Below are 115,343 nucleotides of genomic sequence, written 5' to 3' on the forward strand. Positions count from 1 at the left end.
ACATCAAGAAAATGTTTCCTAGAACAATACATGCAGTTACACTTGAAGGTTTTCTAATAAAGTTAACTCTGTTTGTGTTTGGACTCCAATTAAACAAATCAATTAACTAGCAACTTGAATTAATTAACTATCAACCAAAATATTTTCAAAAGACCTCTATGAGAAAAGTATATCGTCTCATGTTTGTGCTGCACTTTCTGGCACTAAACACTTATGCGCAGGAAAAGTTTCCATTCAATAATCCTAATCTAACGACTGAGCAGCGTGTCAACGATCTAGTATCAAGAATGACTGTCGATGAAAAAATCAGCCAGCTGATGGATTCTTCACCAGCTATTGAACGCCTTGGTGTACCCGAATACAACTGGTGGAACGAATCACTACACGGTGTTGCCCGTGCAGGATACGCAACGGTTTTTCCACAATCAATTTCAATCGCCTCTTCGTGGGACCGTCAGTTAATTTTTGATGTAGCCAGTGCCATTTCTGATGAAGCACGTGCCAAACATCACGAATATTTAAGAAGAGGCCAACACGGCATGTATCAGGGATTAACATTTTGGTCACCGAACATCAATATTTTTCGTGATCCGCGATGGGGACGCGGACACGAAACGTATGGTGAAGATCCGTTTCTTACCGGCCAGTTAGGACTTAATTTCGTAAACGGTCTTCAGGGTACGAATGAAAAATACCTGAAAGTTATTGCTACCGCTAAACACTTCGCTGTTCACTCAGGTCCTGAACCGTCACGCCACGAGTTCAATGCAGAAACCAGTGATATCGATCTTTATGAAACTTATCTTCCTGCCTTTCGTACTTTGGTAAAAGAGGGGCATGTATATTCTGTAATGGGTGCTTATAACCGTTTTAGAGGTGAGTCTGCAAGTGCCAGCCCGTTTCTGTTCAATATTCTTCGAAATGTGTGGGGATTTAATGGTTATATCGTATCAGACTGCGGTGCTGTTACCGATATCTGGAAACACCATAAAATTACCAGTGATGCTGCTACTGCCTCCGCACTTGCTGTAAAGGAAGGCCTGGATTTGGAATGCGGAAGCAGTTATAAATCATTAAAAGAAGCTCTTGACCGTAAATTACTTACTGAAGCTGATATTGACATTACTTTAAAACGTTTGTTCACCGCCCGTTTCAAATTAGGGATGTTCGATCCGGAGGAAATTGTGCCTTATGCTCAGATTCCGTATTCGGCAAACAACAACTCTGCTCATGATTATCTGGCGCGTGTGGCTTCTCAAAAAAGTATTGTGCTTTTGAAAAACCAAAATCAGACACTTCCTCTTTCAAAAAACATCAAAACTATTGCCGTAATTGGACCGAATGCCAACGATGTGCAGTCCTTATGGGGTAATTACAGCGGTATTCCGAGCAATCCGGTTTCTGTATTAAAAGGAATCCAGAACAAGTTGGAACCTAACACCAAGGTTTTATACGCAAAAGGAACCGATCTGGCAAAAGGAGTCCCAGCCATGAAAGTCATTCCGTCCATTTATTTTCAGAATGAAAACGGTACACAAGGCTTAACAGCCGAATATTTTGACAATTCTAAATGGGAAGGGAAACCGCTTTTTACCCGTACAGATGACAATATTGATTTTCACTGGGATATCGACACACCGGATTCCCGTATGAAAATGGGTAATTACAGTGTGCGATGGACTGGTTATCTTGTAGCTCCAAAATCCGGAACTTACAATATCACCGAATGGTCAAAACCTTTTATGACTGTGGAAATTGAAGGCGGAAAAAATACCGGAGGAAAAAACAATCACCACCCGCGCATTCGTCCACAAAAAATTCAATTAGAAGCCGGAAAAAAATATAAAATCGAGGTTAAATACCAAAATTTCTACGGTGATGCAATAGCACAGCTTTTATGGGCTGAACCGGAAGAAAACATATTACAGGAAGCTGTTCAGACAGCAAATCAGGCAGACGCTGTGGTATTGGTTTTGGGTTTAAATGAACGCCTTGAAGGAGAAGAAATGAAGGTAGAAGCAGATGGTTTTGAAGGTGGAGACCGTACGAGCCTTAACTTACCCGCTAATCAGGAAGAGCTTATGAAAGCGATGATTGCAACCGGAAAACCAGTAATTCTGGTTTTAATAAACGGAAGCGCACTTTCAATCAATTGGGCCAACGATAATGTACCTGCAATCTTAACCGCAGGATATCCGGGGCAGCAAGGCGGTAATGCAATTGCAGATGTACTTTTTGGTGACTACAATCCAGCTGGGCGACTTCCGGTGACTTATTATAAATCGGTTGATCAGCTTCCGGCTTTCGAAAATTATAATATGAAAGGCCGTACGTATCGTTATTTTGATAAAAAACCATTGTATCCATTTGGATTTGGTTTAAGCTATACCAAATTTAAGTACAGCAATTTAAAATTCCCGGCGAGTCCGTCTTCTGAAAAAGATTTTGAAGTTTCGGTTGATGTAACCAATATCGGCGAACGTGACGGAGATGAGGTAGTTGAATTGTATTTAAAAGATGAAAAAGCGTCGACACCCCGTCCGATAATTCAACTGGAAGGTTTCGAGCGCATCAGCCTGAAAAAAGGAGAATCAAAAACGGTTCGTTTTACCATAAGTCCAAGACAATTGTCATTGATAAACAATAAAGGACAAAGGGTAATTGAACCGGGATGGTTTACCCTTTCAGCAGGTGGAAAACAGCCTGACGGTTCTGACGACACCCAAAACGGACGATTTAAAATTAACGGTAAAGCAGTTTTACCTGAAAGATAGTTTATAGTTTAAGTTTATTTTTAGTTTAATGTGCAAAACCTTTACCCTTTCGTAAGGGTTTTGTTTTTATATTACTAACCCGTTGGATGTAATTAAAGTTTAAGTGCCACCCTGAGCGGAGTCGAAGGCTTATAAAACGAAAAGGGCTTAGACTAAAGTTTATCCTGAACGAAGCCGAGCGGACTCAGCTGGCACTTATTTTTCAATTTCCTTATTAACTATTTACAAATATTCATTTCAAATAATCTGTTAAGGATAAAAATCCTATTTTTACACTTGTGAAACTTACAAACGCCATATTATCAATCCTTATCCTGATACTTTCATGTATGCCTTGTGCGGACATGGAGGCAAATAGTTTTACACAAAAAAAAGCTGAATTGGCATCAAAGCATGATAATCATTCACACAATAAAGAAAATGATTTGTGTTCACCTTTTTGTATCTGCAGTTGCTGCGGTTCACAAATGGCAAGTTATTCACAACCTGTAGCAATAGATTTTCCAATACTTTCTAAAGGTATCAAAAAACAATTGCCAACCTACCAATCTATTCTTTCTTCCAGTTTCTGTGGAAGTATCTGGCAGCCGCCTCAAATAGTATAATGATGCCCGGGTAATTTCGGGTTAGAAAGCTGTGCTTTGGCACGAACAATGGCAAATATTCTATTTGCCTATTTCTAATACATTATACATTTTTCAAATGTTAGACAAGATTATACAATTCAGTATAAAGAATAAATTCGTTATACTGCTTTTTACCCTTGTGCTTTTGGCCTGGGGCAGTTATTCCATCAAGCAATTACCGCTGGATGCCTTACCTGATGTGACCAATAATCAGGTACAAATTATTACCACCGCTCCTACTCTTGCCAGTCAGGAAGTCGAGCAGTTAATCACTTATCCTTTGGAACAGGCTGTAAAAACCATTCCTAAAGTAATTGAGCTGAGAAGTATTTCACGTTTCGGGCTTTCGGTCGTAACGGTTGTTTTCAAAGATGAAGCTGATATTTATTGGGCCAGGGAGCAGATTTTTCAACGACTAAAAAAAGCTGAAGAAAACATTCCAAAATATGCCGGTTCTCCTGAATTAGCACCAATTACGACAGGCCTTGGCGAAATTTTTCAGTATGATGTATATGCCAAAAAAGGTTACGAAAACCAATATGACGCCGTAAAACTGAGAACCATTCAGGACTGGATTATTATTCCTCAGCTGCAGGGTGTCGAGGGCATTGCCGAAGTAACCAGCTGGGGCGGCAAACTAAAACAATACGAAATCGCCGTTGACCCTAATACCCTCAACAGTCTGGGAGTTACCATTACAGAGATTTTTGAAGCTTTAGAAAAAAACAATCAAAATACAGGCGGGGCTTATATCGAAAAAGACGAATATGCGTATTTCATCCGTGGAGTCGGAATAGCATCGGGAATCACCGATCTGCAGAATGTAGTAATCAAAAACCGAAATGGAGCACCTGTTTTGGTTCGTGATGTGGCTACTGTACGGGAAGGCATTGCCCTGCGTTATGGAGCCTCAACCAAAGACGGCAAAGGTGAAATAGTAAGTGGATTGGCTCTAATGCTCAAAGGCGAAAACTCAAGTGCTGTGGTGGAAAGAGTAAAAGAAAGAATGGAGCAGATCAACAAATCCCTGCCCGAAGGCGTTGTTGCCGAGCCCTTTATTGACAGAGGAAAACTGGTGGATAACGCCATTGGAACGGTGACCAAAAACCTCGTAGAAGGAGCATTAATCGTCATATTCGTGCTGATATTATTCCTCGGAAACCTTCGTGCCGGATTAATCGTTGCTTCGGTAATTCCATTATCAATGCTTTTTGCCGTGATACTGATGAACTATTTTGGCATTAGCGGCAATTTAATGAGTCTCGGAGCAATTGATTTCGGAATTATAGTCGATGGAGCGGTAATTATTGTCGAAGCCACGATGCATCATTTGGCAAAACTTAAACGACAAAAGGAACTGACTCAGGAAGAAATGGACAGCGAAGTGTATTTATCGGCATCCAAAATCAGAAACAGCGCTGCTTTTGGAGAAATCATCATTCTGATTGTGTATCTGCCCATCTTAGCATTAGTAGGAACCGAAGGAAAAATGTTCAAACCCATGGCAATGACCGTTGGATTTGCCATTATCGGAGCTTTCGTACTCTCATTGACTTATGTACCAATGATGACTTCATTATTTTTATCCAAAAAGACGGAGCATAAAACTAATTTCAGCGACAGAATGATGGCTTGGTTTGAAAGCAAATATACCCCGATTCTGAACAAAGCACTGGAATTGAAAAAAACGGTTCTTTTGGTTTCAGTAGGTCTATTTGCATTAGCTTTCTTTACTTTTCAAAATATGGGAGGTGAATTTATACCCACAATAGAAGAAGGCGATTTGGCCATCAATGCCACGATTATGACAGGAAGTTCTTTGAGTCAGATGGTAGCAACAACCACTAAATACGAGAAGATTTTGAAAGCTAAATTCCCTGAAATCAAAACCATTGTATCAAAAATAGGAAGCGGTGAGATTCCAACGGATCCAATGCCTATCGAAAGTGGTGATTTAATTATTGTGCTGAAAGATAAAAGTGAATGGGTTTCGGCCGATAATTGGGAAGATTTAGCCCATTTGATGAAAGAAGAAATGGAGGCAATTCCAGGTGCCAACATCGAAATTTCACAGCCTATTCAGATGCGCTTTAACGAATTGATGACAGGAAGCAGAAGCGATATCGCCATCAAGATTTTTGGTGATGATCTGGAAGTTTTAGACAACAAAGCAAAAGAACTTATCGGAAAAATCAGTTCCATTGACGGAATTGGTGATTTGAAAGCCGATAAAGTAACGGGACTGCCTCAAATTACGGTGAAATATGATTATCACAAAATTGCTCTGTACGGATTGAATATTAGCGATATCAATCAAATTATCCGTTCCTCATTTGCCGGAGAAAGTGCCGGGAAAATTTATGAGCAAAACAAGCGTTTCGACATTGTAGTCCGACTCAATAAAGACAATCGGGCAGATATTTCAGATGTAAACAATTTGTTTATTCCGCTGCCTAACGGACAGCAGATTCCGCTTTCGCAGGTAGCGTCAATCAGCTACGAACAAGGTTCTGTTCAGGTGGCTCGTGAAGATGGAAAACGACGAATTACAGTTGGTTTAAACGTCCGCGGTCGTGATATCAAAAGTGTGGTCGAAGAAATTCAGGAGAAACTGCAGACCAGCTTTAAGCTTCCAGCGGGTTACTACGTTACTTATGGAGGGCAGTTTGAAAACCTGATTGAAGCCAACAAAAGACTTTCGGTAGCGCTTCCTATTGCTTTGGGATTGATAATGGTTTTGCTGTATTTTACATTCAACAGCATCAAGCAGTCGTTACTGATTTTTACTGCCATTCCACTTTCGGCGATTGGAGGCGTTTTTGCGCTTTGGTTACGCGGTATGCCTTTCAGTATTTCGGCAGGAATTGGTTTTATTGCCTTGTTTGGTATTGCTGTTTTAAACGGAATAGTACTGATATCTTATTTCAATCAGCTCAAAACGGAAGGAATTACTGATCCGCTGCAGCGCGTTTTAATTGGAACCAAAACGAGATTACGCCCCGTATTAATGACGGCCGCTGTGGCATCTTTAGGATTTATGCCAATGGCACTCTCAACAAGCGGTGGTGCTGAGGTGCAGAAACCTTTGGCAACCGTGGTTATCGGCGGATTACTTTCCGCAACATTACTGACGCTGATTGTACTGCCAATACTTTATTTGTTATTCGAGAACAGAATTAAAAGAAAAAACACAATGAAAACGCCAATAATTACAATAATCGTTTTACTGATAAGCACTTTTTCTTTTGCTCAAAATACTCAAAAAGTAACTTTGGAAGAGGCCGTTTCATTGGCAAAAAACAATAACGCCACACTGAAAATAGCCGATAAAGAAATCGAAAAACAAAACGCTTTGAAGAAAACGGCTTTTCAGCCCGATCCTTTGCAGATTCAGTATCAGGGCGGGCAGTTCAATAGTGCCGATTACGATCATAACGTTTCTGTACAGCAGTATTTTCCCATTGGAAAAATAACGAAAGCCAACAGACAGCTGCAGGAAGAACTGACAAAATTAGCAGAAAAAAACAAAGCCATCTCAGAATATGAGATTGAAAAAGCGGTGACTTTATCCTATTATCAATATCTATACGGTGTTGAACTGCAAAAGCTGAACAACGAACTGAATGCCATTTATACCAAATTTCTTAAGAATGCGGAGCTTCGTTTTAAGACAGGAGAAAGCGGCAACATTGAAGTGATCAGTGCCAAAGCCAAAGTAAAGGAAATAGAAACCATCAAGGCACAGATTGAATACGATTTGGTTATTTACCAAAAGCAGTTACAGTATTTTGTACAAAGTGATAATGCCGTCATTCCTGATACAGCTGCTGATTTGCAGTACAAAACGGCAATTAAGACTGAAGTTTCAGTTGCAGAAAATCTGGTAAACGATTATTATTCACAGCAGATTTTGGTTAACCAAAAAGAAACCGATGTGTTTAAAGCACAGAAAATGCCCAAATTAGGAGTTGGTTATTTTGCCCAAACGATTGACACCCAATCCTTATTTCAGGGATTTACGGCGGGTTTGCAGATTCCTCTGTTTGGCGGTGTAAATTCGGCTAAAGCCAAAGCATCTGAAATCAGTGTTTCACAATCGCAAATGCTGTTGGACAGAAATAAATTAGCGCTGAAACTGAAAAAAGAAGAACTGCAGAATGAATTTGACAAACAGCAAAAAGCATTACAATATTATCAAAACGAAGGGTTGGAATATGCGGACCAAATTATCAATACGGCTCAAAAAAGCTATGCCAATGGCGATATGAGTTATTGGTCGTACATCAGTTTTCTGAATCAGGCTATTGATATCAAAAAACAAAATGCCGAAGCAGTTCATTTGTACAATCAAAGTGCCATAGAGCTGCAGTTTCCATCCATTTCTAACAATTAATTTATCGTAAAAATGAAGAATATAATAGTTAATAAAACAACTCTATTGCTGCTTTCCTTTTTCCTTTTTATTTCCTGCGGTGAAAAGAAAACAGAGGAAGAACATGCCGAAGAAAAATCAGAAACCGAAGTAGCATTAACCGAAAAACAAGCCCAAACCATCGGAATTGAAACCGGAAGTATTGAAATGAAAAACCTCAATACCATCATCAAAGCCAATGGTTATACAGCTGTACCGCCACAAAACAGAGCAGATATTTCTACACTGATTGGCGGGGTAGTTAAAGATATTTTTGTTTTGGAAGGAACATTTGTAGCAAAGGGTAAAACTTTGGCAACCATTCAAAATCTCGAGGTTTCTGAAATGCAGGAAGAATATCAGTCGGCAGTGGCAAATATTGAATATCTCGAGCAGGAATTCAAACGCCAAAAAACGCTGAGTGAAGAAAATGTCAATCCGCGAAAAACGTTTCAGGAAGTAAAATCAAAACTCGCTTCAGAAAGAGCAAAAGCACAGGCAGCCAAAAATAAATTGCAGGCACTGAATGTAAATCCAAAAGGCAGTACTTCTCTGGTTCCGATTATCGCTCCAATCAGCGGTTATGTGGGTAAAATTAGCATTACCAAAGGCACATTTGCAGAAACTGGCGTAACTTTGTTTGAAGTAGTTGATAACAGCCAGATGCACCTCGATTTGAATGTATTCGAAAAGGATTTAGGCAAAATCTCTATTGGTCAGGAAGTTGATTTCATATTGACGAACCAATCGAATAAAACCATCAAAGGCAAAATATTTGGGATCAACAAATCATTTTCCAACGAAAGTAAAACCGTTGCTGTTCATGCTAAAATCAATCCGGGCAATACCAAAGATTTAATTCCGGGAATGTATGTTGCGACAAATATCAATATTTTGAATCAAACCGTTCCGGCGCTTCCAAAAGAGGCAATTGTAAAAAATGGGGAAAAGTATTTTATTTATATTGAAGAATCTGGACACGAAGAAGCAGCAAAAAAAGAAGAAACACATAAGGAAGGAGAAGGAACTCATAAAGAAATTCACTTTAAAGCCATTGAAGTTGCAGTTGGAACCACCGATTTGGGCTATACCGAAGTAAAACTGATTGAAGAACTCCCTTCTGATGCTAAAATTGTGATCAAAGGCGCTTATTATCTGTTATCACAATCAAAAGGTGGCGGAGAACACGAACATTAAACACTGAAAACATGGGACATACACACCAACATGATGCAGAGACCAAAGAGTCTTGTTGTACCGAAGAACAAAAAATCCGTATCCAAACGGACACACATGATTGTGGTTGTTCTTCCAAAAAACAAAAGCATACAGATCATGAGGGACATGACCATAGCCATAATGCAAATGAAAGCACCTTCAAAATGTTTCTCCCTTCTATTATTTCTTTGGTATTGTTGTTAATTGCTATAGTTTTAGACAATTATTTTACACCAATTTGGTTTAGAGACTGGATACGAATAGCTTGGTATATTGTCACTTATATTCCTGTTGGCTTTCCTGTTATTAAAGAAGCAATTGAAAGTATTAGGTATAAAGATCTTTTTTCTGAATTCCTGTTGATGGTAATTGCTACTGTTGGGGCGTTTGCCATTGGTGAATATCCCGAAGCGGTGGCTGTGATGCTTTTTTATTCTGTTGGAGAAGTTTTTCAGGCTTTGGCAGTAACAAAAGCGAAAACGAATATTAAATCTTTATTGGATCAACGGCCGGATGAAGTTACTATTTTAGTCGGTCCTGACCCTAAAATCATAAAAGCTTCAGACGCTACAATTGGCGATGTCATCCAGTTGAAAGCAGGCGAAAAATTAGGTTTAGATGGAGAATTAATTTCTGATACTGCTTCCTTCAATACCGCTGCTTTGACAGGGGAAAGCAAGCCGGATACCAAATCTAAAGGAGAAACTGTTTTAGCCGGAATGATTAACCTGAATAAAGTTTCTCAGGTAAAAGTTACTGCAGCGTATAACGACAGTAAACTTTCAAAAATTTTAGAATTGGTACAAAATGCTACAGCGCAAAAAGCACCAACCGAATTATTCATCAGGAAATTTGCTAAAATCTACACCCCAATTGTAGTTCTGCTGGCTGTTTTGATTACGTTCCTGCCTTATTTGTTCGTAGCCGATTATGCTTTTTCAGATTGGCTTTACCGAGCCTTAATATTTTTGGTTATCTCCTGTCCTTGTGCGTTGGTGATCTCTATTCCGTTAGGTTATTTTGGTGGAATTGGAGCTGCAAGTAAAAATGGTATTTTGTTCAAAGGCAGTAATTTTCTTGATGCAATTGCTACCATTCAGAATGTGGTGATGGACAAAACAGGAACCATGACAGAAGGCGTTTTCAAAGTACAGGAAGTTGTTTTTGATCCACAATTTGATGAAAAGGAAATGCTGCAAATGGTAAATGCTTTGGAAAGTCAAAGTACACATCCCGTTGCGACTGCGATACATGAATATGTGGGAAAAATTGATACTTCTATTAAACTCGAAAAAGTGGAAGAAATCCCAGGACAAGGACTAAAAGCAATCATTAATGGAAAAAGTCTTTTGGTTGGTAACTTTAAGTTGATGGATAGTTTTTCTATTCCTTATGATATTAATCCAAATTCGATAGTTTACACGGTGATAGCAGTTGCTTATGATAAAAAGTTTGTCGGCTATTTAACTATTGCCGACAGCATTAAAGAAGATGCTCAGATAACTATTGAAAAACTAAAAGCCCTGAATGTAAAAACCACTATGCTTAGCGGTGATAAAAATACAGTGGTACAATTTGTGGCTCAAAAACTCGGAATTGCAAATGCTTTTGGCGATTTACTCCCGGAAGATAAAGTCAATAAAGTAAAAGAGATAAAGGCTAAAAATGAAACCGTTGCCTTTGTTGGCGATGGTGTAAATGATGCTCCGGTTATTGCTTTGAGTAACGTTGGTATTGCCATGGGCGGACTCGGAAGCGATGCTGCCATTGAAACTGCGGATGTGGTAATTCAGGATGACAAACCCAGTAAAATAGCGATGGCAATTGATATTGGAAAACAGACCAAGAAAATAGTCTGGCAAAACATAGTGCTTGCTTTCGTTGTAAAAGCAGCAGTTTTAATTCTGGGGGCCGGTGGTTTGGCAACTATGTGGGAGGCCGTTTTTGCTGATGTTGGAGTGGCCTTATTAGCTATTTTGAATGCTGTCAGGATTCAACGAATGAAGTTTTAATTTCTATTTCGTTATTTTTTTAAACCCTTAAAAGTCTTGACTTTGAGGGTTTTGTTTTTATCCTAATAATTATATAACAGAAGATTTAAATTTTATAAAAGGAATATAGACAAGCGTTTTTTAATTTATATTATCCTTTAAAAAGAGGAACTGCAAACACTAAAAATCAACTGAATAATCTTTAAAATACAGAATCATGGTTGAGAAAAATTATGATCCGGACAACGAAAACTGTCCTGAGAAAGACATGGTAGAAAATATTCGGAATTTAAAAATCAATTCTGAAAAGAATAAAAATACCCAGACTGTTGAAGAATTTATAAACGACAGCCCAAATCACGTTCCGAATAAAAATAAACTGAATACACCTGATTCAGATTATAACGAAGAAAAAAATTAATAGATAAAACAAAAGGCATACATTTTTACAACGTATGCCTTTCTTATTTCATGAGAAGGTTTATTATTTTATAGCACCAATAATATCATATTTGGTAATGATATGGTGATGTCCGTTTTTTAAATCAACCAAAACAGCATCATTTTCTTTGGTAAACAACTTCGAAACTTCTTCAATCGGAGTGCCCAATTGTACAATCGGGAATGGTTTGCCCATTACTTCTTTGATTGGCTTTTCTGCAACATTTTTATCGGCAACATAACTTCTGAACAAATCGGTTTCATCCACAGAACCTACAAAACCCGTGATATCCACTACCGGAATCTGTGAAATTTTGTATTTACGCATACGCTCGATAGCATGCGAAACCAGTTCTTCTGTACGCACTACGATCAGTTCTTTATCGATATGGTCCTTGATAACGTCTTCTGCTTTTGTAACATTTTCATCCAGAAAACCACGTTCACGCATCCAGTCATCATTAAACATTTTACCTACGTAGCGGCTTCCTGAATCATGAAATAATACTACGACAACATCATCAGGTTTAAAATGTTCTTTTAGCTGCAGCAATCCTTTTATGCAAGCTCCTGCTGAGTTTCCAACAAAAATAGCTTCTTCAAGAGCAATTTTTCTGGTATAAACGGCTGCATCCTTATCAGTTACTTTTGTAAATCCGTCAATTAGCGAAAAGTCAACATTTTTTGGCAAAATATCTTCTCCGATTCCTTCGGTGATGTATGAGTAGATTTCGTTCTCATCAAAGATTCCGGTTTCATGATATTTTTTAAAAACGGATCCATAAGTATCAATTCCCCAGATTTTAATATTCGGGTTTTTCTCTTTTAAATATTTTCCAACACCCGAAATTGTTCCGCCTGTTCCTACTCCTACCACAAAATGAGTGATTTTACCATCTGTCTGTTTCCAGATTTCAGGGCCGGTTTGCTCGTAATGTGCCAGAGAATTAGATAAATTATCATATTGGTTTACGTACCATGAATTTGGAGTTTCTTCGGCCAGACGTTTTGAAACCGAATAATACGATCTCGGATCAGTTGGTTCTACATCGGTAGGACAAACGACTACTTTGGCACCTACGGCACGCAAAATATCCATTTTTTCTTTGGATTGTTTATCTGAAATTACACAAATCAGTTTATACCCTTTTATGATAGCCACAAGTGCCAGTCCCATTCCGGTATTTCCTGATGTTCCTTCAATTATGGTTCCGCCAGGTTTTAAGCGTCCGTCAGCTTCGGCGTCTTCTACCATTTTCACGGCCATTCTGTCTTTAACAGAATTCCCGGGATTAAAAGTTTCGACTTTTGCCAGTACCAAAGCATCAATTTCAGCAACCACCTTATTCAGTTTTACTAATGGTGTATTGCCAATGGTTTCTAAAATAGTATTTGAAAAGTCCATTTTTTATTTAAGTTTAATTATACTTTTAGATAACTCCTATTGAAAGAAATTCCAAACCAAACCAAATCGGATCACGAAATCACGATACGGATTATTGGGAGCAGCGTAATAATTACTTTGTGAAAAAGCGGAATTAAAATGTTCTGCTTTTAAGTAAATTCGGGTCTGACGGATTCTTGCATTCAGGAAAAAGTCAAAGACCGGATAGTTTCCGATTTTTTTGGTATCCTGCACAAAAAATTCTCCAATAACCGGATTGTAATCATTTCCGTAGTATTCTGTAAAATAACTAAAAATAATTCCAGTCTGAAGATAAAGTGCTTTTTTAAAGAAGTGAGACGAATAATAAAAAGTGTTTCTGGTAACAAAATCAGGAACATTTAAAATCTGATCTGACTGTGTTACTTTTTGAAACAAAAGTGTATTATCGAAACCGAAATCACCAAATTTGAATTCTCTTCCTGCTTTAATAGATAGGTAATTAATCGTACTGCCGTATTGTGCCGGATTTATAATTTGGGTATTTACCGCCTTTTGGGCATCTGTAGAAACATCTTCAAAATACAAATGATCGTTTAAAACAGTATACTGAACCTCCCCATTAAGCCATGGTGTGTAAATCTTCCCACTAAACGAATTGATTTTTTCGTTCTTAAAATCATTGCCCCAATTGTACTGGATGTAGCTGCTCTGGTAAAGTTCATAATTGTTATTTGGCAGTTTGCTTATGTTTTGGTAACGAAAATCGAATTGGATTTTTTCATTTAAATTATATTTCAGTTTAGCATCTAAATCTGAAATTGTTTCTTTTGTAATGGATCTTGTAAACAAAAACGTTCCGTTCCATTTATTTTTCTGGTATTCGTATTGCCCTCCAATATTATTAACTTCTCTGTATAAATTATCATTGACAGCAACATTCCCGTCATTATCAAGAATGATACGATAATATTTATAATTTGAACGGTAATCATCGATAAAGAAATTAAATTTTCCCAACAATGTGTTTTCGTAAGTCAATCCTACTTTATTGTATAATTTTTCAAAATGAGTCTGATCTTTAATATTGCTGGTCACATAAGACTCCCCAAACCTTTGTACGGATCTGCCTTCTACAGTTGACAAAACGGTTGGCTGCTTGTATTCAAAAAATTTATTTTCAAAGTTGAACTGATGTGTAACGTATAAATTATTGCTCGCTTCCTTAGGATTAACCCTGAAAGCGTGGTCAAAAAAGAGTCTGTTCCCTTTTAAGAAAGATTCAGCATCCGTAAGGTAAACTTCAAGTCGCTGACGATTCTTATAATCCGGATTTCCGCTTTCAAAATCATCCGGCGTTGTAATTCCGCCATTCTCTTCATTCAGGATATCCTGATACGCATAATGCAGATATAAAATATAACGCTTATCAGTGGTATTATAACTTGCCCCGATTCTAAAATTCCCGACACTGGTAAGCTGGTTAATGTATTTCCCTTCAGATCTTAATCCTCTGTAGGCCCCGAAAAAGTTAAGATTTTTAGAAGTATTCAGGGTAATAAACGAATCTACATTTTGTCCTTTTCCCATAGTTGTATTAAAGAACAATTCGGTCAAAGGCGTTGCTACATGGTAATAATTAATTTCTTCCGCGTATAAATAATCAAAGTGCTTTCCAAGAAAACCTATATCCGGAAAAGGAGAAAAATTAGTTAAGCTGTATTGTAACGTATTGTAAGGCTGACCAATATTCGCAAAAGGCAAAAGCCCAAAGTTATCCTTTCTTAAATAGTTATGTCTGTAATCGCTTTTTAAGGTTAATGACGTATCTACAATCGTGGTATCGTGTTCTATAGTAACAATTTGATACTGATCGATTTTAGCTACAAGTGCTTTTTTCTTTTTTACCGTATCCGTAATACTCGAATATTGCGAATTCATATCTAAACTCTTTTTTGGAGCTCCTCCCTGAGAAAACAATAAAGATGGTACAACTAATAGATATAGAAAAAAAAGTATTCTCATTTGATAACGGTATGTATGTAAAGATTTTGACAAAATGATAAAGCAAAGGTAAATTATAAATATGTATAAATAAAAAAACACATCAATTTATACGATTGCTTTAGCAAATAGAATGAGAACGTATATTTTTACAGAAAATTTTATAATATTTGTCGTTTAAAATTCAAAGAAATGCTTCAGAAAAATTTTTCAGGATTTGTTTTTGAAACTGGGACCGATGAAGCCGGAAGAGGCTGTCTGGCTGGTCCGGTAACTGCTGCAGCTGTAATTTTGCCTGCTGAATTTGAACACTCTTTTTTAAATGACAGTAAACAACTCTCCGAAAAAATAAGAGAATCTTTGAAACCTATCATTGAAGAAAATGCCATTTGTTTTGCCGTTACTCATTTGCACCCTGAAGAAATAGATGAAATAAATATTCTGAATGCTTCTATGAAAGGGATGCAGGAATGTATTTTGAAATTAAATCAGACTCCTGAATTTATTATCGTAGACGGAAACCGCTCTCTGAATGCAAAACTGGGTTTAAAAAACACTTTCGGCAAACAATTTTCTACAACAGAAATCGAATTGCTAAAATCTATTCCGAACCAAAGTATCATAAAAGGAGATTCCAAGTTTTTGAGTATTGCAGCGGCTTCTGTTTTAGCAAAAACTTATCGTGATGAATATATGGACAAAATTCACGAAGAGTTTCCGATGTACAACTGGAAAAAAAACAAAGGTTATCCAACCAAAGAACATCGTGAAGCCATTAAAAAATATGGCCCTACCAAATACCACCGAATGAGTTTCAGACTCTTGCCGGAGCAATTGGAGCTAGATTTTAGCTCCTCTACAAATTAAATATACCAGCATAACACAACAACGATTATGCCGGTAAATTATTGATTCTTATTGAGTTTTCGCCTTAACATCCGAAATTCCTATTGAAAAACGGTAACCAAATTGTAATTGATAAAAAGCTTCATTCGTATCCGAATTATTAAAAGTTCTAAATCTCAAAAAGATAGCTTGCTTTTTTTCTTTCCCAGGGTGATAATAAACTTCTGCCTCATTTTTAAAAACATTAAAAGCACCTGGAGCATCAAAATTTGGAATTTTGTTATAATTCATATAACTATATTTGGAATACTCCAAAGAATAATTGAATCCAAAATTATTAAAACGTTTAAATTCAAATGTTACACCTCCACCTAGTCCAAGTCCCTGAATGCTTTTAAATTCATCGTCTATTTTTATATCAGAAATTTGATATCGTACTGGAAAATAAAAAATTGTCCGGAATGGCAATTCTTTAGCAAATTTAAAATTGATAAGATTTACTTTTGTCCCCATTTCTAAATAGGCTTTTTGCAATAGGTCTAAACTATTTTTAATACCTAGATTTGAATTAGGCAGAATAACTGTTTCTACCCCTCTCAACTCTTCTTCTATTCTCGAAAAATTAACATATGGTGATATTTTATCTAATATTCTAAAATCTACTGGGGATTTATAAAGTAAGAAAGGAACAACATAAAAATCTCCTTTCCCTTGCAATTGTACTATGCCATTAGGCGAATCGGCAAATAAACCCAGAAAATCTGTATAAGCTCTTAATTCCACAACATTTTGTAAACTGGTATCTTCTTTTATTTCATATTTAATAGAAGAATCTTTATTTAAAAAATCCCCATTTTCTTTTTTGGTAGGAAAATCAAAAGTGATATCATTCGGAATAAAATTATAGCCAGGCCTTGACACATACATCAACACATCAGACAATCGAATTTTTAAATCTTCAGAATTCTTAAAACTGACAATTCCATTTTGATTGATAAAATGTTTAAAAATTAGAAAATTCCTAGGCGCATTATTAGAATATCTTAATATACTTACTGGAATCCTATTTTCAAATAATAATTCTGAGCCACTTTCATCAAATACAAAAACTTTTATATCAGTAAAGAAACCTTCTTGAATTTCGAACGTTATCCTTTTAAATTTATAAAATTTACCTGCAATTTTAAATTCTTTATTATAAAATTCAAATCTTTGATTTTCTTTTGGAATTATTATATCTCCTAAATACGATTCACTTTCTTGTTTTAAAATAGTTTTAAGAATATCATTTACTTCCTTATTATTTGTTAGTTTAGATTCTTCCAAAATTTGATCTTTTCCAAAATACAAATATGTCTTAGGCTCCTCAACAGTACCTTTACTATCTGTTATTGTTGACTCTGAGACACTATATTCATGATTAAAAAGATCATTTATTGTTTTTTCTGGAATTCCTTTGTCCAAATATACCTTTTTATAATTTTCGAATAAAAGGTAAATATTGTTAAGTTCTTTTTTTTCTTTTTGAACTTCAATGAGTTTTTCTGAAAGTTCATTAGCTTTTACAGGATCTGTATTTGTCGAAATTTCAGCAATAAACTTATTAAGCTCTTTCTCTTTTTCTGTAAACTCTTTGTTTTTTTTATCGAAATTTTCAGATATTTTTTTAATATCTATAGTAGCCTGAGCTAAATCCGTTTCTGAATACTGTGCAAAACCAGTAAACCAAAATAACAGTAGAATAATGAGTAGTTTTTCTTTCATATCAAAAGTTTGTTAATTAATATTCATCTAATCTCTGCAAATAAAATAATTAACATTGTTTTTTTAACAAGTATAAACCCCTGTTTTGTTTTATTCGATAAGATAATGTTCTTAGTATAAATTATAATCAACAAAAAAGGCTCATCAAAATTGACAAGCCCTTCATTAACTAAAGAATCTATTATACTAAAACTGATATTTATATCCAAAATCAGGTGAAAAACCAATTTGGTCTTTTTGGCTTACACTATTAGTTACCCTATTATATTCTAAAGCAAAAATATTGGTGTGATTGGTGACATTTTGCAAATCGATATAAAACTGATGAAATCTCTTTTTGGTTTTACTGTTGATTTTAAATCCAAACTTCACATCTAATCTTAAATACGGATCATATTGCTGACTAAATGCATTGGCATCGTCCTTTATTTCGTAGCCTGCATCCATAGAGGCTTCCAAATCAACAGGAGTATAATAGCGTCCTCCGGCTGTGGTAAATTTAGTATCAATAGAAAAAACATTTGTTCTTGCTTTACCTACTTTGAATTCTTTTCCGCCTAATGCATTAAATACATATCCATTATTAAAAGGAGAATTTCTTTCGATTCCATCACTTCCCTTATATTTACTTTCGAAAAGAGAAGTCGTAAGCAAACAATAATATCCATCACTAAAAGATTTTTCAAGAGTAAACTCGATTCCCTGATTAAACCCTTTTCCATTACTTACCAAAGAAGTTTTATCAATAGAGTAACCATAATCTGCTCCTTCTGTCAAAGAAGAATAGCTGCTCGGAAACGATTCTATACCTGCTTTAGCAATATCCTGATAATAGACTTCTACTTTCCCTCTCCATCTTTTTGCAATTCTTATATCATATCCTAAAACAAAATGCTGGCTTTGCACTAAATCTAAATCTTTATTGGTTTGCGTCGGAATCCCATTTACATTTTCGTTCAAAAACAAAATCGGCACAGGCACATTTTGATGATGGATTCCGTAACCAAAATTGATACTGTTTCTTCCATTGATAGCATAAGAAAATGCTAATCTTGGCTCAACTGCAAATTCTTCGTTTATTGAAAAATACTGACCGTGTATGCCTCCATTAAAAGTAAGTTTTTCAGTCAATCGAAACTGCGCCTGCGCATAAGGCTGAACAATATTGTAATTGGCTCTGGTGGAAATAAGCTGTACTAAATCGGGATAGCCATCACCATCATTATCCTGCTGTCTGTCCCTTGATGCTACATTGGCATCGAGATTGTAATTTTCAAAAAGCAATCCCGTTCTGAGGGTTATCTTTTTATTTATTTTTGAATTGAATAAAGTCGAAAATGTGATTCTGTTTTCGTTATTATCATTATCCTGAAAACGCAATTTATTTTCATCAGGAGTACCATAGTCATAATAACGGTCATTTTTATAGGTATTCGCCGAATTTGCAAATCCTATAATTGTTTTTAAATAAGAATTGTCCCCGATATCCAGATTGTGTTTTAATCCGACAGAAGTAAAATCAGAAGTTACATAGCCGTCTTCATCTTTAGCGGCAAATGGGTCATCTGTATCAATATCTTCTCCCAAAAAATCAATATTTGAAGCTCCGTAAATTCCGAAAATAGAGAAGTTGCCTATTTTATGTTTCCCAAAATCAACATTAAAACTAATATCGTGATAATTGGGTTGTGCAGCAGTTCCCGCCAAACCAGTAACCCCTACAAATCCATAACGCGCAGCGGCGAGAAAAGAACCGCCGGTTTTACCTAAAGGTCCTTCTGCCATGGCTTCTACCCCAGGATATGCTCCTACGCTCACCATATATTCGTATTCATCGGGATTTCCTTTTCGAAATCCCAGATCAAAAACACCCCCAATTGCGTTTCCGTATTCAGCAGGGAAAGCTGAGGTTAAAAAATCTGAATTTGCCAAAAGATTCGGATTTAATGCCGAAACAGGTCCGCCTGTAGTGGCTAAAGTCGCAAAATGATTTGGATTCGGAACCGGAATTCCCTCTACACGCCACAACATTCCTGAAGGCGAATTTCCTCGAACTACAAGATCATTTCGGGTATCATCTCCTGTTGAAACTCCGGCAAAATTAGATACTAAACGCGCTACGTCACTTCTTCCTCCTGAAAAACGGCTTACTTCTTCGGGACTAAATTGTTTCGTTGAAACTATCGCCATTTTGTTAATAGGCTTGGATTTGTTAGAACCGGAAGAAACTACGATTTCATCAAGCGTATTAAACTTTTCAATCATTGAAACTGTTATCAGGACATCTTTTCCAGAAGTTACATCTATGTCAGAAACAGAAGTGCTTTCATAGCCAATAAGAGTAATACTTAGGTTTTGCCGTCCTGTCGGTACGTTTAGAATTTTAAAAACACCCTGTTCATCGGAGGTTTCCTGAATGTTTTCGGAACCAATTAATTCGATTACAGCACCAGAAAGAGGTTTTTCAGATTGTTTGTCAATTATTTTTCCCTTGACAACTCCGGTCTGGGCATAGAAACCCAGGCTAAAAAAACTTAAAAAAATCAGAAATATACTTTTCATTTTTATTTTGCATTACAGTTATAAAAGCAAAAGTAAAAAGCCGAAATTTCTTAAAAATTGACTTGAGTTAAGATTTACTGTTTAAAGTTATACGGGTTCTGATCCGGCTTAAACTTTCTGGTTTCACACCCAAATAACTGGCAATGTGCTTGAGAGAAACCCTTTCGACTACTTTTGGGCAATATTTTACAAAACGCAGATATCGCTCTTCGTGAGAAAGCAGCGACATTGCCATATTTCTTCCGGTTAAACCTTTGATAGTCCTTTCCATCATAATCCGAAGAAAGGAATTGAATACGGGATATTCTGAAACCAATTTTTCGAAATCGCTTTTATAAACCAGATAGAGCACACAATCTTCTAAAGCTTCTATATTTTGCAAAGATGGTTTTCCGTATAAAAAGCTTTCAAAGTCAGCATACCAGTCATTTTCGAAGAAAAAATTACCTGTTGATTCTACTCCGTCAACCATGTAATAATAACGAATACAGCCTTCGGCAATGAAAATTCCGAAATTACAAAAATCACCTTCTACCAAAAGATGTTCGTTTTTTTTAATTGTTTTTAACCGCAGTATATTTTTAAAAGCTATACTTTCGTTTTCGTTACAATCAATTAATCGCGATAAATCTGTAATGACACTTTGCATCGTTTAAAGACTTTAGAAACTTGTTTTTAATATTTTAAAAACTTATAACTGAAACTATTAAGGAAAATTGTTCCAAAAATTCTTATTAAACAAAAATATGCAATTTACATCAATACAGAACTATCTGACAATGAGTATTTAATAAAATTTAATACTGCTGATTTTTAGTCAAATGAATTCTAAGTATTCGCTAAAATTTAAAAGCTATTTTAAGCAATTCATTATTTTTTGCTTTTTAAAAACTCAGCAAATTGTTTGGTATCATAATAAAAAGGTCTGATTGAAGTAATTTTTCCGTCTTTTAATTCAAGATGCTCAGAGATTGGCATTGAAAGTGTCTTGCCTGATTTTTTAGACTTGCTGTTGATGGTAAAATAAATAATGACTTCGTTTTTGGATGCATCACTAAAATAAACAGGTTCTTTTTCTATCTGCAAATCGAATAATTCAGCAGATTTTGCAAACATTTTACTCCATTCATTAAAGCCTTTATAAGTTCCTCCATAAGGCAAACCTTCTGCCTGATTATAAACAGCTCCGTCTTCGATTAAAAAAGCTATGGTATTCAAATCCCTCGTTTTAAAAAGGCTTTCAAAATATTTTGCAACGACTTTCAAGTTATCTTCTTCCAGATTTCTTAAAACATCTGCCTCAGACAAAGTTGCATCTTTATTCCAAAAACTAATTATTTTGCTGACTTGTCCTTTTCCGTTTAATCGGGCAAACTCACGGCCTCCCATTAACAGTTTATTTTTAGAATCCTGAATTTTCCAGTCCCAGGATACATAATTGTCTTTTACGATTTTTGGTCCTGAGGTTAATACCGCATCAGGATATTTTTTATAAAACTCATTAATCACATTATTAAATGCGGTAATCCCTTTTATTGAAGCCGAAGGATCTTCAAAAGTACTATCCTCAAGCCAAATTATTTTTATCATTTTTAGCCTTGCATCGCTGTTACGTTCCTGCCATACTTTTTCATAAACCGTAACCGGATATAATTTATCCTTCTTTTGAGCCAAAAGACCATTAAAAATAAAAAGGAAACAGATAAAGTAAATTTTTCTCATAGTCAGACAGATTAGATTAATAAAGCTTGTAAAGAATGTATACTCTCAAATTTAGCACAAATACGCAAAAGAATTGCAATACATCTATAATTTACTATCCATTCAAAATCCTTTATTTTATCAAATCAATTTTACATTTTTTCTATAGATTTGAATTAAAAAATTGCTTTCTGCCTAAAAACTTAGACCGGTTTTATAGTGTTAAGAACATTTTTATTTTAAAAAATTGGTCTTATTATTCCATAAATTAAATAAAAAAAAGAATTTCAAATACAAAAGGAGACAGCAATTATGAATCGCTATCTCCTTGAATTTTTACTGCTGCTTCTATTTTAAAACCTCTCTTTAAATAAATTCAGCTTCGAATAACTCTGTAAGATGTTTAATGATTTTAGCTTTTACTTCTTCTTCATCTACTTTTTCAACACCAAGTTCTACGTGTAAAGAAGTAACTCCTTTTCCGCGAATACCACACGGAATGATATTGTCGAAATAACCTAAATCAACATTTACGTTTAAAGCAAATCCGTGCATGGTAACCCAGCGCGAAGCACGAACGCCCATTGCGCAGATTTTACGTGCAAACGGAGTTCCAACACCCAGCCAGACACCGGTTTCTCCGTCGCTTCTGCCCGACTCTAAACCGTATTCTGCTAAAGTCAAAATAATAGATTCTTCAAGAAAACGTAAATACTTATGAATATCGGTAAAGAAGTTTTCTAAATCCAGAATCGGATAACCCACAATTTGCCCGGGACCGTGATACGTAATATCGCCCCCACGGTTGATTTTGTAAAAAGTCGCTCCTTTGGCTTCGAGCTGTTTTTCGTTTAATAATAAGTTTTCCAGATCACCGCTTTTTCCTAAAGTATACACATGCGGATGCTCCACAAACAATAAATAATTTGGTGTTGGCAGATCAAGTTCTTCCCTTCTGTTTTTGATTTTTAAATCGACTATATCTTTGAAAATTTCTTCCTGATATTCCCAGGTCGATTTGTAATCTTTTTTGCCCAGATCCTGAAGTTGGATTTTTTTATTCATTTTGTTTATTTTTCAAACTCAACATCAAAGTTCAGTTTGTCGGGATTCTCCATATAATCCGTGAAAGAGTATTGAATTGTAATTGTTTTTCGGTCTTCGCTGAATAAAGCGGCCGGATTTGAAACTTTCTTTATTTTTTTTGGAAAGTGATATTTTAAAATATAATTAGACGATGCAAAAATCATTTTTGACATGTCTGCAGCCGTATCTTTTGCTTTTGCTGCCAGCTTTTGCTGATCGATTACCGCTTTTCTTGAAAATTTCTTTCCGTCGTAAGTGTAATTTAATTTACTGCCATTATCTGCAAAATTACTGCCAAGAGGGTTAGCGCCCGCTCCTCCTTCCAGCTTTTGAAGTGTACTGATTGTCTGCAAAATATCCTGAAGTTCATTAACATTTTTAAAATCTGTTGAAAGTGTCATTAAAAACTCCTTTTTTTCAGCGTTCATTTTGCTGTTTACTACAAAATTCTCTAGTTTTTTAAGTTCTTTCTGCGCTTCAGGAGATAATTTTACGATGCTGTCTTTTTTCTGTTCAAATAATTGTTTGAAAGTGAAAGTTGTATCAATATTTTTTTTGGCATCGGCTCCCATTTGCTCGCTCATTTGATCTCCTGCCATTGCCATTAAGGAAGACCCGTCCATATCGACAGAGAATTTCCCTGTTCCGTTATCGTTGATGTAAATATTTTCAGTGAAGGTACAGCTTGTTAATGTTGCTATTAAAAAAGAAAAACTAAGTAATTTGTATAATTTCATCATGGTTAATTTTTTATCAAAGATACGAACTTTTTTAAGCTACTAAGGTGTTCTAAGATTTCAAGTTACTAAGTTTTTACAACCATATCAACACTTTTATTACTAACAACTTCCAACTAAAGCGTCTTTTAAAAACCAAATTTTCTAACCTAGCCCCGATAGAAATGGAAATCCTTTTGTGCCGGGGTTCGGTACAAAAAATTGAAATGGATAGCGGGACAAAAGATAATTTAAAAACGATTTTTCTGCTCCTAATAAAAAACATTGCTCTTTTCTAAAACTTTAGACTTTATGACTTTGCAACTTTGCGACTTAAAAACTATCTTTGCACACTTAAAAAAAGAGCACAAAATGGCATTATCAGAACAAGAAATCATCAGAAGAGAAAAACTTCAAAACTTACGCAACTTAGGAATCAATCCTTATCCGGCTAATCTTTTTCCTGTAAATCATACTTCGAAGCAGATAAAGGAAACGTTTGAGGAAGGTAAGAAGGTTATTGTTGCAGGACGTTTGATGAGTGTTCGTGATCAGGGTAAGGCTTGTTTTGCTGAGTTACAGGACAGCGAAGGACGTATTCAATTGTACGTAAACCGCGATGTTTTGTGTGAAGGTGACGATAAAACTTTGTATAATCAGGTTTTTAAAAAATTAACTGATTTAGGTGATTTTATTGGTATTGAGGGAGAATTGTTTACGACTCAGGTTGGTGCAAAATGTATTCGTGTGAGCGGTTTTACTTTCTTAAGCAAAACATTACGCCCGCTTCCGTTACCAAAAGTGGATGAAGAAGGAAACGTTCACGATGCTTTTAACGACGCCGAATTGCGTTACAGAATGCGTTATGTAGATTTAACTGTGAATCCGCAAGTAAAAGAAACTTTTATCAAACGTACCAAGTTATTTACTGCAATGCGTGGTTATTTTAACGATGCAGGATATTTGGAAGTTGATACTCCGGTTTTACAATCGATTCCTGGTGGTGCTTCGGCAAGACCTTTTATTACGCATCATAATTCGCTTGATATTCCGCTTTACATGCGTATTGCAAACGAATTATATTTGAAAAGATTAATTGTTGGTGGATTTGAAGGTGTTTATGAGTTCTCAAGAAACTTCCGTAACGAAGGAATGGACAGAACGCATAATCCTGAGTTTACCGCAATGGAAATATATGTAGCCTACAAAGACTACAACTGGATGATGGAGTTTGCTGAAGGTTTATTAGAGCATTGTGCCGTTGCTGTAAACGGTACCAGTGAAGTTACTTTTGGTGAGCACACAATCAACTTTAAAGCGCCTTATGCACGTGTTACAATGACAGATTCTATCAAACATTTTACCGGTTTTGATATCTCTGGAAAAACAGAACAGGAATTGTTTGAAGCTGCAAGAGGAATGGGAATCGAGGTTGATGAAACAATGGGTAAAGGAAAACTGATTGATGAGATTTTTGGAGCAAAATGTGAAGGAAATTACATTCAGCCAACTTTCATTACAGATTATCCTAAAGAAATGTCTCCGCTTTGTAAAGAGCACCGCGATAATCCAGATTTGACTGAGCGTTTTGAATTAATGGTTTGCGGAAAAGAAATCGCAAATGCGTATTCTGAATTGAATGATCCAATTGACCAAAGAGAGCGTTTTGAAGATCAAATGCGTTTGGCTGCAAAAGGTGATGATGAAGCAAACGGAATTATCGACGAAGATTTCTTAAGAGCACTTGAATACGGTATGCCTCCTACTTCTGGAATGGGAATTGGTATGGACCGTTTGATTATGTATTTGACAAACAATGCTTCTATTCAGGAAGTTTTATTGTTCCCGCAAATGCGTCCTGAGAAAAAACAGACAGTTGAATTATCAGACGAAGAGAAATTTATCGTTGATTTATTGCAAAAAAATGAAAACAAAATGGATCTTCAGCAATTAAAAATTACGGCGAATTTAAGCGGTAAAAAATGGGATGCGTCTATGAAAAACTTATCTAAACATGGTTTGACTAAGGTTGCTGTGGAAGGTGAGTTCAAGTTTGTGGAATTGGTGGGATAGATTTTATTACTTTTTATAAATACAAAAATCTGCATTACGTGCAGATTTTTTTGTTTTATATTTATATGAAAATTAATTTCTAAAAAAGATTTCATGTATGTAATTGATTGGGAAGCATTCCCTAAATATCTTATACCAATATCAACTTTTTTGAGTTCTTACTTAGCAATTTATTTAGCTGGATGGAAAAAAATACGGGAAATAAAAGCTGAATTAAAACACATTAGAGACTTTAAACAAATTGACCTAGATTATAAAAGAGCAGAATTTATTTATACTCAAAAGCACAATGGATACGAGAATCTACTAAAGATAATAAGTAAATACTCAACTGAAACAAGAGATCTGATTTTTGAAGATTTTGTTTTAGTTGCTTTTGAATTTAATTTTGAAAAAAATAAAAGGAGTGATAATGAACTTGATTCAAATAATGACGAAGAACTTGAATTGTTCTATGAAAAATATCGTGATAAATTTAGTTTCTTTTCAAAAAAATACAATGATTTATATCAATTATTAAATATAGAAATTCAGCCTTCAATTTTAAATTCATCTGATGAAGTATATGAAATAATTGAGAATGTAAAAAATAATTATAACTCAATATTTAAAAAATTTACAGATGATTACCTTCCCAAATTTACGACATTAACTATGGAAGAAATGGAAAAATATAATTCTGAAATAAAGTTTTTTTCTGAAAAATATCAATTATCATTTGATCAACTCAAAATTCAAATGAGAAAAGAAATAAAAGAAGAACAACAAAAAATTAACACCGCTAAAGTATATTAAAAACACAAATAATTAAATCCTATTTCAATGAATAACTCAAGAAAATACCTAAAACGAGAAAATGGTAATTCATTGAACTTTTATCAATTTGAGCAATATGAATTAGATATGCTTAAAAAAAGTGAAGATGATATCAAACACGGAAGAGTTATTTCCCAAGAAGATTTGGATATAGAAGATCTAGAATGGCTTTCAAACTAAAAATTTTAAAACAAATAACTCTCCAACTTCTTCCCCTGAATATCTAAAACCTTTGAACTTTCTTTCGGAACCTTTCCTTTATGTTCGTGCTGAACTGAAGGATTTGAAGGATATTTTCCATTGCTGAATTTTATATGATAAAGCTTTCCGCTGCTTTCCATGATTAAATCATAAAACTTTTCAGTTGGGGTTTTAGTGACGTAAATTGGAAAATCAGTAACAGAAAATCTATTGATTAGACTTCCATCATTATTTAAAATATAACCCGAACACCCTCCGCTTCCGCAGAAATACGAATTGGAGAAACCTACAAAATATTCGTTTTTCTGATCGTTATTTAAATCGAAAGCTTCGTAGTAGAAATAGCGTTCTTCTTTTGTTAGTGTCGGAAGATCTTTTTTTAATAAGATTTGCAATTGCTTACGAATTAACTGGACTGCTTTATCATCTTTGGGAGGAGCATCACTTACATCTGCTGTGCCTCCTAGAGTTTTGGACAAAGTATCCTGAACAATGGTTTTAATGATATTTTTTTTCTGGTCTTTGTTTTGACAGGAATGTAATATTGAAACTCCGATTAGAATTAAAATTATACGTCTCATAATTCTACTATTTAAATTCATATAATCATTTAAATTACAAAAAATATTCGACAAAAATAAACCCGAGAAGCTTTAAAAACTTGTCAGGTCTGAAAACGTATTTAAATCTGAACTGACTCGTTGGGTGAAATTGAACAAAATAGCTTCATTCAAGCATTAAATCTAATTTGATCTGCGAAAATCCTTTAAAATCTGCGTGAAATACTTTTGCGTATTAATTTTTCACGCAGATTTACACAGATTAAAGCAGATTTAGACAGATTTATATCAAGCTGATGCGATAGGATTGGAAAAGAAATAATTTCACCCAACGGGTTAAACTAATAACGCAGCTTTATTTTCAATATCATTCTGCGCCAGCAATGATTTTATATTATTAAAAGTGACCAACGCAATTTGAGTCAAAGCTTCATTGGTAAAAAACGCCTGATGCGCTGTCACCAAAACATTTGGAAAACTCATTAAGCGCTGAATGGCATCATCCTGAATAATGTCTTCTGATAAATCTTTGAAAAACAGTTTTTCTTCCTGTTCGTAAACATCGATTCCGAGATAACCGATTTTTCCTTCTTTCAGACCTTCAATGACACAGGCCGTTTCAATTAGTCCTCCTCGGCTGGTATTGATAATCATGATGTGTTCTTTCATTAAATCAATAGACTTTTTATTGATGACATGTTTGGTCTGATCATTCAACGGGCAATGCAGCGAAATGATATCACTTGTTTTGAAAATATCTTCTAAACCGACAAAAGAAACACCGTCTTTGATCATTTCGTCATTTTCAACAATATCATACGCCAACACTTTACAACCAAAACCTAAAGCAATTTTAGCAAAAGCTTTCCCGATATTTCCAGTTCCGATAATTCCGATTGTTTTTCCGAACAAATCAAAACCTAATAAGCCGTTTAAAGCGAAATTTTGTTCACGAACGCGATTGTAGGCTTTATGTGTTTTTCGGTTTAAAGTTAAAATCATGGCCATGGCATGTTCTGCAACCGCCTGAGGCGAATATGCCGGGACACGGCAGACTTTTATATTGTATTTTTTTGCTGCTTCTAAATCGACATTATTAAAACCTGCACAACGCAGAGCGATAATTTTTACATTTTTTTCTGCCAGTTGTCTGATTACCTCTTCATTGACAATGTCATTTACAAAAACACAGACAATAGATGCGTTTTCGATCAGAATTACCGTTTGCGGATTCAGCTGTGTTTCAAAATAATCCAACTCATAATGAAACTCAGCATTGTATTTATTAAAGAAAGTTTTGTCATACGGTTGCGTGGAGAAAAAAGCAATCTTTTTTTGGTTGTAAATAGAATTTAAGCTCATAATGAATGTTTTAAAATTTTGAAATAATTACGAATCATTTTTTAAAATTCCCTTTGGGTAGATAATACAGCCAGCTAAAGCCTATTAAAAACAATATTAAAGAAGCCACAAATGCCGGAATAAGAATTTCTTTATTGTTGTCTAAAGCATTGTTCAACGCTGCATACAACAACCAAATCTGAATACTTACATTCAAAATTAATATAAAAATTAACGATGAAAGAATAGCATTCAGTTTGTTAGGATTGGATTGATTCTGACTTCTTCTAAAATTACTCATAACTGATTTATTTTATTGATTTATCCTAGTTTTTCTACATGAGCCGCAGCTTTTACATAGACATCATTACCTTTGAAAAACACATCCAGACCTGGTAAAGCCCTCGGCGGAGGACCTGCAAGAACATCTCCCGTTTTAGCATCAAAAGAGCCTTCATGACATGGACAATGAATAATTCCGGTTCCCGGTTTGTAAAAAACAGAGCAGGAAAGATGAGTACACTTCTGTTCATACGCTTTAAAATCCCCATTTTCCAAATGAATTAATATGTACGGAATCGTACTGCCTTCGATTACAAAAGCACGCGTTCCCCCCACAGGGACTTCGTCTTTTTTACACACAAAATGATCGCCTTCTACTTCTTCTTTTGGGTAGATATAAGCTTTAGCAGCAACTAAACCGCTGCCTACCATCAATCCTCCGGAAACCAGTGTAAGGAATTTTGCGAAGTCACGCCTGCTTACACTTGTTGCCAGCTGTTTCTCGATCGGAAAGTCTTTTTTCCAGTTTTTATTTAAATTATCTTCTTTAGACATTTTTTTATGGTGTAAAAAGTTTTGTTTCAGTTTTTTTGAAGCTATCTGTAAACTAAAATCTGTCTTCTATTCTCTTTATTCAATACTCTATTTCTATAGTCTTAATACTTAATTCTCATTACTTACTACTTAATAAATAATCAGTTCTGTACTTCCTTTAGGCATCATAATGTTAACCTTGGTATTCACAGTTTCTTTTCCAAATATGAAACTGTTTACCGGAGTACTGTTAGGACGCATTTCCTGAATTTGATCTTTAGTTCCATAAAACAAAGCACCACTCGGACAAACCGTGGCACACATTGGTTTTTTACCCACACTGGTTCTGTCGTAACACATGGTACACTTCATCATCAAATCGTAATTTTCCTCTTTTTTAGGCACACCAAAAGGACAGGCCATTACACAATTCGAACATCCGATACATCTTTCGGTATTGGCCGTATGAACGATTCCGAATTCGTCTTTGGATATGGCATCTGCCGGACATACATTCGCACACACCGGATCATCGCAGTGCATACAAACCTGAACCGTTGTCTGTACGGTAGCAGCCCGATCTACATAATTTACATGTATCATCGATTCCTGGCCGTTAGTTTCGCATTCTGCACAGGCCAATTCGCAAGCTTTACAGCCAATACAGCGCTGCATGTCTACAAAAAATTCTTCGTTTGTATTAAAATTGGTATAATTCATTAATTCGTTTTTTATAGATTAAACACTGGCATAAGCTTTTGATTCGCTTGTAGGAGGTGCAATTTGCTTAAGCGGTTCCAAATGGCAGGCACAAACTTTAAATTCGGGTATTTTTGAAATCGGATCCAGTGTTCCCGGTGTCAGTTGATTCGCCGATTTTTTTCCTGGCCAGTGGTATGGGATAAACACCGTATCTTCCCTAATAGTCTCCACAATATTTGCCGGAAAAATTCCTTCTCCTCTTCTGGTTGAAACTCTAACTAATTCCCTTTGTTGAATCCCGTATTGTTTAGCCATAGTCGGATGGATTTCTAGCAAAGGCTCCGGAAACTGATCGACTAACTTTCCGATTCTTCGGGTTTGCGTTCCACTTAAATATTGAGAAACCACGCGACCCGTTGTTAAAATTACCGGATAATCTTCATCAGTTACTTCACCCGGAAGTTTATAAGGAGCAGGATTGAAATGTGCTTTTCCATCGGGAGTTTTAAACTTTCTGTCTTCCCACAAACGCGGCGTTCCCGGATGTCCTATTGTGGGACATGGCCAAAAGACTCCCATTTCATCTTCCACTCTTTTATAGGTTATTCCGTAGTAGTCGGCTGTTCCTCCTTTTGATGCCACACGCAGTTCATTAAAAATAGCTTCACTGTTTTCATACGTAAATTTGTCTTTCACTCCCAAACGTTTGGCTATTTCCAAAATAATAGAAGTGTCTGTTCTCGCATCACCCGGAGGCGTAACGGCCTGACGAATACGGATAACTCTTCCTTCAGCAGAAGTCGTTGTACCTTCTTCTTCTTCCTGCAAAGAACCTGCTAAAACAATATCGGCATGACGAGCTGTTTCGTTCAGGAAAAAGTCGATACAAACATAAAATTCCAGTTTTTCTAAAGCTTCACGAACGTAATTACTGTTTGGTAATGAAACCAATGGATTAAAACAAATGGACAACAAACCTTTGATTTCTCCTCTGTGAATGGCTTCGATTATTTCGTAAGCAGACAACCCTTTTCCTGGGAGATCTTTCTCATCGATTCCCCAAACTTCTGAAATGTATTTTCGGTGTTCTGGATTTTCAATATCTCTGTTCCCTGGCAATTGATCGCACTTATGACCGTGCTCTCTTCCTCCTTGTCCGTTTCCTTGCCCTGTGATAGTTGCATAACCACAATATGGCTTACCGATTCTTCCTGTTGCCAAAACCAGATTGATACATCCCAACACATTATCCACTCCTTTAGAATGGTGTTCGATTCCGCGGGCATGAAGCAGAAAACTCGTATTGGCTTTGCCCCACAACTCCGCCGCCTGCTGAATTTTTTCTTTCTTAATTCCAGTAACTTCTTCCGCCCATTCCAAAGTATTGTCTTTTACAGCGTCTAAAGTTTCCTGAAAACCCGAAGTATGATTATCAATAAAATCATGATCCAGCATGTCGTGATCTGCTAAGTATTTTAACATGGCACCATACAAAGCCGAATCGGTTCCTGGACGCACATCCAAATGAATGTCTGCTGTTCTGGCCAATGGAATTATTCTTGGATCAATCACAATTAATTTTGCACCTCTGTCTCTTGCCTTCCAAATCCAATGGGTTAATGTTGGAAAGGTTTCGCTGATATTGGCTCCAGCTACAATAATTACCTCAGCATATTCTAAATCCGAATAATTATTCGATCCTCGGTCCAATCCAAATGCTTTTTTATTTCCGGCACCTGCGCTTACCATGCACAAACGTCCGTTATAATCCAGATTTTTTGTTTTTAAAGCGACTCTGGCAAATTTGCCTACCAAATAACTTTTTTCATTGGTTAATGAAACTCCAGAAAGCATCGAAAAAGCATCGTTTCCGTATTTTTCCTGAATGCGTTTTATTTCTGAAACCGTTTTACTCATCGCATCATCCCAGGAAGTGGGCACAAATCCCTGCCCTTCTACTCTTTTTAACGGATTCAAAAGCCTGTCGGGATGATTGTTCTGCAAATAACGCTGTACTCCTTTCGGACAAAGACGGCCTTCGTTAAAAGGAAATTCCATCCACGGTTCAAAACCAACTACTTTATTATCTTTCACAGATAATTGGATTCCGCACTGCATGCCGCAAAAACAGCAATGTGTTTTCACTAATTCATCCGGTTCGTCTCTTCCTTCATAGCCTTCCTTTGGACTATAATTTTTATGAGGTCCAAACAGTGCAACTATATTTTCTTCTGAAACAGGTAATTTTGCCATGTTTTTATATTTTTTCTTTAAAAATTATCCAAATAAATTTCCTCCGGCCTGCCTTGCCCTTAAATGAGCCTGAGCCAATCGGGATCTTTTACCTTCAGGACTTAAATCGAGGTGCGAAGTCCCATCTTCATAAGTAAAATCGAAACCCAATTCTTTGGTCACTATTTTCAAATCATCAATGTGCAATTTTGTTGTAAACTCTTCTCCAGTATGCGGACAAACTGCCATTCCTTTTTTCATTCCCTCCTTCTTATAAATATGCGCCCCAATTTGAGCCGGACGCTGAATGATGTGAAAAAACTTTCCGAACGGAATCCAAATCAAAAACATGATTACCGTGACGGCGTGTAGTACCGCTAAAAAGTCGAAAGCAAAACCTTTCATAAACTGATACGAATAAGTCAGTCCTAATCCTGTAACTGAAATAGCAATCAACAGAATAAGCGGCAATAAATCTCCCTCAAAAGTCTGGGTAGCAATCATTCCCGGATTGGTCAATCGTCTTCTTAAATAATACACAGAACCAAAAATCACCAAATAAGAAGACCAGTTCAAAGCATGAAATGTCAGGAATGCCATGATAGAACCCAGTTCAAAATCCATCACTTTGAAACCAAAAAAATGCGCTTCGTAAACCGAAATAGAATTAGGAGCCATGGTAAAATGAATCCACCCAAAGGTCAATGGAATTGTAATTAAAAAAGCCGATGTACAGCCTATTGCAATCATAAAATGCGCCATCCAGCGGTATTTCCCTCTTGGGTAAATAAACTTCTGAAAAGCTATATTTTCTATAGTTTCTTTGGATGCAAACCAAAAATGAGAGAATACTTTTCCGGTAAACAAAAAAGTAATGCCTCTTTTAAAATAAATCCACGTTGGAGGTCTTTGTAACCAAACGGTGTAGCGATACACAATACCAAAAAAAGCAAATACGGTTCCGAAGAGATAGGTAATAAGTGCGGCATCAAAATTCTGCAATTTTCTTGACCCGTAGAACACCAATACAATCATAAGTATTGAAAGTAATGTCGCAATGAGTAATGCTTTAGTGTTAAAAGTCCTGTTTTTCATCCTAATCATATTAAATACACACTTATATATATCCTCCATTTTGAAATATTTTCTTCGGGAGTAAAAGTAAATAAAGAAAAACTAAGTAAAAATACCTAAGTATGTTTTTCAAACACAATAATGCTTAAAAATGTTATAATGTTACTAATTTATAATGCATCACATCAAAAAGCAACTCAATTACTTGTGTTCAGTACTTATTCTGAAATACGTAGTTTATTCTTTTCTGTCTATATCCTGAGCGAATTCTGGTAATTTTTCTCTCGTCATTTTTACAATAACATTATGCATCCAAATCAGGGAAATTATTGATAATACGAAAATAAAAAGCCATGAACTTGTCCAAAAACCGGTAAACGAAAGCAGGTATCCAAAAACTATCGGGCCTATAAATCCACCCAAACCGCCAATCATTCCGACCATTCCTCCTATTACACCTACCTGATCCGGGAAATATTCGGGAATATGTTTATAAACCGCAGCTGATCCAATTCCCCAGCAGGAACCAATTAAAATAACCAAAACCAGATAAACCCACATGTTTGCCTCAAAATGAATTTGGGTAATCCCTTCTGCAATCAGTTCTTTTTTCTGGACTTTTTGGTTTTCGGTAACCACGATTTCCTGCCATGTACTTTTAGACGGAAAAAAATTACTATGCGCTTCCTTAATATTTTTTTGGCTTATCGGATATTCTTTTTCACCAATAACTATTTTTGAGGAAGAAACCTCTGTTACTGTACCCGCATTTCCAGCCAACAAACCACTTCCTGAAGTTGTGATATCCATTTTGGGAAACAATAATAAGAAACTCAACACTACTGAAGAGCTCAGTACCCAATACATTACTTTCCGGGCACCAAATTTATCCGATAAAAATCCACCGAAGGCCCGAATTACACCAGCAGGCAGACTAAAACAGGTGGTAAATAATCCTCCCAATATCAAACTCGTATGGTACACATTCATAAAATTAGGCAGGAGCCATTGAGAGAATGACACAAAAGATCCAAACAGTAAAAAATAATAGGTCCCGAAACGCCATACACGTACTTGTTTAAGCGGCTGTAAAAGTTCTGCTACCGATTTTGGTTTAGCTTCTATTTTTTTAGTTTTTGAAAAAAGAATAAAAACAATCCCCATAATCAACAAAGCCGAACCGTAAATTACCGGCAGGTATTTCCAGCCATTTACGGGATCTGATTCTGAAAAATATTTTAGTAAACTTGGTGCTATAAAAGGTGTAATGGAAGCACCCGCAGTTCCCATTCCGAAAATACCAAGCGCGCGTCCCTGCCATTCTTTTGGATACCAAAGCGAAGTATAAGCTACTCCGACTGCAAAACTCGTTCCTACCATTCCAAATAAGAAACTCAGAATTGCAAACATCCAGAAATTAACTGCAAATGGTAATAAAAACAGAGGAATTGATGCCAGAATAAGTAAACCTGAATACACTATGCGCCCTCCATATTTATCTGTTAGAATTCCCATAGGCAATCGCATAAGAGATCCCGTAAGCACAGGAATTCCCAAAAGCCACCCTATCTGAACTACACTCCAGTCAAAAATTTTCTGGTCTGTTAAAAAAGTAACCAAAACCCCGTTTAAAGTCCAGCAGGCAAAACAAACTGCAAACGCAAGTGTATTCAAAAACAGTATTCGGTGTGATTGTGATAAATTGCTCATAAATTTTAAAAAATTAATCTTATTATAAAGATAACCAGTTCTGTAATAACAACATAGCATCTAAAGATGTTTTATTCCTTCAATGTAAAATTCAGATTCATTTTAGATAAGAAAAATCTAACGAATAAAATGATTTTATTGTTTTAGAGTAAATATTCGGGGACTAAATGACACCATTATCCAAACCCAGTTATTAGTGTTAGAAGCATCAGAAACATTTTTTATTCTCTCCAAAGTTTTTGAAGCGAACATCTGCGAATACCCTGCAGAAACAGCAATATTTTTTTGAACTGTATAACCTGATGTAAAATCTAATTCTGTTCCTAAATATGAATCCATTTTTTTATTAGAAGCATCTAAAACCTTATTTGGCGCATTGAAAACATGTGGCACTAAATTAAACTGCCATTTTTTAACAGAATAATTCAATTTGAGATAAGCATCCTGCAATCCGACACTATTTTGGTGATTCCCCACATAAAAATAATCCATAAGACCGTTAAAAGCATGATTGGTTCCAAAAACAGGATTGAATGATTTGATAACCGGGCTGGCATCATCCTGATCTTTTCCAGATAAAAATTCATATCCCAAAGTAGCTTTAAAAAAATCTGTAAAAGTGTAACCCAAATTTGCCCCTGCGTACCAGGCACTGACTTTTTTATCGGTGCTTTTACCTGTCTGTCCGTACAGCCCTAAATCACCTTCCCACTTTTTATCTTTAAAAGTGAGGTAAGTTCCAATTGTCTGTTTGTAATCCACTTCTAAATTCTCTATTGCCTTTTCAAATTCATAACCTGTATTCAATGCCAGTAAACTGGTGTTTATTTTACCAAATGACGAATGATACCAGACATACTGCATCGATTTATAATTAGTATTGTATGGCATTTTAGGTTCCAGCAGATTTTCTGCATTGGCATTTAAGGCAAATCCTAAATCCAGCTGATGATTTTTAGGGTGAAAAGAAAACACAGCAGCATCATGGCTTTGTCCTTGTTGAGCCCAGTCAATTTCCCCAAAAATACGCTGATTGTCATAAGAAATCACCTGACGACCGAGGCGTGCTGTCCAGTTGGGACTAAATTCGTACTGTCCCCAGGCTTCAAAAACGGCAATTCCATTTTTATCAGCTGTAGAAGTTGTAGCCACATCGCCCCAGGTTCGAATATTCTGTAAAGTCAGTTTTAATTTTAATTTTTCCTGTTGGAAATTGAAATTCAAACGAGAACGCTGTGAAACAAATGAAGCCGCGTTTTCTCCATTTGCAATCGGGGTTTTATATCCGTTTCGATATTCGTAACGAGGTCTAAGCTGTAAATTGGCATCCAGTTCCTGAGCATAGGCTCTCAGGTTTATCATTGTCAGCACTATTAAGCCGGTTATTTTTAGAACTTTCATTTTAATTTGGTTTTTGAGCCTCTTCGATTATTTTGGCAATCGTAGGATCTGAATTTACTCCCAAACCTTCCTGCTGATATGCTAATTCACCATCGGCATTAAAAACACTAATGATATTCGAATGAGAAAAATCTATCGGGGATATTTTTTTATAATTGACAGCCAAAACTGCTGCGAACTCCCTCGTATTTTCTTCTGTTGAACGCAAAAAAAGCCATTGGTCGCTTTCCATTTTATTTTCAACAGAAAAATCTTTTAAACGTTTTGGCGTATCCGTTTCGGGATCAATGCTTACCAGAACCAGTTTGACATTCTTCTTAATAGCTGCCGGCAAACGGGATTCAATATTTCGCATATCTGCTACCAGACGCGGACAGGCTGCTTTGCAAGACGTGTAAATCATCACCATTACTAATACGTTACCCTGCAGGTCTTTCAATTCTATATCCTGATTGTTTTGCGTTGTCCATTTTGAAGGAAGATTGTAAATCGATAAATCAGAAATTGGTTTATCCTTTACCGCTTGTTTTTCTTTCTGATTACAGGATTGAAGAGCAAATAACATCATCAATATTCCTGTAAAAAGGAAGGTGAATCTTCTATTTTTTATTTTTTGGCATGCTGTTTTTGGTTTCATTGTTTTGTTTTTTAGTAGTATTAACCGAATTTTTTTTGTCCTTGGCACAGCGAAATCCAAGGTTTTTTGTGGTATATCTTGCTTTCAAGCTTCCACGAAAAGCATAGCGCATAAAAGCCGCATAATTCATTAAATCGGTTGCGTTTACAGATCCGCTTCCGCAAAAGAGATTCTTATCAGTGTCTTTATCTTTTCTGGATTCTCCCGATAGAAAAATACTATTGAAGTCAGCAGTCCATTCCCAGACCAATCCGTGCATATCATAAACTCCCCAGTAATTTTTGAAGGTTTTACCAACCGGATTTGCATAAGTACTCGGTTTTTCATACCAGGACATGATGTATTTATTAAACTCTTCTTTGGTCCGGGCATCAATTCGTTTTTCATCAGCCATACCCACAAACTCCCATTCGTCCATAGTTGGCAGCCGTTTTCCCTGACATTCACAATATTTTTTAGCCGCAAACCATGAAACATTTGTTACAGGGGCATTACTCAGATTATCCTTTCCGAAACTAAAATCACTTTCCCATTGATACAAATAACTTTTATCGGCAAAAAGACCTTTGATTTTAGAACGGCTGTACTCAGGATATTTTTTCAAAAAAGCTAAATATTGAGCATTTGTAACAGGGTATACGTCTAACTGAAACGGTGCTACTTTGACCGGCTTCTTATCAACAGCGCCATACAGGGGAACAAAAGTCCCCCCGCTTATAGCCGCCATTTTAACCTCCTGAGCACTAAGCGCACTTAGAAATAATAAAAAAAGAATTGCTGCTGTTTTTTTCGTCAACATTGTTGTTTGTTTTTAGAAACCGCCGAATTTTGCTATTCAGAAATTAATGCTCTGCTGATGCTTTTGGAGCAGGTTTCGCTCTCACTGCTTTTACTTTTGCCGGAGTAATTACTGTTTTATTATTTCCCCAACTGTTATACACATAAGTCAAAACATCAGCGACTTCCTCATCGCTCAAATGCTGACTGGTCATAACATTATTGAATTTTTTACCGTTTACCGTAATTTCACCGCTTAATCCGTGCAATACAGCACTAATGGCTCTATCAGGATTTGCATTTAAGAAATCTGATTTGGCTAATGGAGGAAAAGCATTTGGAATCCCCTGCCCGCTTGGCTGGTGGCAGGCAAAACAGGTTCTTCCGTACAGTTCTTTACCTGATTTAATTTGTTCTGCAACAGTTTTGGCCACTACACTTTTAGCTGCTCCTTTTTCTTTTGGCATATTTTGAATAGTTCCTCCTTCAGGCAGGTAAATTCCTTCCTGCGTGGTTCCGGAGTATACTTTTTTATTCTCTTCTCCTTCCACTTTCAGCATTCCCAGAGCTCCTTTGTTGAATGCTCTGAAAATGGAGTGGTCTACCAATATAAAAGTACCCGGAACCTCCACTTTAAATTCGACGATTGCTGAACCTCCTGCAGGAATCAGCGTCGTTTGTACATTTTTATTAATCATATCTCCGCCTTCGACATGTACTTTATCGAAAATTTCACCTATAACATGAAAAGAAGAAACCAGATTTGGCCCACCGTTACCCATAAAAATACGTACCGTTTCCCCCACTTTTGCCGTAATTGACTTGTCACCCGTAACCGCACCTACTTTTCCATTAAAAACCACATAATCAGGCTCTTCTTTAATCGCTTTATTCATATCAAAAGGCTGTTTTCCGGGCTCTCCGTAACTGCCTTTCGTATAAAAATCACCCTGCATGATGTAATATTCTTTATCTACCGGCGGTAATCCTCCTTCGGGTTCAACCAGAATTAAACCGTACATTCCGTTTGCAATGTGCATTCCCACAGGCGCAGTAGCACAGTGATACACATACAATCCCGGATTGATTGTTTTGAATTTGAATACCTTTTCATGACCCGGCGCTACCAATGAAGAAGTTGCTCCACCACCCGGTCCGGTCACGGCATGCAAATCAATATTGTGCGGCATTTTATTATCCGGATGGTTTTTTAAGTGAAATTCAACTTCGTCTCCCACTCTGGTTCTGATAAAACTTCCCGGAACAGATCCTCCAAAAGTCCAATAGGTATATTTTACTCCATCTACCATTTCGCCTTCTTCTTCTTTGATTTCCATATTGACAATCAGATTCATTGCAGCACGGTCTCCGATTGGTTTAGGAACGAATGGCGGTGCTGTAAGTTCTGCTTCTTTTTTCCCAACTGCTTCAATACTCTGATAATCCTGAGCATTTTTATTTTCATTTTTAGTACAGGAAAGCATACCAAAAATCAATGTAATCGCTAATGCAATTCTAATGCTTTGCTTCTTTAATTCTAGTTTCGGTTTCATAATTGTCTGGTGTTAATTCTATGGTAATTCAACAATAAAAGACCTTTTTATCCTTTATTTAATTACAACAAAATAATACCATTTTTAAAACGTAAAACATGATAAAAATCATTTCTTCTTCTTTTTTAAAATCATAAAATTACATTCCCAAAAAAACTTTTACAATTCACCACAAACATCATGATTACAAACAATTAAATAACATCAAACGACAGAAAAATTAAAGACAAAAACATCTTTAATAAAAAATACAACTGCTTTTGAATCCTAAAAAACGAACACAATAAACCGAACTCTCATGGAAAAATATGTTATCAAAAGAAACGGCCAATACAGACCTTTCGAATCTTTTAAAATTAAGGATGCCATCGAAAAAAGCTTCCTGAGTGTTTCGGTACCTGCTGACCAGTCTGTTTTTTCTAAAGTAATCGGCGATTTACAAAACAAAGAAACCTGGTCAGTTGAAGAAATTCAGGATTTAATAGAGAAAAATCTTTTCGAAAAAAAGTATTTCGATGTCATGCGCTCCTTTATGTTATTCCGCCATACCCGCAAAATGCAGCGTGAGCACACTCACGGTTTAAATCAGGACACCACTTATGTAAACAGTACCCAGACCATCCAAGAATACATCGAACAAACCGACTGGCGCATCCATGCCAATGCCAATACCTCCTACTCTAATGCTGGTCTTGTGAATAACGTAGCCGGGAAAATCATCGCCAATTACTGGCTGGATAAAGTTTACAGCAAAGAAGAAGGTTCAGCACACCGCAACGGTGATATTCATATTCATGATTTGGATTGCTTAACAGGTTATTGTGCCGGCTGGAGTTTACGTGCCTTATTAAACGAAGGTTTTAATGGCGTTCGCGGACGTGTAGAAAGCAAGGCTCCATCGCATTTCAGGGAAGCTCTGGGACAAATGGCTAATTTTCTTGGAATTTTGCAAAGTGAATGGGCCGGTGCTCAGGCTTTTAGTTCCTTCGATACTTATTTGGCTCCGTATGTTTTTAAGGATGATTTGTCTTTTGATGAGGTACTGAAAGCCATACGAAGTTTTGTTTACAATCTCAATGTTCCTGCTCGCTGGGGACAGTCTCCTTTTACAAATATTACGCTGGACTGGGTGGTTCCCGAAGACTTGAAAACGCAGATTCCAACAAAGAATGATCTGCATTTTTTTGAAGGAAACTTTAGTTCTGATCTTTTGATTCGGGCTCAGAGAAGAGGTGTTGCAAAACTAACTGATTTGCGTTACGAACATTTTCAAACTGAAATGAACCTCATCAACAAAGCCTATTATACGGTGATGACAGAAGGCGATGCCAATGGTCAGCCCTTCACGTTTCCTATTCCAACGGTGAATATCACCGAAGAATTTGACTGGAATGGCGAAAATACCGACTTGCTTTTCGAAAATACAGCCAAAATTGGTTCTTCTTATTTTCAGAATTTTATTGGAAGCCAATATGTTTTAGATGAAGAAGGAAACAAAACTGAAAACCCAAATGCTTATAAACCCAACGCTGTACGCAGTATGTGCTGCCGCCTGCAACTGGATTTACGTGAATTGCTAAAACGCGGCAACGGTCTTTTTGGAAGTGCCGAAATGACCGGAAGTATTGGTGTTGTTACTCTAAATATGGCTCGTTTGGGGTATTTGTTTAAAGGTGATAAAACGCAGTTATTTAAAGAATTAGATCAGTTATTATACATTTCTAAATCGACTCTGGAGAAAAAAAGAGTCTTTGTTCAGGAGATGTATGATCGTGGTTTGTATCCCTACACAAAACGTTATTTACAGCATTTTAGAAATCATTTTTCTACGATTGGCGTAAACGGAATGAACGAATTGATTGTAAACTTCACAGAGCATCAGGATACGATAACTTCTGCATCCGGAATTGCGTTTGCTTCCGAAATTTTAGATCATATCCGAAACCGAATGAAGGAATTTCAGGAAGAGACCGGAAACCTTTACAACCTCGAAGCCACTCCTGCTGAAGGAACGACGTATCGTTTTGCAAAAGAAGACAAGAAACGATTTGCCAATATTTATCAGGCAGGACAGGAAGAAAACATCTATTACACCAACAGCTCACAAATTCCGGTTGACCACACCGAAGATCCTTTTGAAGCATTGTTTCTACAAGATGAACTGCAATGCAAGTACACCGGAGGGACCGTTCTACATTTATACATGAGCGAAAAAATTAGTTCTCCCGAAGCCTGTAAGCAATTTGTAAAAAAGGTTTTATCGAATTTTAAACTGCCTTATATCACCCTAACGCCTGTATTTAGCGTGTGTCCTGTACACGGCTATCTGAACGGAGAGCATGAATATTGCCCTAAATGTGATGAGAACATTATTTCCGAAGAAACAAAATTAGTTCAACATAAAAATTAACCCAAACAACAAACAAATAATCATGAAAACAGTTACAGCAATTTTAGAAGAAAAACAGCATTTAAGAACCAAATGTCTTGTGTACACGAGAGTAATGGGCTATCATCGTCCGGTAGAAAGTTTTAATATTGGTAAAAAAGGAGAACACAAACAACGCACTCATTTCAATGAAGGAAAATGCCAGTAATCCCATTTACAGCATAACCCCGTTTACTTTACTGGATTATGCGCATAAGTCGGCCTGTATTCTGTGGTTTGCAGGCTGTAATATGCGCTGTTTGTATTGCTACAATCCTGAAATTGTACTGGGCAAAGGAACCATCTCATTTTCTAAAGTGAATTCTTTTCTTCATACCCGAAAAAATTTGCTTGATGCCGTTGTTTTTAGCGGAGGCGAATGTCTTTTGCATCAAAACATTCTGGAACTCATTATTGAAATCAAAAAAATGGGGTTCGATATTAAAATCGACACCAACGGCTCAAAACCAAAAGTCATCAAAACACTGATTGAAAACCGGCTGATTGATTATGTAGCTTTGGATTTTAAAGCCTTGCCAATAAATTTTAAATCAATAACTCAGTCAGAACTTTTCGACAAGTTTGAAACCTCTTTAGAATTATTACTCGAAAGCCAGATTCAGTTTGAAGTTCGTACCACCGTACATTCAGAGCTGATTCCTGAAAAAGACATTCTTCAGATGATTGCTTATTTAGAAAGCAAAAATTACAGCGGCAATTATTACCTGCAGCATTTTGTAAATGGAGTAACAACCTTAAAACCGTTAGGTCATTCGTATCCAAAATTAGACAGTCAAAAACTTTCCTCTGCCAGAATAAACGTTTGTTTAAGAGGATAATGTGTAAAACATAAAACTATGAATCACCATCTTCTCTTAATTATTCATCTTTTGAGTGCCGCCATTTGGGTTGGCGGACATATACTGCTTTGTGTGGCCTATCTTCCTAAAGCACTAAAAGAAAAAGACCCGGGCATTATTCTGAATTATGAAAAGAAATACGAGCCTGTAGGCATGATATCTTTGTTTTTGCTGGTCGTAACAGGCATTTTGATGGCTTATAAATATGGCGTAACTATAGAGTATTGGTTTCAGTTTGCCACTCCAATCGAAAGAGTAGTTTCTTCAAAATTAGTTTTATTGTTCCTGACTGCTGGGTTTGCATTAAGCGCTCAATTTCGGGTTTTGCCTAAACTGAAAACCAATCCGGATACATTACTCGAAATGACTTTTCATATCCTATCGGTTACGACAATCGGTATTGTAATGCTGGTTTTTGGATCTTTCATCAGGTTTGGAGGTTTCTGATTATTAGAAAAAAATCTTTAAAAAATGGATACAATAGAAATACAAAATTTAAAAGAGCAGATTATAAAACTAAAAAAGGAAAAAAATGCGGTTCTTTTAGCACATTACTACCAGCAGACCGAAATACAGGAAATCGCAGATTATGTTGGCGATAGTTTAGGGTTATCTCAGGAAGCTGCAAAAGTCGATGCCGATATTATTCTTTTTGCAGGAGTTCATTTTATGGCCGAAACCGCTAAAATTTTAAATCCTTCGAAAAAAGTGATTCTTCCCGATTTAAACGCAGGATGTTCACTGGCTGAATCGTGTCCTCCTGATTTATTTAAAAATTTTATCGATCAGCATCCCGACCATCTTGTGATTACGTACGTGAATTGCTCTGCAGAAGTAAAAGCCCTCACAGATATTGTAGTCACTTCTGCAAATGTCGTAAAAATTGTAGAATCGGTTCCGAAAGACAAACCGATAATTTTTGCTCCCGATAAAAACCTTGGAAAATATGTGATGAGCAAAACAGGAAGAAATATGGTGTTGTGGAATGGTTCCTGTGTGGTTCATGAAGCTTTTTCATTAGATAAATTACTTGAATTGTATAAAGAACATCCGGATGCCAAAATCATTGCCCATCCCGAATCTGAAACTCATATTTTGGCTACTGCCAGTTATATCGGTTCTACTTCCGGAATGATTGATTATGTAAAAAATGACTCTTGCCTCAAATTTATTGTCGCTACCGAATTTGGAATTTTACATAAAATGCAGGAAGAAGTTCCTGAAAAAGTGTTGATTCCTGCCCCTGCAAAAGAAGACAATACCTGCGCCTGCAGCGAATGCGGTTATATGAAAATGAATACCCTTCAGAAAGTATACAACTGCCTTGTCAATGAAAGTCCTGAAATTACTTTACCTGAAGATATAATCCAAAAAGCGTTAATTCCGATTGAAAGAATGCTTGAATTATCCAAACAATGACAAATACCAATTACTTAATTATTGGCTCCGGTGTTGCGGGACTAACACTTGCGCTTCGTCTGGCAGAACAATTTCCGAACAAAAATATTACCATTGTAACCAAAGCTAATCCCGATGAATCGAATACCAAATACGCTCAGGGCGGTATTGCCATCGTAATTGATAAAAACGAAGATTCCTATCAAAAACATATCACAGATACACTTATTTGCGGAGACGGATTGTGTGATGAAGCCGTCGTAAAAATGGTCATTACCGAAGGTCCAAAACGATTAAAAGAACTGATAGAATGGGGTGCAAAATTTGATAAAAATCCCGACGGAAATCTTAATTTAGGTAAAGAAGGCGGCCATTCTGAAAACCGCGTAGTACACCACAAAGACCAGACAGGTTATGAAATTGAACGGGCTATTTTAAGGCAGGTGTATCAAAAAGACAATATTATTGTACTTGACCATCATTTTGCAGTCGATTTAATTACTAAAAAAAACTACTGTATCGGAATTACTGCTTTAGATGAAAAGACAAAAAAACTGCAAACTTATACATCTGAAATTACGATATTGGCTACCGGCGGAATTGGTCATCTTTACGGACATACGACCAATCCTGTAATCGCAACGGGTGACGGAATAGCAATGGCATATCGTGCCGGAGCAAGTATTAAGGAAATGGAATTTATACAATTTCATCCTACCGCTTTTTATGACACATCCACCGATTCTAAATTTTTAATTTCTGAGGCAGTTCGGGGTTTTGGTGCTTATTTGCGTACCAAAGAGGGGCATCGCTTTATGATGGATTACGATTCAAGGCAGGAATTAGCTTCCAGGGATATTGTGTCGCAAAGTATTGATTTAGAATTAAAAAAATCCGGCGATAATTATGTCTTTTTAGATTGTACTCATCTTGATTTGGTAGCTTTTAAAAAGCATTTTCCAATGATTTACAAGCATTGTTTAACATCGGGAATTGACATTGCAAAAGACTGGATTCCGGTAGTGCCTGCGCAGCATTATCTATGCGGAGGAATTGTCGTTGATACTAATGGAAAAACATCTGTAACCAATTTATTTGCCTGTGGCGAATGTTCACGGACAGGTCTTCATGGAGCAAATCGGCTGGCATCGAATTCGTTATTGGAAGCTTTGGTCTATTCAGGCAGAATCTATGAACATTTAGCCAATCCTGATTTAAAAATAAGTACAACTGACTATAAAATTTCAGAAATAAAAAATACAAATAAACCTGAAATTGATTCTGACTACTTAACTGAATTAAAAACCAAACTTCAGCATCTGATGAGGCAAAATGCCGGAATCGTCAGATACCATACTGATTTACAAAATGCTAAAGAACAGCTTTTAGAGTGGAAAAAAGAAATAAAAATGATTAAAAAAACACACCAGGTTAGTGTATCTTATTATGAATTATCAAATATGATTACCATTGGAAGCCTGATCGTTTCACAATCTCTTGAGCGGGAGGAAAACCGGGGTGGTTTTCTAAAACTTAAGATGACTTCTTTTGTTTAAAAAGATATTCATTTACCTGTTTCACAAAACTAAAAATAGTGTCAGGCTGAGCGGAGTCGAAGCCCTTTAGAGTCATAAGCCTACAACTCCGCTCAGGATGATATTTATTCAACCCATAACAAAACTTATTACATTCTTTAAAATTAATCAATATCCATATTAAAAAATTAACTTGAATAGCATTCAAATAAATAAAAAAACAAAATTATGTTAAATAATTAAACCTTTTATTTAATCCTCTGTCTTACATCGGTAAACCAATAAAAAAACAAATCATGAAAAAATTATTTATCGCAGCTTTATTATTCGTTGGAATAACAAGTTTTGCCCAGGATGGAGAAATGGATGCAGATCAAAGACCTCCTCGTGAACAAAGAGAAAGATTAACTCCTGAAGAACGAAATGAAAAACAACTAAAAAAGTTAACAACTGATCTGTCTTTAGATGCAAAACAGCAAGAACAGGTAAAACAATTAATCGCTGAAAGAAGTGCAAAAACTGAAAAATTAAGAGAAGCCCGAAAAGAGCAAAGAGAAAAAGGAAGCAAACTAACTGCTGAACAGAGAGAAGCTTTCAAAAAAGAAATGACAGCAGAAGCAGATGCAAACGATGCTAAAATGAAAGGAATTCTAACTGCTGACCAATACACCAAATGGAAAAAAATTCAGGATGAAAACAAAGATAAAGCAAGGGATAAAATGAGAGAATACAGAAGAGATAACAACTAAGTTTATCAATAAAAAAGAGGCTCGATGGCCTCTTTTTTGTTATTAGAAAGTTTTTGAAACTTTATCAATTGCATTGATCGTAAAATCTAAATCCTCATAGGTTAATGCATCTGTAATAAACCAGGTTTCGTATGCCGATGGTGCTATGTAAACGCCCTCCTGCAATAATCCGTGGAAAAATTTCTTAAAGGTTTCGTTATCTCCTTTTGCAGCCGTTTGAAAATCGGTAACAGGATCTGCATCAAAGTGTACCGAAATCATAGAACCAACTCTGTTAATGGTAAAAACAACATTATTTGCTTTTAAAACCCTGTCGATTCCTGCTTCCAGATAAGCTGTTTTTTCTTCTAAACGGATAAAAATTTCAGAATCATTATTTAAAGATTGTAACATTGCTAATCCCGCAGCCATTGCCAACGGATTTCCCGATAATGTTCCGGCCTGATACACTGGTCCAAGCGGTGCTAAATGATTCATGATTTCTTCACGAGCAGCAAATGCTCCAACCGGAAGTCCTCCACCAATTACTTTTCCGAAAGTTACAATATCAGCATCAATACCGTATAATTCCTGAACACCCCCTTTTGCTAAACGAAAACCTGTCATCACCTCATCAAAAATCAATAAGATTCCGTTTGCTGTACATAAATCTCTTAAACCTTGCAAAAATCCTTTTTGAGGCGGAATACATCCCATATTTCCTGCAACTGCTTCAATAATAATCGCTGCAATTTCACCTTTATTAGCTTCAATTAAAGTTTTTACATTCTCTAAATCATTGTATTTTGCCAACAAAGTATCTTTTGCAGTTCCTTCTGTAACGCCCGGACTGTTTGGAGAACCAAAAGTTACAGCGCCACTTCCGGCCTGAATTAAGAATGAATCCGAGTGTCCGTGGTAACAACCTGCAAATTTGATGATTTTATCTCTTTTTGTAAATCCGCGAGCCAGACGAATCGCACTCATACAAGCTTCTGTTCCTGAATTTACAAAACGTATTTTATCGATATTCGGAACCATAGAAACGGCCAAAGCTGCAATTTCTGTTTCCAGTTCGGTCGGCATTCCAAAAGAAGTTCCTAGTTTTGCTTTTTCGATTACCGCATCCACAACCGGCTGATAAGCATGACCTAAAACCATTGGCCCCCAGGAATTGATATAATCGATTAATTTATTTCCGTCTTCATCATATAAATAAGCACCTTTGGCACTTTTTACAAAAATAGGAGTTCCACCCACGGCTTTAAACGCTCTAACCGGTGAATTTACGCCTCCCGGAATTACTTTTTCTGCTTCAGCAAAAAGCTGACTACTTCTTTTATAAATCATTTTTTTTTTTGATTATTAGATCTTAGACTTCTTAGATTTTTTCTAATTGTCAATTGATAATTATTAATTGTCAATTAGTTCACTTTCAGTTTTTGCCCTATCGAAAGCGCATTATCTGTCAGGTTATTTTTTTGTTTTAATTCGTCAACCAGTATGTTGAATTTTTTGGATATCGAATACAATGTATCGCCTTTTTGGACTTCGTACAAATTTGGATCGTTTGAATTTGAATTCGAACTTTTAACTGGAGTTGTACTTTTAGTTGGACTTGTAGTCGTTTTACTAATTGGCGTATAATTTTTTCCGGTTACCTGACAATCATATTGATGCAGATTATAACGTTCGATATAACTGATTAATTTATCGGGATAATTAGGATCTGTTGCGTAACCTGCTGCTCGCAAACCTTTTGCCCACGATTTATAATCGTCTTTTTCGTAAGTGAATAACGTTGCATATCTGTTTTTTCCAACCAAAAATAAAGCATGATCGCGGTAAGATTCTGCCGCTTCGGGATATTTCCTAAAACATTCCTGAGCCGAATCATCATCATGACGAACACTTTCTCCAAGCCAGTCCTTATGGCATTTTATTCCGAAATGATTATTTGCAGTCACAGCCAGATCTCCTTTTCCTGCACCTGATTCCAATATTCCCTGAGCCAGAATAATGCTGGCAGGAATGCCATATTTCTGCATGTTACCGATGGCAATATCTTTGTACTGCAACACATAATTATGGATTAAATCGCTGGTAACAACCGTTTTTGAAGTGGATTGGATAACCTCGGTAGTATTATTGGAAGAAGGATAATTTTTAGCTGTCGGTTTGCTGTAAGCTGGCTTTTTAGTGGCCGCCACTCTTGGTTTTTGAACTGCTGCTGCTTTTTTGGTCGTAGCTATAGCTGGTTTGCCTGACGAACAGCTTGCCAAAATTAATATTGTAAAGAGCAATACAATTTTTTTAATCATTGTTTTTGAGTATTGGTAATTTTTTCTGCTTCAATTTGATATTCATTCCTTCAATTCCCTGTAATCCGCCGGTGTGAATGAGTAAAATTTTTGAATGTGCAGGGAAATAGTTTTTGTGGATCAAATCTATAACGCCAAAAACCATCTTTCCTGTATAAATTGGATCTAAGGGCACTTTATTTTCTTCAAAAAAAGCATTAATAAATTCGATTAATTCTAAATTTATCTTGCCATAACCTCCAAAATGATAGTCAGAAATTAAATTCCAGTTATCTTTTTTTGCAAAAATACGAATTTCATCGTTTAAAAAATCACCTTTTAACGCCGGAAACCCTAAAATTTTCTGATTTGGGAATGCACTATTTATCAATCCGGAAATGGTTCCGCCGGTTCCAACTGCGCAGCAAACGTAATCAAAGACAGAATCTTCATTGGTTAAAATTTCTTCACATCCTTTTACAGCCAATTCATTTGTTCCTCCTTCGGGAACCAGATAAAAATTACCAAATTTAGCTGCCAGCTTTTCTATAAAGGATGTTTCATTTTTCAAACGATACTCTTCGCGAGAAACGAACTCAAACTGCATTCCGTTTTCCTGAGCAAATTTCAAAGTCGGATTTTCTTCAATTTTATCAAAAAGTTCATCACCGCGAATAACTCCGATCGTTTTAAATCCCTGTTCTTTTCCTGCAAAAGCCACAGCCGCAATATGATTGGAAAAAGCTCCTCCAAAAGTCAATAATATCTTTTTATTTTCGGCTTTCGCCTGAAGTAAATTGTATTTTAATTTCCTGAATTTATTTCCTGAAACAAACGGATGAATTAAATCTTCACGCTTAATTCTCAAAGAAATATCATTGGGAAAATCGATAGAAATATGTTGATTGAAAACTGGGTTCATTTTTTAAAGTTGAAAGTCGAAAGTCAAAAGTCGAAAGTGATAATTCATGTCTTAATATCTTTAACGCTTAAAGCTTAAAGCCTATTGCTTATTGCCCACTTTAATGTAATGTAGAAACTGAAAAAATGATCGGTTTTTTAAATAAGTAAAATCGGCTTCTTTGGCGTAAGCTTCTCTTTCAAAACTGATATTTCGATACGCCAATTCTGCATTTTTATATTGAAGTAAGCGAATTAAATATTCCAAAAAATACCAGACAAAAAACGGAATTACTAAAAGTTCTAACTGCTGTCTTAAATGAATTTTTTCATGATTTACAAAAACCGCATTTTCTTTATCAAAACCATATTTCACCAAAACAAAAGGAAAAACAGCCATTCCACGATATCCTTTCGGAATTAAATATTTGGCAACAATCAGAAACATTGGGTGTAAAATTTATAAATTTGTAGCTACAAAATTGTTCGATTTCGATAAAATCACAATCAAATATTATATTTTTGATTTTAAAATTTATTAAAATAGACGCGAAGCAGATTTATGAAAGAGCAAAGTAATGAAAATAAATTAATCGAAGGCGAAGATTTTTACTATACACCCGAAGGTTACAAATGTTTTACCGAAAAACATCATTTGAAAAGAGACTATTGCTGTAAAAGCGGCTGTCGTCATTGTCCGTATGGATTTGATAAACGGACAGGAGAAATAAGGAAAAAGGCGAATTAGATAATCTGGCAATTTGAAAATTAGACAATTAAACTAAAATTTCAATTTTTAAATTCCAAACTCAAATCTAAACTCTAAAATCAACAATCTAAAATATCATATGGATATCCATTCACGAAAATTTAGGATTAAAATCCACAAATCTTATCATAGGTCGGATATCCGTTATCCTTAGTCATTTTAATTAGATAATGTGGCAATTTGAGAATTAGATAATTCTTTTGCAACAAATTTTAAATTGCATTAACCTAATTAAAAGCAGCTGTTTGATTCTTAACTTCAGAAAGTCTAAGAAGTCTAATAATCTAACATCTAAAAATCTAAAAGAAAAAAATGACTTTTAAAGAACAAATACAACAAGGAATTCCTTCTATACTTCCTTCAAAAAAAGAATACGATCCAGCAATTAATCATGCCCCGAAACGAAAAGAAATTCTTTCGGCAGAAGAAAAAAAGCTCGCACTGAAAAATGCTTTACGTTATTTCGATCCAAAACATCATGCCGAATTAATTCCTGAATTTTCAGAAGAATTAGAAAAATACGGACGTATTTACATGTACCGTCTTCGCCCGGAGTACAAAATGTACGCTCGTCCAATTGACGAATATCCGGGAAAATCATTACAGGCAAAAGCCATTATGCACATGATTCAGAACAATCTGGATTATGCCGTGGCGCAGCATCCGCATGAATTGATAACGTATGGCGGAAACGGAGCCGTTTTCCAGAACTGGGCGCAATATTTATTGACCATGCAGTATTTGTCTGAAATGACAGACGAGCAGACTTTAACGATGTATTCCGGACATCCGATGGGATTATTTCCTTCGCATAAAGAAGCCCCGAGAGTTGTAGTAACCAACGGAATGGTTATCCCAAATTATTCTAAACCGGACGATTGGGAAAAAATGAATGCGCTTGGCGTTTCTCAATATGGACAAATGACCGCAGGAAGTTATATGTACATTGGACCACAGGGAATTGTGCACGGAACCACAATCACCGTTTTGAACGGTTTTAGAAAAATAAAACAAAATCCGGAAGGAAGTTTATTCGTAACTTCTGGTCTTGGCGGAATGTCTGGCGCACAGCCAAAAGCCGGAAATATTGCGGGTTGTATTACGGTCTGCGCCGAAGTAAATCCGAAAATTACGAAAATCCGACACGAACAAGGCTGGATTAATGAAGTCGTAACTTCAACTGACGAATTGGTTGCCAGAGTCGCTTTGGCGAAAGCCAATAAAGAAACCGTTTCTATTGCTTATTTAGGAAATGTCGTGGACGTTTGGGAACGTTTCGATCAGGAAAACATCAAAATTGATTTAGGTTCAGATCAGACTTCACTTCATAATCCCTGGGCCGGAGGTTATTATCCTGTTGGAATTTCATTTGAAGAAGCCAATGATTTAATGGCTAATAATCCTGAATTGTTTAAAGAAAAAGTTCAGGAAACATTACGTCGTCATGCAGACGCCATTAACAAACATACTGCAAAAGGAACTTATTTTTTTGATTACGGAAATGCCTTTTTACTGGAAGCTTCTCGCGCAGGAGCTGATGTTATGGCTGAAAACAATATCGATTTTAAATATCCGAGTTATGTTCAGGATATTATGGGACCAATGTGTTTTGATTACGGTTTTGGTCCTTTCCGTTGGGTTTGCACTTCCGGAAAACCAGAAGATTTATTAAAAACAGACGCTATTGCTTGCGAAGTTTTAGAAAAAATGGCAGAAACAGCTCCAAATGAAATTCAGCAGCAAATGCAGGATAATATTAAATGGATTAAAGGCGCACAGGAAAACAAATTGGTTGTAGGTTCTCAGGCGAGAATTCTTTATGCTGATGCCGAAGGAAGAATTAAAATCGCCGAAGCTTTTAATCAGGCTATTGCAAAAGGTGAAATTGGCGCTGTGGTTTTAGGGCGCGACCATCATGACGTTTCCGGAACTGATTCTCCTTACAGAGAGACCTCAAACATTTATGACGGATCCCGTTTTACTGCCGATATGGCGATTCATAACGTGATCGGAGACAGCTTTAGAGGAGCTACCTGGGTATCCATTCACAATGGCGGAGGAGTTGGCTGGGGAGAGGTTATAAATGGCGGATTTGGTATGGTTCTTGATGGTTCTACAGAGGCTTCAAAGCGTTTAGCATCAATGCTTTTCTGGGATGTAAACAACGGAATTTCAAGACGAAGCTGGGCCCGAAACGAAGGTGCCGTTTTTGCTATAAAACGTGCAATGAAAGTTGAGCCATTATTAAAAGTAACTTTACCTAATCTTGTAGATGAGAGTTTGCTATAACTAAAACAAAACATTTAATTCTAAAAAATTATGAAAACATTCAAATTAGTTCCGATTTTACTGCTTTTGCTGCTAGCTTCCTGCGACACGGTCAGTGTTTATTCTGATTATGATAAAAACGTAGATTTTACGCCTTATAAAACGTATGCTTTTTTTAAGCCCGGAATTGACAAGGTCGAAATTTCTGATTTGGATAAAAGACGTATCCTTCGTGCAATCGATGAGCAAATGCAGGCAAAAGGGTTTACAAAAAGTGAAAATCCTGATTTACTCGTAAATATTTTCACTAAATCAAGAGAACAGATAGACGTAAATCAATTTAGCGCCGGCTGGGGTTATGGCTGGGGTTGGGGATGGAATCCTTATATGATGTACGGAGGCACAACAACCGTTTCAAGCTCTACTGAAGGAACATTATTTATTGACCTGATTGATGCCAAAAAGAAAGAAATGATCTGGCAGGGTGAAGGTATTGGAACACTTACTAAAAACGTTGACGAAAAAGACCAAAAGATTACAGAATTTGTCAGCAAAATTTTGGCTCAGTATCCTCCTCAGATAAAACAGGCAAAAAAATAATTATTATATTTGCTTCTCTAACAACAAAAAAATGACAAATTTTAATAACATTATTATCGCTATTATTAGCATTATTGCAATAGAGCAATGATGGCGAGGTATTATATAAAATTTGTAAAATATAATTTATAATAGCCTCCCAAAACGGGAGGTTTTTTATTTTCAAGAAGCTTTAAACAAAAACATCATGAATTTATTTGACGAAGTACTCAATGCAAAAAAACAACTCGAAAATGTTGTAGCTGCAACACCTTTGACACAAAGCCTAAATCTCTCCGACGAATTTAAATCGACTGTTTTATTAAAAAGAGAAGATTTACAAATTGTCCGTTCGTATAAAATCAGAGGAGCTTACAACAAAATTTCTTCGTTAACCGATACCGAAAAACAAATTGGAGTAGTTTGCGCCAGTGCCGGAAATCATGCTCAGGGTGTTGCCTATTCCTGCAATTTGCTGCAGATAAAAGGTAAAATTTACATGCCAAAAACGACTCCGAAACAAAAAGTGAAACAAGTGCAATTGTTTGGAAAGTCGTTTGTCGAAATTGTACTAACCGGAGATACTTTTGATGATGCTTACGCTTCGGCTACAGCAGACACCATCAAAAATCACAAAATATTTATCCATCCTTTTGATGATGAAAAAGTAATTGCCGGACAAGGTACTGTTGGGCTGGAAATTCTGGGAAGCTTTAAAGAACCTATTGATTATGTTTTTGTTCCTATTGGTGGCGGAGGATTGGCTTCAGGCTTGTCTGAGGTTTTTAAGCACTTAAGTCCAAATACCAAAATTATTGGAGTTGAGCCAAAAGGCGCTCCCTCGATGAAAACCTCCATTGAAGAAAATAAAAATACCGTTTTAAAAACGATAGATAAGTTTGTGGACGGAGCAGCTGTTAAACAAGTGGGCGATAAAACTTTTGAAATCTGTAAACAAAATTTGCACGATATTATTCTGGTTCCGGAAGGAAAAGTCTGTACCACCATTTTACGTTTATACAATGAAGAAGCCATGGTAGTTGAACCTGCCGGCGCTTTGACAATTGCTGCTTTAGATTTTTACAAAGATAAAATTAAAGGCAAAAAAGTAGTTTGCGTGGTCAGCGGAAGCAACAATGATATCGAAAGAACAGCAGAAATAAAAGAGCGCTCTTTACTTTACGAAGGATTGATGCATTATTTTATGATTCAGTTTCCACAGCGCCCGGGTGCTTTAAAAGAATTCGTAAATAACATCCTGGGACCTGATGATGATATTACTTATTTTCAGTTTGCTAAGAAAAACAGTCGTGAAAAAGGTTCAGTTGTAGTGGGAATAGAATTGAAAAAGAAAAAAGATATTCAGCCTATTAAAATGAAAATGACTCAATACGGTTTTGAATTTCAATATCTGAATGAAAATCATGATTTATTTACCCAGTTAATCGGTTAATAAATCTGTTGTTATGATAAATATCAGGAAATAAAAACGACGTTATATCGTATTTTTGCAACTTCTAATTCAATTAAAACCATGGCAGCGCTTAAAGATATTTCAAACTTAGACGACATCAAACAAATGGTGGATACTTTTTATGACAGTGTCAGAAAAGACGATTTACTTGGCCCGATTTTCAATGATAAACTACAGGGTCGCTGGCCAGAACATTTACAAAAAATGTATGGTTTCTGGCAAACTATTTTATTTGATGTCCGTGCTTATTCCGGAAGCCCTTTCCCGCCACATAAACAACTGCCTGTTGATAAAACTCATTTTGACCGTTGGGTTATGCTTTTCAATACATCAATAGATGCTCAGTTTTCAGGAATACTTACCGAAGAAGCCAAAATGCGTGCAGCAAATATGGCCTATATGTTCAATCATAAAATTGACTATTTCAGAGGTTTAGAGAATAAGTAAAATATTTTTCACGACTCGAAAGTTAGTGAACAGGCGAAGCAATTTCACTAATTCGCTCGAATTATAAGTTGAATAAATAATAAAAGATGAAAACTTTAAAAGGAATACTTTCTATATTTTTTGCAATTTCCGGAATGTTAACGGTATTGTACTTATTAGCAACTTATGAAAGACAACAAGAATTAAATGATAGAAAATTCATTAATCAAGACTATAAAATTACACGTGGAATTGTTACTAAAAAATCTACATATAAAGGTCATTCTATTTCAATTACTGTACAATATTATGTGAATTGGGTTTTTCATGAAGAAAGTGCTCGTTTAAAAAAAAATGATAAAATTTCTGAAGGAGATAGTATAACTATAAAATATTCTCGCATAAAACCTGAATTAATGATGACAGAATTTGACGATGAATTTTAACTAAAATATTTCTACATTCCCAATAGCCCTAGCCCTGATGGAAGCGACATCCTTTTGTTTTTTTCTTTAAAAAACAAAAGATACAGCGGACAGCAGGAACAAGCTACTGAAAAATTTTAAAACCAAAATTTAAAGAAACCGCAATAAAAAATCATTTCGAACAAAAAAATTACAATAATTAACAAAAATTAGCACCTTAAATACGTAATTTTACATTTCAACCTACAGCTATTCCAAATGAATCCGAACATTGAAACAAATCCGTTATTAGAAAGATTGCCCAAACATTTAAAGCAATTCATCAAACCTCAGGATTATAGTGATTATACACCTATTAATCAGGCTGTTTGGCGTTATGTGATGCGTAAAAATGTGGATTATTTATCAAAAGTAGCTCATCATTCTTATCTGGATGGTTTAAAAAAGACCGGAATCGAAGTTGACTCTATCCCGAGCATGTACGGCATGAACCGAATCCTGACTGAAATTGGCTGGGCTGCCGTTGCGGTTGACGGATTTATTCCGCCAAATGCTTTTATGGAGTTTCAGGCCTATAATGTTTTGGTTATTGCTTCGGATATCAGACAATTAGAACATATTGAATATACGCCAGCTCCGGATATCATTCACGAAGGTGCCGGCCACGCTCCAATTATTGCTAATCCGGAATATGCAGAATATTTAAGACGTTTTGGCGAAATTGGCTGCAAAGCGATTTCATCTCATAAAGATTATCAGATGTATGAAGCAATCCGACTACTTTCGATATTGAAGGAAGCTGAAGATACACCTCAGGAAAAAATTGACGAAGCCGAAAAAGCAGTTGCAGATTTGCAAAACAATATGGGCGAATTGTCTGAAATGGCGCAAATTCGAAATCTGCATTGGTGGACAGTTGAATATGGTTTAATAGGAACTGTTGAAAACCCAAAAATTTATGGTGCAGGATTACTTTCCTCAATTGGTGAAAGCGCCCACTGCATGACCGATAATGTGAAGAAAATCCCTTATGATATTTCGGCTGCGAATCAAAATTTTGATATTACGCAACTACAGCCACAGCTTTATGTAACGCCAAATTTCTCTTATTTAAGTTTGATTTTAGAAGAATTTGCTAATAAAATGGCTTTACGTACCGGAGGACTTTCCGGAATTCAGAAACTAATTCAGTCGAATGCTTTGGGAACGATTGAACTGAGTACCGGTTTGCAAATTTCAGGTATTTTTACGAATGTTTTGGAAGAAGAAGGAAAACCGGTTTACATTCAAACCACAGGAAAAACAGCTTTATCGTACCGTGAAAAAGAATTGGTAGGCCACGGAACCTTAACACATCCACACGGATTTGGCAGTCCGATTGGGAAACTGAAAGGTTTTAATCTGGCCATTGAAGACATGAGCCCGAAGGATTTACAGGCTTACAGCATTGTAGAAAACGAAACTGTAAAACTGGAATTTGAAGGAAATATTATTGTTGAAGGCGAAATCATTACAGGTTCCAGAAATTTACACGGAGAAATTATTCTGATCAGTTTTAGAAATTGTACTGTAACACACGGCGAAACCATTCTGTTTCAGCCGGAATGGGGAAATTACGATATGGCGATTGGAAAAAAAGTGGTTTCTGCTTTTTCAGGCCCTGCTGATGTGAATAGTTTTGACCTGATTAATAATGTTCCTAAAACGACAACAATTAAAGCAAAACATACAGAGGAACGTGATGATCTGGAAATTTTATATTCGACTGTTCGAAATATCCGAAATAATAAAGATTCAAAAGCTGAATTAAAAGCTGTTTTCGAAAAACTAAAAAAAGATCATCCTAATGACTGGTTACTTTCTATTGAAATTACCGAGCTTTTAAAAGATTCGGATGAGAAACAACTTTTACAGGAAGTCTTGGTTTATCTGGAGCAATTGAAAGAAAAACGTCCTGAAGTAACCCATTTAATTTCTGGCGGACTGGATTTGATTTTTGAGAAAGTTTGATAAATTAATCGCGCAAAGGCACACAGTGGCAAAGTTTTTACTCCATTTTTGTCACTTCGACGAAGGAGAAGTCACACTCGGAATTCGACAAAGATTGGCGATTTTGATTGCGGAGTTTCTAGTGTGATTTCTCCTTCGTCGAAATGACAAAATAGACGAATTAAATTGAGTCGAAATGATTATTTAGAAATTCTAATTCGGGATTAAAATCCTTTATTAATACGATTTTCTTTTCTCTTCTCCATTTTTTTAATTCCTTTTCTCTGGAAATTGCTTCCTGAATCCAAACAAATTTTTCATAATAGACCAGAAATTCTAAAGCATATTTTGAAGCAAAAGTTTTATTGCCAGTTTCTAAATTATCTTTATGCTGTTGTAGTCTTAATTTTAAATTATTTGTAACTCCAATATAGAAGGTAGAACGATATTTATTAGTCAGGATATAAACATAATAAGAATGAAAACCTTCTTTAGTATTAAACATAGTTTTTAAATAATTGTATCATTTTCTAAGTTTTTTTGCCAACTTCGACGAAGGAGAAGTCACACAAAAGCATTTCCAGTTCGTTGCTCTCCCTCAGTGATTTATCCTCTGTTGAAATAACAAGATTGCCGAAACCCCCTCAACTTTTGAACATTAAATTACAACTTCAAATCTTCATTAAACTCGCTCTCCGATTCAATAGTTTTTCCGTTATATTGTAATTTCCAGCCCATTGAATTTGTTAGAATTAAAATCTTAGACAATTCACTGATTAATCTGTTTTGGGCGTTTGTTTTAAGTGTAGATTTATCGATTTTTTTAGCCAGATTCGCTTTTACTGATTTATTGATTTTGTTGTAATCGTCTCCGGTAAAAGGATTCAATTTGCTCTGCTCGACATCATAAAACTGAATATCAGGATTGATTGTAATTTCTTCTTTTGGAATGTTAAGAATTGTGATGGTTTTGTTTTTCTCATCAATATCATATTTCATTTTGTGCAAATCGTAAGCAACCGTAACATTTGCATTTACCACAACCAGTGCTTTCTTTTCAAAAGACACCATATCCATCAAATACTTTTGTTGGTTTTTATACGTGATAACTTCGGAGAAATGTCCTTCAGTAACCACCAGTTTTCCAACATTTAAGATTTGCTGCTGAATCAGATTTGTATTATACTCAATTGCCGAATCATCATCTTTCTTAAATTGACAATATTTGAACGCCAAAATAATGGCAACTACAATTCCGGCACCAACTAAAATTCTCTTAAGCATAATTTGGATTTATGTTTTATAATGATAGCTAATTTAATACTTTTTTGAGTAGAATTCCTTAGTATTTCCAAAACGATTTAATAGTAATTATTTGCAAACATTGGAATTATGTAAGATAATCAGCTTTTTACATAAACTGCAGAACAGGCCTTGCGTGTATTTTTGTAAAAAATGAATTTAACCTGCAAAATTGAAATGTTATGATTGAAAAAATTAAAGAATTACCAGAAAACATGATTGGCTTTAAAACAGCTGGTCACGTTGTTAAAGGCGATGTTGATTTTGTTAAATCAGAAGTACGTCTTTTAATTGATGAGACACCGAAACTTAATTATTTATTATTTTTCGATAATTCTCCAACTGATTTTGCATTAGGTGCCTGGCTTCATGAATCCCTGCTAAGCATTAAAAACATTACAAAATGGACAAGAGCTGCTATTGTAACAGACTGTCAGAGAATGATCAATTTTACTAAAGTTTTCAATAAAATTATGCCGGGAGAATTCAAAGGATTCAAAAAAGAAGATTATATGCTGGCCATAGACTGGACATCAGAAAAAATAGATTTGGATTAAAATATAAAAATTATGAAAGAGGATTTAAATAATAAAGAAGCAGTAGATAAATTAATTTCGTTAGTCAAAGAAATTAATACAGCCATTTTTGTAACTGAATTGACAAAAACTCCTCTTCAGTCCAGACCCATGAGCGTTCAGGAAATAGATGATCAGGGAAATTTATGGTTTATCAGTTCTGCAACAAGCAATAAGAATTTTGAGATTCTAAAAGACGATCAGGTTCAGTTGTTTTTTGCCAATAATTCAAGTTCGCAGTACATTTCTATATACGGAAGTGCAACCATATATACCGATCAGCAGAAAATAGATGAATTATGGACTCCGGTTGCCAAAGCCTGGTTTGAAGAAGGTAAAACCGACCCGAATGTTACGGTTATAAAAGTCACTCCATCAGATGCTTATTACTGGGACACAAAAGACGGAAAAGTCATTTCACTAATTAAAATGGCAGGCTCAGCATTGTTTGGAAATACCGCAGATATTGGTGTCGAAGGAAAATTAAAACTATAAAATAAGAAGACTCAAATTAAAATACCCCAAATAAGCCACAACTTATTTGGGGTATTTTTTTATAAAAAATCGAATGCAATTATTTTTTATTCAACTCTTCTACTACTTCTTTGGTTAACTGCAGACTTTTTAATTTAGCCTGATGATCAAAAATGGGGCTGGTTATCATCAGTTCATCAATTCGGGCATAATCAATAAATTTCTTCAAATCTGCGACTAGCTTTTTTTTACTTCCCACAAAAGAGCAGGCCGTCATCTGATTGACATGAAAACGTTCTTCCTCGCTCATAATATCATCAAGGGAATCTACAGGCGGCTGAAGTCCCTTGCGGTCATTTCGAATTAAATTCAAAAACATTTGGTATAAACTTGTTGAAAGTTTTTCTGCTTCTTCGTCGGTATCGGCTGCAATGATATTTACGCAGGCCATTGTTTTCGGTTTATCCAGAAATTTGGATGGCTGAAAATTGTCGCGGTAAAACTCAAAAGCCTGTAACATTTGGCGCGGTGCAAAATGTCCCGCAAAAGCATAAGGAAAACCATAAGAAGCTGCCAAAGAAGCACTTTCCATACTGGATCCTAAAATCCAGATTGGCACTTTTATACCTTCGGCGGGAAAAGCTCGTACTTTTGCCGTAGCATTTTCTGCTGAAAAATATTCCTGTAATTTCGATACATTTTGCGGAAATCGTTGTGCCTGTTCAAAGAAATCTTTCCGAATGGCTTCAGCAGTGGGCTGATCGGTTCCGGGTGCTCTTCCTAAACCTAAATCAATTCGACCAGGATATAATGTTTCTAAAGTTCCGAATTGTTCAGCAACAATTAAAGGTGAATGATTAGGCAGCATAATTCCGCCGGAACCTACACGGATATTTTGGGTCTGACTGGCAACATATCCAATTAAAACTACAGTTGCGGTACTGGCTACATGTGCCATATTGTGGTGTTCGGCAAGCCAAAACCTTTTGTATCCTAAAGTATCTGTTAATTGGGCAATTTCTTTTGTTTTATGTAATGTTTCAGCTGCATTGCTGTCATTGTTGATAATCGCGAGTTCTAATATGGAGAGTGAAATTGGATTTTTCATGTAAATAAATATCTTTTTACAAAATTAATTCATTTAAAACGAAAGCATAAATTCTGTGATGTTAATTGAATTATAATATTTTAATTCAGACAAAAAAGAAGTTACTCAAATGATTTAAAACTTAAATTTGTACATCAAAATACCTATTCGGTTTTAGCTTATCTGCAAATGACACACAAAATTTTAATTATAGACGACGAAGAAAAACTGAGAAGTCTGCTGGCGCGTATTATAAAATCGGAAGGATTTGAAGTTTTTGAAGCCAAAGATTTAAAATCAGGTTTTAAGAAACTGGAACAAACAGATATTGATGTTGTTTTATGTGATGTAAAATTACCCGATGGAAATGGCGTTGATTTTCTTCAGAATATAAAAAGAAGTTTTCCACTTATAGAAGTTATTTTATTAACTGCTTTCGGAAATATTCCAGACGGCGTTCAGGCCATGAAAAATGGCGCTTTCGATTATATTGTAAAAGGCGACGATAACGATAAAATTATTCCGCTTCTATATAAAGCTGTTGAAAAAGTGCAATTGCAGAAAAAAGTACAGCAGTTAGAAAAACGAATTAATGATAAATATTCTTTTTCTACTATTATAGGTAAATCAAAAGGAATCGAACAAGTTATTGATCTTGCTCAAAAAGTTGCCAAAACAGATTCAACTGTTTTACTTACCGGCGAAACCGGAACCGGAAAAGAAGTTTTTGCACAGGCCATTCACGAAAACAGCAATCGTACTGGGAAATCTTTTGTGGCATTAAACTGCAGTACTTTTACAAAAGAAATTTTAGAAAGCGAACTTTTCGGTCACAAACAAGGTGCTTTTACGGGAGCTGTAAAAGATAAAAAAGGTTTTATTGAAGAAGCAAACGGCGGAACTTTATTCCTGGACGAAATTGGTGAAATGCCAATTGATCTTCAGGCCAAATTATTGCGCGTTTTAGAAACCAGCGAATATATTCCCGTTGGCGACACAACTCCTAAAAAATCAAATTTCAGATTAATTGCCGCTACAAACCGAGATTTAAAAACAGAAAGTGATGAGCATCGTTTTCGTTCTGATTTGTATTTTCGTTTGAATATCTTCGAAATTAAATTGCCTTCTTTAAGAGAAAGAATCAAAGATATTGCAGTATTGACGCATCATTTTGTCAAACAATTTTCTGAAAAAACGAATAAAAAAACATTACATATCTCTGATGATTTTCTGCAGAAATTAGAAAATTATTCTTGGCCGGGAAATATCCGTGAACTTAAAAACATCATTGAAAGATCGGTTATTTTGAGTAATGGCGATACTTTAACTTCAGATGTTCTGCCTTACGAAATGCAACATCAAACGGAGAAAACGACCAAATCAATGTCAGCTTTCTCGATGCAGAGTGTTGAGAAATTGCATATTCAAAAGGTTTTAAATTATACAAAGGGAAATAAAGCAGAAACGGCGCGATTATTAGAAATTGGGATTGCGACTTTATATAGAAAATTGGAAGAATATGGGATAGAAAATTCCAAAATTTAAATTCCAAATTCCAATATCAATAGCAATAGCAATTTCAAAAGAGATTACATTTTACAATTCACAATTCACAATTCACAATTCATAATTCATAATTAAAAAACAATCTTATCATTTCAATAAAAGCCTATCAAAATGATAAGCTTTTTTTATGCCTGATTTTTGGCACACAATTACATTCCTTTTATTGACAGCACTTTAGCTGTAAACTCATTTTTTCGGAACACATTTTGGCATAAGGAGGGAGAACATTAAAATTCATTCCAAATGAAAAATCAAGTAACCTCAATCTACAAACAAGCTGAACGTTTTGCCGAAATCACTAAAAAATCGATTATTTCTGGAAACATCGTTCGGGCAAAAAAATGCTTGGCACTTGCTGAACGTTTGTTTATAACCGGAAGCATCGAAACTAAAAACGCCATTTCTAATGTATATGTTTTTTCAGTTTCTTCTTTTATGGAAGTGCGTCATTGTAATATTTCACATCTTTTTCCTCAAACACTTAAAGCGGAATATATCAAGCAGGTTAATGCTTCGGGAGTCTAATTAGTGAAATGTTTTTTGTGAAATGTAAGACGTTCATCACTTTTTACAAATAACATTTTACTTCTCACATTTCAAATTTCACAAATCTAAAATCATCTAATATGTTAATCACTTTTCTTTTACTCGCATTAGCCGTCGTGCTGTTTGCCATTTGTTTTCTGTCTGTTGAATTTTTTGAAAAAATCTAAATCATGACTGCACTATTTATTATTTCAATCGCCGTTTTCGTGTATTTGATTTATGTATTAATCAGACCCGAAAAATTTTAAATCATGTAAAAAGTGAAATGCATTAAGTGAGATGTAAACCCAAATTTTATTCATCAACTCATTTTACAAATCACCTCTCACCTTTCACTAAAAAATATAAAAATTATGAACACAGAATTATTAGGCGTCATTGGTATTTTTATCCTAACCATTGTTTTAGCTATTCCTTTAGGAAAATATATTGCTAAAGTTTATTTGGGAGATAAAACACTCCTTGACCCGATTTTCAATCCAATTGAAAAACTTATTTTTAAAATCAGCGGTATTAATTCGGCTGAAGAAATGAACTGGAAACAACACTTAAAAGCACTTTTAAGTATTAATATGGTTTGGTTCTTTCTTTGCTTTTTTGTATTATTATTTCAGGGATCTTTACCTTTAAATCCTGATAATAATCCGTCCATGACGCCAGATTTGGCTTTTAATACGGCTATTTCATTTATCGTAAACTGTAATTTACAGCATTATTCTGGCGAAAGCGGGGTTTCTTACCTTTCACAAATCGTCTTGATGTTCCTTCAATTTGTTTCTGCTGGTATCGGAATGGCTGCTGCCTCTATGATTTTCACAGCAATGAAAGAAAGAACAACAGAACAATTAGGTAATTTTTACAATTATTTCATCAAAAGCTGTACTCGTATTTTATTACCCCTTTCAGTAATTGTAGCTATTGCATTAGTATTTAGCGGAACTCCTATGACTTTTGAAGGTAAAGATCCTATTACGACACTTCAAGGTGATCATGTAGAAGTTTCTCGAGGACCAGCTGCAGCTTTTATTGCTATTAAACATATTGGTACAAATGGTGGTGGATTTTTTGGAGCCAACTCAGCGCATCCATTAGAAAACCCAACTTATTTTACAAACCAAGTTGAACTTTGGGCACAAATGATTATTCCGTTTGCAATGATTTTTGCTCTTGGATTTTACCTCAACAAAAGAAAACTGTCGAATATCATTTTTGGTGTAATGACGGTTGGATTTTTACTTCTGGTAGTTCCAACAGTTATGAGCGAAATCAACGGAAATCCTGCTATCGAAAAAATGGGAATCGCACAAGCAACCGGAGCGATGGAAGGAAAAGAAGTTCGGTTTGGCCCAGCAATGTCAGGATTCTGGAGTATTGCTACAACGGTAATTTCTACAGGTTCTGTAAACAGTATGCACGATAGCTCGATACCTGTTTCTGGCGCTATGCAATTATTATCTATGATGGTAAATGCCTTTTACGGCGGATGCGGTGTTGGTATTCTAAACTACTATATTTTCATTATTCTGGCTGTATTTATCTCCGGATTAATGGTCGGTCGAACTCCCGAATTTTTAGGCAAGAAAATCGAAGCGCGGGAAGTTAAAATTGCCGCTTTTATTGCCATTCTTCACCCATTATTGATTTTAGCAGGAACTGCATTAGCATCTTATTTTGCTGCACATGATACCGCAATGGGTTATTGGTTCAGCGGAAACGCGACTGGCTGGTTAAATAATCCTGGTAACCACGGATTCTCAGAAATGCTATACGAATACACTTCAAGTGCTGCCAATAACGGTTCTGGTTTTGAAGGTTTGGGAGATAATAATCCGTTCTGGAATATCACTACAGGAATTGTACTGCTGTTAAGTCGTTTTATTCCAATCATTGGCCCATTAGCAATTGCAGGTTTACTGGCAGGCAAAAAATACATTCCAGAGAGTGCAGGAACTTTAAAAACGGATACCTCAATTTTCGGAATCATGACTTTTGCTGTAATTGCAATTATCGCTGCTTTATCGTTCTTCCCGGCGTTGGCGCTTGGACCATTAGCGGAATTCTTTACACTAAAATAAAAATGCTGGTTATTTTAAACACATAAAAATAAACGCAAAATATTTCAAACATAGCCCGTAGTTTCAACCACGGGAAACGAATTGCGGGGACAAAGATTGTGATATACGCTGCGTCCCAGTGGTTGAAACCACGGGCTATATTTTATAATCTATGTGTTTTTTAGGGCACAACATTTAACAAATAACATTTAACTTTTTACAAGAAAATGACAACTAATAAATCCACATCATTGTTTGAAAGTAAACAGGTAAAAGAAGCCTTAGCGCAGTCTTTTGTCAAGCTGAACCCAAAAATGATGATCAAAAATCCGGTAATGTTTACCGTAGAAATTGGAACAGCCATTATGTTTACTGTCTGCATTTCGATATTAATGGGAGCAAATGATCAGGGTAGTTTTACTTATAACTTAATTGTATTTTTAATTTTACTGGCAACGCTTTTATTTGCCAATTTCGCCGAAGCCATTGCTGAAGCAAGAGGAAAAGCACAAGCCGACAGTTTAAGAAAAACTAGAGAAGAAACATCTGTGAAAAAAGTAAAAAGTGAAATGTCAGATGTCTCAGTTCACAATCTTCAAACATCTCACTTTTTACATCTAACCTCTTCACAATTAAAAAAGGGCGATATATTCGTTTGCGAAGCTGGCGATTTAATTGCTGCCGATGGTGAAATTATCGAAGGCCTGGCCACAATAGACGAAAGTGCCATTACCGGAGAAAGTGCTCCCGTAATTCGGGAAGCTGGCGGAGATAAATCATCTGTAACTGGAGGAACAAAAGTATTATCTGATAAAATTAAAGTAAAAGTAACTTCTGAACCAGGTGAAAGCTTTTTAGATAAAATGATTGCTTTAGTTGAAGGTGCGAGCCGTCAGAAAACACCAAACGAAATTGCCTTAACCATTTTATTAGCCGCATTTACTTTAATTTTCGTGATTGTGTGCGTTACGCTAAAACCGTTTGCCGACTATGCCAACGCACCCATCACGATTGCGGCTTTCATTGCTTTGTTTGTGTGTTTAATTCCAACTACAATTGGAGGTCTGCTTTCTGCGATTGGTATTGCGGGAATGGACAGAGCGTTGCGTGCTAACGTAATTACAAAATCGGGTAAAGCGGTTGAAACTGCTGGAGATATTGATGTATTGCTTTTGGATAAAACCGGAACCATTACCATTGGAAACAGAAAAGCAACCAATTTTTATCCAACAAAAGGAATTTCTTTTGACGACTTTGTAAAATCGGCTGTTTTGAGTTCGCTTGCAGATGATACGCCGGAAGGGAAAAGCATCATTGAGCTTAGTAAAATGTTAGATGTAAGTAGTAAAATGCCATCAGACATTTCACATTTCACAGATAACATTTCACACAGCATCAAATTTACTGCCGAAACCAGAACTTCTGGAGTCGTATTAAAAGACGGAACGAACATTAGAAAAGGAGCACAAGATGCTGCAAAAAACATTGCACAACAAGCCGGAAATTCTTTTCCTGAAGATACTGCGCAACAAGTAATCACAATTTCATCGAACGGAGGAACTCCATTAGTAGTAATCAAAAACAATGAAGTTCAAGGTGTTATCGAACTTCAGGATATTATCAAAACCGGAATGAAAGAACGTTTTGAGCGCTTACGAAGAATGGGAATCAAAACAGTTATGGTTACAGGAGATAATCCTCTGACAGCCAAATTTATTGCCGAAGCAGCTGGTGTTGATGATTTTATTGCCGAGGCTAAGCCTGAGGATAAAATGAATTACATTAGAAAAGAACAGACTGAAGGAAGATTGGTTGCCATGATGGGTGACGGAACAAATGATGCTCCTGCCCTTGCTCAAGCCAACGTTGGTGTTGCCATGAACAGCGGAACTCAAGCAGCAAAAGAAGCAGGAAACATGGTCGATCTTGACAATGATCCAACGAAACTAATTGAGATTGTCGAAATTGGAAAACAGCTTTTAATGACTCGCGGAACTTTAACTACTTTTTCTATTGCAAATGACGTTGCGAAATATTTTGCGATTGTTCCTGCTCTTTTTATTACTGCGATTCCTGCGCTACAAGGTTTAAATATCATGCATTTGCATAGTCCTGAAAGTGCGATTTTATCAGCTGTAATTTTTAACGCGGTTATTATTCCAATTTTGATTCCGCTTGCGCTGAAAGGTGTTGATTACCGACCAATTGGAGCGAGCGCCATCTTAAAAAGAAACCTTTTGATTTATGGTTTAGGCGGTCTAATTGTTCCTTTTATAGGAATTAAAGTTATTGATTTATTGGTAGCGCTTTTTATGTAAAAATTAAACCTGTCAGGTTTACAAAAACTCAAATTAAAAACATAGACTTTGGATTCCTTAAGCTTCTAAGAAAAAAACTTAGAACCTTACCATCTTAGAGTCTTAGAATCTCAAAAAAATGAAAAATCTATTTTCACTATTAAAACTTACCGTATTTACTTTGATTTTGTTTGCGGTTATTTATCCTTTAGCGATTTACGGAATCGCACAAATTGCTCCAAATCAAGGAAAAGGAGAAACGATTTCGGTTAACGGGAAAGTCGTTGGTTACCAAAAAATTGGTCAGAAATTCGATAAGTCGAATTATTTCTGGGGAAGACCTTCAGCTGTTGATTATAACGCGGCGGGAAGTGCCGGAAGCAACAAAGGTCCAAGCAATGCCGATTATTTGGCTTTAGTTCAAAAAAGAATTGATACACTTTTATTGGTTCATCCGTACTTGAAGAAATCTGATATTCCATCCGATATGGTTACGGCTTCAGGAAGTGGTTTGGATCCAAATATTTCTCCGCAAGGGGCACTGATTCAGGTGAAACGAATTGCTAAAGAAAGAAAACTGGATGAAACTAAAGTAAAAGCTTTGGTGGAATCTAAAATTAATACGGCTGTTGTTGGTCCTGAAACGGTTAATGTTTTGGAATTGAATGTGGCGCTGGATGCGCTTCGCTAAGATGCTAAGGTTCTAAGATACTGAGATTCTAAGTTTTTCTATGCGCATTCTTGTCATTTCGACGAAGGAGAAATCTTCACAAGAAGCTCCACAAAGAATGTCAAATCTGTGGCGATCTAGCAACGAAGATTTCTCCTTCGTCGAAATGACAAACTGTGGCGAGAATTGGAATCGAAAAACTAAACTTACAATAATACCTAACAGGTTTTTGAAACCTGTTAGGATATAAAACCTATTAAAATACAAAACGCCTTTTTACCCCAAATGCCCTAGCCCCGATAGTAGTGGAAATCCTTTTGTGTCTCGTTTCTTTAACGAGACACAAAAGATTGAAACGGATAGCGGGATTAGCTCCTAAAAAATCTACTAATAAATAATAGAATACCACAAAATGAAAAAAATAATACTTACTGCTTTAATCGCTTTTGGTTTTAGCAATTTACATGCACAAGAAGAATCAAAAAATCCGTTTACGTTTTCAGGATATGTAGACGCTTATTACAGTTATGATTTCGGCAAACATGAAAATCATACTCGACCAAACTTTTTTTACAGTTATAATAAAAGCAACGAGGTAAATCTGAATTTGGGAATGGCAAAAGTGAATTATTCGAAAGAAAATATTCGGGGAAATTTTGCCTTAATGGCCGGAACTTATGCCGAGTATAATATGTCTGCCGAGCAGGGTTTGTTGAAAAATGTTTACGAGGCAAATGTTGGTGTAAAGATTTCGAAAAACCATAATTTATGGGTTGATGCGGGAATTATGCCTTCGCATATTGGTTTTGAAAGTGCGATTGGAAAAGACTGTCAGACTTTAACGAGAAGTATTTTGGCTGAGAATTCTCCTTATTATGAAACGGGAGTTAAAATTGGTTATACATCTGAATCTGGAAAATGGTATTTGGCGGGAATGTACTTGAATGGCTGGCAGAGAATTGAGAAAGTAGAAGGCAATCAAACGCCTGCTTTTGGAACTCAGGTTACTTACAAACCTTCTGATCGGGTTGCTTTGAATTGGAGTACATATGTTGGAAATGAACAGCCGGATATTGACAAAAAATGGCGTTATTTCAACAACTTTTACGGACAATTTAAAGTGGCCGAAAAAGTAAATCTAACGGCTGGTTTTGATATTGGTTCTCAGCAATCGGCTAAAAATAGTAACAAATACGATACTTGGTTTTCGCCCGTTTTGATTCTGCAATACAAACCAGTTGACAAAATTCAGCTTGCAGTACGCGGTGAATATTATAGTGATGAAAAGGGTGTAATTATCGCAACTGGAACGCCAAACGGTTTTAAAACTTACGGATTTTCAGCTAACTTTGATTACTTAGTTACTGATAATATTATGTTTAGAATTGAAGCCAGAAATCTTTCCAGTAAAGACGAAATCTTCACCAATAAAGACAATCTTCCAACGGATACGAATACGTTTGTAACGACTTCGCTGGCGATTTCATTTTAAACATTAATTTTTTTACCATTAAGAGATTAAGAAAATTAAGTTTTAGTACCAGATTTTAATCTAGAATACAGAACATTAAGCTTAATGTTCTGTAGACAAAGAAAAGCTTAACTTCCTTAATCTCTTAATGGTTAAACCAAAAAACATGGAAAACGAAAATAACGCACAGCACTTTCTCGATTTAATTCAGAAATCACGAAAGGGGAAGTTTAAAATCTACATTGGAATGAGTGCCGGTGTGGGCAAAACTTTTCGTATGCTTCAGGAAGCGCATTCGTTATTAAAAAACGGAATTGATGTCAAAATAGGCTACATCGAAACGCATATGCGGAAAGAAACGCATGAATTATTAGCGGGTTTACCGATAATTCCGAGGCGGACGATTTTTTATAAAGGAAAAGAATTGGAAGAACTGGATGTTCAGGCAATTATCAATCTTCGTCCGGAAGTGGTTATTGTTGATGAACTGGCGCACACGAACGTTGAAGGAAGTAAAAATGAAAAACGCTGGCAGGATGTTTTAGAGATTCTGGAAGCTGGGATTAATGTGATTTCGGCTGTCAATATTCAGCATATTGAAAGTTTAAATGAAGACGTAAAACGCATTACAAACATTGATGTTCAGGAACGTATCCCGGATAATGTTTTGCGATTGGCGGATGAAGTTGTGAATATCGACTTAACATCTGAAGATTTGATTGCGCGTTTAAAAGAAGGAAAAATTTATACTCCGGATAAAATTCAGACGGCTTTAACGAACTTTTTTAAATCGGAACAGATTTTACAACTTCGAGAATTGGCTTTGAAAGAAGTAGCGAGTCAGGTCGTTCGAAAAGTTGAAAATGAAGTTCCGAATCTTCATGCTTTACGACATGAAAAGCTTTTGGCCTGCATTAGCAGTAATGATAAAACGGCTAAAATTGTGATTAGAAAAGCGGCGCGACTGGCCAGTTATTATAATGGATCGTGGTATGTTTTGTATGTGGAAACGCCGCAGGAAAGCAGTACAAAAATTGCTTTGGACAAACAACGGCATTTAATTAATAACTTTAAACTCGCCGTACAATTAGGCGCAGAAGTTGTTAAACTGGAAAACAGTAATATTGCCGATGCGATTTTGGCAACTGTTGAAGAAAAACAAATCACAACGGTCTGCATCGGGAAACCGCATTTGAATTTATTTAAAGTAATTTTGTCTACAACAATTTTCAGACGTCTGTTAAACAAACTGTCTTTATCAAATGTCGATCTTGTTATCCTGTCGTAATTTTTCTAACCATTAAGACATTAAGAAAATAAAGGCTATGCTTAATTTTCTATTTGTAAGTTTCATTAAGTTCAAAGCTTAATTTCCTTAATATCTTAATGGTTCAAATAAAAAAAACTTGTTTTTAAATAAACATTATGAGAATTAAAACCAAATTGAATCTCGGAGTTGGATTGTTATTTTTAATGATTATCATACTTTCGTTAGTGAGTGGCTATTCTGTTTTTTTGATAAAAGCGGATACAGAGAATATTCTAAAAGCGAATTATAATACGCTGGAATATTCGCGAAATATGATTTTGTCCTTGGATGAAATTAAAGCGAGCCCTGATAGCAAGATTCATGTTTTCAAGGAATATCTTGAAAAACAAACACAAAATATTACCGAACCCGGAGAAAAAGAAGCAACCGAAAACCTTGAAAAAAGTTTTACGCTTTTAGAACAAAATGGAGCAAACGAAGCCATAAAAGCACAAATAAGACAAGACATTTTTGCGATTATGAAACTCAATCTGAATGCCATAAAACAGAAAAGCGATATTGCCAAACATACCGCCGAAAATGCTAATTTATGGATTGCCATTGTGGGAAGTTTATGCTTCTTGATTGCTTTTAATTTACTCGTCAATCTTCCAAATAATATTGCCAATCCGATTAAAGAATTAACGCTGAGTATAAAGGAAATTGCGAATAAAAACTATTCAGAACGTGTTCATTTTACGAGTCATAGCGAATTTGGAGATTTGGCCAAATCGTTTAATACAATGGCGCAGAAACTTCAGGAATATAATGATAGTAATTTGTACAAACTCTTTTTCGAAAAGAAACGACTGGAAACTTTAATCAATAACATGAACGACCCGATTATTGGTTTAGATCACGAAGGAATTGTTTTGTTTGCCAATGATGAAGCGTTGAAAATTATTGGTTTGAAACTGGAAGATGTTATCGGAAAATCGGCTTCTACTCTAGCCTTGTCGAATGATTTAATTCGTTCTTTGATTTTGAAAGAAGAATCAGATTCTACTAAAAAACAACCGCTTAAAATTTATGCGCACGGAAAAGAAAGTTATTTCGAAAAAGAAATCCTGAATATTACCATAATTCCAACAGGAGAAGAAAAAGAAATCAATATTGGTGATGTGATTATTCTGAGAAATATTACGCTTTTTAAAGAACTGGATTTTGCCAAAACCAATTTTATTGCAACAGTCTCACATGAATTAAAAACACCAATTGCATCTATAAAACTAAGTCTGCAATTGCTTGAAAATGCCAAAACGGGCGATATGAATGATGACCAAAAACAATTGGTTGAAAGTATAAAAGAGGACAGTCAGCGCTTATTGAAAATCACGGGTGAATTACTTAATTTATCACAATTAGAAACCGGAAATATTCAGCTGAATATCGAAAAAAGCAATCCGCATGCGATTGTAAATTATGCTGTTGAAGCGGTAAAAGTTCAGGCAGATCAAAAACAAATCAATATTTTAGTTGATGCCGATGAAAACCTGCAAGACGTAAAAGCCGACAGCGAAAAAACAGGCTGGGTTTTGATTAATTATTTGTCAAATGCCATTCGGTATTCTTCTGAAAAAAGTACTATTCACATCAAATTAAAAAAAGAAAACAACCAAATCGTATTTCAGGTTATTGATATCGGAAAAGGAATTGACACAAGATATAAAGACAGGGTTTTTGATAAATATTTTCAGGTTCCGGGAAGTCAGAAATCCGGAACGGGATTGGGATTAGCGATTAGTAAAGAATTTATTGAAGCTCAAAATGGCAGTGTTGGCGTAGAAAGTAATTTGGGATTGGGGAGTACGTTTTGGTTTACGTTGAAAGTTTAACTTAAACAAAAAAAATGCCCTGCTAAAAGCAAGGCATTTCATATTCATTTATTCTGAAGTTTATTCTTTTGGTTTTGTCAAATAATAAACTGGAATTCCAATCAGCATAATCAAAATTCCCCAGCCGCAAGTGGCAAATTTTGTGATTAGCAGTGAAACACTAATTGCCGATGCCAATACAATGTACAATAATGGTAAAAACGGATAACCAAATGCTTTATAAGGTCTTTCTGCATCAGGCATTTTTTTACGTAATATAAAAATTCCGTAAATCGTCAAAATGTAAAATATCAAAACGATAATAATTACAAAGTCTAACAAAGCACCATATTTTCCGGTAAGACACAAAACTGAAGCCCAGATACACTGTGCCCATAAAGCCCAGGAAGGAACGCTAAACTCATTAAGGATCGCTGCTTTTTTAAAAAACAATCCGTCTTTTGCCATCGTATAATACACTCTTGCACCCGCCATAATCAGTCCGTTGTTACAGGCAAAAGTCGAAATCATAATCATGATAGCAATAACCAAAGTTCCGATATCACCAAAAATATACTGAGAAGCCACTACCGCTACCCTGTCTGATTTTGCTGTAGCAATTTCATTCATTGGAATTACCGCCAGATACATTAAATTTGTCAGCACATAAATAATCGTAACTATAAAAGTCCCTAAGAATAAACTGAAACCCACATTGCGTTTTGGATTTTTAATTTCACCTGCTATAAAAGTTACTCCCACCCAGGCATCGCTTGAAAATAACGATCCAACCATTGCGGCAGAAATACCCGTTATTAAAGCTGTTCCACTAATCGGAAGCCAGGATTCTTTTTCCGTATTGTACGAATAGGTGGTCCATGCGTCAGCCCAATTCGCATCCCAGACAGAAGCTTTAGCCGCAAGAGTTAATCCAAAAACGATTAAACCAAGCAATGACAAAATTTTGATGATTGTTAAAACCGTCTGAAGAACCTTCCCGTTTTTTACGCCACGACTATTTATATAGGTTAAAAAAACAATTGTTATAATCGATACAATCTGAGCGGCATTGAGTTTAAAAAAACCTAATTCAAATATGATATTCTCATCACTCAAAGGTTCGTAAAGATATGCTGCAAATTTTGAAAAAGCCACCCCTACGGCCGCAATTGTACCGGTTTGAATTACCGCAAAAAAACTCCAGCCATACAAAAAAGCAATTAATTTGTTGTAAGCTTCCTTCAGATACACATATTGTCCTCCTGCCTTCGGAAACATTGCACTCAGCTCACCATAACTTACAGCAGCAATAATGGTTATAAGTCCTGAAATAAGCCATATCAGAGTCAGCCATCCTGCTGATCCTACCTGTCTGGCGATATCGGCACTCACGATAAATATTCCGGAACCAATCATAGAACCTACCACAAGCATGGTTCCGTCTAATAATCCGAGTTCTCTCTTAAAATTTTCCTGGTTGTTTTCCTGCATTATTTTTGGTTTTTTGGGTTGGTTAAAGATATACTTTTTTCTGAAATTTCATATTTTAGAATACAGATTTAAGATTGTGATTTTTTGGGACGTACCCCTGCGGGTCGGGCTATCCACTTTATCTTTTATGGTGAACCCCACCATAAAAGGATGCCGCTCCTATCCCTTACGCAAATCCCGGTTCATAAGACCAAACATACTAAAACAACCTTAGCAATCTGATTCCTGAAATTTTTCACCAAACACATTACATTAAACAAAAACAACTGTTCTTAGACTAATTATTTAGTTTAAATTTCTCATTGAAAAAGTAAAAAAAATTCAAAACAGCACAAAAAATAAAATACAAAACACTGATTTAAAATACATTATTAAAAACTTTTAAAGATGAACAAGAAAAATATTTTTCATACTAAAAAACATTATTTTTTTATTAAATTTGATTAAGAGGCAAATTAATCTTACAATTTATATATTTTCTTTAACAATTGTTTACACGTGCTTTTGAAGCTTTATTCGTTCGAAACAACACAACTTTATATTAAGACAAAACATTTATACATCAACCTGCTAATATTTGTAATATGAATAAAGTTCAATCTTTAAAAAAGCTGGGTTTGGCAAATGTTTTCGTTCCTATATTAATAGTCTTCGTTTCATGTGCTTTATTAATTTTTATTAATTTTTTTACGATTAAAATATTATCGGCCAACAGAGCTTATATCAATGGAGAATCCCATTATTCTAAAGGCCAGAAAGATGCTTCCCGTCATCTTATAACCTATCTTTACGACAAAGACCCTCATCAATGGAAATTATACAAAGAAGAACTCAAAGTTCCTCAAGGCGATGGTATTGCACGAAAAAGTCTTTTAAAACACGGCGACAATGAAGTTGCCAGAAAGGGTTTTTTAACCGGACGCAACCATGAAGATGATCTGGATGATGTTATCTGGTTATTTGTAAACTTCAAAGAAGTTTCATTCTTTGCCAAAGCAATCAACGAATGGGAACAGGGCGATAATTTAATCGATGAACTTTATGCAACAGGAACACAGGTTCACAATAAAATTAAAAACAATATACTAACAACTGCTGATCAGAAAAAATTCCTTCGACAAATCAGTGATATTAGCGACAAACTCACCATAAATGAACGCAATTTCTCAAATACCCTAAGCGCAGGAACACGAAAAATTAAAGGACTGCTTATTATTACAAACATCGTTTTTATACTGATAATTATTTTGAGCGTTTTTTCATATTATTCGATAATGGTAAAACGTCTGACCATTTCGAAAAAAGAAATCGAAGCTAAAAATGAAAACCTAATGCTGGTTAACCATGAATTAGATCGTTTTGTTTACAGTGCCTCCCACGATTTAAGATCTCCAATTACCTCCTTAAAAGGACTGATAGAAATAACACAATTAGAAGATGATATCGAACAAATAAAAGAGTATTTGCATTTAATGCACAAAAGCCTTGTCAAACAAGATCAGTTTATTATTGATATTATTGACTATTCGAAAAATAAGAGAAAACAAATCGTTACAGAACCTGTAAGCCTAAAGGAAATATTAGATGACACAATTTCGCAGTTAATGCATATTGAAAATGCTGATAAAATAACTTTCAAACAAGAATTATCCGTTGATCAAATTGAGAGTGATGGTTTACGCATAAAAATTATTATGAGTAATTTACTTTCTAATGCTATAAAATATTCTGACAATAGAAAACCGGAAATGTTTATCACTATTAAAACCTATGTTCAGAATGGGTTTAATACAATAGAAGTATCTGATAACGGGCTCGGAATCAAAGATGACAATATAGCCCATATTTTTGAAATGTATTTTGGAACAAACCGAAACAAAGGATCCGGATTAGGGCTTTATATCGTAAAAGAAGCCGTAGAAAACATCAAAGGAAATATTTCTGTGTCTTCAGAAATTAATATCGGAAGCAAATTTATCGTAACAATACCAAGATCTTATGCAACCTAAAGCAGATTTTTTGTTAATTGAAGACAACCTGATTGATCAGATTGTTGCCCAACAACTGTTGAGAAAAGTTCTTAATATTGAACAGGTTAGTATCACTAATAATGGTCTGGAAGGCTTAAACTGGATTATCCAGAATAAAAAACAAAACCACAAACTAATTATTTTATTAGACATACAAATGCCAATAATGAACGGTTTTGAATTTTTGAACGAATTTGAAAAACTAAATGAAGAAATCAAAAAAGAAATTCAAATTTATGCAATCTCTTCAACTTTAAATCCTGAAGAAATCAAAAGAATCAAGCAAAACAAAAATGTTGTTGATTTTTTAAATAAACCTTTACCTGCCGAAGAGTTAAAAAAACAACTTATTTCCAGTTCTTTATTCTAAAACACGATTGACCTGTGAAAAAGACCTTTGATAATAGGGTTCTTTTGTAGATGATATAATGACCCCGCTGTGAGTTGAAGAATGCACAAACTTAATTTCGCCATCTACAACTTCTACCACCATTCCAACATGGTTTATCTGTCGCCTTCCATTGGTTCTAAAGAAAATCAGATCTCCCCTCTGTGCTTCATCAGTGTTGACTTTCGTTCCAATCCGGGATTGCTCAATCGAACTTCTTGGCAATTTAATATCAAAATTACCAAAAGTAGAATACATTAATCCGGAACAGTCAAAACCAGCTTTCGTAGTACCTCCTGAACGATAACGGGTTCCTATATTTCCTGTCGCATTCAAAATTAGCTGATTAATTAAATCCGAGTTATTACTTACTCTTATTACTGATGTTGAATCTTTTTTAACAGACGGGTCATCTGCTACCTGAACAGACTCATTATTTGTTTCTTTTATTTCCTGACTTGCTTTTAAAGCTTGTAAAGCCTCTGCCTTTTCTTTTGAAGTAAGGATTTTTAAAGTATATCCTATTGGCAGTTTTTTTCTGATTTCGGGATTCTGTTTTTCGAGTTCAGCAACCGTTATCCCGAACTCTTTTGCAATAGCATATTTTGTTTCTTTTGGCATTACCTCTCTGGAGACTTCAACCAATTCTGCCTGGGTATTTTCAATCGGTTTTTGCAATTCTTGATTGCCATTTCCCGGAATAACAATCTGTTGTCCTATTTTCAGACCTTCATTTTCCAGCAAAGGATTTGCCTTTTTTAAATCTTCAACTGAGACTTTATATTTTTGTGATATACCCCAAAGTGTTTCTTTGGCTAAAACCTCATGCAAACCAGAAGTCGTTTCTGCAACAGATTCATTAGTTTTGACTCCTTCAGGCTGATTTTTTGCAGGAATCAATAAAACCGAATTTAATTTTAAAATTTTAGGCGCATTAGGATTTGCGTTTTCAATGTCTTTTGTTTTTACACCATATTTTTTGGCTATTGCAGTGAGATTGTCCCCTTTTGAGATAACATGTTTGATATATTTATCCTGAGAAAAAACACTTGCACTAAAAAACAAAAATATGACAACATACCTAAAAAGCATTATTGGGGAATTTAAATTCTACACTCTTTCTTATGTTTTTACAACTCAAAAAAGAAAATAATATTACTAAAAAGGCGAATTTAACTTTTTAAAGTAAAAAAAACACGCTTTTTAGTAACAAATTTATTCCGAAATAGAAAAAACATAACGTTTCAAAAGCTAACTTAAAGTTTTAGTGTGAGTTATGTTTTTATCTCGATATTATATTTTTTTTGTCCTAAACGTAATTTTGAAAACCAGATTCTTAGCCCGGATGGAAGCGGCATCCTTTTGTCCAGATAGTTATCGGGACAAAAGATATAGCGGACAGCCGGATTAGCTACAAATAAAAACGCCCTGTGTATGACAGAGCGTTTTGAATAAATTTTGAGTTTTTGAAATTAAGCTTTTCCGGCAGCAATTAAATTTAATGCCGACCCCGCAACAAACCAGCCAATCTGACCTTCATTATATGTATGATTTGCCAAAATAACATCTTTTGTACCGTTTGCGTGAACGAACTCCAATGTTAATGGTTTTCCTGGAGCAAATTCAGTTAAGTCTAAGAAATTGATTGTGTCATCTTCCTGAATTTTATCGTAATCTGCTTCGTTGGCAAAAGTCAATCCTAAAAGACCTTGTTTTTTAAGATTGGTTTCGTGAATACGGGCGAAAGATTTTACCAATACCGCTTTGACTCCCAAGAAACGTGGTTCCATAGCAGCATGCTCACGAGAAGAACCTTCTCCATAATTATGATCTCCAACTACAATTGATGGAACTCCGGCAGCTTTGTAGGCACGTGCTACTGCAGGAACAGCATCGTAATTTCCTGTCAATTGATTTTTTACCGAGTTGGTTTTTTGGTTGAATGCATTTACGGCACCAATCAGCATATTATTAGAAATATTATCTAAGTGTCCGCGAAAACGCAACCATGGTCCAGCCATAGAAATGTGGTCTGTAGTACATTTTCCGAATGCTTTGATTAACAATTTAGCACCAGTAATATTCTTGCCATCCCATGCCTCAAAAGGAGCTAACAATTGTAAACGCTCCGAAGTAGGACTAACAACTACCTGAACCCCTGAACCGTCTTCGGCAGGAGCCTGAAATCCGGGATCTTCGGCATAGAAACCTTTTTCAGGCAATTCATCTCCTGTTGGCTCATCGAGCATTACTTCTTCACCGTCTTCGTTGATTAATTTATCTGTTAAAGGATTAAAGCTTAAATCACCTGCAATAGCCAAAGCAGTCACTAATTCCGGAGAACCAACGAAAGCCAAAGTGTTTGGATTACCATCTGCACGTTTTGAGAAGTTACGATTGAATGAGTGAACGATAGTATTTCTTTCTTCTTTCTCAGCTCCTTCCCTGTCCCACATACCGATACATGGTCCACACGCATTGGCAAAAACTGTTGCCCCAATTTTATTAAAAGTATCAATAAATCCGTCTCTTTCGATTGTAGAACGAACGACTTCAGATCCCGGAGTGATCGTAAATTCTGCTTTTGTTTTTAGATTTTTCTCCGCAACTTGTTTAGCTAAAGAAGCAGCTCGTGATATATCCTCATAAGAAGAGTTGGTGCACGAACCAATTAAACCTACCTGAATTTGCAATGGCCAATTGTTTTTGATGGCCTCTTCTTTCATTTTAGAAATTGGAGTTGCTAAGTCAGGAGTAAAAGGACCATTTAAATGTGGCTCCAGTTCAGATAAATTAATTTCGATAACCTGATCAAAATATTTTTCCGGATCAGCATATACTTCCGGATCTCCTGTAAGGTAAGAAGCTATTTTATCAGCAGCATCAGCTACCTCTGCTCTGTTTGTAGAACGCAGGTAACGGCTCATTGAATCATCATACCCAAAAGTTGAAGTTGTCGCTCCAATTTCGGCTCCCATGTTACAAATCGTTCCTTTACCCGTACAAGACATTGCTGTTGCGCCTTCACCAAAGTATTCTACGATTGCTCCGGTTCCTCCTTTTACAGTCAGAATACCGGCAACTTTTAGGATAACGTCTTTAGGAGCTGTCCAGCCTGATAATTTACCTGTTAATTTAACTCCGATTAATTTTGGAAATTTAAGTTCCCAAGCCATACCAGACATAACGTCTACAGCATCTGCACCACCAACACCAATCGCTACCATCCCTAAACCTCCTGCATTTACAGTGTGAGAATCCGTACCAATCATCATTCCGCCCGGAAAAGCATAATTTTCAAGTACAACCTGATGAATAATTCCTGCTCCCGGTTTCCAGAAACCAATTCCGTATTTATTAGAAACTGACGACAAGAAATCGAAAACTTCATTACTTTGTGTTTTTGCTCTTGCCAAATCAGTAGCAGCATCTACTTTTGCCTGAATCAGGTGATCACAGTGAACCGTTGTTGGAACAGCGACTGTTTTCTTTCCGGCGTGCATAAATTGCAGCAATGCCATTTGCGCCGTTGCATCCTGACAGGCAACACGATCAGGTGCAAAGTCAACATAATCAACTCCTCTTCCAAACGCCTTAGTAGGATTTCCGTCCCAAAGGTGATTGTATAAAATTTTCTCTGTTAAAGTAAGTGGACGACCAACAATCTGACGTGCTGCATCAACACGGCCGGGCATGTTGTCATACACTTTTTTAATCATTTCTATATCAAAAGCCATAGTTATATATTAATTATATTAGTGTAAATCAGCTTAAATTTAAGGATTTTATTATGGTTTATGCTAAAATAATTGTTAATACTATTATTTAAAACTATTCTATTTTTCTTAAAAGTCAGTAAATTGAAAATCAATCTGATATAATTATTTAACCTTTACAATAACCTATTGCAATTGCACCTTCTACCTTAAAAATCTGATTTAGCAAATCATGCAACGGTAATCCAGCAGAAATAGCAGCTTTAACCCGCAGCGAGGAACGAATGAATACTACATCTGAATAGCACAATGCTTAGCGGCTCAAAATATAATAAAAAGAGGCAACCTATTACTAGATTGCCTCGCTTAGAAATTATGAAGTTCCTACTATTATAATTTAGTAGAGATTGGTTTGAATTTTGTTAAGTTAATACCTTCAACCGAAGCTTTATACTCTTCGATAGATGGCATTCTTCCTAAAATTGCAGAAAGTACAACTACTGGCGTTGATGCTAATAAAGATTCTCCTTTTTTACCATCTCTATCCTCTACTACACGTCCTTGGAACAAACGAGTTGAAGTAGCTAATACAGTATCTCCTTTTTCAGCTTTTTCCTGGTTACCCATACATAAGTTACAACCAGGACGCTCTAAATACATAATGTTTTCGTATTCAGTACGTGCTGTTGATTTAGGTAACGCATCTGAGAATTCGAAACCTGAATATTTTTGTAACATTTCCCAATCACCTTCAGCTTTTAATTCGTCGATGATGTTATACGTAGGAGCTGCAACTACTAAAGGTGCGTTGAATTTAACTTCCCCATTTTGTTTTTCAACGTTACGTAACATTTGAGAAACAATTTTTAAATCGTCTTTATGAACCATGCAAGAACCTACGAAACCTAAATCTACTTTTTTATCTGTTCCATAGAAAGATAATTCGCGAATGGTATCGTGTGTATAACGTTTAGAAACATCAACATTGTTAACGTCTGGGTCAGCAATCATTGGTTCCTCGATTAAACCTAAATCGATAACAACTTCAGCATAATATTTTGCATTATCGTCTGGAGTCAAAGCTGGTTTAGCACCTGTTTTAATTTCCTCGATACGTTTGTTTGCTTTATCAATTAAACCTTGTAAAACTTGGTTTTTGTTATCCATACCTTTATCAATCATGATTTGGATACGAGACTTAGCAATTTCTAACGATTCAATTAATGTTGCGTCCTGAGAAATACAGATAGAAGCTTTCGCTTTCATTTCTGCAGTCCAGTCTGTAAATGTAAACGCCTGGTCAGCTAATAAAGTTCCGATATGAACCTCAATAATACGACCTTGGAAAACGTTCTCACCATCAAATTGCTTCAACATTTGAGATTGCGTCGCATGAACTACATCACGGAAATCCATGTGTTGTTTCATCTCACCTTTAAAAGTAACTTTTACAGATTCTGGAATTGGCATAGAAGCCTCACCTGTTGCTAAAGCTAAAGCTACAGTTCCTGAATCGGCACCGAAAGCAACCCCTTTAGACATACGTGTATGCGAATCTCCACCGATAATAATTGCCCACTCATCAATTGTAATATCATTTAAAACTTTGTGAATAACGTCCGTCATTGAATGATATTCACCTTTAGGGTCTCTCGCTGTAATAACACCGAAATCATTCATGAACTTCATTAATTTAGGAATATTAGCTTGCGCTTTTTTGTCCCAAACTGAAGCTGTGTGACATCCTGATTGGTAAGCACCATCAACAATTGGAGAAATAACTGTAGCTGCCATCGACTCTAATTCCTGAGCAGTCATCAAACCTGTAGTATCTTGAGAACCTACAATGTTAACTTTCACACGTACGTCTGATCCTGCATATAATGTTTTACCCGGAGTTACACCAACTGCATTTTTGTTGAATATTTTTTCAACAGCAGTTAATCCCTGACCTTCTATAGAAACTTCTTTAGCTGGTGCAAATACTGTTGGAGCAGTAACTCCTAAAGCTTGTGCAGCAAATGTTTGGATTTTTTTACCAAAAACGATGGCATAAGATCCACCCGCTTTGATAAACTCTAATTTTTGAGGAGTGAAAGATTTAGAAATATCTTTTAATTCTTTCTCACCGTTGTATAATTTTTTAGTTTTTGTATTGATTGTTAATACAGTTCCTGTAGCTACAGAATAAACCTCTTCTAAAACAGGATCACCAGCTTCATTACGAACTACGTTTCCTTCTGCATCTGTTTTCTTTACCCAGTTTTGTAAGTCGATACCGATACCACCCGTTACGTCTACAGTAGTTAAGAAGATAGGAGAGATTCCGTTAGTACCTGCTACAATTGGAGCTATGTTCACGAAAGGAATGTATGGAGATGCTTGCTTACCAGTCCATAAAGCTACGTTGTTTACACCTGACATACGAGAAGATCCAACTCCCATTGTTCCTTTTTCAGCGATTAACATAACAGAAGCATCTGGATGCTGTGCCTGCAATGCTTTAATTTCTGCCTGAGCTTCAGGAGTTATCATACATTTTCCATGTAATTCACGGTCAGAACGAGAGTGTGCCTGGTTACCCGGAGATAATAAATCAGTAGAAATATCACCTTCTGCAGCGATGTAAGTAACCACTTTAATTTCTTCGGCAACTTCTGGCAATTTTGTAAAAAATTCAGCTTTTGCGTAACTTTCTAAAATTTCTTTTGCAACTGTGTTACCAGCGCTGTAAGCTTCTGCTAAGCGAGCTGTATCAGCATCATATAAATAAACTTGAGTTTTTAAAACTTCAGCAGCCTGTTTTGCAATTGAAGCATCATTTCCTAAAGCCAAATCAAGCAATACTTCAATAGAAGGTCCGCCTTTCATATGTGACAAAAGCTCAAAAGCAAAAGCAGGTGTAATCTCTTTTACTAAAGATTGACCTAAAATAATTTCTTTTAAAAACTTTGCTTTTTCACCAGCAGCACTTGTAGTACCCGGTAAAGTATTGTAAATAAAAAACTTAAGAGAATCTTCGCGATATGCGTTATCAACATCTTTAATTTGAGCAATGATTTCGCTTAATAATTCAGCTCCATCAATTGGTTTAGGGTGTAATCCCTGATTTTTTCTTTCTTCAATTTCTTGAATGTAATCCTGATAAATATTCATAATAAAGCGGATTTATTTTTTGAGGCAAATTTAAGCATTAAAGCCGAGAATTTAAAAAAATATAATAGAAGTCGCCTTTTCAAAAAAAAATATTACCAAAAAACAATTTTAAACGCTTGATTTTGACAAAACATCAAAAAAATATTAAAAAAATAAATTATTGATATTTTAAAATCCTTTCTTTAACAAAGTCAAAATTTAATGTTACAAAAGGAAGTCGGATTTTACCTCTATTTCAACAAAGAATCTTTCCAAATAAGTATTTATAACGTTATAGTTAACAATAAAACAATTCCAAGTATAAGTAAAAATACGTAAAGTCTATTTTTTCAGCACAAGCCTTGAAAATGATTTTTTCTTCAATCTTTTTAATAATATTTAAGAAAAACAGAAACATGATTATCTAAACAAAAAAGCCGGTCATTTTAACGACCGGCTAACATAATATAATAAGCTGTTATTTTTACAATAGTTTCTGAACAATAACCTCTTCTGTTATCCCTTCGGCATCTGCTTTGTAGTTTTTAATAATCCTATGTCTTAAAATACCAGTTGCTACCGCCTGAACATCTTCAATATCTGGTGAAAACTTACCATTGAAAGCTGCGTGTGCTTTGGCTGCCAAAATTAAGTTTTGCGAAGCTCTTGGACCTGCTCCCCAATCTAGATAATTTTTGACAAAATCATTTGTCAATACATTATCCGGACGTGTTTTACTTACTAAAGTAACAGCGTATTCTATAACATTATCCGCCACAGGAATTCTACGAATTAAATGCTGAAACTCTATAATTTCCTCAGCAGTAAACAATGGATTAATTACTGTTTTCAAATCTGAAGTTGTTCTTTTTACAACTTGCACTTCTTCTTCAAAAGTTGGGTACTCTAATTTTATAGCAAACATAAAACGATCCAGCTGAGCTTCTGGCAGCGGATATGTTCCTTCCTGCTCAATTGGATTTTGAGTCGCTAAAACAAAATAAGGTAAATCTAATTTATAATGTTGCCCTGCAATAGTTACCGATCTTTCCTGCATTGCTTCTAACAAAGCGGCCTGTGTTTTTGGAGGCGTCCTATTGATCTCATCTGCTAAAATAATATTAGAGAAAATCGGTCCTTTGATAAATTTAAAGTTTCTGTTTTCATCCAGAATTTCACTTCCCAAAATATCCGAAGGCATCAAATCTGGTGTAAACTGAATTCTTTTAAAATCCAAACCTAAAGCCTGAGATAACGTGTTTATCATTAAAGTTTTTGCCAGTCCCGGAACACCGATTAAAAGTGCATGACCTCCTGAAAATATGCATAATAAAATTTGATCTACAACGGCATCCTGGCCTACAATTATCTTTGCTATTTCCTTTTTTAATTCATTTCTTTTTTGAACTAAATTATGAATTGCTGCTACGTCAGACATTTATGAATATATTTAAAATTAAAAAGAGTTAGTTCTATGATTTCATAAAACTAACTCTTTTTATTTATTTTATAAAAATTATTTTTTCAGCCAATTATTGGTAAAACTACAATCTCTGTATTCTCCAATAATTTTAACATATGTATCTTTAATTTTATCATCAAACCATTTTCCGATCGCATTAATTTGCTTTTCTTTTAAAGCCAGTTCTTTGATTTTAGTATAATCTTTAGCATAGTCTGCAACGTGCTCATCTATCCTGTTGGTCACAGTAATCAGTTTATATGTTTTTTTCCCTCTGTCATCCTGATCCAGAATTGGCTGAGAAACCTCATGATCTTTCAAATTTGAAACTTGACTAAACAATGCCGAATCCATTTTAGTCAGCTCAAAACGTGTGTCCTGAGTATTTGGATTAACTAAAGTACCTCCATTGGCTCTTGTCTCTTTTTGATCAGACTCTGTTCTTGCAGCATCAGCAAAAGAAATTTCATTACCAACTATTTTATTTCTAATATTTATGATTCTTTCTTTAGCTTCTTTTAAAGCGGTTTCAGAAACAGTAGGAGAGATCAAAATATGGCGTAATTCTACTTCCTGACCTTTAATCTTATCAACCATTATGATATGATAGCCATAAGTTGTTTCGAATGGTTCAGAAATTTCACCTTCTGCAAGACTAAAAGCTACATCTTTGAATTCTTTTACAAAAGGAGTTTTTCTTGTCATTTTATAATATCCTCCCGCAGAAGAAGATCCCGGATCCTGTGAATACAAAACTGCTTTTGTAGCAAAACTTGAACCTTCTAAGACATCTTTCCTTATAGAATTTAATCTATCAATTACTTTTTGTTTGTCTTCTTTTGACACCTTAGGCTCAACAACAATTTGAGCTACTTCCATTTCAGCACCAAAAGTAGGCAATTCATCTTTTGGTATTTTCTTAAAGAAATTACGTACTTCTTCCGGAGTGATTTCTACAGCGTCGACAATCTTTTTTTGCATTTCTGCAGACAATTTTTGCTCTTTCAATATATCGGCAAAATATGTTTTAAATTCTTCAACTGAACTTTTCTTATAAAATTCTACAATTTTATTAATATCACCCCCGGTTTGCCTCATCATATAAGTCAGCCTTTCATCCATCATACTTTTTACCTCGGCATCACTCACAATAATACTATCCTGAATTGCCTGGTGTGCATATAATTTATCTTCCAAAAGTTTACCCAGCATCTGGCATCTGGTAACGTCTTTTGTAGAACCACCCTGAGCAGTAATTTCGAGAAATCCTTTATCAATATCCGAATCTAAAACAATATAATCACCAACTGTAGCGATAATACCATCAACTTTTTGCTTATTAATTGAAGTCGCCTCTGCAGGTTTTTCTGCTACAACATCCTTAATAATTTCCTGAGCGAAAGTAATTGAGTGAAAAAAAAGTAAAAAACATATTGTTAGTACCAATTTGTAATCAATAGTTTTTAGCTGTAATTTTTTTAATAACATTATTTTAAATTTAATTTGAATGTAAGAATCCTGATTTGCGTTTCTTTCTTTTAACTGAAATCAATATTTTAAAAATAAAAAAACAGTATCCAGTTTTGACAACTTATAACGAACAAAAATAACAATTCAATTAGATAATACAACTATCAGCCATAGTATTAACAAAAAATTATACACCACCAAAAATGTTAGCTAGCATAAAAAGTTTTAAATAATTTCTTTGTCTGTCAAATATCAAAACCATTAATACTAAAGCAAAACAGAACGGTATTTATTTTTAAATCGTATTAAATAATAGTATTTTTGCAGCCTATTTATACAAAATATGAGCTTTTTAAAGGAAATACAACGCAGAAGAACCTTCGGAATTATCTCGCACCCCGATGCAGGTAAAACAACTTTAACAGAAAAATTATTGTTGTTTGGAGGAGCTATTCAGGAGGCTGGTGCCGTAAAGAACAACAAAATTAAAAAGGGAGCGACCAGTGACTTTATGGAAATCGAACGTCAAAGAGGGATTTCGGTTTCAACATCTGTACTTGCTTTTAATTATAAAGATAAAAAAATCAACATCCTTGATACTCCAGGACATAAGGATTTTGCAGAAGATACTTTTCGAACTTTAACCGCTGTTGACAGTGTTATTGTTGTAATTGACGTTGCAAAAGGGGTTGAGGAACAAACTGAAAAACTGGTTTCAGTTTGTAGAATGCGTAATATTCCGATGATTGTTTTTATCAACAAATTAGATCGTGAAGGTAAAGATGCTTTTGATCTAATGGATGAAGTAGAACAAAAATTAGGTTTAAAAGTAACTCCTTTAAGTTTCCCAATTGGAATGGGTTATGATTTTCAGGGAATTTACAATTTGTGGGAAGAAAACATTAACCTTTTCAGCGGAGACAGCCGTAAGAACATAGAAGAAACAATCGCTTTTTCTGATGTTCAGAACAATCCTGAATTAGATAAGATTGTAGGCGAAAAAGCAGCAAATAAACTTCGTGAAGAATTGGAGCTAATTGATGAAGTGTATCCAAAATTTGAACGTCAGGATTATTTAGACGGAAAAATTCAGCCGGTATTCTTTGGTTCTGCTTTGAACAATTTTGGTGTTCGTGAACTATTAGACTGTTTCATTACCATTGCTCCTTCTCCAAGACCAAAAGATTCTGAAACCCGAACAGTTGACCCTGCAGAAGAAAAAATGTCTGGCTTTGTGTTTAAAATCCATGCCAATATGGATCCAAAACACCGTGATCGTTTAGCATTTATCAAAATTGTTTCAGGAACTTTTGAAAGAAACAAACCTTATTACCACGTTCGTCAAAAGAAAAATTTAAAATTTTCTAGTCCAAATGCCTTTTTCGCAGAAAAAAAAGAAATCGTAGACATCTCTTATCCTGGTGACATTGTTGGTCTTCACGATACTGGAAACTTTAAAATTGGTGATACTTTGACTGAAGGAGAATTAATGAGTTTTAAAGGAATTCCAAGCTTCTCACCAGAGCATTTTAGATACATAAACAATGCTGATCCAATGAAAGCCAAACAGCTGGATAAAGGTATTGACCAATTAATGGATGAAGGTGTAGCGCAGTTATTTACCTTAGAGATGAATAACCGTAAAATCATCGGAACTGTTGGAGCGCTGCAATATGAAGTAATCCAATACCGTCTTGAACATGAATACGGTGCAAAATGTACTTACGAAAACTTCCCTGTCCATAAAGCTTGTTGGGTTAAACCAAATGATTCCAAAAGCGAAGAATTTAAGGAGTTCAAAAGAATTAAGCAAAAATTCCTTGCTCATGATAAATACGGTCAATTGGTGTTTTTAGCTGACTCTGATTTTACAATTCAGATGACTCAAAGTAAATACCCTAATGTAAAATTATTTTTTACCTCGGAATTTGAATAAAAAAATTAAAACACAAAAATCAAAAAGCGCCAATTTTACAATTGGCGCTTTTTTAATAGAATTAAATTAACCTTTATTTCAAAAATTAATTTTCTTATTTTATGTTGATTCAAAAGTATTGCAAAACAATAACCGATTAAAATATACTCGTTGAAAGTAAATAAAATCAGATTAAGTGCAAATTTTGTTATAAAAAAAGCTCCGCTAAACGGAGCCTTAAAAGTTATGCTTGTCCTGCCGGACCAAAATTAAGCGGAATTGGTGCTTGTTCAGTTTCTTTGATTTCACCATGAGCTGCTTCAAAGCGATGAATGTTTTCTCCAATTGCTCTCAATAATCTTTTAGCATGTTGTGGCGTCAAAACAATTCTTGATTTCACCTTGGCTTTAGGAGTACCCGGCATAATATTTACAAAATCTAAAACAAATTCAGATGAAGAATGGTTTATAATTGCAAGATTTGAATAAATTCCCTCTGCAATATTTTCATCTAATTCAATATTAATTTGCTCTTGTTGTTTCGGATTACTCATAATTAAATATTTTTAAAATTCCCCCTTTCGGAAAAGAGGGAATTGTTCTGAATTAATAGATATACTCTTCTTTATTAGCCATCATTTCATTGTAATCATCTTTAGATCCTACGATTGTGTTATCGTATTCTCTCATACCAGTTCCCGCAGGAATTCTGTGACCAACAATTACATTCTCTTTCAATCCTTCAAGATCATCTACTTTACCAGCTACTGCAGCTTCGTTAAGTACTTTTGTTGTTTCCTGGAATGAAGCAGCAGAAATAAATGATTTAGTTTGTAACGAAGCTCTTGTAATACCCTGTAAAACTGGTGTTGCAGTAGCAGTGATTACATCTCTTGCTACAACAAGATTTCTGTCATTTCGTTTCAATAATGAGTTCTCATCACGTAATTCACGAGGCGTAATAATCTGACCTGGTTTCAATACTGAAGAATCTCCGGCATCTTCAACTACTTTCATACCATATAATTTATCGTTTTGAACGATGAAATCTTTAGTATGAATTAATTGATCTTCTAAGAATAATGTATCTCCCGGATCTTCCACTTTAACTTTACGCATCATCTGACGAATAACTACTTCAAAGTGCTTGTCATTGATTTTTACCCCTTGTAAACGGTAAACCTCCTGAATTTCATTTACCAAGTACTGTTGAACAGCAGCCGGCCCCTGAATTCTTAAAATATCATCCGGAGTAATAGCTCCATCAGACAATGGAACACCTGCTCTTACAAAGTCATTTTCCTGAACAAGGATTTGACTTGATAATTTTACAAGATATTTTCTAACGTCACCAAACTTAGATTCAATTACTATCTCACGGTTACCTCTTTTGATTTTTCCAAAAGAAACTACACCATCGATCTCAGAAACTACAGCTGGATTAGAAGGATTACGAGCTTCTAACAACTCTGTAATTCTTGGTAAACCTCCTGTAATATCCCCAGATTTAGAAGAACGACGAGGAATTTTAACCAATACTTTACCAGCTTTAATTTTTTCACCATTCTCTACCATTAAGTGTGCACCTACCGGTAAGTTGTATGAACGAATCAACTCTCCTTCTTTACCGTATACCAATAAAGTTGGGATTAATTTTTTATTTCTAGCCTCAGAAATTACTTTTTCCTGGAAACCAGTCTGCTCATCGATCTCAACCATGAATGTTTGTCCTTGCTCTAAATCCTCGTAAGCAATCTTACCAGTAAACTCAGAAACAATTACACCATTATAAGGATCCCATTTACAGATTACAGTTCCTTTAGCAACAGTATCTCCATCATTTACAAAAATACTAGATCCATAAGGAATGTTATGTGTATTTAAAACAATTCCAGTTTTCTCGTCAACCAATTTCAATTCAGTTGAACGTGAAACTACGATATCAACAGAATTTCCTTCGCTGTCTTCTCCTTTAACTGTTTTTAAATCTTCAATTTCAAGTCTACCTGCGAATCTTGTAACAATACTAGATTCTTCAGAGATACCTCCAGCAACCCCTCCAACGTGGAACGTACGAAGTGTCAACTGTGTACCTGGCTCTCCAATAGACTGAGCTGCAATAACTCCGACAGCTTCACCTCTTTGTGTCATCTTACCAGTAGCTAAGTTTCTACCGTAACATTTAGCACAAATACCTTTTAAAGCCTCACAAGTTAATGGAGATCTAACTTCTACTTTCTCAATTGGAGAAGCTTCGATAGTTCTCATAATTGATTCCGTAATTTGCTCTCCAGATTTAACCATTACTTCGTTAGTAAGAGGATTGATAACGTCTTGCAATGCAACACGCCCTAAAATTCTCTCTCCTAATGATTCAACGATTTCCTCATTTTTCTTCAATGCAGAAACTTCAACACCTCTTAAAGTTCCACAATCTTCAATGTTAACAATAACATCTTGAGAAACGTCATGAAGCCTTCTTGTCAAGTAACCAGCATCGGCAGTTTTAAGAGCCGTATCCGCAAGACCTTTACGAGCACCGTGAGTAGAAATGAAGTACTCAAGGATCGAAAGACCTTCCTTAAAGTTAGAAAGAATCGGGTTTTCAATAATCTCACCACCACCAGCAGTAGATTTTTTAGGCTTAGCCATCAAACCACGCATACCAGTTAACTGACGAATCTGCTCCTTAGAACCCCTCGCCCCAGAGTCAAGCATCATATATACAGAGTTGAAACCTTGTTGGTCTTCTCTAATATTTTTCATTGCTAATTCTGTTAACTGAGCATTTGCTGAAGTCCAAACGTCAATAACCTGGTTGTAACGCTCGTTATTTGTAATAAGCCCCATATTATAGTTAGTTGAGATACCTTCAACTTGCTCTCTGGCATCTGCAATTAACTTCGTTTTTTGTTCTGGGATTCTAATATCACCTAAAGAGAATGATAAACCTCCTCTAAATGCGAATTTATAACCCATATCTTTCATATTATCCAAGAAAGCTGCCGTTGTAGGTACATCAGTCACACTTAAAATGTGTCCGATAATATCTCTAAGGTTTTTCTTAGTCAATACGTCGTTGATATATCCAGCTGCTTCAGGTACTACTTCGTTAAATAATACACGTCCTGCAGTTGTTTGAATGATTTTGTACACTAATTCTCCAGCATCATTAAAATCTTTTGCTCTAATTTTCACACGAGCATTCAATTCTAATCTTCCTTCATTTAATGCAATGTTTACTTCTTCAGCAGAATAGAAAGTCAAATCCTGACCTAAAATTTTGTGATCTTCTGTAGAAATACGCTCTTTGGTCATATAATATAGACCCAAGACCATGTCCTGAGAAGGTACAGTAATTGGAGCACCATTTGCAGGGTTCAAGATATTGTGAGAAGCCAACATTAATAATTGTGCCTCTAAAATAGCCTCTGGTCCTAATGGTAAGTGAACCGCCATCTGGTCACCATCGAAATCGGCGTTGAAAGCCGTACACACTAATGGGTGTAACTGGATCGCTTTTCCTTCAATTAATTTAGGTTGGAAAGCCTGAATACCAAGTCTGTGCAAAGTAGGAGCACGGTTCAGTAATACCGGGTGTCCTTTAATTACGTTTTCTAAGATATCCCAAACTACAGGCTCTTTCTTATCAATGATTTTCTTAGCAGATTTTACTGTTTTTACAATACCTCTTTCGATCAATTTACGGATAACGAATGGTTTGTATAACTCAGAAGCCATATCTTTTGGCAATCCACACTCATATAATTTTAACTCTGGACCAACGACAATTACCGAACGAGCAGAATAATCCACACGTTTTCCTAAAAGGTTTTGACGGAAACGTCCTTGCTTACCTTTTAATGAGTCAGATAATGATTTTAATGGTCTGTTAGATTCTGTTTTAACAGCAGAAGCTTTACGTGTGTTATCGAATAATGAATCTACAGATTCCTGCAACATACGTTTTTCGTTTCTTAAGATAACTTCTGGAGCTTTAATCTCCATTAATCTTTTCAAACGGTTGTTACGGATGATTACACGACGGTATAAGTCATTCAAATCTGAAGTTGCAAAACGACCTCCATCAAGCGGCACAAGCGGACGCAATTCTGGTGGGATAACTGGAACCACTTTCATAATCATCCATTCTGGACGATTTTCGCGGTTTTCGTTAGACTCACGGAAAGACTCAACAACTTGTAATCTTTTTAAAGCTTCAGTTTTACGTTGTTTAGATGTTTCGTTGTTAGCGCTGTGTCTTAATTCATAAGATAAAGCATCTAAGTCAATACGAGCCAATAAATCCATAATACACTCTGCTCCCATTTTGGCAACAAATTTATTAGGATCTAAATCATCTAAATATTGGTTTTCCTGTGGAAGAGTATCTAAAATATTCAAATATTCTTCTTCAGTTAAGAAATCTAGTCTTTGTAAAGATTCTCCATCTGCATTTTTAGCAATACCAGCTTGGATTACTACGTATCTTTCGTAGTAAATGATCATATCTAATTTCTTAGATGGAAGACCAAGGATATAACCAATTTTGTTTGGAAGAGAACGGAAGTACCAGATGTGAGCAATTGGCACAACAAGGTTGATGTGTCCTACTCTATCACGACGTACTTTTTTCTCAGTAACTTCAACACCACAACGGTCACAGATGATACCTTTGTAGCGAATTCTTTTATACTTACCACAAGCACATTCGAAATCTTTTACTGGTCCAAAGATTCTTTCGCAGAAAAGTCCGTCACGCTCTGGTTTGTGAGTTCTATAGTTAATAGTTTCTGGCTTTAAAACCTCTCCTCTTGATTCTTTCAAGATAGATTCTGGTGAAGCCAATCCAATAGAAATTTTGTTAAATCTTTTTACTGGATTCTTATCTTTATTGTTTCTGTTATTCATCATAGTTTTTACTATTGATTTATTGCAATTAAAAAATTGATTCTTAGCCTAGTCTAAAGTCAAATGTCATAAAGTTTTTAAAGTCATTACTGACTTTAGACTTTGGACTTTCGCACTTTCGACTTAAAACACTACCTCGGGTTACTTCTCTAAACCTCAAATTCTTATTTGAAGTGCTAATTATAAAATGCCTCGCATTGTTATAAAAAATCGGAACGGTTTACGGGTATAAATCTTTAAAAACTTGTAACATTTAGTAAACGGCCTCAGTCCCAGTTTTCAGTGCTAAACTGAATACTGAGACTGTGACTGAAAACTTTTTATTTATTCTTCCAAACGAAGATCTAGACCTAGACCTTTCAATTCGTGCATTAATACATTGAATGATTCTGGTAAACCTGGTTCTGGCATAGTTTCTCCCTTAACGATAGCCTCGTAAGTTTTAGCTCTACCAATAACGTCATCAGACTTAACAGTTAAGATTTCACGTAAAGTACTAGAAGCTCCATAAGCCTCAAGTGCCCAAACCTCCATCTCTCCAAAACGCTGACCTCCAAATTGAGCCTTACCTCCAAGTGGCTGTTGCGTAATTAATGAGTATGGTCCGATAGAACGTGCGTGCATCTTATCATCAACCATGTGTCCTAATTTAAGCATGTAAATTACACCCACAGTTGCTTTTTGTGCAAAACGCTCTCCAGTACCACCATCATAAAGATAGGTATGTCCGAAACGTGGTACATTAGCCTCATCAGTCAAAGCATTGATTTCGTCTAGAGAAGCACCGTCGAAGATTGGAGTAGCAAATTTTCTACCCAAGTTCATACCAGCCCATCCAAGAACAGTCTCATAAATTTGACCAATGTTCATACGTGAAGGTACCCCAAGTGGATTCAATACGATATCTACTGGTGTTCCATCTTCTAAGAAAGGCATATCTTCATGACGAACGATTCTAGCAACAATACCTTTGTTACCGTGACGTCCCGCCATTTTATCACCAACTTTTAACTTACGTTTTTTAGCGATATAGATTTTAGCCAATTTCAAGATTCCAGATGGTAATTCATCTCCAACTGTAATAGTAAATTTCTCTCTTCTTAAAGCTCCTTGTAAGTCGTTCAGCTTAATTTTATAGTTGTGAATTAAATCATTAACCATTTTATTTGTAGCATCATCAGCAACCCACTGTCCTTTGCTTAAGTGAGCAAAATCCTCTACTGCGTAAAGCATTTTTTGAGTATATTTTTTACCTTTTGGTAAAACTTCTTCACCCAAATCATTCATTACACCTTGAGATGTTTTTCCGTTAACGATCAAGAATAATTTCTCAACCAATCTGTCTTTTAATTCAACAAATTTAGTTTCGAATTCCATTTCTAAAGCACCTAAAGCATCTTTATCCTGAGTACGTTTACGTTTATCTTTTACGGCTCTTGCAAATAATTTTTTGTCAAGAACTACACCATGTAAAGATGGAGAAGCTTTTAATGAAGCATCTTTTACATCACCTGCTTTATCCCCGAAGATTGCACGAAGCAATTTCTCCTCTGGAGTAGGATCTGATTCTCCTTTTGGTGTAATTTTCCCGATAAGAATGTCGCCAGGTTTAACCTCTGCTCCAATTCTAATCATACCGTTTTCATCTAAATCTTTAGTAGCTTCTTCAGAAACGTTAGGAATATCGTTTGTTAACTCTTCGTTTCCTAACTTAGTATCTCTAACCTCTAATGAATAATCATCAACGTGGATAGATGTAAAAATATCATCACGAACTACTTTTTCAGAAATTACAATCGCATCCTCGAAGTTGTACCCTTTCCATGGCATGAACGCAACTTTTAAGTTTCTACCTAAAGCTAATTCTCCATTTTGAGTAGCATATCCTTCTGATAATACTTGTCCAGGAATAACTCTATCACCTTTTCTTACGATTGGTTTCAAGTTAATACTTGTACCTTGATTGGTTTTTCTAAATTTAATAAGGTTGTATGTTTTCTCATCAGCATCAAAACTAACCATTCTCTCGTCTTCAGTACGATCGTATTTAATAGTAATGATATTTGCATCAACATATTCAACAGTTCCATGCCCTTCAGCATTGATTAATACTCTTGAATCTGAAGCTACCTGACGCTCTAAACCTGTACCAACAATCGGTGCTTCAGGACGGATCAAAGGAACTGCCTGACGCATCATGTTTGATCCCATCAACGCACGGTTCGCATCATCATGCTCCAAGAAAGGAATCAATGATGCAGAAATAGAAGCAATCTGATTAGGAGCAACGTCTGTATAATGAACTACAGATGGTTCAACAACCGGGAAGTCACCTTCCTCACGAGCAATAACATTGCTTGCTGTAATCTTACCAGAAGCATCCATTTCAATGTTTGCCTGAGCAATCATTTTACCTTCTTCTTCTTCAGCACTTAAGTAAACTGGAGTACTTTCTAAATCAACTACACCATTTGTTACTTTACGGTATGGAGTTTCGATGAATCCCATTCCGTTAACTTTTGCATAAACCCCAAGAGATGAAATCAAACCAATGTTTGGTCCCTCTGGAGTTTCAATCGGACATAAACGACCATAGTGTGTATAGTGAACGTCACGAACCTCAAATCCAGCTCTCTCTCTCGAAAGTCCACCTGGTCCAAGTGCAGAAAGTCTTCTTTTGTGTGTAATCTCAGCTAATGGATTCGTTTGATCCATAAATTGAGATAACTGGTTAGTACCAAAGAAAGAGTTGATAACTGATGATAATGTTTTAGCATTGATCAAATCAATTGGTGTAAACACCTCGTTATCTCTAACGTTCATTCTCTCACGAATAGTTCTAGCCATACGTGCTAAACCAACACCGAATTGTTGAGACAATTGTTCTCCAACTGTTCTAACACGACGGTTTGATAAGTGATCAATATCATCAATCTCTGCTTTAGAGTTGATTAATTCAATCAAATATTTTACGATTGTAATGATATCTTCTTTGGTAAGCACTTGCTTATCCATAGGGATATCTAAATTCAATTTTTTGTTCATTCTGTAACGACCAACTTCACCTAAGTTATAACGTTGATCAGAGAAGAACAATTTATCTATAATACCACGAGCAGTTTCCTCATCAGGCGGTTCAGCGTTACGCAACTGACGGTAAATGTGCTCTACAGCTTCTTTTTCAGAGTTTGTTGGATCTTTTTGTAACGTGTTGTGGATAATAGCATAATCTGCCTGATTATTATCCTCTTTGTGTAACAAAATAGATTTAACGTTAGAATCGATGATCTCTTCAACATTATCTTTGTCGATAATAGTGTCACGATCAAGGATGATTTCGTTACGTTCGATAGAAACTACTTCTCCAGTATCCTCATCAACGAAATCCTCATGCCATGTATTCAATACACGAGCAGCAAGTCTTCTTCCAATATATTTCTTAATACCAGTTTTAGAAACTTTAATTTCTTCAGCTAAGTCGAAAATTTCAAGGATATCCTTATCTCTTTCGAAACCGATAGCACGGAATAAAGTTGTTACAGGTAATTTTTTCTTTCTATCGATATAAGCGTACATTACGCTGTTAATATCTGTAGAGAATTCTATCCAAGATCCTTTAAAAGGAATTACTCTTGCAGAATAAAGTTTAGTTCCATTTGCATGGAATGACTGTCCAAAGAAAACCCCTGGAGAACGGTGTAATTGAGATACTACAACACGCTCGGCACCATTAATAACAAAAGTACCACTAGGAGTCATGTAAGGAATTGTTCCAAGATAAACATCTTGTACAATTGTTTCAAAATCTTCGTGTTCTGGATCTGTACAGTATAGTTTTAACCTGGCTTTTAAAGGCACACTATAAGTAAGACCTCTCTCTATACATTCTTGAATTGTATAACGTGGCGGATCAACAAAATAATCTAGGAATTCCAATACAAAATTATTTCTTGTATCTGTAATTGGGAAATTTTCCATGAAGGTGTTGTATAACCCTTCGTTGCCTCTTTCGTCAGATTTCGTTTCTAATTGAAAGAAATCTTTAAAAGATTTAACCTGAACATCTAAGAAATCTGGATAATCAGGGATATTTTTTGTAGAGGCAAAATTCAATCTTTCAGTCTGATTTGTTATCATCAATGGACAAAATTTTGATTAAAAAAAAGTAATTTTTGTTTGTGTAAAACACACTGTTTAATCTATACTTTCTTATTATAATCAATACATCTTTAAAAATAAAACATAGAAATAAGCTCCATTTTCTTTCTTCGTATTGATCTAAAACTTTTTCGTATTTTAAACTATGGAATAATAAAACTTGATATATTTTATTATACGAAAAATGGTTTAGGTCTTTGAGTGTTAACTCAAGACCTAAACCTAGTTCTTAAACTGAGTTTAATTATTTAAGCTCAACAGTAGCTCCAGCCTCTTCTAAAGATTTTTTAAGACCTTCAGCCTCTTCTTTAGAAACACCTTCTTTAACATTACTTGGTGCACCGTCAACTACATCTTTAGCTTCTTTAAGACCTAAACCAGTTAATTCTTTAACTAATTTTACAACAGCTAATTTAGAAGCTCCTGCATCTTTCAATACAACTGTAAATTCAGTTTGCGCTTCTTCTTGAGAACCTTCTCCACCACCAGCAGCAACTACTACAGCTGCAGCAGCAGGCTCGATACCATACTCGTCTTTTAATATTGTTGCTAATTCGTTAACTTCTTTAACTGTTAAGTTAACTAATTGTTCTGCGAATTGTTTCAAATCTGCCATTTTTTCTATCGTTTAAAATGATTTGTAAAAAATATAATTTATTTATTGTGCGCTAATTAAGCAGTAAGAAAGTACTCTTCCTTACATTTATAATTACTCTGCTCCTTCTTCTTCGCTTCCTGCGAATTTGTTTTGTAAAGCAGAAATAATTCTTTGAGCTGGAGATTGTAATAATCCAATGATTTCTCCAATAAGCTCTTCTTTAGATTTAATTGTAGCTAATGCATCTAATTGGTTATCCCCAATATACACTTCAGAATTAATGTAAGCTCCTTTTAAAACTGGTTTATCAGATTTCTTACGGAAATCTTTGATAATTTTTCCAGGTGCGTTAGCAACATCAGAAATAAAGATAGCACTGTTACCAGTTAAAACTGTAGGTAAATCACCATAATCATTAGAAGAAGCTTCCATTGCTTTTGCAAGCAAAGTGTTCTTTACAACTTCTAATTTGATACCTGCTTTAAAACAAGCTCTACGTAAGTTTGAAGTTGTCTCTGCGTTTAAACCAGAAATATCAGATACATAAATGATATTTGTACCAGCTAACTGCGCAGTTAAATTTTCAATCGCGATTGATTTTTCTTCTCTAGTCATACTAAAAATTTTTAACTACCAATTATACTGCTTTTGGGTCTAATGCGATAGCAGGACTCATTGTGCTTGTAAGGTGAATACCTTTAATGTATGTACCTTTAGCAGCAGTTGGTTTAAGTTTTATTAATGTTTGAATAATTTCGTGTGCGTTGTCAACAATCTGCTCAGCCCCAAAAGAAACTTTACCGATTCCTGCGTGTACGATACCAGTTTTATCAACTTTAAAGTCAATTTTACCAGCTTTAACTTCTTGAACAGCTTTTGCAACATCCATAGTTACAGTACCTGTTTTAGGGTTTGGCATTAAACCTCTAGGTCCTAAAATACGACCTAATGGACCTAATTTACCCATAACAGCAGGCATAGTGATGATTACATCAACATCTGTCCAACCGTCTTTAATTTTTTGTAAATAATCATCAAGACCAACGTGATCTGCTCCAGCCTCTCTTGCTTCAGCTTCTTTATCTGGAGTAACCAACGCTAATACTTTAACGTCTTTTCCTGTTCCGTGAGGTAAAGTTACCACACCTCTAACCATTTGATTCGCTTTTCTTGGATCAACACCCAAACGAACTGCGATATCAACAGACTCATCAAATTTTGCAGAAGCAACAACTTTAATTAATGCCGCAGCATCTTTTAAAGAGTATAATTTGTTCTTTTCAATTTTTGAAGCAGCCTCTTTTTGCTTTTTTGTTAATTTTGCCATTTCTTTTTCTTAATTAAAAAGGAGCATCTCCTGATACAGTTATACCCATAGATCTAGCTGTTCCAGCAACCATACTCATAGCTTTCTCAATTGTGAAAGCATTTAAGTCAGGCATTTTGTCTTCAGCAATAGTTCTAATTTGTTCCCAAGTAACGCTAGCTACTTTTTTACGATTAGGCTCACCAGAACCAGATTTTAGCTTTGCAGCTTCCATTAACTGAACTGCTGCTGGAGGAGTCTTAACAACAAAATCAAATGATTTGTCTTTGTACACAGTGATTTGCACTGGACAAATTTTGCCAGGTTTATCTTGAGTTCTAGCATTAAATTGCTTACAAAACTCCATGATATTAACCCCAGCAGCTCCTAAAGCAGGTCCAACCGGTGGCGACGGATTCGCAGCACCTCCCTTAACTTGTAGTTTAACTACCTTACTAATTTCTTTAGCCATTTTTAAAAAATTTAACATTGCAATCTATGGAAGCGATTACAATGGTTTATTATAGTGTAACAAAAAATTATACTTTTTCTACTTGCACAAAACTTAATTCTAATGGTGTTTTTCTTCCGAAAATCTTAACCATTACCTCAAGCTTACGCTTCTCTTCATTGATTTTTTCAACAGAACCATTAAATCCATTGAAAGGCCCATCAATTACTTTGACAGTCTCACCTATACTAAAAGGAATAGAACGAGTATCCGTATTAACAGCTAACTCATCTACTTTTCCTAACATACGATTTACCTCTGATAACCTCAATGGAACCGGCTCACCACCTTTAGTCTCTCCTAAAAAACCAATAACACTAGTAATTGACTTAATAATATGAGGTACCTCACCAACCAAATTAGCTTCGATCATTACATATCCTGGAAAATAAACTTTATCCTTAGACATTTTCTTTCCCTCTTTTACAGTAACTACTTTTTCGGTAGGAACTAAAACCTGAGAAACATAATCACTCATTCCCAATCTGGCAATCTCAGTCTCAATGTAAGCCTTAACCTTATTTTCCTGGCCACTTACAGCTCTAACCACATACCATTTCTTCACATTATTATCTGCCATCACAAAAAAATTATCCTTTTAACCAGTTAAAAAATCCAGCCAAAGCTTTTGCAAAAAATTCGTCTACTCCCCAAGTTGCCAAAGCAAATAGAATCGAAAATACAGCTACGACAATTGTCAATTTTTGAACCTCAGCCCAAGCTGGCCAAGTAACATTTGACTTTAACTCTTCGAAAGCCTCTGATAAATAATTAATAACTTTTGTCATTTGATATATTTTTTATTGCACGGGCGGAGGGATTCGAACCCCCATCAACGGTTTTGGAGACCGCTATTCTACCCTTGAACTACGCCCGTAATTAAAGCCAGTGATTTCAATTAAGAAAATCAACTGGCTTTTATTTATTTATAGAATTACTCTACGATTTCAGTAACCTGACCAGCACCAACTGTTCTACCACCTTCACGGATAGCAAAACGTAAACCTACGTTCATAGCGATTGGGCTTAATAAAGCAACCTCGATAGTTAAGTTATCACCTGGCATTACCATCTCTACACCTGCTGGTAAAGAAATAACTCCTGTTACGTCAGTTGTACGTACGTAGAACTGTGGACGGTAGTTATTGTGGAATGGAGTGTGACGTCCACCTTCTTCTTTTTTCAAGATATAAACCTCAGCTTTAAATTTAGCGTGTGGTTTTACTGAACCTGGCTTAATAATAACCATACCTCTTTTGATATCAGCTTTATCAATACCTCTTAACAATAAACCTACGTTATCTCCAGCTTCACCTCTATCAAGAATTTTACGGAACATCTCAACTCCTGTAATAGTAGAAGTTAATTTTTCAGCTCCCATACCAATGATTTCAACAGGATCTCCAGTGTTAGCAACTCCAGTTTCGATACGACCTGTAGCAACAGTTCCACGACCTGTAATTGTAAATACGTCCTCAACTGGCATCAAGAATGGTTTAGCTACGTCACGTACTGGCTCTTCGATCCAAGCATCAACAGCTTCCATTAATTCAATAATTTTAGGAACCCAGTTAGGATCATTGTTCAATCCACCTAAAGCAGAACCCTGAACAACAGGACCATTATCTCCATCATATTCGTAGAAAGATAATAAATCTCTAATTTCCATTTCAACAAGCTCTAATAACTCAGCATCATCAACCATATCCACTTTGTTCATGAAAACAACGATTCTTGGAATACCAACCTGACGTCCTAAAAGGATGTGCTCACGAGTTTGTGGCATTGGACCATCTGTAGCAGCAACTACTAAGATAGCTCCGTCCATTTGAGCAGCTCCAGTAACCATGTTTTTTACGTAATCCGCGTGACCTGGACAGTCAACGTGAGCGTAGTGACGGTTAGCTGTTTCGTACTCTACGTGTGATGTATTAATAGTAATACCTCTTTCTTTCTCCTCTGGAGCGTTATCGATTTGATCAAACGATTTTGCTTGACAGTAACCAGCATCTGACAATACTTTTGTAATTGCAGCAGTTAATGTAGTTTTTCCGTGATCCACGTGTCCAATTGTACCTATGTTTAAGTGCGGTTTGGAACGATTAAAATTCTCCTTTGCCATTTTACTTAATTTTTAATCTTAGTTATATATTAATTTTCAATTTCCTACTTACTTGAGCCAATGTCGGGATTTGAACCCGAGACCTCTTCCTTACCAAGGAAGCACTCTACCCCTGAGCTACACCGGCAGAGAGTTCTGATTTTAGATTTTTGAATTTAGATTTTTTAAACAAAACCTTCAACCCAAAACCTTCACTTCTTTTTTGTGGGGAGAGCAGGATTCGAACCTGCGAAGTTCACACAGCAGATTTACAGTCTGCCCTCGTTGGCCGCTTGAGTATCTCCCCTAATTTCAAAATTCGATCATTTTCAAAGAACCAATTTCAAATCGCATTTGAAATTTACTGAGCCGATAGAGGGACTCGAACCCACGACCTGCTGATTACAAATCAGCTGCTCTAGCCAGCTGAGCTACATCGGCGAATACAATAAAAAAGTCCGCTATTTCTAACGGACTGCAAATGTAGCTATTTTATCTTTGTATCAAAACATTTTTTGAAAAAAATTTCAATTATATATGCGCTCTTATTTTTTCTTTTCTTTTTACAAGCAAACGTTCTAATGATTCCGCCGAAAGCTCAACCGCTTCCTCAAAAGTCTTGCATTGTTTTTTAACTAAAAAATCATCCCCCGGAACATTAATTTTAATCTCAACAACTTTATTCTCCTTATCACTTGTTCTTTCAACTTTCAAAAATACATCTGCCGAGACCACCCGATCGTAATATTTTTCTAATTTATTCATTCTCTCCTGAACAAAATCTACCAACTTTCTGTCAACAGTGAAGTTAACGGCATGAACATCTACCTTCATAATTCTAATTTTAGAGTTAAACATTTCAGAATCATTATTTACTTCTTGGATGCGCACCAGTATAAACCTTTTTAAGTTCCGCTAAACTATTATGCGTATAAACCTGGGTAGACGCCAAACTAGAATGTCCTAATAATTCTTTAACTGAATTCAAATCTGCCCCATTATTAAGCAAATGAGTCGCAAACGTATGCCGAAGCACATGAGGACTCTTTTTTACCTTTTCAGAGACCCTACTAAAGTATGAATTTATTAAACGATACACAAAAGATTCGCTCAATTTTAACCCTTTTTTAGAAATAAAAAAATAATTTTCATCCACTATTTTTCCAACAGCCAATCGTTCATCCAAATATAACCTAATCTGCTTTGCAACTATTGGCAAAACCGGAATAATACGTTCTTTATTTCTTTTTCCTAAAACCTTAACAACACCCGAAGATAAATCCACATTAGCCATCATTAAACTTATCAGTTCAGCTCTCCGCATTCCTGTTGTATAAAAAAGCTCCACTATAAGCTTATCCCTGATTTCCTCAAAACCAGCAGGCTCTCCAACCTCCAGCATTAAATCAGTTAATTCTTTTTCCGAAAAAGGAATCTGGACAATTTTAGGAGTTTTCAAAGCTTTATGCTTCAACATTGGACTAACCTCTATTTGTTTTGTTTTTAAAAGAAATTTATAAAACGACTTTAAAGATGCCATTTTTCTATTAACCGACACATTCGAAACACCTTCATCAACCAACGAAACAATCCAGCTCCTGACCTGACTGTAATTCACACTCTCAATATTTTCCTGATCAAAATGAGCTTTATTAAAAATCTCAAAAAACGAAATATCATTCAGGTAAGCATTAATAGTATGTGGCGAATATTTTTTCTCCAACTGAAGATAATCACGAAATGCATCTTTATTTGACTTCATAACTTAAAAATTTAAGCATAAAAAAACCGTTAGCATCAAAGTTAATTTATTTTGATGACTAACGGTAATTATTTTAAAAAGCTGATATTAACTCTCTAAACTGTCTTTCAAGTTTTGAATGTAAGCCGCTTTTTGAATTTGAGCTCTTTTGATAACAGAAGGCTTAATAAAAGCAGTACGTGCTCTTAATTGACGAACAGTTCCTGTTTTATCAAATTTTCTTTTATAGCGCTTTAATGCTCTATCGATATTTTCTCCGTCTTTAATTGGTATAATTAACATAATATAGACACCTCCTTTCGTTAAGGCTGCAAAAGTATGTATTAATTATGAATTATGAGGTATAAATTATAAATTATTTTAAAATGAAAGAAGAACACAAATAAAATACAATAGACTTTGACCGATAATTACTTTATCCTTCTATTCTTTATTCTTTCAACAAATTTCTCGAAATAACTAATTTTTGAATTTCAGTTGTTCCCTCTCCAATCGTACATAATTTAGCATCCCTGTAAAATTTCTCAACCGGAAAATCTTTTGTATAACCATATCCTCCATGAATCTGAATTGCTTCATTAGCGATTTTCACACAAGCCTCAGACGCATACATCTTGGCCATTGCTCCTAAAGTTGTAACAGGTTTATGTTCTTGTTTTAAGAAAGCCGCCTTGTGTAGCAACAATTCAGAAGCCTCAATTTCAGTTGCCATATCAGCTAATTTGAAGGAAATAGCCTGAAAACTACTAATCGGCTGACCAAACTGATGTCTTTCTTTAGAATATTTAAGAGCTGCTTCGTAGGCTCCTTTTGCAATTCCAAGTGATAATGCTCCTATTGAGATCCTCCCTCCATCCAATATTTTCATAGCCTGAACAAACCCTTGTCCTACTTCTCCTAATCTATTTGCATCTGGCACACGACAATTATCAAAAACCAGTTCAGCTGTTTCGCTGGCACGCATTCCTAATTTATTTTCTTTTTTTCCAGAAGTAAATCCCGGCATGCCTTTTTCAAATACAAAAGCTGTCATTCCTTTTGAATCTCCTTTTTCTCCTGTACGAACCACTACTACCGCAATATCTCCTGAAATAGCATGAGTTATAAAGTTTTTCGCTCCATTTACAATCCAGAAATCACCATCTTTAACAGCTGTTGTGTTCATCCCCCCAGCATCAGAGCCCGTATTATGCTCTGTTAATCCCCAGGCTCCAATATGTTCTGCTGTAGCCAGTTTTGGTAGCCATTTTTTCCTTTGTTCATCATTCCCAAAAGTTAAAATATGATTGGTACATAATGAATTATGTGCTGCGACCGAGAGTCCTATTGATGGATCAACTTTGGAAATTTCTTCGATTACTGTAATATATTCATGATATCCTAAACCAGATCCTCCATATTCTTCAGGAACCAAGACCCCCATATATCCCATTTCACCCAATTTTTTAAATAATGAAATTGGAAATATTTGCGCTTCATCCCACTCCATTATATAAGGCTTTATATTTTTTGCTGCAAAATCTTTTATAGACTCCGCAATCATAGACTGGGTTTCATTATAATCAAAATTCATTTGTAACCTGTTTTTAGAACTCCAAATATAAACTAATTATATTTGCTTTTTCAACAGGAAAGCCTTTAATATTTATCAAATCCTCAATATTTTTAATATTTCCGTTCATGCTACGATAAGTTACTATTTGTTTTGCCAAAGCATATCTAAAGTACGGGAATTGAGCCAGCTCCTTTAAAGCAGCATCATTTACCGGGATTTTTTTAATTTTTGGTAAAGAAGAAACCTTAAAATACTTTTTCAATTCATGGACAACATCAGGAGAAAGTCCCCAAATATCATTTATCTGTTCCATAGAAACAAAAGCCTCCAAGCTTTCTTTTTGCTTTAAAATTCGAAGTGATAAAGCTTCACCAATGCCTTTAATTTTCATTAAATCATCCTGACTCGCCTGATTAATATCTAAAACGATAATATTCTCTTTTTTCAAGGATTGTGACAAATATCTTATATCAGAAGTTTTAAAACTCTTTTTATTCTTAATCCAATCGGGGAATTTAAAATATGGCGAAATAGCATTTAATAAGGAATCTGAAATTTTTGTAACTTTTTGAAATTCCTCAGCAGAATTAACATATTTATCCTCTTTTCTAAAAGCAAAAAGCCTGTCTATTTCAACAGTTGACATTCCGAGTTTATATCCTTTATAATCTGAAATGAAATTTGGATTAAAAGGATATATTTTAAGTTTGCTATTATATTTAATTGTCTTTAAAGAATCTACTTCAGACTGTAGAGCCAGCCATTGTTCCTTTTCAGGCTGACTTTTTTCCACTTCACTAAAATCAGAGAAAAAATAAAACAATTGCAGTCCAACAATTATGAGTAGGAGAAAAAAAATCCCTTTGCGCTGTTGGCTTGTAAAACTAAAATAAGAAGCTGTATTTTTAAAATTCATTTTTTAAGTATAATTTTTCAATCATAAAAATATAAATTTTATTAAGAAAAATACTTAATTTTATGTTTTTTCAAAAAAATACAAACTACAACATTGTTACTAATAGCGTAACACATTTCAAAGAACACCGAACTTTTCTTATCGTTTCGTTCCAAAAATTAAATATTTTATAACTTAAAACATCATAATTGTTTTTATTTTTTATAAAAAACAATACATTTGGAGCTTAATAACAATAAACCAATATTAAAATATGTCAATTTGGAAAACTAAACCTCTTTCGGTACTGCTTGGTGAAGCATCCGAATCTGAAAAAGGATTAAAAAGAACCTTATCTTCACGTTCGCTTGTTGCACTTGGAGTTGGAGCAATTATTGGAGCGGGATTATTTTCGCTAACCGGAATTGCTGCTGCAGAACATGCTGGCCCGGCGGTAACAATATCTTTTATTTTAGCTGCTGTAGGATGTGCATTTGCAGGACTTTGCTATGCAGAATTTGCTTCAATGATTCCGGTTGCCGGTAGTGCTTACACCTATTCCTATGCGACTATGGGAGAATTTATGGCCTGGATTATTGGCTGGGATTTAGTTTTAGAATATGCTTTGGGTGCTGCAACGGTAGGTGTTAGCTGGTCCAGATACCTGCTTGAACTATTTGCTAAATTTGGGATTAATTTGCCTCCCGACTTAATTTGTTCACCATGGGAAACTTTGACTTTGAGCAATGGCACTGTAATAGAAGGCGGAATTGTTAATTTACCTGCCATATTTATTGTTTCGCTTCTTTCCTTATTATTAATTAAAGGAACAAAAGAATCGGCTTCATTGAATAACTTTTTAGTTGTTGTAAAAGTAGCTGTAGTAATTATTTTCATTGTTTTAGGATGGAAATTTATTGATACAAACAACTACACTCCATATATACCTGAAAACACAGGAACTTTTGGTGTTTTCGGATGGTCTGGAATTGCTACAGGAGCAGCAACAGTATTTTTTGCCTTTATTGGTTTTGATGCCGTATCAACTGCCGCACAAGAAGCAAAAGACCCACAAAAAGGAATGCCGATTGGTATTTTAGGTTCTTTAGCAATCTGTACATTGTTATATGTGTTATTTGCTCACGTAATGACAGGACTTGTCCCTTATCATGAGTTTGCAGGTGATGCTAAACCAGCTGCAACGGCATTTGCAAAAACAGGTTATGACTTTTTACAGACAGGTTTAATTATCGCAATTTTAGCAGGGTATACTTCAGTAATGTTAGTAATGCTTATGGGACAGAGCCGTGTTTTTTACACTATGAGTAAAGATGGTTTATTACCTCCTTTTTTCAGTTCAATCCATCCTAAATTTCGCACTCCATGGAAAACAAATCTTTTCTTTTTAGTTTTCGTTAGTTTATTCGCAGGACTTGTACCTGTTAGTGACCTGGGACATATGGTAAGTATTGGAACTTTATTGGCTTTTGTACTTGTATGCATTGGAGTAATGGTAATGCGTAAAAAAATGCCTGATGCACCAAGATCTTTTAAGACTCCGTTAGTTCCTTTTGTACCAGTTGCCGGAATCTTAATTTGTTTAGCTCTAATGTATTCTTTACCTAATGAAAGCTGGGCCAGACTTGTAATCTGGATGGCTTTGGGTATTATCATTTATTTCATATATGGTAAGAAAAATAGTAAATTGAACAGTCCAGAATAATTTTTCTAAATCATACAAAAAAAGGATCAGAAAGTATTTTTTACTTCTGATCCTTTTTTATGATTCAATACTAAATTACAAATCAAAAACGGATGTTCTTTTTGCCCGGATTAAATCTTTCAGCCTAATCCAAAAGGCTAAAGTGAGATATACTCCAAAGCCCAAGCCGGCCGTTACAAATGAAATGTATATAAAAAACAAACGTACACTGGTTACACGCATTCCCAGTTTATCTGCTAATCTGGATGAAACATGAAAACCATATTTTTCGAAAAAGAATTTTAATTTTAAAATCAAGGACATCTTTTTTTGGTATTATTTATGGACAAAAATACAAAAATATCCAATTGGCAAATTTCAGAAGCTTAATTGTTTTTCAGTAATTCTATACCAACAGCGCATTTCAGGCAGCCACTAACATCACAATACTGACTTTTTAGCTGAAGCAGAGATTGTGTTTCAAAAGCATTTTCTGAAGTTACCCCAAAAGATTTAAACTTATCAATAATTGAATTTTTCTCAGGGCGTATGTCATTCAAAATTGAAATTAAATCTTCTGCAATCGATTCGTCTATGGTTTTGGCATACGCAAATTGTAAAGGCACAATGGTATTGATGACTACTAAATCTATAAACGAATCCGATAATGATTTCGTTTTCTTTGGGCTTTCCTTATCAAACTGATAATGGTTTTGCCAATAGGAACTAGCTGAAATAGCAAACAATTTGTAAATACTATCGATTGATTTCAGTTTAATTATTTTAGAAAACAAATTTTGATGCTGATAATACAAACCTGCCAATTGTGCCAAACGAATGGTTGGAAAGTTATCCGGACGATGCTTAAAGAACTGCAGTGGTTCTGTATAAACTTTTTCAATTTGATATTTATGCAACAGGTAATAATACTTAAATTTTAAATCCTTAAAATACACATCTTCCTTATCCGCTTCCAACAAACCTGTTGTCCCGAAAAATAAAGCTTCCAGGCTTTCCAGTTCAAAACTTTCTTTTCGGATAACTGAAAAAGGGATTGCTTTTGCAAATTGTAAAAAAGCATTTCCATTTGTATTTAAACCAAAATTTTTAGCCAGTAAACAAAACAAAACCGCTTCCCAGTCCTGATTTGTTTCATTAAGCAAGTCATAAATTATTTGAGATTTTCTTTCCAGACGATCAAAAAACAAACGTTCCTGCCAATTTTTAAAAATAAATACGGGTATTTGGGCAATCTGTTTTTCGCAATATATCCAGGATTTAGGAGATTTAAGTTTCTTATAATTTGAAATTGTTTCCGTGGACACATAATTCTTTAATACTAATACCGGAATTTCTGTATTATTTCGCCTGTAAATGTCAGCGTCATATTCCCATACTACATGCAAAATAACATTTTCGTATGCTGTATCTTTTTCGTGAAGATGTAAATACCAGTCAGAAGCTTTTACATGCATTTCAACATTTCCTGCCCACTTTTGATCGCCAATTTTTAATTGCGCATTGAAAAAATCAGGGCCGGCAAGTTCTAAGTAATTTCCGGTGTTAATAATGGTGACTTCCTCCTCATTTACTGTTTTTAAATTGAGTGTGTCAAATTTTTTAAACTTCCAGAGATAATGAAGAAAATCTTCTTTCATTTTTTTAGACTTTAAAATATTATTTACAATAATAACTCTAAAGTACCAAAAATAGTATTAATATTACAATTTTACACGTTATTTAAAGAAAATCATTTCATTAAATATAATTTAGCACATGCCCTTGCATCAGACAAAGCTTCATGGTGATTTAGCTGAATCTTCATTTCCCGGCAGCAATCACTGAGTTTAGTTGGCTTTATTCCTTTTGCTTTGTAGATTTTAACCGTACACTCCCACCTTTTGCCAATATTTAGATCTTCATAATGCAAACCATTAATTGCCATCGATTTAATTAAAACATTTCGGTCAAAGCTTTCATTGTGTGCTACAACTACCCTATTTTTTAAACGTTTTTCGATTTCTGGATAAACCTGTGAAAATGTTTTCGCATTTACCGTATGATGCGGATATATTCCATGAACCTGAATTGTAAAGGGATTATATTCATTATTTGGCGGTTTGATTAAAGTAACAAACTCATCAGTAATAATTCCGTTTTCAACAGTTACAATTCCAACAGAACACGGATGGTAGGCTGTCGCGGTTTCAAAATCTATAGCGGTAAAAGTCAATTTGATTGTGTTTTTAGGATTCAGAATTTCTAGTTGCATTTGCAAATTTAAATCTTCTTCTAACATTTCACTTCTTATAAAAAACTTTTTCTTGTAAATGATTTTAGAAAGGATACCCAATTGCGATATTCAAAATCAGATTTTCTTTTCGCCAAGATCCGCTTCCAAAATCAATATCCTTAATTACCCATCGCTCACCATCCGGCAAATAAGGTTTTCGCAGCGGAAAAGCCAAATCTGTTCTCAGAATAAAAAAAGAAACATCAAAACGTAATCCAACACCCGCACCAACGGCAATTTCTTTCATAAAATCTTTAGAAAATTCTGCGCCGGGTTTATTGGGGTCGGCATTTACGAGCCAGATATTTCCTGCATCGATAAAAGCAGCACCGCGAACAATACTAAAAAGTTTTGCCCGATATTCAGTACTGAATTCCAGCTTCAAATCTCCAGATTGATCTGGCAAATAATCGTTTGTCGTAGTTGTATTAAAATAACTTCCCGGTCCGATTGATCTTGCCCTGAAAGCACGAATACTATTGGTTCCGCCAACAACAAACTGTTTTGAAGTTGGTAAAACACCTGAATTCCCATAAGGAATTCCGGCTCCAACAATAATTCGGCTGGCTAATTCGCTTTCTTTGCTTAGTTTTAAATAATGTCTGAAATCACCCCTTATTTTTGCATATTGGCTAAACGGAACATCAAAAATTTTGATTGTATCGTTCTTTTTGACGTTTGCACCGGTAACCAAACCGGTAATATTTCCGGCCAGATCCAATTCTCCGTTAAAGTAAAAAGTATTCTTCTTACGCTTTTGCATCGTATTGGTGTATGTATAAGAATAAGTCGGTCCAAAAATCAATTGTTTTTCGATAATTTTCCCCAAAGAAGGATCCTCCTTTATATCGTCCAGATACTCCTGAGTTACATGGTTTGGACTTACATAGGTTACATCAAAGACATTTAACTGATGTTCTTTTCGGGCATTTTCTTTCCACAAATAACCAAAAGAGGTTTTAAACGAATTCAAAGCATACAATTGGGTTCTGTTTTGATATTCATATCTTACGGTTGCTTTTGTCCTTGGTATATATTCACTGGAACCTTCAACAGGAAAAAATGGCACAATAAATCTTGGCCAGGTCAAACTTGTTTCTGTTCCCAATCTATATATATTTTTACCTTTATTTACTCCCGAAAGCTGAAAATCTGCTCCACCAAAAACAGAAACTGTCAATAACTCAGCACCTCCAAATAAATTTCTGTTATTCCAGTTTACATTGACTTCGGTTCCTGTATAACTCGCCGAATTTGTTTTTCCTAAAACCTCGACACGAATAAATTTCTTTGGCAAAAGCGTTAAATAATAATAAGAATCTAAAGTCTTTGGCAAACTGTCTGAAGGTTTAAATTCATTTTTTACAAAACTGAAAGTCCCAAGATTTACAAATCGGTTTAATGTCAGATTATGATCTTTTCTATTGTAGTAATCGCCCTTTTTAAAATAAATTGTTCTGTCAAAAACTCTCGGTTTAAAAGTATTAGCAGTATCAATAATGGTAAAATCTTTATACTGTACCACATCTTCGGGTTTGTATTTTACACTGTCTTTTGAAATCGTGAAATTCGGATATACGAAAATCTTGTCAATTTTATAAGCCGTGAGTGCTTTTGGCGGAGCATCGCCTTTGATTACCAGTCTGATTTTTACTTCATGATCGCCTTTACTACTATCAATTTTTGCCAAAATATAATCGGGATTAAAATAATAATAACCGCGTTCCTTTAATCTTGCATCAATTCGTTCTCTTTCTGCTTTTATAACATCTAAATCGTATGGATTTCCAACTTTCAATAAACTTCTTCGGCTTGATCTTCCAATTATTCTTGACATTGCCAATGAATCATCTGGAAAAGTGACACTTTTAATAATATATTGCTTTTTGGGTACTACAATATATTCTGCTGTTGCTCTTTTATTTCGAACGGTTGAATCAGCACTTACACGTGTCTTGAAGAAGCCTTTGTTTTCGGCAAAATTTCTTAACACAGAAGCATTGTAATCCAAATCGACTTTACTAAAAAGAACCGGTTCCTCACCAACTTTTGTTCGAAGCCAATACCTGAATCCTTTTTCTTTTTTGGGCTCACCGGCAATATTGTAAAACCATAATTTCGGACGAAGACCCAAAAATTGTTTATTCGGTTTTGGACGAAGCAAGTCTTCCAATTCCTTTTCTAATGCTTTTCGATCTTTCTTTTTAATAACTGAATCTTTTACTTTTACGGAAGCACCCGTATAAAGCAATTCTCCTTCTGGCAAATATTTGGTATTACTGCATCCAAAAACAAAAAATATGGACAGCATAATACAATATTTTATATATCTGTTTTTCATATCCTTATGTTTTTATTTCGCTACCTTTTATTTCCTTATCCTCTTCATCAATTCCATTTTCCTTGTTTTCTTTTTCTTTTTGTTTTTTTCGTTCTTTACGAAGTTTATCCTCCTTAATCATTTCTTTTTCGGCTGCAGTACGATGAAAAAGTTCACGAAATTTATTGTAACTCATTGTGATAATAAAAGCAATTCCGGTTTCAATTACCTGACCTTCGACGGCTACCTGATATTCATTTTTTCGATATGCACGAAGCATATAACGACCGTCTTTTGTCAGCTGATAATCCAAAGCAACATCGCCTGCAATATTGGTACTTTGCTCGTTGGCGCGTTCCTGACCTTCTACTGCAAAACTGCTTCCTACAGTCACTTTCAAACGATCATCCAAAAGTTTTTTAGAAACACCAACATTCAAATCGGTTCTGTTTTCCATAGTTCCCGTAGTATAATCTTCTGTTGATTCCAAATCAAATTCCAATTGCACACCACTAATCAGTTCTCCTGCAAAATCATTTAGTTGCTGCGAAAGGATTTTACTCACACTTTGTCTAGCCAAAGATTCTGCATTTGTACCGCCGCTTTCGCTCGCAAACGGATTTTCACCAATAAATCTGTTCAATAACAAAAGTGCAAAAACCTGTTTGTTTAACTCGGCAGGTTCCTGGCGCAACTGCTCCAGTTTTGTACGAGACATGTCTACAATATTAGAAGACACTCCATAATTACCTTCTGGAAGGATAATATCAAAAGTGATTTCCGGCTTTAATAATTCGCCATTCATTTTTAGGTGTGTCTCAAACGGAATTTTTTGTTTATACATGTTTTTTTCAGTCTGAGATTTATCTCCTAACTGATTTCCAAGCAAATCAATTGGTGCTGTGTTTACTTTGTAGATTGCCGTGATATTCAAACTTGCCATTGTAGGCTCTCCGTTCCAGATAATCGAACTTCCTTTTTGAATATTAAATTTTCTTCGGATCATGTTAAAATTCATTTCGTAAGCACCATCTGAAAATTCATATTTTCCGGTCAGGGTTGTTTTTCCCGAAGGATCAATTCCTCCTGTCAATTGTGCTTCTCCTTTCAGATTCAGGTAATCACCGTTTCCTTTATCTATAATCAGCGTAAGTTCTGCTTCTTTATCAATCGAAATATCAACGCTTACGTCCATACCGATTAATTCGGACTGATTCAGCTTTTTCTCCATTGCAGCAGTTTGTCTCAGGTATTGATTGTCCTCGTCAACAAACTCTACAATTCCTTCTCTGTCAGCAATCGAAGGATCTGACTGTGGTAAAACAACCGTAAACTTAGTTTCTTTATTGACTTTAATAGTACCGCCAATCACAGGGTTTTCGAGTGTTCCTTTTACATTTAGTTTGGTATCCAAAAACAAATCCCCATAGAACAAATTATTGTCAGCAGCCTTAGAATTTATGGCTCTGAAATCGTCAGCAGTAATTATTAATCCAAAATTATATTTTCTAAAATCAGGTGACTGAATAACACCGTCAATCGATAATTCATTGTCATTTTCATCCTGAAAGGTAAATTTGTCAAAAGTGATTTTACCCTCATTGAAAGTAATTTTTTCCTGATCTGTTTTAAAGAAGGAATTCAGCTGTGTCACTCTGAAACCTGAATCATTAAAATTAAGTTCTCCATTAATTTTAGGTGCTGCAGCAGTACCCTGAATTTTAAAATTCCCTGACAAATAACCCGTTCCTTCAGAAATGTTATCCATACTGAAACCCTGGATACTTTTTATATTCAGTTTATTTATTACGACATCAAAATCGAACGTTCCTCCCTGAATTGCATAATCCCCTGTAAGGTTTACATCATTTCCTTCATCACTAAGCTGTACATTGGCTGCCAGCAAGTTGGCTGTTTTATTATCTACCTTTACTTCTAAATCGCCTACTTTTTCACCTTTAAAAGTAAAATCATCAATTTTTAAATCTGAAGTAAAAATTGGGTTTGCCATTACGTTTTCAACCACCGCATTTCCATTAATCAAACCTTGGATCATTAATTTGTCTTTTTTGACAATACTCATAATGGTTTCGATTTTGAAGTTTACAAAATCAACCTGAATTGGTGCGTTATTTTGTGTTCCTTGTGATTGAATTTTTAGTTCATTTCCGTCATTTTCAAGGAAAAACTTATTGACATAAAGCTGATTTTTCCCAAATTCAATTGCGTTTTCCGGATCGATTTTCCATTTATCATAATTTAAAACGAAATTTTCCGCATCAATTTTGAAAATGTTTTTAGAATCTTCTGCTTTAAATTCCCCTCCAACAAAATACTGCTGTTTGTCTTTTACATCTTTCACTTCGAACGCATAATCCAGAATATTATTTTCTGCTTTTCCTGACAAACTAGTAAACGGAATTTTCAATGAACCGCTTTCAATCGTAGCAACTGAAACCGAATATTCTAAAGCATTTTCTTTGGCTTCAATATTTATTTTTCCGTCAGAAATGGTATTATCCGCATAAACAATTCTCGGAATTGAACCTTTTATTTCTAAAGAATCGGCAACATTATTATATTTTCCGGTGATTTTAATAGGCTCTAAACCTGTAAGTTTCGGAATTAATTTAAACAAAATCGGATCGTTATCAACTGTTAAAGTAAAAGCCAATCGTTGTTCATCTGATTCTCCGTTTACTTTCGGATTTTTCAGATCTATATATTTTGACAATGATTTTTTTATTGCCGATGTTAAAGTCGTCAATTTGTATTTTCCGTCAACTTCGGCTTTTAAAAACTGTGACGAAATTTTGATATTATTTCTAGTATTATCCGAAAACGCAATCACTCGAACCGAATCTAAAACAATTGGTTCCTTGTCCTGCAAAATTTGAATGTTTGAAAGAAACACTTTTCCGTTCAGAAAATCGGGATTGCTGTTGGCGATATCAGCATCGACAT

At 35.4% G+C, this 115,343-nt stretch carries 92 protein-coding genes, 4 tRNA genes and 1 pseudogene (1 of these 97 running past the window's edge); 40 read left to right on the top strand and 57 right to left on the bottom strand.

Features of this window, described 5'->3' with window-relative positions; genetic code table 11:
• The 7 genes and pseudogenes from AAEO57_RS20855 to AAEO57_RS04300 all read left to right on the top strand — a co-directional run.
• Positions 1 to 110, top strand: a pseudogene (locus AAEO57_RS20855) (IS982 family transposase); the annotation flags it as partial.
• Between the two features lie 48 nt (positions 111 to 158).
• On the top strand, positions 159 to 2,774 hold the full coding sequence (locus AAEO57_RS04275) for a glycoside hydrolase family 3 C-terminal domain-containing protein (RefSeq protein ID WP_341689835.1): 2,616 nt from the start codon (positions 159 to 161) through the stop codon (positions 2,772 to 2,774).
• Positions 2,775 to 3,052: 278 nt separating this feature from the next.
• A complete protein-coding gene (locus AAEO57_RS04280) occupies positions 3,053 to 3,379 on the top strand; it encodes a DUF6660 family protein (RefSeq protein WP_341689837.1) in 327 nt (108 codons plus the stop codon).
• Between the two features lie 97 nt (positions 3,380 to 3,476).
• Positions 3,477 to 7,793 carry a CusA/CzcA family heavy metal efflux RND transporter gene (locus AAEO57_RS04285; protein ID WP_341689840.1) on the top strand — a complete coding sequence of 1,439 codons (4,317 nt, stop codon included), beginning with the start codon at positions 3,477 to 3,479 and terminating at the stop codon, positions 7,791 to 7,793.
• A 12-nt stretch (positions 7,794 to 7,805) separates the two neighbouring features.
• Positions 7,806 to 9,008, top strand: coding sequence for an efflux RND transporter periplasmic adaptor subunit (locus AAEO57_RS04290; protein WP_341689842.1), 1,203 nt, complete (start codon positions 7,806 to 7,808; stop codon positions 9,006 to 9,008).
• Between the two features lie 11 nt (positions 9,009 to 9,019).
• Complete coding sequence (locus tag AAEO57_RS04295; RefSeq protein ID WP_341689844.1) at positions 9,020 to 11,041, top strand: heavy metal translocating P-type ATPase; 2,022 nt, start codon at positions 9,020 to 9,022, stop codon at positions 11,039 to 11,041.
• Positions 11,042 to 11,237: 196 nt separating this feature from the next.
• A complete protein-coding gene (locus tag AAEO57_RS04300) occupies positions 11,238 to 11,441 on the top strand; it encodes a hypothetical protein (protein WP_341689846.1) in 204 nt (67 codons plus the stop codon).
• Between the two features lie 63 nt (positions 11,442 to 11,504).
• On the opposite strand, the gene AAEO57_RS04305 is transcribed toward AAEO57_RS04300, so the two are convergent.
• Together AAEO57_RS04305 and AAEO57_RS04310 are read right to left on the bottom strand one after the other, a co-directional pair.
• Positions 11,505 to 12,866 (bottom strand): pyridoxal-phosphate dependent enzyme, encoded by a 1,362-nt coding sequence (locus AAEO57_RS04305; RefSeq protein WP_341689848.1) that lies wholly within the window; start codon positions 12,864 to 12,866, stop codon positions 11,505 to 11,507.
• 36 nt (positions 12,867 to 12,902) lie between these two features.
• Positions 12,903 to 14,870: a putative porin gene (locus AAEO57_RS04310; RefSeq protein ID WP_341689850.1), complete on the bottom strand. Its 1,968-nt coding sequence runs from the start codon at positions 14,868 to 14,870 to the stop codon at positions 12,903 to 12,905.
• Between the two features lie 171 nt (positions 14,871 to 15,041).
• Here AAEO57_RS04310 and AAEO57_RS04315 point away from each other — a divergent pair, with 171 nt between their 5' ends.
• Positions 15,042 to 15,716, top strand: coding sequence for a ribonuclease HII (locus AAEO57_RS04315; RefSeq protein ID WP_341689853.1), 675 nt, complete (start codon positions 15,042 to 15,044; stop codon positions 15,714 to 15,716).
• A gap of 48 nt (positions 15,717 to 15,764) precedes the next feature.
• Here AAEO57_RS04315 and AAEO57_RS04320 read toward each other — a convergent pair whose 3' ends face one another.
• From AAEO57_RS04320 to AAEO57_RS04345, 6 genes are all read right to left on the bottom strand, one after another.
• Entirely contained in the window at positions 15,765 to 17,459 is a 1,695-nt protein-coding gene (locus AAEO57_RS04320) for a hypothetical protein (protein WP_341689855.1), read from the bottom strand.
• 186 nt (positions 17,460 to 17,645) lie between these two features.
• Positions 17,646 to 20,021, bottom strand: coding sequence for a TonB-dependent receptor (locus AAEO57_RS04325; RefSeq protein WP_341689857.1), 2,376 nt, complete (start codon positions 20,019 to 20,021; stop codon positions 17,646 to 17,648).
• A gap of 67 nt (positions 20,022 to 20,088) precedes the next feature.
• A complete protein-coding gene (locus AAEO57_RS04330; protein WP_341689860.1) occupies positions 20,089 to 20,670 on the bottom strand; it encodes a Crp/Fnr family transcriptional regulator in 582 nt (193 codons plus the stop codon).
• Between the two features lie 221 nt (positions 20,671 to 20,891).
• On the bottom strand, positions 20,892 to 21,743 hold the full coding sequence (locus tag AAEO57_RS04335) for a nuclear transport factor 2 family protein (protein ID WP_341689862.1): 852 nt from the start codon (positions 21,741 to 21,743) through the stop codon (positions 20,892 to 20,894).
• A 345-nt stretch (positions 21,744 to 22,088) separates the two neighbouring features.
• On the bottom strand, positions 22,089 to 22,787 hold the full coding sequence (gene lipB, locus AAEO57_RS04340) for a lipoyl(octanoyl) transferase LipB (RefSeq protein WP_341689864.1): 699 nt from the start codon (positions 22,785 to 22,787) through the stop codon (positions 22,089 to 22,091).
• Positions 22,788 to 22,792: 5 nt separating this feature from the next.
• Positions 22,793 to 23,548, bottom strand: a complete 756-nt coding sequence (locus AAEO57_RS04345) for a hypothetical protein (RefSeq protein WP_341689866.1) — start codon at positions 23,546 to 23,548, stop codon at positions 22,793 to 22,795.
• A gap of 348 nt (positions 23,549 to 23,896) precedes the next feature.
• On the opposite strand from AAEO57_RS04345, the gene lysS reads away from it, so the two are divergent.
• From lysS to AAEO57_RS04360, 3 genes are all read left to right on the top strand, one after another.
• Positions 23,897 to 25,597: a lysine--tRNA ligase gene (gene lysS, locus AAEO57_RS04350; RefSeq protein ID WP_341689868.1), complete on the top strand. Its 1,701-nt coding sequence runs from the start codon at positions 23,897 to 23,899 to the stop codon at positions 25,595 to 25,597.
• A 93-nt stretch (positions 25,598 to 25,690) separates the two neighbouring features.
• Positions 25,691 to 26,392, top strand: a complete 702-nt coding sequence (locus AAEO57_RS04355) for a hypothetical protein (protein WP_341689870.1) — start codon at positions 25,691 to 25,693, stop codon at positions 26,390 to 26,392.
• A gap of 27 nt (positions 26,393 to 26,419) precedes the next feature.
• Entirely contained in the window at positions 26,420 to 26,593 is a 174-nt protein-coding gene (locus AAEO57_RS04360; RefSeq protein ID WP_341689872.1) for a hypothetical protein, read from the top strand.
• A 5-nt stretch (positions 26,594 to 26,598) separates the two neighbouring features.
• Here the strand turns inward: AAEO57_RS04360 and AAEO57_RS04365 are convergent, their stop codons facing one another.
• From AAEO57_RS04365 to nirK, 12 genes are all read right to left on the bottom strand, one after another.
• Positions 26,599 to 27,195: a hypothetical protein gene (locus tag AAEO57_RS04365; RefSeq protein WP_341689874.1), complete on the bottom strand. Its 597-nt coding sequence runs from the start codon at positions 27,193 to 27,195 to the stop codon at positions 26,599 to 26,601.
• A 315-nt stretch (positions 27,196 to 27,510) separates the two neighbouring features.
• Positions 27,511 to 28,536: a 2-hydroxyacid dehydrogenase gene (locus AAEO57_RS04370; protein ID WP_341689876.1), complete on the bottom strand. Its 1,026-nt coding sequence runs from the start codon at positions 28,534 to 28,536 to the stop codon at positions 27,511 to 27,513.
• Positions 28,537 to 28,570: 34 nt separating this feature from the next.
• The gene (locus tag AAEO57_RS04375; protein ID WP_163401083.1) at positions 28,571 to 28,816 is read right to left on the bottom strand and encodes a DUF6755 family protein; all 246 of its coding nucleotides are present in this window, start codon (positions 28,814 to 28,816) and stop codon (positions 28,571 to 28,573) included.
• Between the two features lie 20 nt (positions 28,817 to 28,836).
• Entirely contained in the window at positions 28,837 to 29,352 is a 516-nt protein-coding gene (locus tag AAEO57_RS04380; RefSeq protein WP_341689880.1) for a Rieske (2Fe-2S) protein, read from the bottom strand.
• Between the two features lie 129 nt (positions 29,353 to 29,481).
• Positions 29,482 to 30,051 carry a 4Fe-4S dicluster domain-containing protein gene (locus AAEO57_RS04385; RefSeq protein WP_341689882.1) on the bottom strand — a complete coding sequence of 190 codons (570 nt, stop codon included), beginning with the start codon at positions 30,049 to 30,051 and terminating at the stop codon, positions 29,482 to 29,484.
• A gap of 18 nt (positions 30,052 to 30,069) precedes the next feature.
• Complete coding sequence (locus AAEO57_RS04390) at positions 30,070 to 32,286, bottom strand: molybdopterin oxidoreductase family protein (protein ID WP_341689884.1); 2,217 nt, start codon at positions 32,284 to 32,286, stop codon at positions 30,070 to 30,072.
• A gap of 24 nt (positions 32,287 to 32,310) precedes the next feature.
• The gene (locus AAEO57_RS04395) at positions 32,311 to 33,360 is read right to left on the bottom strand and encodes an MFS transporter (protein ID WP_341689886.1); all 1,050 of its coding nucleotides are present in this window, start codon (positions 33,358 to 33,360) and stop codon (positions 32,311 to 32,313) included.
• Positions 33,361 to 33,576: 216 nt separating this feature from the next.
• Positions 33,577 to 35,049 (bottom strand): MFS transporter, encoded by a 1,473-nt coding sequence (locus AAEO57_RS04400; RefSeq protein WP_341689888.1) that lies wholly within the window; start codon positions 35,047 to 35,049, stop codon positions 33,577 to 33,579.
• A gap of 135 nt (positions 35,050 to 35,184) precedes the next feature.
• Positions 35,185 to 36,450 (bottom strand): alginate export family protein, encoded by a 1,266-nt coding sequence (locus AAEO57_RS04405; RefSeq protein WP_341689890.1) that lies wholly within the window; start codon positions 36,448 to 36,450, stop codon positions 35,185 to 35,187.
• A gap of 1 nt (position 36,451) precedes the next feature.
• A complete protein-coding gene (locus AAEO57_RS04410) occupies positions 36,452 to 37,018 on the bottom strand; it encodes an SCO family protein (RefSeq protein WP_423972139.1) in 567 nt (188 codons plus the stop codon).
• A gap of 31 nt (positions 37,019 to 37,049) precedes the next feature.
• Positions 37,050 to 37,814 carry a formylglycine-generating enzyme family protein gene (locus AAEO57_RS04415; protein WP_423972140.1) on the bottom strand — a complete coding sequence of 255 codons (765 nt, stop codon included), beginning with the start codon at positions 37,812 to 37,814 and terminating at the stop codon, positions 37,050 to 37,052.
• Between the two features lie 115 nt (positions 37,815 to 37,929).
• Positions 37,930 to 39,348: a copper-containing nitrite reductase gene (gene nirK, locus AAEO57_RS04420; RefSeq protein ID WP_423972141.1), complete on the bottom strand. Its 1,419-nt coding sequence runs from the start codon at positions 39,346 to 39,348 to the stop codon at positions 37,930 to 37,932.
• Between the two features lie 367 nt (positions 39,349 to 39,715).
• On the opposite strand from nirK, the gene AAEO57_RS04425 reads away from it, so the two are divergent.
• From AAEO57_RS04425 to AAEO57_RS04455, 7 genes are all read left to right on the top strand, one after another.
• A complete protein-coding gene (locus AAEO57_RS04425) occupies positions 39,716 to 41,827 on the top strand; it encodes a ribonucleoside triphosphate reductase (RefSeq protein WP_341689896.1) in 2,112 nt (703 codons plus the stop codon).
• Positions 41,828 to 41,849: 22 nt separating this feature from the next.
• A complete protein-coding gene (nrdD, locus tag AAEO57_RS04430; protein WP_341689898.1) occupies positions 41,850 to 42,014 on the top strand; it encodes an anaerobic ribonucleoside-triphosphate reductase in 165 nt (54 codons plus the stop codon).
• A complete protein-coding gene (locus AAEO57_RS04435) occupies positions 41,995 to 42,684 on the top strand; it encodes an anaerobic ribonucleoside-triphosphate reductase activating protein (RefSeq protein ID WP_341689900.1) in 690 nt (229 codons plus the stop codon). The genes nrdD and AAEO57_RS04435 overlap by 20 nt, the downstream gene beginning before the upstream one ends.
• An 18-nt stretch (positions 42,685 to 42,702) precedes the next feature.
• Entirely contained in the window at positions 42,703 to 43,152 is a 450-nt protein-coding gene (locus AAEO57_RS04440) for a CopD family protein (protein WP_341689903.1), read from the top strand.
• Positions 43,153 to 43,176: 24 nt separating this feature from the next.
• Complete coding sequence (gene nadA / locus AAEO57_RS04445) at positions 43,177 to 44,124, top strand: quinolinate synthase NadA (RefSeq protein WP_341689905.1); 948 nt, start codon at positions 43,177 to 43,179, stop codon at positions 44,122 to 44,124.
• The gene (nadB, locus tag AAEO57_RS04450; protein WP_341689907.1) at positions 44,121 to 45,659 is read left to right on the top strand and encodes an L-aspartate oxidase; all 1,539 of its coding nucleotides are present in this window, start codon (positions 44,121 to 44,123) and stop codon (positions 45,657 to 45,659) included. The genes nadA and nadB overlap by 4 nt, the downstream gene beginning before the upstream one ends.
• Before the next feature lie 275 nt (positions 45,660 to 45,934).
• Complete coding sequence (locus AAEO57_RS04455) at positions 45,935 to 46,387, top strand: hypothetical protein (RefSeq protein WP_341689909.1); 453 nt, start codon at positions 45,935 to 45,937, stop codon at positions 46,385 to 46,387.
• Positions 46,388 to 46,429: 42 nt separating this feature from the next.
• Here AAEO57_RS04455 and hemL read toward each other — a convergent pair whose 3' ends face one another.
• The 4 genes from hemL to AAEO57_RS04475 all read right to left on the bottom strand — a co-directional run bounded on the left by hemL (position 46,430) and on the right by AAEO57_RS04475 (position 50,014).
• Positions 46,430 to 47,716 carry a glutamate-1-semialdehyde 2,1-aminomutase gene (gene hemL / locus AAEO57_RS04460; protein WP_341689912.1) on the bottom strand — a complete coding sequence of 429 codons (1,287 nt, stop codon included), beginning with the start codon at positions 47,714 to 47,716 and terminating at the stop codon, positions 46,430 to 46,432.
• Between the two features lie 74 nt (positions 47,717 to 47,790).
• On the bottom strand, positions 47,791 to 48,687 hold the full coding sequence (locus tag AAEO57_RS04465) for a glucosaminidase domain-containing protein (RefSeq protein WP_341689914.1): 897 nt from the start codon (positions 48,685 to 48,687) through the stop codon (positions 47,791 to 47,793).
• Complete coding sequence (locus AAEO57_RS04470) at positions 48,680 to 49,588, bottom strand: 1-aminocyclopropane-1-carboxylate deaminase/D-cysteine desulfhydrase (protein WP_341689917.1); 909 nt, start codon at positions 49,586 to 49,588, stop codon at positions 48,680 to 48,682. The genes AAEO57_RS04465 and AAEO57_RS04470 overlap by 8 nt, the downstream gene beginning before the upstream one ends.
• 81 nt (positions 49,589 to 49,669) lie before the next feature.
• On the bottom strand, positions 49,670 to 50,014 hold the full coding sequence (locus AAEO57_RS04475) for a hypothetical protein (protein WP_341689919.1): 345 nt from the start codon (positions 50,012 to 50,014) through the stop codon (positions 49,670 to 49,672).
• A 114-nt stretch (positions 50,015 to 50,128) separates the two neighbouring features.
• Between AAEO57_RS04475 and AAEO57_RS04480 the strand changes: the two genes are divergently transcribed.
• The 7 genes from AAEO57_RS04480 to AAEO57_RS04510 all read left to right on the top strand — a co-directional run bounded on the left by AAEO57_RS04480 (position 50,129) and on the right by AAEO57_RS04510 (position 57,517).
• The gene (locus tag AAEO57_RS04480) at positions 50,129 to 50,314 is read left to right on the top strand and encodes a C1orf53 family protein (protein ID WP_341689921.1); all 186 of its coding nucleotides are present in this window, start codon (positions 50,129 to 50,131) and stop codon (positions 50,312 to 50,314) included.
• Positions 50,315 to 50,647: 333 nt separating this feature from the next.
• Positions 50,648 to 52,624, top strand: coding sequence for a urocanate hydratase (locus AAEO57_RS04485; RefSeq protein ID WP_341689923.1), 1,977 nt, complete (start codon positions 50,648 to 50,650; stop codon positions 52,622 to 52,624).
• Positions 52,625 to 52,654: 30 nt separating this feature from the next.
• On the top strand, positions 52,655 to 53,203 hold the full coding sequence (locus tag AAEO57_RS04490) for a DUF4136 domain-containing protein (protein ID WP_341689925.1): 549 nt from the start codon (positions 52,655 to 52,657) through the stop codon (positions 53,201 to 53,203).
• Between the two features lie 187 nt (positions 53,204 to 53,390).
• The gene (gene ilvA / locus AAEO57_RS04495; protein ID WP_341689927.1) at positions 53,391 to 54,635 is read left to right on the top strand and encodes a threonine ammonia-lyase IlvA; all 1,245 of its coding nucleotides are present in this window, start codon (positions 53,391 to 53,393) and stop codon (positions 54,633 to 54,635) included.
• Positions 54,636 to 54,716: 81 nt separating this feature from the next.
• Positions 54,717 to 55,103 carry a group III truncated hemoglobin gene (locus AAEO57_RS04500; RefSeq protein ID WP_341689929.1) on the top strand — a complete coding sequence of 129 codons (387 nt, stop codon included), beginning with the start codon at positions 54,717 to 54,719 and terminating at the stop codon, positions 55,101 to 55,103.
• 86 nt (positions 55,104 to 55,189) lie between these two features.
• Complete coding sequence (locus AAEO57_RS04505) at positions 55,190 to 55,528, top strand: hypothetical protein (RefSeq protein WP_341689931.1); 339 nt, start codon at positions 55,190 to 55,192, stop codon at positions 55,526 to 55,528.
• A gap of 237 nt (positions 55,529 to 55,765) precedes the next feature.
• Positions 55,766 to 57,517, top strand: a complete 1,752-nt coding sequence (locus AAEO57_RS04510; RefSeq protein WP_341689934.1) for an aromatic amino acid hydroxylase — start codon at positions 55,766 to 55,768, stop codon at positions 57,515 to 57,517.
• A 160-nt stretch (positions 57,518 to 57,677) separates the two neighbouring features.
• Here the strand turns inward: AAEO57_RS04510 and AAEO57_RS04515 are convergent, their stop codons facing one another.
• Positions 57,678 to 58,001, bottom strand: a complete 324-nt coding sequence (locus tag AAEO57_RS04515) for a GIY-YIG nuclease family protein (RefSeq protein ID WP_341689936.1) — start codon at positions 57,999 to 58,001, stop codon at positions 57,678 to 57,680.
• A gap of 158 nt (positions 58,002 to 58,159) precedes the next feature.
• Positions 58,160 to 58,780 (bottom strand): DUF4230 domain-containing protein, encoded by a 621-nt coding sequence (locus AAEO57_RS04520; RefSeq protein WP_341689938.1) that lies wholly within the window; start codon positions 58,778 to 58,780, stop codon positions 58,160 to 58,162.
• Between the two features lie 200 nt (positions 58,781 to 58,980).
• On the opposite strand from AAEO57_RS04520, the gene AAEO57_RS04525 reads away from it, so the two are divergent.
• Complete coding sequence (locus AAEO57_RS04525; protein WP_341689940.1) at positions 58,981 to 59,355, top strand: SpoIIAA family protein; 375 nt, start codon at positions 58,981 to 58,983, stop codon at positions 59,353 to 59,355.
• A gap of 12 nt (positions 59,356 to 59,367) precedes the next feature.
• Positions 59,368 to 59,868, top strand: a complete 501-nt coding sequence (locus AAEO57_RS04530) for a pyridoxamine 5'-phosphate oxidase family protein (protein ID WP_341689942.1) — start codon at positions 59,368 to 59,370, stop codon at positions 59,866 to 59,868.
• A gap of 79 nt (positions 59,869 to 59,947) precedes the next feature.
• Here the strand turns inward: AAEO57_RS04530 and AAEO57_RS04535 are convergent, their stop codons facing one another.
• Entirely contained in the window at positions 59,948 to 60,955 is a 1,008-nt protein-coding gene (locus tag AAEO57_RS04535) for an LLM class flavin-dependent oxidoreductase (RefSeq protein WP_341689944.1), read from the bottom strand.
• Positions 60,956 to 61,123: 168 nt separating this feature from the next.
• Here AAEO57_RS04535 and AAEO57_RS04540 point away from each other — a divergent pair, with 168 nt between their 5' ends.
• The 9 genes from AAEO57_RS04540 (at position 61,124) to AAEO57_RS04580 (ending at position 72,682) form a co-directional block, all read left to right on the top strand.
• Positions 61,124 to 62,479 carry a sigma-54-dependent transcriptional regulator gene (locus AAEO57_RS04540; protein WP_341689946.1) on the top strand — a complete coding sequence of 452 codons (1,356 nt, stop codon included), beginning with the start codon at positions 61,124 to 61,126 and terminating at the stop codon, positions 62,477 to 62,479.
• Between the two features lie 264 nt (positions 62,480 to 62,743).
• Positions 62,744 to 63,025 carry a DUF7674 family protein gene (locus AAEO57_RS04545; RefSeq protein WP_026730398.1) on the top strand — a complete coding sequence of 94 codons (282 nt, stop codon included), beginning with the start codon at positions 62,744 to 62,746 and terminating at the stop codon, positions 63,023 to 63,025.
• A gap of 191 nt (positions 63,026 to 63,216) precedes the next feature.
• Positions 63,217 to 63,294 (top strand): K(+)-transporting ATPase subunit F, encoded by a 78-nt coding sequence (gene kdpF / locus AAEO57_RS04550; protein ID WP_341690278.1) that lies wholly within the window; start codon positions 63,217 to 63,219, stop codon positions 63,292 to 63,294.
• Between the two features lie 105 nt (positions 63,295 to 63,399).
• The gene (kdpA, locus tag AAEO57_RS04555; RefSeq protein WP_341689950.1) at positions 63,400 to 65,121 is read left to right on the top strand and encodes a potassium-transporting ATPase subunit KdpA; all 1,722 of its coding nucleotides are present in this window, start codon (positions 63,400 to 63,402) and stop codon (positions 65,119 to 65,121) included.
• Positions 65,122 to 65,327: 206 nt separating this feature from the next.
• Complete coding sequence (gene kdpB / locus AAEO57_RS04560) at positions 65,328 to 67,418, top strand: potassium-transporting ATPase subunit KdpB (RefSeq protein WP_341689951.1); 2,091 nt, start codon at positions 65,328 to 65,330, stop codon at positions 67,416 to 67,418.
• A 118-nt stretch (positions 67,419 to 67,536) separates the two neighbouring features.
• Positions 67,537 to 68,088 (top strand): K(+)-transporting ATPase subunit C, encoded by a 552-nt coding sequence (locus AAEO57_RS04565; RefSeq protein ID WP_341689952.1) that lies wholly within the window; start codon positions 67,537 to 67,539, stop codon positions 68,086 to 68,088.
• A 391-nt stretch (positions 68,089 to 68,479) separates the two neighbouring features.
• Entirely contained in the window at positions 68,480 to 69,559 is a 1,080-nt protein-coding gene (locus AAEO57_RS04570; RefSeq protein WP_341689953.1) for a porin, read from the top strand.
• Positions 69,560 to 69,704: 145 nt separating this feature from the next.
• A complete protein-coding gene (locus AAEO57_RS04575) occupies positions 69,705 to 70,826 on the top strand; it encodes a sensor protein KdpD (protein ID WP_341689955.1) in 1,122 nt (373 codons plus the stop codon).
• Positions 70,827 to 70,963: 137 nt separating this feature from the next.
• Positions 70,964 to 72,682: an ATP-binding protein gene (locus AAEO57_RS04580; RefSeq protein ID WP_341689957.1), complete on the top strand. Its 1,719-nt coding sequence runs from the start codon at positions 70,964 to 70,966 to the stop codon at positions 72,680 to 72,682.
• 60 nt (positions 72,683 to 72,742) lie between these two features.
• Here AAEO57_RS04580 and AAEO57_RS04585 read toward each other — a convergent pair whose 3' ends face one another.
• The gene (locus tag AAEO57_RS04585; RefSeq protein ID WP_341689959.1) at positions 72,743 to 74,152 is read right to left on the bottom strand and encodes an APC family permease; all 1,410 of its coding nucleotides are present in this window, start codon (positions 74,150 to 74,152) and stop codon (positions 72,743 to 72,745) included.
• Between the two features lie 584 nt (positions 74,153 to 74,736).
• On the opposite strand from AAEO57_RS04585, the gene AAEO57_RS04590 reads away from it, so the two are divergent.
• A complete protein-coding gene (locus AAEO57_RS04590) occupies positions 74,737 to 76,161 on the top strand; it encodes a sensor histidine kinase (RefSeq protein ID WP_341689961.1) in 1,425 nt (474 codons plus the stop codon).
• A complete protein-coding gene (locus AAEO57_RS04595; RefSeq protein WP_341689963.1) occupies positions 76,151 to 76,552 on the top strand; it encodes a response regulator in 402 nt (133 codons plus the stop codon). Before AAEO57_RS04590 ends, AAEO57_RS04595 begins: the two co-directional genes overlap by 11 nt.
• On the opposite strand, the gene AAEO57_RS04600 is transcribed toward AAEO57_RS04595, so the two are convergent.
• From AAEO57_RS04600 to AAEO57_RS04620, 5 genes are all read right to left on the bottom strand, one after another.
• Positions 76,544 to 77,662, bottom strand: coding sequence for a C40 family peptidase (locus AAEO57_RS04600; protein ID WP_341689965.1), 1,119 nt, complete (start codon positions 77,660 to 77,662; stop codon positions 76,544 to 76,546). The genes AAEO57_RS04595 and AAEO57_RS04600 overlap by 9 nt on opposite strands.
• A gap of 380 nt (positions 77,663 to 78,042) precedes the next feature.
• Entirely contained in the window at positions 78,043 to 80,307 is a 2,265-nt protein-coding gene (locus AAEO57_RS04605; protein ID WP_341689967.1) for an aconitate hydratase, read from the bottom strand.
• Positions 80,308 to 80,676: 369 nt separating this feature from the next.
• The gene (locus AAEO57_RS04610; RefSeq protein ID WP_341689969.1) at positions 80,677 to 83,442 is read right to left on the bottom strand and encodes a bifunctional aconitate hydratase 2/2-methylisocitrate dehydratase; all 2,766 of its coding nucleotides are present in this window, start codon (positions 83,440 to 83,442) and stop codon (positions 80,677 to 80,679) included.
• Positions 83,443 to 83,905: 463 nt separating this feature from the next.
• Positions 83,906 to 84,859, bottom strand: coding sequence for an AAA family ATPase (locus AAEO57_RS04615; protein ID WP_341689971.1), 954 nt, complete (start codon positions 84,857 to 84,859; stop codon positions 83,906 to 83,908).
• 78 nt (positions 84,860 to 84,937) lie between these two features.
• Positions 84,938 to 86,371, bottom strand: a complete 1,434-nt coding sequence (locus AAEO57_RS04620) for a peptidylprolyl isomerase (RefSeq protein WP_341689973.1) — start codon at positions 86,369 to 86,371, stop codon at positions 84,938 to 84,940.
• 325 nt (positions 86,372 to 86,696) lie between these two features.
• Between AAEO57_RS04620 and AAEO57_RS04625 the strand changes: the two genes are divergently transcribed.
• On the top strand, positions 86,697 to 88,289 hold the full coding sequence (locus AAEO57_RS04625; protein ID WP_341689975.1) for a peptide chain release factor 3: 1,593 nt from the start codon (positions 86,697 to 86,699) through the stop codon (positions 88,287 to 88,289).
• A gap of 223 nt (positions 88,290 to 88,512) precedes the next feature.
• Here AAEO57_RS04625 and AAEO57_RS04630 read toward each other — a convergent pair whose 3' ends face one another.
• The 19 genes from AAEO57_RS04630 to AAEO57_RS04720 form a co-directional block, all read right to left on the bottom strand.
• Positions 88,513 to 88,821: a DUF3467 domain-containing protein gene (locus tag AAEO57_RS04630; RefSeq protein WP_163410592.1), complete on the bottom strand. Its 309-nt coding sequence runs from the start codon at positions 88,819 to 88,821 to the stop codon at positions 88,513 to 88,515.
• A 52-nt stretch (positions 88,822 to 88,873) separates the two neighbouring features.
• Entirely contained in the window at positions 88,874 to 93,181 is a 4,308-nt protein-coding gene (gene rpoC, locus AAEO57_RS04635) for a DNA-directed RNA polymerase subunit beta' (protein ID WP_341689981.1), read from the bottom strand.
• A gap of 321 nt (positions 93,182 to 93,502) precedes the next feature.
• Complete coding sequence (gene rpoB, locus AAEO57_RS04640; protein ID WP_341689983.1) at positions 93,503 to 97,315, bottom strand: DNA-directed RNA polymerase subunit beta; 3,813 nt, start codon at positions 97,313 to 97,315, stop codon at positions 93,503 to 93,505.
• Positions 97,316 to 97,580: 265 nt separating this feature from the next.
• Positions 97,581 to 97,952 (bottom strand): 50S ribosomal protein L7/L12, encoded by a 372-nt coding sequence (gene rplL / locus AAEO57_RS04645; RefSeq protein ID WP_341689986.1) that lies wholly within the window; start codon positions 97,950 to 97,952, stop codon positions 97,581 to 97,583.
• A gap of 93 nt (positions 97,953 to 98,045) precedes the next feature.
• Positions 98,046 to 98,549: a 50S ribosomal protein L10 gene (rplJ, locus tag AAEO57_RS04650; protein WP_341689988.1), complete on the bottom strand. Its 504-nt coding sequence runs from the start codon at positions 98,547 to 98,549 to the stop codon at positions 98,046 to 98,048.
• Positions 98,550 to 98,571: 22 nt separating this feature from the next.
• Positions 98,572 to 99,261 carry a 50S ribosomal protein L1 gene (gene rplA, locus AAEO57_RS04655; protein WP_025572415.1) on the bottom strand — a complete coding sequence of 230 codons (690 nt, stop codon included), beginning with the start codon at positions 99,259 to 99,261 and terminating at the stop codon, positions 98,572 to 98,574.
• A gap of 13 nt (positions 99,262 to 99,274) precedes the next feature.
• Complete coding sequence (gene rplK, locus AAEO57_RS04660) at positions 99,275 to 99,712, bottom strand: 50S ribosomal protein L11 (protein WP_008466923.1); 438 nt, start codon at positions 99,710 to 99,712, stop codon at positions 99,275 to 99,277.
• A gap of 67 nt (positions 99,713 to 99,779) precedes the next feature.
• Positions 99,780 to 100,331: a transcription termination/antitermination protein NusG gene (gene nusG / locus AAEO57_RS04665; protein ID WP_341690010.1), complete on the bottom strand. Its 552-nt coding sequence runs from the start codon at positions 100,329 to 100,331 to the stop codon at positions 99,780 to 99,782.
• 10 nt (positions 100,332 to 100,341) lie between these two features.
• Positions 100,342 to 100,539 (bottom strand): preprotein translocase subunit SecE, encoded by a 198-nt coding sequence (gene secE, locus AAEO57_RS04670; protein WP_341690012.1) that lies wholly within the window; start codon positions 100,537 to 100,539, stop codon positions 100,342 to 100,344.
• Between the two features lie 18 nt (positions 100,540 to 100,557).
• A tRNA-Trp gene (locus tag AAEO57_RS04675) sits at positions 100,558 to 100,628 on the bottom strand.
• A 57-nt stretch (positions 100,629 to 100,685) separates the two neighbouring features.
• Positions 100,686 to 101,873, bottom strand: a complete 1,188-nt coding sequence (gene tuf / locus AAEO57_RS04680; protein ID WP_026730432.1) for an elongation factor Tu — start codon at positions 101,871 to 101,873, stop codon at positions 100,686 to 100,688.
• A gap of 55 nt (positions 101,874 to 101,928) precedes the next feature.
• Positions 101,929 to 102,000, bottom strand: a tRNA-Thr gene (locus AAEO57_RS04685).
• A 78-nt stretch (positions 102,001 to 102,078) separates the two neighbouring features.
• Positions 102,079 to 102,159: transfer RNA gene (locus tag AAEO57_RS04690), tRNA-Tyr, on the bottom strand.
• Positions 102,160 to 102,219: 60 nt separating this feature from the next.
• Positions 102,220 to 102,293, bottom strand: a tRNA-Thr gene (locus AAEO57_RS04695).
• A gap of 90 nt (positions 102,294 to 102,383) precedes the next feature.
• Entirely contained in the window at positions 102,384 to 102,686 is a 303-nt protein-coding gene (gene hpf, locus AAEO57_RS04700; RefSeq protein WP_341690015.1) for a ribosome hibernation-promoting factor, HPF/YfiA family, read from the bottom strand.
• A 34-nt stretch (positions 102,687 to 102,720) separates the two neighbouring features.
• A complete protein-coding gene (locus AAEO57_RS04705) occupies positions 102,721 to 103,614 on the bottom strand; it encodes a tyrosine-type recombinase/integrase (protein ID WP_341690017.1) in 894 nt (297 codons plus the stop codon).
• Positions 103,615 to 103,701: 87 nt separating this feature from the next.
• Entirely contained in the window at positions 103,702 to 103,896 is a 195-nt protein-coding gene (rpsU, locus tag AAEO57_RS04710) for a 30S ribosomal protein S21 (RefSeq protein WP_025571153.1), read from the bottom strand.
• A 148-nt stretch (positions 103,897 to 104,044) separates the two neighbouring features.
• Positions 104,045 to 105,187, bottom strand: coding sequence for an acyl-CoA dehydrogenase family protein (locus AAEO57_RS04715; RefSeq protein WP_341690020.1), 1,143 nt, complete (start codon positions 105,185 to 105,187; stop codon positions 104,045 to 104,047).
• Positions 105,188 to 105,200: 13 nt separating this feature from the next.
• Positions 105,201 to 106,085, bottom strand: a complete 885-nt coding sequence (locus AAEO57_RS04720) for a ComEA family DNA-binding protein (RefSeq protein ID WP_341690022.1) — start codon at positions 106,083 to 106,085, stop codon at positions 105,201 to 105,203.
• 253 nt (positions 106,086 to 106,338) lie between these two features.
• Between AAEO57_RS04720 and AAEO57_RS04725 the strand changes: the two genes are divergently transcribed.
• Positions 106,339 to 107,787: an amino acid permease gene (locus AAEO57_RS04725; protein ID WP_341690024.1), complete on the top strand. Its 1,449-nt coding sequence runs from the start codon at positions 106,339 to 106,341 to the stop codon at positions 107,785 to 107,787.
• 75 nt (positions 107,788 to 107,862) lie between these two features.
• Here AAEO57_RS04725 and AAEO57_RS04730 read toward each other — a convergent pair whose 3' ends face one another.
• The 5 genes from AAEO57_RS04730 to AAEO57_RS04750 form a co-directional block, all read right to left on the bottom strand.
• Positions 107,863 to 108,090 (bottom strand): PspC domain-containing protein, encoded by a 228-nt coding sequence (locus AAEO57_RS04730; protein ID WP_163410578.1) that lies wholly within the window; start codon positions 108,088 to 108,090, stop codon positions 107,863 to 107,865.
• Between the two features lie 62 nt (positions 108,091 to 108,152).
• Positions 108,153 to 109,424, bottom strand: a complete 1,272-nt coding sequence (locus AAEO57_RS04735) for a DUF2851 family protein (RefSeq protein ID WP_341690027.1) — start codon at positions 109,422 to 109,424, stop codon at positions 108,153 to 108,155.
• 92 nt (positions 109,425 to 109,516) lie between these two features.
• Complete coding sequence (locus tag AAEO57_RS04740) at positions 109,517 to 109,999, bottom strand: 3'-5' exonuclease (RefSeq protein WP_341690280.1); 483 nt, start codon at positions 109,997 to 109,999, stop codon at positions 109,517 to 109,519.
• A 103-nt stretch (positions 110,000 to 110,102) separates the two neighbouring features.
• On the bottom strand, positions 110,103 to 112,400 hold the full coding sequence (gene tamL, locus AAEO57_RS04745; protein ID WP_423972138.1) for a translocation and assembly module lipoprotein TamL: 2,298 nt from the start codon (positions 112,398 to 112,400) through the stop codon (positions 110,103 to 110,105).
• Between the two features lie 4 nt (positions 112,401 to 112,404).
• Positions 112,405 to 115,343, bottom strand: the 3' portion of a protein-coding gene (locus AAEO57_RS04750) for a translocation/assembly module TamB domain-containing protein (RefSeq protein ID WP_341690031.1). Its footprint extends 2,164 nt past the window's final position; only the last 2,939 of its 5,103 coding nucleotides appear in the window; its start codon lies beyond the right edge, outside the window; its stop codon occupies positions 112,405 to 112,407.

The organism is Flavobacterium calami (assembly GCF_038290035.1).
Lineage (GTDB): Bacteria > Bacteroidota > Bacteroidia > Flavobacteriales > Flavobacteriaceae > Flavobacterium > Flavobacterium calami.

Bases quoted from the DNA above. Each gene is read 5' to 3' on its own strand.
- AAEO57_RS04275 (WP_341689835.1), top strand. From the start codon at position 159: ATGAGAAAAGTATATCGTCTCATGTTTGTGCTGCACTTTCTGGCACTA.
- AAEO57_RS04285 (WP_341689840.1), top strand. From the start codon at position 3,477: ATGTTAGACAAGATTATACAATTCAGTATAAAGAATAAATTCGTTATA.
- AAEO57_RS04290 (WP_341689842.1), top strand. From the start codon at position 7,806: ATGAAGAATATAATAGTTAATAAAACAACTCTATTGCTGCTTTCCTTT.
- AAEO57_RS04295 (WP_341689844.1), top strand. From the start codon at position 9,020: ATGGGACATACACACCAACATGATGCAGAGACCAAAGAGTCTTGTTGT.
- AAEO57_RS04300 (WP_341689846.1), top strand. From the start codon at position 11,238: ATGGTTGAGAAAAATTATGATCCGGACAACGAAAACTGTCCTGAGAAA.
- AAEO57_RS04305 (WP_341689848.1), bottom strand. From the start codon at position 12,866: ATGGACTTTTCAAATACTATTTTAGAAACCATTGGCAATACACCATTA.
- AAEO57_RS04310 (WP_341689850.1), bottom strand. From the start codon at position 14,870: ATGAGAATACTTTTTTTTCTATATCTATTAGTTGTACCATCTTTATTG.
- AAEO57_RS04315 (WP_341689853.1), top strand. From the start codon at position 15,042: ATGCTTCAGAAAAATTTTTCAGGATTTGTTTTTGAAACTGGGACCGAT.
- AAEO57_RS04320 (WP_341689855.1), bottom strand. From the start codon at position 17,459: ATGAAAGAAAAACTACTCATTATTCTACTGTTATTTTGGTTTACTGGT.
- AAEO57_RS04325 (WP_341689857.1), bottom strand. From the start codon at position 20,021: ATGAAAAGTATATTTCTGATTTTTTTAAGTTTTTTTAGCCTGGGTTTC.
- AAEO57_RS04330 (WP_341689860.1), bottom strand. From the start codon at position 20,670: ATGCAAAGTGTCATTACAGATTTATCGCGATTAATTGATTGTAACGAA.
- AAEO57_RS04335 (WP_341689862.1), bottom strand. From the start codon at position 21,743: ATGAGAAAAATTTACTTTATCTGTTTCCTTTTTATTTTTAATGGTCTT.
- lipB (WP_341689864.1), bottom strand. From the start codon at position 22,787: ATGAATAAAAAAATCCAACTTCAGGATCTGGGCAAAAAAGATTACAAA.
- AAEO57_RS04345 (WP_341689866.1), bottom strand. From the start codon at position 23,548: ATGATGAAATTATACAAATTACTTAGTTTTTCTTTTTTAATAGCAACA.
- lysS (WP_341689868.1), top strand. From the start codon at position 23,897: ATGGCATTATCAGAACAAGAAATCATCAGAAGAGAAAAACTTCAAAAC.
- AAEO57_RS04355 (WP_341689870.1), top strand. From the start codon at position 25,691: ATGTATGTAATTGATTGGGAAGCATTCCCTAAATATCTTATACCAATA.
- AAEO57_RS04360 (WP_341689872.1), top strand. From the start codon at position 26,420: ATGAATAACTCAAGAAAATACCTAAAACGAGAAAATGGTAATTCATTG.
- AAEO57_RS04365 (WP_341689874.1), bottom strand. From the start codon at position 27,195: ATGAGACGTATAATTTTAATTCTAATCGGAGTTTCAATATTACATTCC.
- AAEO57_RS04370 (WP_341689876.1), bottom strand. From the start codon at position 28,536: ATGAGCTTAAATTCTATTTACAACCAAAAAAAGATTGCTTTTTTCTCC.
- AAEO57_RS04375 (WP_163401083.1), bottom strand. From the start codon at position 28,816: ATGAGTAATTTTAGAAGAAGTCAGAATCAATCCAATCCTAACAAACTG.
- AAEO57_RS04380 (WP_341689880.1), bottom strand. From the start codon at position 29,352: ATGTCTAAAGAAGATAATTTAAATAAAAACTGGAAAAAAGACTTTCCG.
- AAEO57_RS04385 (WP_341689882.1), bottom strand. From the start codon at position 30,051: ATGAATTATACCAATTTTAATACAAACGAAGAATTTTTTGTAGACATG.
- AAEO57_RS04390 (WP_341689884.1), bottom strand. From the start codon at position 32,286: ATGGCAAAATTACCTGTTTCAGAAGAAAATATAGTTGCACTGTTTGGA.
- AAEO57_RS04395 (WP_341689886.1), bottom strand. From the start codon at position 33,360: ATGAAAAACAGGACTTTTAACACTAAAGCATTACTCATTGCGACATTA.
- AAEO57_RS04400 (WP_341689888.1), bottom strand. From the start codon at position 35,049: ATGAGCAATTTATCACAATCACACCGAATACTGTTTTTGAATACACTT.
- AAEO57_RS04405 (WP_341689890.1), bottom strand. From the start codon at position 36,450: ATGAAAGTTCTAAAAATAACCGGCTTAATAGTGCTGACAATGATAAAC.
- AAEO57_RS04410 (WP_423972139.1), bottom strand. From the start codon at position 37,018: ATGATGTTATTTGCTCTTCAATCCTGTAATCAGAAAGAAAAACAAGCG.
- AAEO57_RS04415 (WP_423972140.1), bottom strand. From the start codon at position 37,814: ATGGCGGCTATAAGCGGGGGGACTTTTGTTCCCCTGTATGGCGCTGTT.
- nirK (WP_423972141.1), bottom strand. From the start codon at position 39,348: ATGCTTTCCTGTACTAAAAATGAAAATAAAAATGCTCAGGATTATCAG.
- AAEO57_RS04425 (WP_341689896.1), top strand. From the start codon at position 39,716: ATGGAAAAATATGTTATCAAAAGAAACGGCCAATACAGACCTTTCGAA.
- nrdD (WP_341689898.1), top strand. From the start codon at position 41,850: ATGAAAACAGTTACAGCAATTTTAGAAGAAAAACAGCATTTAAGAACC.
- AAEO57_RS04435 (WP_341689900.1), top strand. From the start codon at position 41,995: ATGAAGGAAAATGCCAGTAATCCCATTTACAGCATAACCCCGTTTACT.
- AAEO57_RS04440 (WP_341689903.1), top strand. From the start codon at position 42,703: ATGAATCACCATCTTCTCTTAATTATTCATCTTTTGAGTGCCGCCATT.
- nadA (WP_341689905.1), top strand. From the start codon at position 43,177: ATGGATACAATAGAAATACAAAATTTAAAAGAGCAGATTATAAAACTA.
- nadB (WP_341689907.1), top strand. From the start codon at position 44,121: ATGACAAATACCAATTACTTAATTATTGGCTCCGGTGTTGCGGGACTA.
- AAEO57_RS04455 (WP_341689909.1), top strand. From the start codon at position 45,935: ATGAAAAAATTATTTATCGCAGCTTTATTATTCGTTGGAATAACAAGT.
- hemL (WP_341689912.1), bottom strand. From the start codon at position 47,716: ATGATTTATAAAAGAAGTAGTCAGCTTTTTGCTGAAGCAGAAAAAGTA.
- AAEO57_RS04465 (WP_341689914.1), bottom strand. From the start codon at position 48,687: ATGATTAAAAAAATTGTATTGCTCTTTACAATATTAATTTTGGCAAGC.
- AAEO57_RS04470 (WP_341689917.1), bottom strand. From the start codon at position 49,588: ATGAACCCAGTTTTCAATCAACATATTTCTATCGATTTTCCCAATGAT.
- AAEO57_RS04475 (WP_341689919.1), bottom strand. From the start codon at position 50,014: ATGTTTCTGATTGTTGCCAAATATTTAATTCCGAAAGGATATCGTGGA.
- AAEO57_RS04480 (WP_341689921.1), top strand. From the start codon at position 50,129: ATGAAAGAGCAAAGTAATGAAAATAAATTAATCGAAGGCGAAGATTTT.
- AAEO57_RS04485 (WP_341689923.1), top strand. From the start codon at position 50,648: ATGACTTTTAAAGAACAAATACAACAAGGAATTCCTTCTATACTTCCT.
- AAEO57_RS04490 (WP_341689925.1), top strand. From the start codon at position 52,655: ATGAAAACATTCAAATTAGTTCCGATTTTACTGCTTTTGCTGCTAGCT.
- ilvA (WP_341689927.1), top strand. From the start codon at position 53,391: ATGAATTTATTTGACGAAGTACTCAATGCAAAAAAACAACTCGAAAAT.
- AAEO57_RS04500 (WP_341689929.1), top strand. From the start codon at position 54,717: ATGGCAGCGCTTAAAGATATTTCAAACTTAGACGACATCAAACAAATG.
- AAEO57_RS04505 (WP_341689931.1), top strand. From the start codon at position 55,190: ATGAAAACTTTAAAAGGAATACTTTCTATATTTTTTGCAATTTCCGGA.
- AAEO57_RS04510 (WP_341689934.1), top strand. From the start codon at position 55,766: ATGAATCCGAACATTGAAACAAATCCGTTATTAGAAAGATTGCCCAAA.
- AAEO57_RS04515 (WP_341689936.1), bottom strand. From the start codon at position 58,001: ATGTTTAATACTAAAGAAGGTTTTCATTCTTATTATGTTTATATCCTG.
- AAEO57_RS04520 (WP_341689938.1), bottom strand. From the start codon at position 58,780: ATGCTTAAGAGAATTTTAGTTGGTGCCGGAATTGTAGTTGCCATTATT.
- AAEO57_RS04525 (WP_341689940.1), top strand. From the start codon at position 58,981: ATGATTGAAAAAATTAAAGAATTACCAGAAAACATGATTGGCTTTAAA.
- AAEO57_RS04530 (WP_341689942.1), top strand. From the start codon at position 59,368: ATGAAAGAGGATTTAAATAATAAAGAAGCAGTAGATAAATTAATTTCG.
- AAEO57_RS04535 (WP_341689944.1), bottom strand. From the start codon at position 60,955: ATGAAAAATCCAATTTCACTCTCCATATTAGAACTCGCGATTATCAAC.
- AAEO57_RS04540 (WP_341689946.1), top strand. From the start codon at position 61,124: ATGACACACAAAATTTTAATTATAGACGACGAAGAAAAACTGAGAAGT.
- AAEO57_RS04545 (WP_026730398.1), top strand. From the start codon at position 62,744: ATGAAAAATCAAGTAACCTCAATCTACAAACAAGCTGAACGTTTTGCC.
- kdpF (WP_341690278.1), top strand. From the start codon at position 63,217: ATGACTGCACTATTTATTATTTCAATCGCCGTTTTCGTGTATTTGATT.
- kdpA (WP_341689950.1), top strand. From the start codon at position 63,400: ATGAACACAGAATTATTAGGCGTCATTGGTATTTTTATCCTAACCATT.
- kdpB (WP_341689951.1), top strand. From the start codon at position 65,328: ATGACAACTAATAAATCCACATCATTGTTTGAAAGTAAACAGGTAAAA.
- AAEO57_RS04565 (WP_341689952.1), top strand. From the start codon at position 67,537: ATGAAAAATCTATTTTCACTATTAAAACTTACCGTATTTACTTTGATT.
- AAEO57_RS04570 (WP_341689953.1), top strand. From the start codon at position 68,480: ATGAAAAAAATAATACTTACTGCTTTAATCGCTTTTGGTTTTAGCAAT.
- AAEO57_RS04575 (WP_341689955.1), top strand. From the start codon at position 69,705: ATGGAAAACGAAAATAACGCACAGCACTTTCTCGATTTAATTCAGAAA.
- AAEO57_RS04580 (WP_341689957.1), top strand. From the start codon at position 70,964: ATGAGAATTAAAACCAAATTGAATCTCGGAGTTGGATTGTTATTTTTA.
- AAEO57_RS04585 (WP_341689959.1), bottom strand. From the start codon at position 74,152: ATGCAGGAAAACAACCAGGAAAATTTTAAGAGAGAACTCGGATTATTA.
- AAEO57_RS04590 (WP_341689961.1), top strand. From the start codon at position 74,737: ATGAATAAAGTTCAATCTTTAAAAAAGCTGGGTTTGGCAAATGTTTTC.
- AAEO57_RS04595 (WP_341689963.1), top strand. From the start codon at position 76,151: ATGCAACCTAAAGCAGATTTTTTGTTAATTGAAGACAACCTGATTGAT.
- AAEO57_RS04600 (WP_341689965.1), bottom strand. From the start codon at position 77,662: ATGCTTTTTAGGTATGTTGTCATATTTTTGTTTTTTAGTGCAAGTGTT.
- AAEO57_RS04605 (WP_341689967.1), bottom strand. From the start codon at position 80,307: ATGGCTTTTGATATAGAAATGATTAAAAAAGTGTATGACAACATGCCC.
- AAEO57_RS04610 (WP_341689969.1), bottom strand. From the start codon at position 83,442: ATGAATATTTATCAGGATTACATTCAAGAAATTGAAGAAAGAAAAAAT.
- AAEO57_RS04615 (WP_341689971.1), bottom strand. From the start codon at position 84,859: ATGTCTGACGTAGCAGCAATTCATAATTTAGTTCAAAAAAGAAATGAA.
- AAEO57_RS04620 (WP_341689973.1), bottom strand. From the start codon at position 86,371: ATGTTATTAAAAAAATTACAGCTAAAAACTATTGATTACAAATTGGTA.
- AAEO57_RS04625 (WP_341689975.1), top strand. From the start codon at position 86,697: ATGAGCTTTTTAAAGGAAATACAACGCAGAAGAACCTTCGGAATTATC.
- AAEO57_RS04630 (WP_163410592.1), bottom strand. From the start codon at position 88,821: ATGAGTAATCCGAAACAACAAGAGCAAATTAATATTGAATTAGATGAA.
- rpoC (WP_341689981.1), bottom strand. From the start codon at position 93,181: ATGATGAATAACAGAAACAATAAAGATAAGAATCCAGTAAAAAGATTT.
- rpoB (WP_341689983.1), bottom strand. From the start codon at position 97,315: ATGATAACAAATCAGACTGAAAGATTGAATTTTGCCTCTACAAAAAAT.
- rplL (WP_341689986.1), bottom strand. From the start codon at position 97,952: ATGGCAGATTTGAAACAATTCGCAGAACAATTAGTTAACTTAACAGTT.
- rplJ (WP_341689988.1), bottom strand. From the start codon at position 98,549: ATGACTAGAGAAGAAAAATCAATCGCGATTGAAAATTTAACTGCGCAG.
- rplA (WP_025572415.1), bottom strand. From the start codon at position 99,261: ATGGCAAAATTAACAAAAAAGCAAAAAGAGGCTGCTTCAAAAATTGAA.
- rplK (WP_008466923.1), bottom strand. From the start codon at position 99,712: ATGGCTAAAGAAATTAGTAAGGTAGTTAAACTACAAGTTAAGGGAGGT.
- nusG (WP_341690010.1), bottom strand. From the start codon at position 100,331: ATGGCAGATAATAATGTGAAGAAATGGTATGTGGTTAGAGCTGTAAGT.
- secE (WP_341690012.1), bottom strand. From the start codon at position 100,539: ATGACAAAAGTTATTAATTATTTATCAGAGGCTTTCGAAGAGTTAAAG.
- tuf (WP_026730432.1), bottom strand. From the start codon at position 101,873: ATGGCAAAGGAGAATTTTAATCGTTCCAAACCGCACTTAAACATAGGT.
- hpf (WP_341690015.1), bottom strand. From the start codon at position 102,686: ATGAAGGTAGATGTTCATGCCGTTAACTTCACTGTTGACAGAAAGTTG.
- AAEO57_RS04705 (WP_341690017.1), bottom strand. From the start codon at position 103,614: ATGAAGTCAAATAAAGATGCATTTCGTGATTATCTTCAGTTGGAGAAA.
- rpsU (WP_025571153.1), bottom strand. From the start codon at position 103,896: ATGTTAATTATACCAATTAAAGACGGAGAAAATATCGATAGAGCATTA.
- AAEO57_RS04715 (WP_341690020.1), bottom strand. From the start codon at position 105,187: ATGAATTTTGATTATAATGAAACCCAGTCTATGATTGCGGAGTCTATA.
- AAEO57_RS04720 (WP_341690022.1), bottom strand. From the start codon at position 106,085: ATGAATTTTAAAAATACAGCTTCTTATTTTAGTTTTACAAGCCAACAG.
- AAEO57_RS04725 (WP_341690024.1), top strand. From the start codon at position 106,339: ATGTCAATTTGGAAAACTAAACCTCTTTCGGTACTGCTTGGTGAAGCA.
- AAEO57_RS04730 (WP_163410578.1), bottom strand. From the start codon at position 108,090: ATGTCCTTGATTTTAAAATTAAAATTCTTTTTCGAAAAATATGGTTTT.
- AAEO57_RS04735 (WP_341690027.1), bottom strand. From the start codon at position 109,424: ATGAAAGAAGATTTTCTTCATTATCTCTGGAAGTTTAAAAAATTTGAC.
- tamL (WP_423972138.1), bottom strand. From the start codon at position 112,400: ATGAAAAACAGATATATAAAATATTGTATTATGCTGTCCATATTTTTT.